The organism is Methylobacterium sp. 1A, assembly GCF_058072805.1.
Genome location: NZ_JBYQVE010000001.1, coordinates 3,612,501 through 3,723,962 on the forward strand (window position 1 = coordinate 3,612,501; position 111,462 = coordinate 3,723,962).

Annotated in this window: 102 protein-coding genes, 2 tRNA genes, 5 pseudogenes and 1 other annotated feature (2 of these 110 running past the window's edge); of the genes and pseudogenes, 38 read left to right on the top strand and 71 right to left on the bottom strand. The window is 71.0% G+C overall.

The features are described from left to right. Together ACX9MN_RS17450 and metG are read right to left on the bottom strand one after the other, a co-directional pair. Positions 1-474 carry the 5' portion of a TatD family hydrolase gene (locus ACX9MN_RS17450; protein WP_020095551.1) on the bottom strand. Its footprint begins 327 nt before the window's first position, so 474 of the gene's 801 nt are visible here — the first part of the coding sequence; its start codon is at positions 472-474; its stop codon lies off the left edge, out of view. A gap of 49 nt (positions 475-523) precedes the next feature. Beyond that, positions 524-2,101: a methionine--tRNA ligase gene (gene metG, locus ACX9MN_RS17455; protein ID WP_020095552.1), complete on the bottom strand. Its 1,578-nt coding sequence runs from the start codon at positions 2,099-2,101 to the stop codon at positions 524-526. 1,310 nt (positions 2,102-3,411) lie between these two features. On the opposite strand from metG, the pseudogene ACX9MN_RS17460 reads away from it, so the two are divergent. Next, positions 3,412-4,377, top strand: a pseudogene (locus tag ACX9MN_RS17460) (helix-turn-helix domain-containing protein); the annotation flags it as partial. Between the two features lie 107 nt (positions 4,378-4,484). Here the strand turns inward: ACX9MN_RS17460 and ACX9MN_RS17465 are convergent. The 8 genes from ACX9MN_RS17465 to ACX9MN_RS17500 form a co-directional block, all read right to left on the bottom strand. Next, on the bottom strand, positions 4,485-6,200 hold the full coding sequence (locus ACX9MN_RS17465; RefSeq protein WP_020095554.1) for an FAD-dependent monooxygenase: 1,716 nt from the start codon (positions 6,198-6,200) through the stop codon (positions 4,485-4,487). Next, the gene (locus tag ACX9MN_RS17470) at positions 6,197-6,805 is read right to left on the bottom strand and encodes a MarR family winged helix-turn-helix transcriptional regulator (protein ID WP_331327162.1); all 609 of its coding nucleotides are present in this window, start codon (positions 6,803-6,805) and stop codon (positions 6,197-6,199) included. Before ACX9MN_RS17470 ends, ACX9MN_RS17465 begins: the two co-directional genes overlap by 4 nt. A 141-nt stretch (positions 6,806-6,946) precedes the next feature. Continuing rightward, positions 6,947-7,999, bottom strand: coding sequence for a DNA polymerase III subunit delta' (locus ACX9MN_RS17475; RefSeq protein ID WP_020095556.1), 1,053 nt, complete (start codon positions 7,997-7,999; stop codon positions 6,947-6,949). Between the two features lie 166 nt (positions 8,000-8,165). Further along, the gene (gene tmk / locus ACX9MN_RS17480) at positions 8,166-8,888 is read right to left on the bottom strand and encodes a dTMP kinase (RefSeq protein ID WP_085986749.1); all 723 of its coding nucleotides are present in this window, start codon (positions 8,886-8,888) and stop codon (positions 8,166-8,168) included. Positions 8,889-8,898: 10 nt separating this feature from the next. Continuing rightward, positions 8,899-10,143, bottom strand: coding sequence for a D-alanyl-D-alanine carboxypeptidase family protein (locus ACX9MN_RS17485; protein WP_020095558.1), 1,245 nt, complete (start codon positions 10,141-10,143; stop codon positions 8,899-8,901). Between the two features lie 207 nt (positions 10,144-10,350). Then, positions 10,351-11,727, bottom strand: a complete 1,377-nt coding sequence (locus ACX9MN_RS17490; RefSeq protein ID WP_020095559.1) for a septal ring lytic transglycosylase RlpA family protein — start codon at positions 11,725-11,727, stop codon at positions 10,351-10,353. A gap of 458 nt (positions 11,728-12,185) precedes the next feature. Continuing rightward, positions 12,186-12,509, bottom strand: coding sequence for a ribbon-helix-helix domain-containing protein (locus tag ACX9MN_RS17495; protein WP_020095560.1), 324 nt, complete (start codon positions 12,507-12,509; stop codon positions 12,186-12,188). Continuing rightward, the gene (locus ACX9MN_RS17500; RefSeq protein WP_012318487.1) at positions 12,493-13,140 is read right to left on the bottom strand and encodes a ParA family protein; all 648 of its coding nucleotides are present in this window, start codon (positions 13,138-13,140) and stop codon (positions 12,493-12,495) included. Before ACX9MN_RS17500 ends, ACX9MN_RS17495 begins: the two co-directional genes overlap by 17 nt. 372 nt (positions 13,141-13,512) lie before the next feature. Between ACX9MN_RS17500 and ACX9MN_RS17505 the strand changes: the two genes are divergently transcribed. Further along, positions 13,513-14,073: a PAS domain-containing protein gene (locus tag ACX9MN_RS17505; protein ID WP_020095561.1), complete on the top strand. Its 561-nt coding sequence runs from the start codon at positions 13,513-13,515 to the stop codon at positions 14,071-14,073. Positions 14,074-14,167: 94 nt separating this feature from the next. Continuing rightward, positions 14,168-15,805 (top strand): acyl-CoA synthetase, encoded by a 1,638-nt coding sequence (locus tag ACX9MN_RS17510; protein WP_020095562.1) that lies wholly within the window; start codon positions 14,168-14,170, stop codon positions 15,803-15,805. Positions 15,806-15,848: 43 nt separating this feature from the next. On the opposite strand, the gene ACX9MN_RS17515 is transcribed toward ACX9MN_RS17510, so the two are convergent. Further along, a complete protein-coding gene (locus ACX9MN_RS17515) occupies positions 15,849-16,034 on the bottom strand; it encodes a hypothetical protein (protein ID WP_020095563.1) in 186 nt (61 codons plus the stop codon). Positions 16,035-16,319: 285 nt separating this feature from the next. Between ACX9MN_RS17515 and ACX9MN_RS17520 the strand changes: the two genes are divergently transcribed. Continuing rightward, positions 16,320-17,663: an alpha/beta hydrolase gene (locus ACX9MN_RS17520; protein WP_020095564.1), complete on the top strand. Its 1,344-nt coding sequence runs from the start codon at positions 16,320-16,322 to the stop codon at positions 17,661-17,663. Between the two features lie 229 nt (positions 17,664-17,892). Then, positions 17,893-20,139, top strand: a complete 2,247-nt coding sequence (locus tag ACX9MN_RS17525; protein ID WP_020095565.1) for a TonB-dependent siderophore receptor — start codon at positions 17,893-17,895, stop codon at positions 20,137-20,139. Positions 20,140-20,293: 154 nt separating this feature from the next. Here ACX9MN_RS17525 and ACX9MN_RS17530 read toward each other — a convergent pair whose 3' ends face one another. The 8 genes from ACX9MN_RS17530 to ACX9MN_RS17565 form a co-directional block, all read right to left on the bottom strand. Continuing rightward, positions 20,294-21,853: a PhnE/PtxC family ABC transporter permease gene (locus tag ACX9MN_RS17530; protein ID WP_020095566.1), complete on the bottom strand. Its 1,560-nt coding sequence runs from the start codon at positions 21,851-21,853 to the stop codon at positions 20,294-20,296. Then, positions 21,853-22,569 carry an ATP-binding cassette domain-containing protein gene (locus tag ACX9MN_RS17535; RefSeq protein ID WP_020095567.1) on the bottom strand — a complete coding sequence of 239 codons (717 nt, stop codon included), beginning with the start codon at positions 22,567-22,569 and terminating at the stop codon, positions 21,853-21,855. Before ACX9MN_RS17535 ends, ACX9MN_RS17530 begins: the two co-directional genes overlap by 1 nt. 5 nt (positions 22,570-22,574) lie before the next feature. Continuing rightward, complete coding sequence (locus ACX9MN_RS17540) at positions 22,575-23,549, bottom strand: putative selenate ABC transporter substrate-binding protein (RefSeq protein WP_020095568.1); 975 nt, start codon at positions 23,547-23,549, stop codon at positions 22,575-22,577. A gap of 157 nt (positions 23,550-23,706) precedes the next feature. After that, the gene (locus tag ACX9MN_RS17545) at positions 23,707-25,032 is read right to left on the bottom strand and encodes an adenylate/guanylate cyclase domain-containing protein (protein WP_020095569.1); all 1,326 of its coding nucleotides are present in this window, start codon (positions 25,030-25,032) and stop codon (positions 23,707-23,709) included. Further along, positions 25,032-26,444: a GTPase HflX gene (hflX, locus tag ACX9MN_RS17550; RefSeq protein WP_020095570.1), complete on the bottom strand. Its 1,413-nt coding sequence runs from the start codon at positions 26,442-26,444 to the stop codon at positions 25,032-25,034. Before hflX ends, ACX9MN_RS17545 begins: the two co-directional genes overlap by 1 nt. Before the next feature lie 248 nt (positions 26,445-26,692). Further along, complete coding sequence (gene hfq / locus ACX9MN_RS17555) at positions 26,693-26,944, bottom strand: RNA chaperone Hfq (RefSeq protein ID WP_007563033.1); 252 nt, start codon at positions 26,942-26,944, stop codon at positions 26,693-26,695. Positions 26,945-27,140: 196 nt separating this feature from the next. Beyond that, a complete protein-coding gene (ntrX, locus tag ACX9MN_RS17560; protein WP_020095571.1) occupies positions 27,141-28,505 on the bottom strand; it encodes a nitrogen assimilation response regulator NtrX in 1,365 nt (454 codons plus the stop codon). Then, the gene (locus tag ACX9MN_RS17565) at positions 28,502-30,967 is read right to left on the bottom strand and encodes a sensor histidine kinase NtrY-like (protein ID WP_020095572.1); all 2,466 of its coding nucleotides are present in this window, start codon (positions 30,965-30,967) and stop codon (positions 28,502-28,504) included. The genes ntrX and ACX9MN_RS17565 overlap by 4 nt, the downstream gene beginning before the upstream one ends. Positions 30,968-31,098: 131 nt before the next feature. Here ACX9MN_RS17565 and ACX9MN_RS17570 point away from each other — a divergent pair. Further along, positions 31,099-31,191 (top strand) — tRNA-Sec (locus ACX9MN_RS17570). A 210-nt stretch (positions 31,192-31,401) separates the two neighbouring features. Further along, entirely contained in the window at positions 31,402-31,662 is a 261-nt protein-coding gene (locus ACX9MN_RS17575) for a hypothetical protein (RefSeq protein WP_020095573.1), read from the top strand. A gap of 22 nt (positions 31,663-31,684) precedes the next feature. Here the strand turns inward: ACX9MN_RS17575 and ACX9MN_RS17580 are convergent, their stop codons facing one another. Continuing rightward, positions 31,685-32,080, bottom strand: coding sequence for a hypothetical protein (locus ACX9MN_RS17580; protein ID WP_020095574.1), 396 nt, complete (start codon positions 32,078-32,080; stop codon positions 31,685-31,687). A gap of 184 nt (positions 32,081-32,264) precedes the next feature. Here ACX9MN_RS17580 and ACX9MN_RS17585 point away from each other — a divergent pair, with 184 nt between their 5' ends. Both ACX9MN_RS17585 and ACX9MN_RS17590 read left to right on the top strand, forming a co-directional pair. Then, positions 32,265-32,501 (top strand): DUF4170 domain-containing protein, encoded by a 237-nt coding sequence (locus tag ACX9MN_RS17585; protein WP_020095575.1) that lies wholly within the window; start codon positions 32,265-32,267, stop codon positions 32,499-32,501. A 226-nt stretch (positions 32,502-32,727) separates the two neighbouring features. After that, the gene (locus ACX9MN_RS17590; RefSeq protein ID WP_012318471.1) at positions 32,728-33,672 is read left to right on the top strand and encodes a ribose-phosphate pyrophosphokinase; all 945 of its coding nucleotides are present in this window, start codon (positions 32,728-32,730) and stop codon (positions 33,670-33,672) included. 45 nt (positions 33,673-33,717) lie between these two features. Here ACX9MN_RS17590 and glgX read toward each other — a convergent pair whose 3' ends face one another. After that, positions 33,718-35,841: a glycogen debranching protein GlgX gene (gene glgX, locus ACX9MN_RS17595; RefSeq protein WP_020095576.1), complete on the bottom strand. Its 2,124-nt coding sequence runs from the start codon at positions 35,839-35,841 to the stop codon at positions 33,718-33,720. A gap of 54 nt (positions 35,842-35,895) precedes the next feature. Then, a complete protein-coding gene (locus tag ACX9MN_RS17600; protein ID WP_026605310.1) occupies positions 35,896-37,317 on the bottom strand; it encodes an alpha,alpha-trehalose-phosphate synthase (UDP-forming) in 1,422 nt (473 codons plus the stop codon). A gap of 430 nt (positions 37,318-37,747) precedes the next feature. Here ACX9MN_RS17600 and ACX9MN_RS17605 point away from each other — a divergent pair, with 430 nt between their 5' ends. From ACX9MN_RS17605 to ACX9MN_RS17620, 4 genes are all read left to right on the top strand, one after another. Then, positions 37,748-38,293, top strand: coding sequence for a hypothetical protein (locus ACX9MN_RS17605; protein WP_020095578.1), 546 nt, complete (start codon positions 37,748-37,750; stop codon positions 38,291-38,293). 4 nt (positions 38,294-38,297) lie between these two features. Then, positions 38,298-38,747 carry a phage holin family protein gene (locus ACX9MN_RS17610; RefSeq protein ID WP_205833574.1) on the top strand — a complete coding sequence of 150 codons (450 nt, stop codon included), beginning with the start codon at positions 38,298-38,300 and terminating at the stop codon, positions 38,745-38,747. 5 nt (positions 38,748-38,752) lie between these two features. Then, positions 38,753-39,124 carry a DUF3618 domain-containing protein gene (locus ACX9MN_RS17615; protein ID WP_020095580.1) on the top strand — a complete coding sequence of 124 codons (372 nt, stop codon included), beginning with the start codon at positions 38,753-38,755 and terminating at the stop codon, positions 39,122-39,124. Positions 39,125-39,243: 119 nt separating this feature from the next. Then, positions 39,244-40,068 carry a hypothetical protein gene (locus ACX9MN_RS17620; protein ID WP_020095581.1) on the top strand — a complete coding sequence of 275 codons (825 nt, stop codon included), beginning with the start codon at positions 39,244-39,246 and terminating at the stop codon, positions 40,066-40,068. A gap of 170 nt (positions 40,069-40,238) precedes the next feature. On the opposite strand, the gene ACX9MN_RS17625 is transcribed toward ACX9MN_RS17620, so the two are convergent. The 3 genes from ACX9MN_RS17625 to ACX9MN_RS17635 all read right to left on the bottom strand — a co-directional run bounded on the left by ACX9MN_RS17625 (position 40,239) and on the right by ACX9MN_RS17635 (position 43,725). Next, entirely contained in the window at positions 40,239-41,756 is a 1,518-nt protein-coding gene (locus ACX9MN_RS17625; protein ID WP_020095582.1) for a malonate--CoA ligase, read from the bottom strand. Positions 41,757-41,872: 116 nt separating this feature from the next. Next, on the bottom strand, positions 41,873-43,282 hold the full coding sequence (locus tag ACX9MN_RS17630; RefSeq protein WP_020095583.1) for a malonyl-CoA decarboxylase: 1,410 nt from the start codon (positions 43,280-43,282) through the stop codon (positions 41,873-41,875). Between the two features lie 251 nt (positions 43,283-43,533). Further along, positions 43,534-43,725 carry a hypothetical protein gene (locus tag ACX9MN_RS17635; protein ID WP_012318462.1) on the bottom strand — a complete coding sequence of 64 codons (192 nt, stop codon included), beginning with the start codon at positions 43,723-43,725 and terminating at the stop codon, positions 43,534-43,536. A 333-nt stretch (positions 43,726-44,058) separates the two neighbouring features. Here ACX9MN_RS17635 and ACX9MN_RS17640 point away from each other — a divergent pair, with 333 nt between their 5' ends. After that, positions 44,059-45,234 (top strand): MFS transporter, encoded by a 1,176-nt coding sequence (locus ACX9MN_RS17640; RefSeq protein ID WP_020095584.1) that lies wholly within the window; start codon positions 44,059-44,061, stop codon positions 45,232-45,234. Here the strand turns inward: ACX9MN_RS17640 and cobD are convergent. Next, positions 45,227-46,261 (bottom strand): threonine-phosphate decarboxylase CobD, encoded by a 1,035-nt coding sequence (gene cobD, locus ACX9MN_RS17645; protein WP_051123785.1) that lies wholly within the window; start codon positions 46,259-46,261, stop codon positions 45,227-45,229. The genes ACX9MN_RS17640 and cobD overlap by 8 nt on opposite strands. Between cobD and cbiB the strand changes: the two genes are divergently transcribed. Together cbiB and ACX9MN_RS17655 are read left to right on the top strand one after the other, a co-directional pair. Next, complete coding sequence (cbiB, locus tag ACX9MN_RS17650) at positions 46,253-47,248, top strand: adenosylcobinamide-phosphate synthase CbiB (RefSeq protein ID WP_020095586.1); 996 nt, start codon at positions 46,253-46,255, stop codon at positions 47,246-47,248. The two genes, cobD and cbiB, sit on opposite strands and share 9 nt — an antisense overlap. A 175-nt stretch (positions 47,249-47,423) precedes the next feature. After that, entirely contained in the window at positions 47,424-48,338 is a 915-nt protein-coding gene (locus ACX9MN_RS17655) for an NAD(P)-dependent oxidoreductase (protein ID WP_020095587.1), read from the top strand. A 41-nt stretch (positions 48,339-48,379) separates the two neighbouring features. Here the strand turns inward: ACX9MN_RS17655 and ACX9MN_RS17660 are convergent, their stop codons facing one another. The 5 genes from ACX9MN_RS17660 to cobU all read right to left on the bottom strand — a co-directional run bounded on the left by ACX9MN_RS17660 (position 48,380) and on the right by cobU (position 52,702). Next, positions 48,380-48,556: a hypothetical protein gene (locus ACX9MN_RS17660; protein WP_010687019.1), complete on the bottom strand. Its 177-nt coding sequence runs from the start codon at positions 48,554-48,556 to the stop codon at positions 48,380-48,382. A 101-nt stretch (positions 48,557-48,657) separates the two neighbouring features. Continuing rightward, positions 48,658-50,004, bottom strand: a complete 1,347-nt coding sequence (locus ACX9MN_RS17665; RefSeq protein ID WP_020095589.1) for an MFS transporter — start codon at positions 50,002-50,004, stop codon at positions 48,658-48,660. A gap of 78 nt (positions 50,005-50,082) precedes the next feature. Then, positions 50,083-51,525, bottom strand: a complete 1,443-nt coding sequence (locus ACX9MN_RS17670; protein WP_020095590.1) for a cobyric acid synthase — start codon at positions 51,523-51,525, stop codon at positions 50,083-50,085. Between the two features lie 35 nt (positions 51,526-51,560). Then, positions 51,561-52,163, bottom strand: coding sequence for a cob(I)yrinic acid a,c-diamide adenosyltransferase (cobO, locus tag ACX9MN_RS17675; RefSeq protein ID WP_020095591.1), 603 nt, complete (start codon positions 52,161-52,163; stop codon positions 51,561-51,563). After that, positions 52,160-52,702, bottom strand: coding sequence for a bifunctional adenosylcobinamide kinase/adenosylcobinamide-phosphate guanylyltransferase (gene cobU / locus ACX9MN_RS17680; protein WP_026605311.1), 543 nt, complete (start codon positions 52,700-52,702; stop codon positions 52,160-52,162). Before cobU ends, cobO begins: the two co-directional genes overlap by 4 nt. A 162-nt stretch (positions 52,703-52,864) precedes the next feature. On the opposite strand from cobU, the gene ACX9MN_RS17685 reads away from it, so the two are divergent. Then, positions 52,865-52,940: transfer RNA gene (locus tag ACX9MN_RS17685), tRNA-Glu, on the top strand. A 276-nt stretch (positions 52,941-53,216) separates the two neighbouring features. On the opposite strand, the gene atzD is transcribed toward ACX9MN_RS17685, so the two are convergent. After that, positions 53,217-54,323, bottom strand: a complete 1,107-nt coding sequence (gene atzD / locus ACX9MN_RS17690) for a cyanuric acid amidohydrolase (RefSeq protein ID WP_026605312.1) — start codon at positions 54,321-54,323, stop codon at positions 53,217-53,219. Between the two features lie 331 nt (positions 54,324-54,654). Here atzD and ACX9MN_RS17695 point away from each other — a divergent pair, with 331 nt between their 5' ends. Next, positions 54,655-54,816 (top strand): hypothetical protein, encoded by a 162-nt coding sequence (locus tag ACX9MN_RS17695; RefSeq protein WP_020095594.1) that lies wholly within the window; start codon positions 54,655-54,657, stop codon positions 54,814-54,816. A gap of 9 nt (positions 54,817-54,825) precedes the next feature. Here ACX9MN_RS17695 and ACX9MN_RS17700 read toward each other — a convergent pair whose 3' ends face one another. Beyond that, complete coding sequence (locus ACX9MN_RS17700) at positions 54,826-55,770, bottom strand: LysR family transcriptional regulator (protein WP_020095595.1); 945 nt, start codon at positions 55,768-55,770, stop codon at positions 54,826-54,828. A gap of 243 nt (positions 55,771-56,013) precedes the next feature. On the opposite strand from ACX9MN_RS17700, the gene ACX9MN_RS17705 reads away from it, so the two are divergent. Both ACX9MN_RS17705 and ACX9MN_RS17710 read left to right on the top strand, forming a co-directional pair. Further along, the gene (locus ACX9MN_RS17705) at positions 56,014-56,454 is read left to right on the top strand and encodes a hypothetical protein (protein ID WP_020095597.1); all 441 of its coding nucleotides are present in this window, start codon (positions 56,014-56,016) and stop codon (positions 56,452-56,454) included. 82 nt (positions 56,455-56,536) lie between these two features. Beyond that, positions 56,537-57,025 carry a DUF302 domain-containing protein gene (locus ACX9MN_RS17710; RefSeq protein WP_020095598.1) on the top strand — a complete coding sequence of 163 codons (489 nt, stop codon included), beginning with the start codon at positions 56,537-56,539 and terminating at the stop codon, positions 57,023-57,025. A gap of 257 nt (positions 57,026-57,282) precedes the next feature. Here ACX9MN_RS17710 and ACX9MN_RS17715 read toward each other — a convergent pair whose 3' ends face one another. The 10 genes from ACX9MN_RS17715 to ACX9MN_RS17760 form a co-directional block, all read right to left on the bottom strand. Then, positions 57,283-57,969 carry a zinc metallopeptidase gene (locus tag ACX9MN_RS17715; RefSeq protein ID WP_020095599.1) on the bottom strand — a complete coding sequence of 229 codons (687 nt, stop codon included), beginning with the start codon at positions 57,967-57,969 and terminating at the stop codon, positions 57,283-57,285. Positions 57,970-58,144: 175 nt separating this feature from the next. Beyond that, the gene (soxA, locus tag ACX9MN_RS17720; protein WP_020095600.1) at positions 58,145-58,936 is read right to left on the bottom strand and encodes a sulfur oxidation c-type cytochrome SoxA; all 792 of its coding nucleotides are present in this window, start codon (positions 58,934-58,936) and stop codon (positions 58,145-58,147) included. Positions 58,937-58,945: 9 nt separating this feature from the next. Beyond that, complete coding sequence (locus ACX9MN_RS17725; protein WP_020095601.1) at positions 58,946-59,266, bottom strand: thiosulfate oxidation carrier complex protein SoxZ; 321 nt, start codon at positions 59,264-59,266, stop codon at positions 58,946-58,948. Positions 59,267-59,271: 5 nt separating this feature from the next. After that, positions 59,272-59,724 carry a SoxY-related AACIE arm protein gene (locus tag ACX9MN_RS17730; protein ID WP_020095602.1) on the bottom strand — a complete coding sequence of 151 codons (453 nt, stop codon included), beginning with the start codon at positions 59,722-59,724 and terminating at the stop codon, positions 59,272-59,274. A gap of 29 nt (positions 59,725-59,753) precedes the next feature. Next, entirely contained in the window at positions 59,754-60,200 is a 447-nt protein-coding gene (gene soxX, locus ACX9MN_RS17735; protein ID WP_331327687.1) for a sulfur oxidation c-type cytochrome SoxX, read from the bottom strand. 20 nt (positions 60,201-60,220) lie between these two features. Then, the gene (locus ACX9MN_RS17740) at positions 60,221-61,480 is read right to left on the bottom strand and encodes an NAD(P)/FAD-dependent oxidoreductase (RefSeq protein WP_020095604.1); all 1,260 of its coding nucleotides are present in this window, start codon (positions 61,478-61,480) and stop codon (positions 60,221-60,223) included. After that, a complete protein-coding gene (locus tag ACX9MN_RS17745; RefSeq protein ID WP_020095605.1) occupies positions 61,480-61,764 on the bottom strand; it encodes a c-type cytochrome in 285 nt (94 codons plus the stop codon). The genes ACX9MN_RS17740 and ACX9MN_RS17745 overlap by 1 nt, the downstream gene beginning before the upstream one ends. A 5-nt stretch (positions 61,765-61,769) precedes the next feature. Next, positions 61,770-63,965, bottom strand: coding sequence for a xanthine dehydrogenase family protein molybdopterin-binding subunit (locus tag ACX9MN_RS17750; protein WP_020095606.1), 2,196 nt, complete (start codon positions 63,963-63,965; stop codon positions 61,770-61,772). A 14-nt stretch (positions 63,966-63,979) separates the two neighbouring features. Then, positions 63,980-64,441 (bottom strand): (2Fe-2S)-binding protein, encoded by a 462-nt coding sequence (locus ACX9MN_RS17755; RefSeq protein ID WP_020095607.1) that lies wholly within the window; start codon positions 64,439-64,441, stop codon positions 63,980-63,982. 684 nt (positions 64,442-65,125) lie between these two features. Then, positions 65,126-66,148 (bottom strand): IS110 family RNA-guided transposase, encoded by a 1,023-nt coding sequence (locus ACX9MN_RS17760; protein ID WP_020096599.1) that lies wholly within the window; start codon positions 66,146-66,148, stop codon positions 65,126-65,128. Positions 66,149-66,580: 432 nt separating this feature from the next. On the opposite strand from ACX9MN_RS17760, the gene ACX9MN_RS17765 reads away from it, so the two are divergent. Both ACX9MN_RS17765 and ACX9MN_RS17770 read left to right on the top strand, forming a co-directional pair. Continuing rightward, complete coding sequence (locus ACX9MN_RS17765) at positions 66,581-66,727, top strand: hypothetical protein (protein WP_234080782.1); 147 nt, start codon at positions 66,581-66,583, stop codon at positions 66,725-66,727. A gap of 557 nt (positions 66,728-67,284) precedes the next feature. Beyond that, positions 67,285-67,641, top strand: coding sequence for a hypothetical protein (locus ACX9MN_RS17770; RefSeq protein WP_043713697.1), 357 nt, complete (start codon positions 67,285-67,287; stop codon positions 67,639-67,641). On the opposite strand, the gene ACX9MN_RS17775 is transcribed toward ACX9MN_RS17770, so the two are convergent. The 6 genes from ACX9MN_RS17775 to ACX9MN_RS17800 form a co-directional block, all read right to left on the bottom strand. Beyond that, positions 67,635-68,630 (bottom strand): transglycosylase SLT domain-containing protein, encoded by a 996-nt coding sequence (locus ACX9MN_RS17775; protein ID WP_331326876.1) that lies wholly within the window; start codon positions 68,628-68,630, stop codon positions 67,635-67,637. The two genes, ACX9MN_RS17770 and ACX9MN_RS17775, sit on opposite strands and share 7 nt — an antisense overlap. Before the next feature lie 6 nt (positions 68,631-68,636). Further along, positions 68,637-69,539 (bottom strand): CsgG/HfaB family protein, encoded by a 903-nt coding sequence (locus tag ACX9MN_RS17780; protein ID WP_331326875.1) that lies wholly within the window; start codon positions 69,537-69,539, stop codon positions 68,637-68,639. Between the two features lie 122 nt (positions 69,540-69,661). Beyond that, on the bottom strand, positions 69,662-70,156 hold the full coding sequence (locus tag ACX9MN_RS17785; RefSeq protein ID WP_020096496.1) for a curli assembly protein CsgF: 495 nt from the start codon (positions 70,154-70,156) through the stop codon (positions 69,662-69,664). A gap of 4 nt (positions 70,157-70,160) precedes the next feature. Beyond that, complete coding sequence (locus ACX9MN_RS17790) at positions 70,161-70,694, bottom strand: hypothetical protein (RefSeq protein ID WP_020096497.1); 534 nt, start codon at positions 70,692-70,694, stop codon at positions 70,161-70,163. A 279-nt stretch (positions 70,695-70,973) separates the two neighbouring features. Further along, positions 70,974-71,294, bottom strand: coding sequence for a curli-like amyloid fiber formation chaperone CsgH (gene csgH / locus ACX9MN_RS17795; protein ID WP_139257071.1), 321 nt, complete (start codon positions 71,292-71,294; stop codon positions 70,974-70,976). 117 nt (positions 71,295-71,411) lie between these two features. Then, on the bottom strand, positions 71,412-72,266 hold the full coding sequence (locus ACX9MN_RS17800; RefSeq protein WP_081636610.1) for a hypothetical protein: 855 nt from the start codon (positions 72,264-72,266) through the stop codon (positions 71,412-71,414). A gap of 686 nt (positions 72,267-72,952) precedes the next feature. Between ACX9MN_RS17800 and ACX9MN_RS17805 the strand changes: the two genes are divergently transcribed. The 3 genes and pseudogenes from ACX9MN_RS17805 to ACX9MN_RS17815 all read left to right on the top strand — a co-directional run. Next, the gene (locus tag ACX9MN_RS17805) at positions 72,953-73,489 is read left to right on the top strand and encodes a hypothetical protein (protein WP_234080783.1); all 537 of its coding nucleotides are present in this window, start codon (positions 72,953-72,955) and stop codon (positions 73,487-73,489) included. A gap of 29 nt (positions 73,490-73,518) precedes the next feature. Then, entirely contained in the window at positions 73,519-73,854 is a 336-nt protein-coding gene (locus ACX9MN_RS17810) for a hypothetical protein (protein ID WP_020096501.1), read from the top strand. A 3-nt stretch (positions 73,855-73,857) separates the two neighbouring features. Continuing rightward, positions 73,858-74,061, top strand: a pseudogene (locus ACX9MN_RS17815) (transposase); the annotation flags it as partial. A gap of 39 nt (positions 74,062-74,100) precedes the next feature. Here ACX9MN_RS17815 and ACX9MN_RS17820 read toward each other — a convergent pair. Beyond that, a protein-coding gene (locus tag ACX9MN_RS17820; protein ID WP_091713013.1) for an IS3 family transposase occupies positions 74,101-75,329 on the bottom strand; the annotation gives its coding sequence in 2 pieces (ribosomal slippage) (positions 74,101-75,041 and positions 75,041-75,329; 1,230 coding nt in all). Beyond that, positions 74,932-75,048 (bottom strand) — a sequence feature (AL1L pseudoknot). (Overlaps the previous gene by 117 nt.) Positions 75,330-75,367: 38 nt before the next feature. On the opposite strand from ACX9MN_RS17820, the pseudogene ACX9MN_RS17825 reads away from it, so the two are divergent. The 3 genes and pseudogenes from ACX9MN_RS17825 to ACX9MN_RS17835 form a co-directional block, all read left to right on the top strand. Further along, positions 75,368-75,622, top strand: a pseudogene (locus ACX9MN_RS17825) (IS5/IS1182 family transposase); the annotation flags it as partial. Positions 75,623-75,710: 88 nt separating this feature from the next. Further along, positions 75,711-76,650: pseudogene (locus tag ACX9MN_RS17830) on the top strand (IS630 family transposase). A gap of 555 nt (positions 76,651-77,205) precedes the next feature. Then, positions 77,206-80,067 carry an ATP-binding protein gene (locus ACX9MN_RS17835; RefSeq protein WP_081636574.1) on the top strand — a complete coding sequence of 954 codons (2,862 nt, stop codon included), beginning with the start codon at positions 77,206-77,208 and terminating at the stop codon, positions 80,065-80,067. 64 nt (positions 80,068-80,131) lie between these two features. Here ACX9MN_RS17835 and ACX9MN_RS17840 read toward each other — a convergent pair whose 3' ends face one another. From ACX9MN_RS17840 to ACX9MN_RS17905, 14 genes are all read right to left on the bottom strand, one after another. Then, positions 80,132-81,244, bottom strand: a complete 1,113-nt coding sequence (locus ACX9MN_RS17840) for an alkene reductase (protein ID WP_020096134.1) — start codon at positions 81,242-81,244, stop codon at positions 80,132-80,134. Between the two features lie 89 nt (positions 81,245-81,333). Further along, on the bottom strand, positions 81,334-81,849 hold the full coding sequence (locus ACX9MN_RS17845; RefSeq protein WP_020096133.1) for a VOC family protein: 516 nt from the start codon (positions 81,847-81,849) through the stop codon (positions 81,334-81,336). Between the two features lie 22 nt (positions 81,850-81,871). Then, positions 81,872-84,085 (bottom strand): aldehyde oxidoreductase molybdenum-binding subunit PaoC, encoded by a 2,214-nt coding sequence (paoC, locus tag ACX9MN_RS17850; RefSeq protein WP_020096132.1) that lies wholly within the window; start codon positions 84,083-84,085, stop codon positions 81,872-81,874. Position 84,086: 1 nt separating this feature from the next. Further along, positions 84,087-85,037 (bottom strand): FAD binding domain-containing protein, encoded by a 951-nt coding sequence (locus ACX9MN_RS17855; protein WP_020096131.1) that lies wholly within the window; start codon positions 85,035-85,037, stop codon positions 84,087-84,089. Further along, complete coding sequence (gene paoA / locus ACX9MN_RS17860) at positions 85,037-85,612, bottom strand: aldehyde dehydrogenase iron-sulfur subunit PaoA (protein WP_043713390.1); 576 nt, start codon at positions 85,610-85,612, stop codon at positions 85,037-85,039. Before paoA ends, ACX9MN_RS17855 begins: the two co-directional genes overlap by 1 nt. A 101-nt stretch (positions 85,613-85,713) precedes the next feature. Then, positions 85,714-86,550: a VOC family protein gene (locus tag ACX9MN_RS17865; RefSeq protein ID WP_051123801.1), complete on the bottom strand. Its 837-nt coding sequence runs from the start codon at positions 86,548-86,550 to the stop codon at positions 85,714-85,716. A 234-nt stretch (positions 86,551-86,784) separates the two neighbouring features. Continuing rightward, positions 86,785-86,943 (bottom strand): M55 family metallopeptidase, encoded by a 159-nt coding sequence (locus tag ACX9MN_RS17870; RefSeq protein ID WP_234080784.1) that lies wholly within the window; start codon positions 86,941-86,943, stop codon positions 86,785-86,787. 3 nt (positions 86,944-86,946) lie between these two features. Then, on the bottom strand, positions 86,947-88,023 hold the full coding sequence (locus tag ACX9MN_RS17875; protein ID WP_020096128.1) for a DmpA family aminopeptidase: 1,077 nt from the start codon (positions 88,021-88,023) through the stop codon (positions 86,947-86,949). Continuing rightward, positions 88,020-88,922 (bottom strand): glutathione ABC transporter permease GsiD, encoded by a 903-nt coding sequence (gsiD, locus tag ACX9MN_RS17880; protein ID WP_020096127.1) that lies wholly within the window; start codon positions 88,920-88,922, stop codon positions 88,020-88,022. The genes ACX9MN_RS17875 and gsiD overlap by 4 nt, the downstream gene beginning before the upstream one ends. A gap of 7 nt (positions 88,923-88,929) precedes the next feature. Next, positions 88,930-89,850 carry a glutathione ABC transporter permease GsiC gene (gene gsiC / locus ACX9MN_RS17885; protein WP_020096126.1) on the bottom strand — a complete coding sequence of 307 codons (921 nt, stop codon included), beginning with the start codon at positions 89,848-89,850 and terminating at the stop codon, positions 88,930-88,932. Between the two features lie 105 nt (positions 89,851-89,955). Continuing rightward, positions 89,956-91,503: a glutathione ABC transporter substrate-binding protein GsiB gene (gsiB, locus tag ACX9MN_RS17890; RefSeq protein ID WP_234080785.1), complete on the bottom strand. Its 1,548-nt coding sequence runs from the start codon at positions 91,501-91,503 to the stop codon at positions 89,956-89,958. A gap of 31 nt (positions 91,504-91,534) precedes the next feature. After that, positions 91,535-93,448 (bottom strand): dipeptide ABC transporter ATP-binding protein, encoded by a 1,914-nt coding sequence (locus tag ACX9MN_RS17895; RefSeq protein ID WP_020096124.1) that lies wholly within the window; start codon positions 93,446-93,448, stop codon positions 91,535-91,537. Positions 93,449-93,456: 8 nt separating this feature from the next. After that, positions 93,457-94,434 (bottom strand): isoaspartyl peptidase/L-asparaginase family protein, encoded by a 978-nt coding sequence (locus tag ACX9MN_RS17900; protein ID WP_020096123.1) that lies wholly within the window; start codon positions 94,432-94,434, stop codon positions 93,457-93,459. Next, positions 94,431-95,369, bottom strand: a complete 939-nt coding sequence (locus ACX9MN_RS17905) for a MurR/RpiR family transcriptional regulator (RefSeq protein WP_026605401.1) — start codon at positions 95,367-95,369, stop codon at positions 94,431-94,433. Before ACX9MN_RS17905 ends, ACX9MN_RS17900 begins: the two co-directional genes overlap by 4 nt. Here ACX9MN_RS17905 and ACX9MN_RS17910 point away from each other — a divergent pair. The 8 genes from ACX9MN_RS17910 (at position 95,265) to ACX9MN_RS17945 (ending at position 103,086) form a co-directional block, all read left to right on the top strand. Beyond that, on the top strand, positions 95,265-95,480 hold the full coding sequence (locus ACX9MN_RS17910) for a hypothetical protein (RefSeq protein ID WP_170868042.1): 216 nt from the start codon (positions 95,265-95,267) through the stop codon (positions 95,478-95,480). The two genes, ACX9MN_RS17905 and ACX9MN_RS17910, sit on opposite strands and share 105 nt — an antisense overlap. A 464-nt stretch (positions 95,481-95,944) precedes the next feature. After that, positions 95,945-96,253: a hypothetical protein gene (locus tag ACX9MN_RS17915; protein ID WP_326491888.1), complete on the top strand. Its 309-nt coding sequence runs from the start codon at positions 95,945-95,947 to the stop codon at positions 96,251-96,253. Between the two features lie 275 nt (positions 96,254-96,528). After that, complete coding sequence (gene acuR / locus ACX9MN_RS17920; RefSeq protein WP_026605400.1) at positions 96,529-97,173, top strand: acrylate utilization transcriptional regulator AcuR; 645 nt, start codon at positions 96,529-96,531, stop codon at positions 97,171-97,173. Positions 97,174-97,194: 21 nt separating this feature from the next. Beyond that, on the top strand, positions 97,195-98,178 hold the full coding sequence (acuI, locus tag ACX9MN_RS17925) for an acrylyl-CoA reductase (NADPH) (RefSeq protein ID WP_020096120.1): 984 nt from the start codon (positions 97,195-97,197) through the stop codon (positions 98,176-98,178). 152 nt (positions 98,179-98,330) lie between these two features. Continuing rightward, entirely contained in the window at positions 98,331-99,551 is a 1,221-nt protein-coding gene (locus ACX9MN_RS17930) for an ABC transporter substrate-binding protein (RefSeq protein WP_020096119.1), read from the top strand. A gap of 12 nt (positions 99,552-99,563) precedes the next feature. Beyond that, the gene (locus ACX9MN_RS17935) at positions 99,564-100,799 is read left to right on the top strand and encodes an MFS transporter (RefSeq protein WP_103985789.1); all 1,236 of its coding nucleotides are present in this window, start codon (positions 99,564-99,566) and stop codon (positions 100,797-100,799) included. A gap of 20 nt (positions 100,800-100,819) precedes the next feature. Further along, on the top strand, positions 100,820-101,641 hold the full coding sequence (locus ACX9MN_RS17940; protein ID WP_020096117.1) for an enoyl-CoA hydratase-related protein: 822 nt from the start codon (positions 100,820-100,822) through the stop codon (positions 101,639-101,641). Next, complete coding sequence (locus ACX9MN_RS17945) at positions 101,638-103,086, top strand: class I adenylate-forming enzyme family protein (protein WP_051123800.1); 1,449 nt, start codon at positions 101,638-101,640, stop codon at positions 103,084-103,086. The genes ACX9MN_RS17940 and ACX9MN_RS17945 overlap by 4 nt, the downstream gene beginning before the upstream one ends. Before the next feature lie 313 nt (positions 103,087-103,399). Here ACX9MN_RS17945 and ACX9MN_RS17950 read toward each other — a convergent pair whose 3' ends face one another. From ACX9MN_RS17950 to ACX9MN_RS17975, 6 genes are read right to left on the bottom strand one after another with little or no spacing between them, the layout of a single operon-like run. Beyond that, positions 103,400-104,866 carry a class I adenylate-forming enzyme family protein gene (locus tag ACX9MN_RS17950; protein WP_234080787.1) on the bottom strand — a complete coding sequence of 489 codons (1,467 nt, stop codon included), beginning with the start codon at positions 104,864-104,866 and terminating at the stop codon, positions 103,400-103,402. 37 nt (positions 104,867-104,903) lie between these two features. Beyond that, positions 104,904-105,659, bottom strand: a complete 756-nt coding sequence (locus tag ACX9MN_RS17955; RefSeq protein ID WP_020096114.1) for a CoA-transferase subunit beta — start codon at positions 105,657-105,659, stop codon at positions 104,904-104,906. Next, the gene (locus ACX9MN_RS17960) at positions 105,652-106,479 is read right to left on the bottom strand and encodes a CoA transferase subunit A (protein WP_020096113.1); all 828 of its coding nucleotides are present in this window, start codon (positions 106,477-106,479) and stop codon (positions 105,652-105,654) included. Before ACX9MN_RS17960 ends, ACX9MN_RS17955 begins: the two co-directional genes overlap by 8 nt. Before the next feature lie 25 nt (positions 106,480-106,504). Further along, positions 106,505-107,221: an enoyl-CoA hydratase/isomerase family protein gene (locus ACX9MN_RS17965; protein WP_020096112.1), complete on the bottom strand. Its 717-nt coding sequence runs from the start codon at positions 107,219-107,221 to the stop codon at positions 106,505-106,507. A gap of 10 nt (positions 107,222-107,231) precedes the next feature. After that, complete coding sequence (locus tag ACX9MN_RS17970; protein ID WP_020096111.1) at positions 107,232-108,389, bottom strand: CaiB/BaiF CoA transferase family protein; 1,158 nt, start codon at positions 108,387-108,389, stop codon at positions 107,232-107,234. Between the two features lie 15 nt (positions 108,390-108,404). Beyond that, the gene (locus ACX9MN_RS17975; protein WP_020096110.1) at positions 108,405-109,220 is read right to left on the bottom strand and encodes an IclR family transcriptional regulator; all 816 of its coding nucleotides are present in this window, start codon (positions 109,218-109,220) and stop codon (positions 108,405-108,407) included. A 277-nt stretch (positions 109,221-109,497) separates the two neighbouring features. Here ACX9MN_RS17975 and ACX9MN_RS17980 point away from each other — a divergent pair, with 277 nt between their 5' ends. Both ACX9MN_RS17980 and ACX9MN_RS17985 read left to right on the top strand, forming a co-directional pair. After that, a complete protein-coding gene (locus ACX9MN_RS17980) occupies positions 109,498-110,805 on the top strand; it encodes an MFS transporter (RefSeq protein WP_020096109.1) in 1,308 nt (435 codons plus the stop codon). 15 nt (positions 110,806-110,820) lie between these two features. After that, positions 110,821-110,925: pseudogene (locus ACX9MN_RS17985) on the top strand (integrase core domain-containing protein); the annotation flags it as partial. Between the two features lie 213 nt (positions 110,926-111,138). On the opposite strand, the gene urtA reads toward ACX9MN_RS17985, so the two are convergent. Next, a protein-coding gene (urtA, locus tag ACX9MN_RS17990; protein ID WP_205833573.1) for an urea ABC transporter substrate-binding protein crosses the window boundary here: on the bottom strand, positions 111,139-111,462 show its 3' portion. The gene runs 909 nt beyond the window's last position; the window shows 324 of its 1,233 coding nt (coding positions 910-1,233); its start codon lies off the right edge, out of view; it ends in the stop codon at positions 111,139-111,141.

The following is a 111,462-nucleotide window of genomic DNA, read 5'->3' on the forward strand; positions in this document are numbered from 1 at the left end:
GAAGCAGTGCAGCACCGCCCGGAACGGCGCCCGGCCCATCTCGTCGGCAAGCACCCGCTCCATGTGGTCGTCGGCGTCCCGGGCGTGGATCACGAGCGGCAGGCCGGAGAGCCGGGCCGCCGCGATGTGGGCGCGCAGCACCCGCTCCTGCACGGCCTCGGGGGCGGCGTCGGCGTAGTGGTAGTCGAGGCCGGCCTCGCCGATCCCGACGCAGCGCGGGCTGGCCTGGGCGAGGCCCGCGATCGTCTCGGCGGCGACGTCCGGCTCCTCGGCGGCCCCGTGGGGATGGGTGCCGACCGTGTGCCAAACCTCGGGATGGGCCTTGGCGATCGCCCGGTAGGTGTCGGCCTTGGCGACCCGGGTGGCGATCGTGAGCATGCCGGCGACGCCCGCGGCCTTGGCGCGGGCGATCACGCCCGGGAGGTCGGCGGCGAAGTCCGGGAAGTCGAGATGGCAGTGGCTGTCGATGAGCATCGGGTCTCGGGGCCGTCGGGCGGCAGGGTCCTTCAAGCGGCAAGGTCCTTCAGGCGGACGGAGTCTCGGGGCGCTCGAAGCGCGGGAAGATCGGCGCGGGGGCGGGGAGCGCCGTGCCGGGCACGAGCCGGCCCCCCTCCCCCACATCGGCGAGGCCGCGCCGGTCGGCCGGCACCGCCAGCAGGTCGAGGAGCTTGGCCGCCGCCCCCGGCACGAAGGGCTGGGTCAGGATGCCGAAGACGCGCAGGGATTCCAGCGTCGTGTAGAGCACCGCGTTCATCCGCGCCGGGTCGGACTTGCGCAGTTTCCATGGCTCCTGGGCGGCGAAGTAGCGGTTGGCCTCGGCCACCACGGCCCAGATCTCGGCCAGGACGGTGTGGAGCGCCAGCTCGCCCATGAGGGTCCGGGCCCGTGCCGGCAGGGCGTCGGCCTGGGCCAGCAGGGCCGTGTCGGCCGCGTCCAGGCTGCCCGGATCCGGCACCGCGCCGTCGCAGTTCTTGGCGACCATCGTGAGCGAGCGCTGGGCGAGGTTGCCGAGATCGTTGGCGAGATCGGCGTTGATCCGGCCGATGATCGCCTCGTGGCTGTAGCTGCCGTCGCCGCCGAACGGCACCTCGCGCAGCACGAAGTAGCGCACCGGGTCGACCCCGTAGGTGTCGGCGAGCTCGAACGGGTCGAGGACGTTGCCCAGCGACTTCGACATCTTCTCGCCCTTGGAGAGCAGGAAGCCGTGGCCGAAGACGCGCTTCGGGAGCGGCAGCCCGGCCGACATCAGGAAGGCCGGCCAGTAGACCGCGTGGAACCGGACGATGTCCTTGCCGATCACGTGCAGGTCCATCGGCCAGAATCTTTTTTGGGGGTTCTCCGCGTCGGGGAAGCCGGTGACGGTGAGATAGTTGGTGAGCGCGTCGACCCACACGTACATCACGTGGTTCGGATGCCCCGGCACCGGCACGCCCCAGTCGAAATTGGTGCGGCTGACCGAGAGGTCCTTGAGGCCGGAGCGCACGAAGCTCGCCACCTCGTTCCGGCGCGTGTCCGGCCCGATGAAATCCGGCTGATCCGCGTAGAGTTCCAGCAGCCGGTCCTGGTAGGCGGACAGTCTGAAAAGGAAATTCTCCTCCTCCATCCACTCGACCGGCGTGTCGGTGGCGAGGCTGCGGCGGCTGCCATCCTCCAGGAGCCGGGTCTCGGACTCGTCGTAGTAGGCCTCGTCGCGGACCGAGTACCAGCCGGCATACTTGTCGAGGTAGATGTCGCCGTTGGCCTCCATCCGCCGCCAGATCTCCTGGGCGGCGGCGTAGTGGCCGGGCTCGGTGGTGCGGATGAAGCGGTCGTAGGCGCAGTCCATCCGGTCGGCCATGGCCTGGAACCGGGCGGCCGTGCCGTCGACGTAGGCGCGCGGGGTGGTGCCGGCCCGGGTCGCGGCCTGCTGGATCTTGAGCCCGTGCTCGTCGGTCCCGGTGGAGAACAGCACGTCGTAGCCGTCGAGCCGGTGGAAGCGCGCGATCGCGTCGGCGGCGATCACCTCGTAGGCGTGGCCGATATGGGGCGCGCCGTTGGGGTAGGAGATCGCGGTCGAGAGACCGAACGTCTTTCGGGGATTCGCCGGGGCGTTGGACGTCACGTCTGTGGTGTTCCGGATGAGCGCGGGAAGCTGCCCGCGTTGTCGCGCGGCCGGCGCCGGGACGCAACCGTCGCCGCCTGCGGGCGCGACGGCGATCCTCCGCGGCGGCCGGCACCGGACACGCGTGATCGTCCGCGCGCGCGCGTGGCGCCGGGGGCATGGCCCGGGAGACGGCACGAGGGACGCGGGACGCCGCGGGAACCCAGGTGTCGGCCAAGTACGCGCGGGATCCGATCCCCGCGGCGCCCCGCGGCATCGACCGGGCATGGTCCCCAGCCGCTGCCGTCTGTCTCGTCGCGGCGTCTCCGACGTCCCGGTCCTGCGACTCCCCGTGAGCGGTCTCGGTCGCGGTGCGCGCACGCCGTGCCCGCACCTCCGGAACCCGCATCGGCGCCGTGGCCTTCCAGCCGTCCCCCGCCTCGTAGTGGGCGGGTCCGCAGGTCGCTCAGGGTCGGCCCAGAGGCGGGTCGGCGCGGGGGCATTTCCTCACCCCGCCGGGCACAGTGCCGCCCGGTCTCACGCCCGCATCCGAGGCACGCCCCGCACCGGTCCGTCGCCCGGGGCGATGGCGGCTGAGAGCCACCGACGCGGGCGCCGCCCCGTCCCCGGACCCGCACGGTCAGCCACCGGGCGGGCCCCCGAAGGACGCCCCGGGATCGCTCCCGGGCCGCCGCGGACAGGTGCGGTCAGGAAGCACAAAATAGGAACATTGTCAAGGGAAGCTGAGCCGCGCGCTGCGGTCGACGCGCACCTCTCCGTCATCGCGAGCGCAGCGAAGCGAGCCAGGGCGGCGCAACATCGGCAAGGTCGCGCTGCTGGATTGCTTCGCTCCGCTCGCAAGGACGTCGGTGCCGAAGACTCATCGGCCGCGGGCACCGTCACATGGGCCGAGCCCTGCCGGCGTTCCGTCGCGCCGCCGGATCGGTGCACCACGCACGGCTGCCATCGACGTCACATCGGCCCGGAATGCCGAGCGCCAGCGGACGCAGATCCGCTCGCTAAGTTATTCTCGGAGCTTGAGGGACGCAGGAGCGTGACATATGAGCGATTCGAATCGGTATTGCGGGGTCTTTGTCGACGAAATGTATATAGAGATCGGACTTATGGCCGTACACGGTTCGATATATTGCGAATAACAGAGACAATAAGTCGATTATTGCTGAATTGGTCGATCGAATATGGGGGCGATGTGATCTATCTTTCGTTGATGTCTTGTCTTCAGGTCACGCTCCGGGGCATCCGGCTCCGCGCAACGGACGGGTTCTCCGGAGGCCGCGCGCCGGCGCCTCTCCGAGCGGCCTGAGCGCCGGGTCTTCTCGACGGCCGGGACACATCCCCGGACGCGCTTCAAGCTCTGGCAGGAGGTCGTCGCCGAACGGATCGGGCCGATCGAGCAGCGCCGGCGCGCCGACGGGCCGTTCGCGGGCGAGATCGAGATCGGCGCCGTCGGCCCGCTGACCTTCAGCCGGATCACCCAGAGCGCCCTCACGACCACGATCACCGCCGATACGGTCCGGCGCCGGCCTGACGGGCTGATCCGCTTGAACTTCCGTCTCGTCGGCGCGTCCACCTTTCAGCAGCACGGCCGCGAGGCGGTGCAGGGGACGGGAGACCTCACCGTCATCGACCATCACCCGGGCGTGCTGGACGCGCGCACGGATGGCCAGACCCTGGTCATGGCCCTGCCGCGGGAGCGCCTCGAGAGCCTGCTCGGACCGGCCCGGCTGTTCGCGGCCCTGACGATGCCCGCCGGATCGGCCACGACCCGCCTGGTGACGACCTTCTTCGGGGATCTGCTCCGGGTGAACCGGCAACTCTCCCCCGAGGCGGCGGAGCGCATGGCGACCATCGGCGTGGATCTGATCGTGGCCGCGCTCGCGGATCGGATGGCCCGGGAGGTGCCGCATTCCCTGCACGGCAGCGTCGTGGTCCAGCGCGCCAAGGCCCATGTCGAGGCGAATCTCGGCGACCAGACCCTCGATCCGCCCCGGCTCGCCGCCGCGATGGGCGTGTCCCTGCGCCGGCTCCAGGAACTGTTCCACGAGCGCGGCCAGCACATCTCCGACTGGATCTGGGAGCGCCGCCTCGCGGCGGCGGCCAGGCGCCTCTCCGATCCGGTCAGCCTGCACCGCCCGATCGGCGTCGTGGCCTACGAGTGCGGCTTCGCGACCCAGGCCCATTTCGCCCGGCGCTTCAAGGACCGCCACGGCCTGTCGCCCCGCGCCTACAGGGAAGCCGCGATCTTGCGCCTGTCCGGCAGCCGGCCGGATCCGTGAGACGCCGCGACTCCGGTGCCGGTCGCGGGCGGCCGGGACGCGGCGCCGGGACGAGGGGCGGTGCCGTGCCCCGGGGCACGGCTCCGACGTCGCGGCCCCCGCCGCCCTCACCCGGCGCAAGCCGCCTCCGGCCGCACCACTTCCCCGGCCGCGCGCCCCGCCGCGTCGAAGAGCGCGCGGCAATACGCGATCAGGCGATCGGTCCGGTCCGCGCCGCTCCGGAAGGCGATGTGCCCGTCCGGGCGCACCAGCACGAGCGCCGGCCGGCCCTCCAGCCCGTAGGCGCCGTGTGCCCGGCCGTCCAGATCCGACAGGACGGGCATCTCCGCCGCGATCAGGGGGCCGGCGAGGACGAGCCGCGGACGCAGCCAGGGCCAGGGCGCCACGGCCTGGACCGCCTCCAGAAGGAAGGGCGCCGCCTCCGGCGACCGTCCGTCGAAGCACAGGAGCGCCCAGCCCGTCGTCCATCCGTCCGGGTTGTAGAGGAACGGGAACAGGCGCGTGCGCACCCCGTCCCGCGTCACCGGCGCGTCCGGCGCGCGCTGGCCCGGCTTCGGCCCCGGCCGCAGCAGGTGCGTCAGGTTCGCGAGGCCCGACAGGTGATCCGCGTTCAGGAGGCTGCCGGGATAGGCGACGCCCATCTGCTGCATGTCGTCCGTCCCCTGCAGCAGGGAGCCCAGGTTCGGCAGCGCCTTCGCGGCCAGCCCCAGCACCGTGTCGGTGACGGGGCCGCGATAGACGGTCCACCGGAACCCGCGCACCTGCTGGGCGCTCAGCCGGGCGTGCTCGCCGCCGCGCTCGCCGTCGTAGGAGTCGAGGATGGCGGGCGCCGCCTCGCCCCGCAGGGTCATGGCCAGCCGCCACGCGATCTCGACCGCGTCGTGGAGGCCGGCATTCATCCCCTGGCCGCCGATCGGCAGGGACAGGTGCCCGGCATCGCCCGCCAGGAACACGCGGCCCCGCGCGTAGCCGGGGGAGACCCCGTAGGCGAAGCGGCTGTGGGTGAGCCATTGCGGGTCGCTCAGGGTGAGGGTCTCGTCGCCGGTGACCTCCCGGGCGAGGGCCTGGATCTCCGCGAGCGTCGGGTCGCGGTCCGGCACGCCGGCGTCGTCGGCCAGGAAGAACAGCCGGTGGTAGCCGCCCCAGACCGGCATGATGCCGGCGAAGCCGCGCGGGTAGTAGAAGAACCAGAGCTGGTCCGGCTCGGACCCGCGGCGCCAGGACAGCCGGGCGTCGACCTGCCGGTTCATGCAGCCCGCGAGCCGCTCGGGCTCGAAATCCAGGCCGAGCCGGGCGCGGACCGTGCTCCGGGCCCCGTCGGCGGCCACGCAGTAGCGGGCGCGCAGCCGCGTCTCCGGCCCGTCCGCGCCCCGCCGGAGGGTCACGGTGACGCCCGCCGCGTCCTGGTCGATGCCGGTCACCGTGCAGCCCCGGTCCAGCCGACCGCCGCGGGCCTCGAACGCGTCGATCAAGGTCCGCTCGATCACGTCCTGCCCGCTGTACAGGACGTCGGGATAGGGGCTGGCGACGTCGGCGATGGGGATCGGCGTCGTCGGCGCGCCGTCGACGAAGAAGTTGATGGTGCGGACCGCGTAGGCGTTCTCCGCCAGGGCGTCGCGCAGGCCGATGCCGGCGAGCAACTCCTGCGGGCGGGCCCAGAGATTGTTGGCCCGCGAGTACGCCCTGACCTCCGCGCGCTGCTCCAGGATCAGGCACGACACGCCGTGATGGCGCAGGGCGCAGCCCGCGGTCAGGCCGACGGGGCCCGCGCCGACGACGATCACGTCGGCGTCGTAGCCCGGGGCGGCGTGGGCGTCGGTCATCGGTCGGTCTCCTGTCGGCTTTCCTGTCGGGTCTCGTGCGGGGTCTCGTGCGGGGTCTCGTGCGGGGTCTCGTGCGGGGTCTCGTGCGGCGTCTCCTGCCGGGCCTCCGCGGCGATGGACGCGATGGCGGCGTGGGAGGCGCCGATCCGCCGCTGCAGGCCCTGCAGCAGCGCGGCGGCGGCCTCGACGGCCTCGGGCGCGAGGCCCTCGGTGAGCCCGTCCGACCAGAGGGCGTTGCGCGCCATCGCCTGCCGATAGGCCCCCGCGCCCCGCGGGGTCATGGCGACGAGGGGCGCGCGGCGGTGGTGGGGGTTGGGCGCGAGCCGGATCAGCCCGTCGGCCCGCATCTCGCCGACGAGGCGCTGCACCGACTGGCGGGCGAGGCCCATGTTGCGGGCGATGTGGGCGACGGGCAGCGGCGCCGGCGCGAGGGCGATGGCCCCCAGCACCTGCCAGCGGGCGCTGGTGAGCCCGAGATCCTGCACCAGCGTGTCGCCGGCCGCGAGCAGGTCGCCGTTGAGGCGGAACACCGCGACCACGAGGTCCGACAGGGCGTGCCGGGTCCGGTCGCGGTCGCGGGCTGTCCGAGGCGGGTCGGGCTCCATGGGGCACGTCCTGACGGCAGGATGTTGTCAGAATGACAGTATGCTGTCATCGCGCGGACAACGGCGCCGGCGCCGGACGGTTCCACGCCGGCGGCGGGCCGGATCCCGATGTCGGATACGGGGACGGGTGCCCGCCGGGCCCTAAGCCACCGCCGCGAGATCCCCGAACAGCGACAGCACGACCGGGCGCCGGTCGAGGTTGTAGATCGCCGCCTCCCGGGCGGCGCGGCCGAACCGGTCGGCGACCTCCACCAAGGCCGCGAGGCGGGCGGGGGGCTCATCCCGGCGCCGGTCGATCTCGGCCGAGACGAAGCGCAGCACCGCGTCCTGGGCGGCCTCGAACCGCGCCTCGGCGTCGCGGCCCGCCAGGGTCTCGGCGAGCTTGAGCACCCGGCCCCAGTCGGGCGTGCGCGCCCGCGCCAGCAGGGTCTCGATCTCGGCCACGAGGCCGGCGGTGACCGGATCGAGCATCGCGAGCGCGCGGGCGACCGAGCCCTCGCACTGGGCCAGTGCCCGGGCCAGGGCGGTCTCGTCGGGCTGCGCGAAGGGCTCGGGCAGGCCGCGCACCACCCGGGCGACGTCCTCGGCCGGGAGGGGGCGCAGCATCAGCGCCCGGCAGCGGGAGCGGATGGTCGGCAGCAGCCGGCCGGGCTGGTGGGACAGGATCAGGAACAGCGCGCGGGGCGGCGGCTCCTCCAGCACCTTCAGCAGCGCGTTGGCGGCGTTGGCGTTCAGGTCCTCGGCGCTGTCGAGGATGCAGACGCGCCAGCCCGAATCCGCGGCCGTCGAGGCGAACAGGTCGAGGGCGCGGCGCACGGCGTCGACCGAGATCTTGGTCGGCAGCGTCTTGGCGCCGGCGCTCCGGTGGCGGCGCAGGACCACGAGGTTCGGGTGCGACAGGCCCGCCACCTTGCCGAGGACGGCGTCGCCCGCCGGCACGGCGAGGCCCGCCGGGCCCCCGCCCCCCGGGTAGGCGAGCAGGCGCCGGGCGACCCGGTAGGCCAGGGTCGCCTTGCCGATGCCGGGGGCGCCGCCGATCAGCCACGCGTGGTGCAGGCGCCCCGCCGCGATGGCGGCCGCGAAGGCGTCGGCCGCGGCCGCGTGGCCGACGAGCCCGAGGGTCTCGCGCGGGCGCGGGATCCCGGCGAGGTCCCCGGGCTCGACGTCGTCGGCGGCGCGGTCGGTGGGCTTCACGGGGCGGGTCTCACGGGGCGGGCTTCACGGGCGGGCTTCATGGAGTGGGTCTCACGGCGCGGGCCGGCGGCCTCCGATCTGGGCGGCGCGCCCGCGCGACTGCTTACACGGCCGCCGGCCAGGATGGGACCGGTCGGGCCGGGACCGGCCCCGCCCGTACGGCCGCTCACGCGGCGTCGCCGCTCCGGCCCGCCCCCGCCGGCCGGTCGGGCAGGAGCGCCGGCAGCCGGGACGCGACGGCGGCGCGGATCGCCGCCTCGACCGCGTCGGGATCGCGGGACGCGTCGATCACCGCGCAGCGCCCCGGTTCCGCCCGGGCGATCGCCAGGAAGGCCTCCCGCAGCCGGACGTGGAAGTCGAGGGCCTCGGCCTCGAACCGGTCGGCCCCCTGCCCCGTCCGGGCGCCGCGCCCGGCCGCGCGGGCGAGGCCGGACTCGGGGGCGAGGTCGAGGATCAGGGTGAGATCGGGCCGGGTCGGGCCGACGACGACCCGCTCCAGGGCGTCCACGAGCCCGGGATCGAGGCCCCCGGCGGCGCCCTGGTAGGCCCGGGTCGAGTCGATGAACCGGTCGCACAGCACGGTCTCGCCCCGGCGGAGCGCCGGGCGGATCAGCCGGTCGAGATGGTCGATCCGGGCGGCGCTGAACAGCAGGGCCTCCGCGAAGGGGCCGTAGGGCTTGGCGACGCCGTCGAGCAGCGCCGTGCGGATCTCCTCCGCCCGCGGCGAGCCGCCGGGCTCGCGCGTCACGCAGACGGGCCGCCCCGAGCGCGCGCGCAGGGTCGCGGCGAGGCGGGCGATCTGGGTCGACTTGCCGGCCCCCTCCCCGCCCTCGACGGTGATGAAGGTGCCGCCCGCCCCGGCGGGATCCCCGGACAGCGGCCCGGTCACGCGCGCGCCGTCACGACGGGTTGGCCGCCCCGGCAGCACCCTTGTCCCCGCCCTTGTCGGTTCCCTTGTCGGTTCCCTTGCCGGCCCGGTCGAAGGCCTTGCGGACGAGGCCGGTGCCGAATTCCAGCGCCGCGTCCATCGCCCGCTGCGACAGGGTGCCGGGCTCCACCGCGGCGCCGGCGAAGAGCGGCTGGTCGAGGGCGACGGTGTCGCCGCGCTGGACGCGCAGGATCCCGACCCGCTGGCCCTCCTCCACCGGGGCGATGAGCGGCCCGGTATAGATCGCCCTGGCGCTGACCCGGTCGCTGGAGCCCCGCGGCAGCAGCACCCGCACGGGCTTCTTCGCCACCAGCGGCACCGAGCCCGACTGGCCGCCGAACACCGAGGCCTCGGCCACGGTCTCGCCCGGCGCGAAGACCTGCCGGGGCTCGAAGGCGCGGAAGCCCCACTCCATCAGCTTGCGCGACTCGGAGGCGCGGTCCCGGGCGGTCTTGAGCCCCGAGACCACCAGCACGAGCCGCTGGCCGTTCTGCACCGCCGAGCCGGTGAGCGCGTAGCCGGATTCCTCCAGGTAGCCGGTCTTGAGCCCGTCCGCGCCGATGTCGAGGGCGAGCAGCGGGTTGCGGTTCTGCTGGCGGATCTTGTTCCAGGTGAACTCCTTCTCGGCGAAGATCTTGTAGTAGTCCGGGTAGGTGTCGATGATGTGCAGCGCGAGCTTCGCCATGTCCCGGGCCGTGACCTTCTGGTCGGGCGCCGAGTAGCCGGTGGCGTTGCGGAAGGTCGAGTTCGTCAGCCCGATCTCCTTGGCGCGCTGGTTCATCAGCCCGGCGAAGGCCTCCTCGGAGCCGGCCATGTTCTCCGCGATGGTGATGGCCGCGTCGTTGCCCGACTGCACGATCAGGCCGCGCAGCAGGTCCGCCATCTTGATGCGGCTGTTCACCTGCGCGAACATCGACGAGCCGCCGCCCCCGGCCCCGCCGCGCTTCCACGCGTCCTCGGTGACGGTGAACTCCGTGTCCATCGACAGGCGGCCGGATTTCAGCGCCTCGAATACGATGTCGGTGGTCATGAGCTTGGCCATGCTGGCCGGCGAGAACCGCTCGTCGGCGGCCTTCTCGAACAGGACCGAGCCGGAATCGGCGTCGATCAGGATCGCGTGCGGGGCCGCGGTCTGGAAAGTCTGCGCGGCGGCGGCGGCGAGGCCGGCGCCCAGCGCGCAGGCGGCCGCGAGAAGGGTGAGAAGGGGTCTGCGCATCACCGTTCCGTCCCGCGCCTGCCGTCGGGCCGGAAGCGTCCCGCCCGTATCCCAATAACAAGCGTGACCATATTACGGTTTCGGCGCCGGATCGAATGCGAAATGCCGCATCGGCCGCCACATCGGCCGCCACATCGGCCGCCACATCGACCGCCACATGGGCCGCCGGACCCGTCGGGCGGCCGCGGGTCGGCCCGGGCGCCGCCGTCAGTAGATCCCGGCGAGGCGGGCGTGTCCCGCCTTGCCGGCGGTCTTGGTGGCCGGCCCCTTGGCGGCGGGGGCCTTGGGGGCGGTCTTGGCAGAGGTGGTCGCGGAGCCGTTCGCGGCCGGCGCACCGGCCTTCGTGGCCGACGCCCTGGCCGGCACCGCGGCGAGGCGCGCCATGGCGAGCTTGGCCGAGGCCGGCATCGCGGCGGGCATCGCGGCCGGGGACGCGCCGTGCGGCGCGGAGGACGGGCCCGACGACGCCTTGGCGAGCTTCACGGTCCCGGGCGCCGGGACCGCCCGGCGATGGACCTCGGCGAGGGCCGGGCCGGCCTTCGGGCCGGCCTTCCCGGCGGCATGACCGTGCGCCGGCGGCGCGGCCGGGGCGAGGCCAGGGGTGTGGGCCGGGTTGAGACCCGCGACCTTCAGGGTCCCGGCCCCGAGGCCGCCCCTGGCGGCGACGGCCGGCACGGGGGCGGGCCGGAACTCGCGCACCCGCGGGGCGGTGGGCTGCACGGCCGCCGGGACCGTCACGGCGGCCGAGGCCAGCACGATCGGCGCGCGCACCGGCGCCGTCCGCTCGGGCCGGGCGGCCGGGGCCTCGGCGGGCGCCTTCCCGGCCGCCGTCCCGGCCTCCGTCCCGCTCTCCTCCGCCTCCTGGGCGGGCCTGAAGGCCAGAGCCGGGGCTGAGCGCGTGTAGCGCTCGGTGTCCTCCGTCGGGCCGAGATCGGCCATCATCACGGTCGAGCGGCCGGCCGGCCGCCCGTCGGTGCGCAGGCTCGCGAGGAGCTTGCGGTCGTCGCTGCCGGCCACCGAGGCCTTGCCGACATACTCGACGCGCACCCGCGCGGTGCCCCTCCGGTGGAAGCCCAGCGCTTCGGCCGCATCCTCCGACACGTCCATGACCCGGCCGGCATGGTAGGGGCCGCGGTCGTTGACGCGCACCAGCATCGAGTAGCCGTTCTCGAGGTTCGTCACCCGGGCGTAGCTCGGCAGCGGCAGGGTCGGGTGGGCGGCGGCGATCGAGTGGCGGTCGAAGACCTCGCCGTTGGCGGTCATGCGGCCGTGGAAGGCCGAGCCGTACCAGGAGGCGAGCCCCTCGCGGACGTAGCCGCTCGGATTCTCCTTCGGCACGTAGGTCTGCCCGGCCACCACGTAGGGCTTGCCGGTGTAGCGGCGCCCGCCGCCCTTCGGGATCACGTCGCCCTCGTTGTAGAGGCGCGGGCTCGCCTTCACCCCGTATTTCGGGTCGATCCCGTTCCCGGCGGCGAGCTTCTGCTGGGGCGAGGTCGCGCAGTTGGCCGTGGCCAGGGCCACGCCCGAGACGGCGATGAGCCGCAGGGCGAGGCGCGCCGGCCGGGGAAGCGTCGTGCGCACCATCGTGGGGTTCACCAAACTCTACGCGTGAGCGGGGCCCGACCGGACCGGAGCCGGCCGCGTGCACGGGGCCGCGATCGGTCCACCCAGATTTGTAGCGGTCGCGTAAAGGAAGCCTGAACGATGGGCTGCGGCCGGGTTCAGGAAGCGGGCCGCGCGGCCGGTCGGTTCTCGAGCATTGCGCGCGGATCGACGGGCAACATCTTGTTCGGGAACGGATTTTTCAAATTCTTACTGGCGCGCCCGTCCGACCGCCCCCGGGCGCGGCGCTCCACTTTTCCGTGTGGGAGCGGGGCCAGGATCGCGATGGCTCGGGACCGAGTCGGTGCGGAGGCCGCGGGCCGCTTGATCCGCGCCGGCCCTCCGCGGCGCCGCGGTCCCGGAGGGCCGGAAGGCGCCGCGCGCAGCAGCGGCACGCTCCGGAGCGGCCGCGCCGCCCCGGGTTCGAGCCCGGTCCGGCCTCAGCGGGACTGCGTGTCGGTGAGCTGCCCGATCGACTGGGCGCCGCGCTGCTTGAACAGCAGGTCGAGGCCTTCCAGCATCAGCGCGTGCATCTTGGTCCGCTCGGCGTAGGCGAGGTCGCGCAGCTGGTCGTAGACCGGCGGCTCCAGGTAGACCGACATCTGGCGGGCGCGCTGCTTGAGCGTGGCCGCCTGCTTCGGCGCCGGGGGCGCGAGGGTGAGCGACACGATCTCGGCGCCCTGCGGCCGGGCCGCCTGGGGCCGGGCCGGCGGGCTCGCCGAGGCCACGATCGCCGCGAGGCTGAGCTTAGGCGGCTTGGACATGCTGGCCCGTCCTCAGGGACTGCGTGCGGCGCTCGATCCACGACCAGAGGCGGCGGACCTCGCCGGCGGCCTGGCCCTTGGGGTTGAACTCGGTGACGCCCTGGCCGAGGCCGATCGCGTCCTGGTGGTCGGTGCGGGCGACGATGTTCACGTCGGGCAGGATGCCGAGCACCGCGAGCCCGTCCGCGGCGTCGCGGACCCGGTAGGAGCGCGGCGGGGTCTGGTTCAGCACGAAGGCGAACTTCTTCTCCAGCCGGTAGACGGCGGCCAGGGTCGGCTTGAACGCCCGCAGGTCCGCGGGGGTCGGCCGGCACGGGATGATGCACAGATCCGCGGCGCGGATCGCCGAGAGGGTGCCGGTGGAATCGACGCCGGGCGTGTCGATGAACACGTAGTCGTAGGCGGAGTCGCGCAGGCGCTCCATCACGGCGTCGATCTGGGTGGCGTCGATCTGCGCCACCTCGGGACCGTCGGCCGTGCGGTGGTCCAGCCAGTCGGAGATCGTGGCCTGCCGGTCCATCTCCAGGATGCAGACCGTGTGGCCCGCCTCCCGGGCGGCCACCGCCAGGGAGATGCACAGCGTGCTCTTGCCGCTGCCGCCCTTCTGCGTGACGAAGGTGATCGCTTTCATCCCGGGCGTCCTCCAGAAGGCCCCATGCATCCGTCCGGGCGCCCGCAACTGCCGGTCGCCGCGCCGTCTGTGCCAACCTCAGGTATGGGATTCGCGGCGTGCCGCGATCCTGTGACCCAAGGATGTCGGGGCATAGGTTGGGGTCGACATGGTTAACGAGCCGTTAAGACAACGGTCCCTCGCGGATATCCCCGCCCAGTGCGGCAGCAGGACAGCAGTCTAAACTTCAAGTTAAGATTCTTGGCATATAGAGGGTTAACAGCCTTTCCAGCGACGCCCGGATACCGTAGCGTGAGCGCGGGTGAGACGAGGAGCTTGGTGGGGGTGAAAACCTCAAGTTTAAAGACAAGGATCGCCCCATCGAGGAATGGCATGTCCGAAGCCCCGATCCCGCAATCCATTCTGGAGGCCTCCGGCGTCGTGGGCACCTGGGCCCACGATTACTGGGCGGGGCAGCTGGCGCTCTCGGCCCCGCTCGCGGATCTGCTCGGCCTGGACCCCGAGGCGGCCGCCGCCGGCGTGTCCCTGGAGGCCTTCCTCGACCGCACCCATCCCGAGGACCGCGTCCGGATCGAGAGCTATCTCCACGCGGTGGCCGAGACCGGCGGTCCCGTCGAGGCGGAGTTCCGCACGAAGGACACCCGCACCGGGATCCGCACGCTGCTGATGCGCGGCCGGATCGAGCGCGACCCCGCCGGCGGGGCGACCCGCGGGCGCGGCATCGCCATCGACCGCACCGAGGAGCAGGCCGCGAACCTCGTGCAGAGCGAGCGGGTGGTGAACCGGATGGCCGAGCACGTCATCGCCCTGCGCGACCTCGCCCGCGCCCTGCACCGGCCGTCGCTGACCGACCGGATCGAGCACCTGATGATCGAGATCGGCTTCGAGCTCGCCCGCTTCCTGCCCGAACCCGAGGACGAGCCGCGCCATTGAGCGCGCGACGGGGCGCGGAAGCCCCGCCGGACCGATTGATCGCGCCCGTTCCGGCAAGCTACTGTCCCGGCAACACTTTGCCGGGAGGACGGGGATGGCCCGCGACACGATCTACGACCGCGACCTCGACCGCGTCCCGGCCAACCACCAGCCGCTGACGCCCCTGCTCTACCTGGACCGGGCCGCGCGGGTGTTTCCCGACCACGTCGCGGTGGTCCACGGCCCCCTGCGGCGGCCCTACCGGGAGGTCTACGCCCGGGCCCGCCGCCTCGCCTCGGCGCTGGCGGCGCGCGGGATCGGCCGCGGCGACACCGTGGCGGCGCTGCTCGCCAACACCCCCGAGATGATCGAGTGCCACTATGGCGTGCCGATGACCGGGGCGGTGCTCAACACCCTCAACACCCGCCTCGACGCCGACGCGATCCGCTTCTGCCTGCAGCACGGCGAGGCCAAGGTGCTGATCACCGACCGCGAGTTCTCCCGGACGGCCGCCGGGGCCCTGGAGGGGCTGGAGCCCAAGCCCTTCGTGATCGACGTCGACGATCCCGAGTACGACGGCCCGGGCGCCCGCCTGGGCGCGACCGACTACGAGGCCTTCCTGGCCGGCGGCGACCCGGAGCACGACTGGCGGCTGCCGGACGACGAGTGGGACGCGATCACCCTGAACTATACGTCGGGCACCACCGGCGACCCGAAGGGCGTGGTCTACCACCATCGCGGGGCGGCGCTGCTGGCCCTCGGCAACGTCATCACGGGCGGCCTCGGCCAGCACCCGGTCTATCTCTGGACCCTGCCGATGTTCCACTGCAACGGCTGGTGCTTCCCCTGGACCCTGTCGATCGTGGCCGGGACCCATGTCTGCCTGCGGCAGGTGCGGGCCGAGACGATGTACCGGCTGATGGCCGAGCACGGGGTCACGCATCTCTGCGGCGCGCCGATCGTCATGCAGATGCTGATCAACGCCCCCGATGCCGAGCGCCGCGACCTGCCCCGGCGCGTCGCCTTCTTCACCGCCGCGGCCCCGCCGCCGGAGGCGGTGCTGGCCGGCATGTCGGAGGCCGGGTTCGACGTGACCCACCTGTACGGCCTGACCGAGAGCTACGGCCCGGCGGTGGTCAACGCCTGGCACGCCGACTGGGACGCGCTGGCGGCCGACCAGCGGGCAGCCCGGAAGGCCCGCCAGGGCGTGCGCTACCCGGTGCTCGAGGCCCTCGACGTGCGCGACCCGGAGACGCTGGAGTCGGTGCCCGCCGACGGGGCGACGATCGGCGAGGTGATGATGCGCGGCAACGTGGTGATGCGCGGCTACCTCAAGAACCCGGCGGCTACGCAGGCCGCCTTCAAGGGCGGCTGGTTCCGCACGGGCGACCTCGGGGTGAAGCACCCGGACGGCTACGTGCAGCTCAAGGACCGCTCGAAGGACATCATCATCTCGGGCGGCGAGAACATCTCGTCGATCGAGGTCGAGGACGCCCTGTTCAAGCACCCGGCAGTGGCCGCGGCCGCGGTGGTGGCCAAGCCCGACGCGAAGTGGGGCGAGACGCCCTGCGCCTTCGTCGAGCTCAAAGCCGGCGCGACCCCCACGGCCGACGAGCTGATCCAGTGGTGCCGGGGGCGGCTGGCCTCCTACAAGCTCCCCCGCCACGTGGTCTTCGGCGAGCTGCCGAAGACCTCCACCGGCAAGGTGCAGAAGTTCATCCTGCGCGAGCGGGCCCGGCAGGACGGGGCCTGATCCGCGCCCGGCCCGGCACCCGTCGATCGGAGCGGCGGGCCGGTCAGGCCTGCGGCGGATCCCGGCGGTCGACGCGCACCGGCACCGGCACGGGCTTCGGGGCGGACCCGGCGTCGCGGAGGTCGGCCAGGATCTGGGCGACGAACGCCTGGAGCGACACGAGGCTGAACAGGGTGATCGACGCGACCAGGGCGGCGGAGACCAGGGTCTTGACGGTTTCGGGATCCACGGCGGGAGTCCTTGGCTTCGCCCCGCCGCGGGCGATCCGGGCGGGGGGCGCCGCTGTGGCGCCGGTGCCTCCCCAAGGTGGGCGCGCCGCCCGCGCCGCGCCAGCGCCGCCGCGGTCGCGCCTGGCATGCGCGGAGGGCCGGGCTCGGCCGCGATCCCGGTCGCCGCGACGCTTCGTCCGGCCGGGGATGATCGCGCGGGACCGTGCAGCTTTCCTGGCTGGTGGAACGTTGCGTTTCCCGCAATAAGCGCCGGCGCGGAGCGGCGCGCATCCGGGAGAGACGGCATGGCCGGCAGCGGCATCGCGGGCGGCATCGCGAACGGCACCGCGAACGGCACCGCGAACGGCACCCGCGCGGCGCTGCGCGCCGCTCAGGGGCTGATCCTGGCCGCCGGACTGGGAACTGTGCTGGGAGCCGGGCCTGTCGCGGGCCCCGCCCGGGCGCAGGGGCCGGTCCCGGCCCAGCCCGCGCCCCTGCCCACGACGCCTCCGAACGCCCCCGCCGCGCCGGGAGCGCCGGCGGCGGAGCCGGGCCCGGCCGAGCCGGTGACCCGCGCCGGCTACTTCTACATCGGCGGCCGCTACCAGAAGCTCGGCGACAAGACCGTGATGGTCGGCCAGATGTTCGTGCAGTCGCGCACCCCGGCCCGGGTCACGCAGCCCTACCCGGTGGTGATGGTCCACGGCCTCGCCCAGACCGGCGTGAACTACCTCGCCACCGCGGACGGCCGCCCGGGCTGGGTGCAGCGCTTCGTCGAGAAGGGCTACCAGGTCTACGTGGTCGATCAGGTCGGGCGCGGGCGCTCGGGCACCAACCCGGAGGTCTACGGCCCCTACGACCGGCTCGGCACCCGCAGCCTGGAGCGCACCCACACGGCGCCCGAGGTCTACGACCTCTACCCGCAGGCCAAGCTCCACACCCGCTGGCCGGGCGGGGCCGGCGTGCAGGGCAACGCCGCCTTCGACCAATTCTTCGCCAGCCAGGTCCCGTTCCTCGCCAACAGCCAGCAGACCGAGGAATGGGTCGACCCGGCCCTGGTGGCGCTGCTGGACAGGATCGGGCCGGCGATCCTGCTCACCCACGGTCAGGCGGCCCTGTTCGGCTGGGCGGCCTCGGACGCGCGGCCGGACCTCGTGAAGGCCCATGTCGCCGTCGAGCCCAATGGCCCGCCCTTCTTCGACGTGCAGTTCCGCGGCGGCAAGGAGTTCTGGGAGAAGACCGGCGACGGGCGCGCCCGCGCCTACGGGCTGACCCGCATGCCGCTGACCTTCGACCCGCCGGTCCGGGCGCCCGAGGACCTGACGGTGGCGCAGGCGGCCAAGGGGTCCGAATCCAAGTCCGACAGGGCCGCGGACGGGCGGATCCGCTGCTGGCTGCAGGGCGAGCCCGTCCGGTCCCTGCCGAACCTCGCCAAGGTGCCGGCCGTGGTGGTGACCGCGGAGGCCTCCTTCCACGCGACCTACGACGACTGCACCGTCGCGTTCCTGACCCAGGCCGGCGCCAGGCCGGACGTGGTCCGGCTGGCCGACCGCGGCCTCCACGGCAACGGCCACATGATGATGCTGGAGACGAACAGCGACGCCGTCGCGGACGTCCTGGCCGGCTGGCTCGCGGACCGGGTGAAGTAGCTCCGCGGGACCGCCCCCCGCCGCACCACCGATACGTGTCGCTACGGCAACAGGCGTCGCCTTCCGCGTGAAGGCCGCTTGCGGCCGCGTCCGGCTGCCCGTAGTCCGGATGGAGAAAGATCAAGTTTTACAGTACTTTATCACAATTCTAAACAGCGCGGCCGAGACGCCGGGGTGGCCCCCGGCGCGCGCGGTCGGCTGCCCGCAGCGTCGCATCCGGCAAGAGACCATGAGAGCCGTCCCCCCCCTCCCCGGCGTCACCCTGCGCGCCCTGCTCGCCGGGGCCTCACTCGCCGTGCTGGCGCAGGCCGCGCCGAGCCTCGCCCAGGACGCGTCGCGCCGCGGCGGCGCCGGCCCGACCGCCGGCGGCAGCGTGCAGCTCGAGGAGCTGAGCGTCACCGGCCAGGGCGGCGGCCCGGCCTCCGGGGCCCCGGCCGGCGCACCCGTGCGCGGCGCGGAGAGCCCGACCGGCCCGATCGACGGCTACGTGGCCCGGCGCTCGGCGACCGCGACCAAGACCAACACCCCGCTGATCGAGACGCCGCAATCGATCAGCGTCGTGGGCCGCAAACAGCTCGACACCCAGAACGCCCAGACCCTCACCCAGGCGACCCAGTACGTCGCCGGCACCTACGCGGGCACCTTCGGCGCCGACACGCGCCTCGACTTCTTCCAGCTCCGCGGCTTCGTGGTCAGCGATTACGGCCTCTACCTCAACGGCCTGCAGCTCCTGAACTACGGCTTCGCCTACAGCCGCGTGAACACGTTCGGGCTGGAGCGCATCGAGGTGCTGCGCGGCCCCTCCGCGGTGCTGTTCGGCGCCGGCAATCCCGGCGGCCTGATCAACCAGATCAGCAAGCGCCCGACCGAGACCCCGTTCGGGCTCGTCGAGGTCGGCGGCGGCTCCTTCGACCAGCGCTACGCCGCCTTCGACGTCGGCGGCCCGGCCGACGCCGAGGGCCACTGGTTCGGCCGCCTGACCGGCTACGCCCGCAACGGCGGCACGCAGGTCCAGGGCGCGCCGGACGACAGCTACTACATCGCCCCGGCCTTCACCTATAAGCCGGACGGGTCGACCAAGTTCACGGTCCTGTCGAGCTTCCAGCACGACAACACGGCCGTGACGGCGAACTTCCTGCCCTATTACGGCACGGCCCGGCCGACCGTGCTCGGCCTGCGCATCCCGCGCTCGCTCAACGTGGGCGATGCCGGCTTCAACACCTTCCGGCGCGACCAGGCCTTCATCGGCTACGAGTTCGAGCACGTCTTCGACGACACCTGGGCGGTGCGCCAGAACGCCCGCTACGGCTACACGCAGAGCTTCCAGAATTCCTATATCGGCCAGCTCGGCTACACCGACCCGCTCCAGACCCAGCTCGGCCGCTACCTGTTCCGGGATTCCGCCAAGATCGCGCAGCTCGACGTCGACACGCAGGCCGAGGCCAAGTTCTTCGACGGCTTCTTCCGCCACGACTTCCTGATGGGCGTGGAGTACCGGAACTTCCAGATCCACGACAACCAGGCCTCGGGCTTCCCCGGCCCCGACCTCAACATCCTCGCGCCCGCTTACGGCCCGCAGGCGGTCTCGGCCTCGCCCTACCTGATCAACGCCAACTCGTTCCAGCAGGTCGGCCTCTACTTCCAGGACCAGATCAAGCTCACGCCGGAGCTGACCCTGATCCTCGGCGGCCGCCAGGACTTCGTCCAGAACACCGTCTACGACCGCCTGACGCCCGCCAACACCAACGGCCGCAACGACAGCGCCTTCACCTACCGGGCGGCGGCGATCTACAACTTCGACTTCGGCCTCGCGCCCTACATCATGTACGCGACCTCGTTCCAGCCCCAGATCGGCGTGGACATCAACAACCGCACCTTCAGGCCCGATACCGGCGACCAGGTCGAGGGCGGCGTCAAGTTCGAGCCGCCCGGCCAGGGCTACTTCCTGACGCTGGCGGGCTTCGACATCCACCGCAGCAACGTGCTCACCCCCAACCCGGTGAACACGATCTTCCAGACGCAGGTCGGCGCGGTGCGCTCCACCGGCTTCGAGGCGCAGCTCGTCGCCAACGTCGCCGACGGCCTCAACCTCGTGGCGTCCTTCACCAAGTTCGACTTCACCACCGAGCGGGATGCCGATCCGGTGCGGGTCGGCAAGACGCCGGTCAACATCCCCCAGACCCTGGCCTCGCTGTTCGCCGACTACACCATCCCGCTCGGGCCGTGGCGCGGCTTCGGCTTCGGCGGCGGCGTGCGCTACGTCGGCAGCTCCTTCGCGGACGTGGCCAACACCCTGCGGGTGCCCGACTACGTGCTGTTCGACGCGCAGGTGCACTACGATTACGAGAACTGGCGCTTCCAGGTGAACGCCTCGAACCTCGCCGACCGGCGCTACGTCGCCTCCTGCCAGTCGAACGTGTCGTGCTTCTACGGCGACGCCCGGCGGGTGCTGGCGAAGGTCAGCTACAAGTGGTGAGGCGGTCCGGGCGGTTCTTGTTAGCGGCCGCCCGCAGCATGGTGACCAGCCCCGTCATCGCGAGCGCAGCGAGGCGATCCAGGGCAGCGCGACATCGGCGGGCGTGGCGCTGCTGGATTGCTCCGCTCCGCTCGCAACGACGGCGGCGCTCCGATCAGCCGTCCGCAGCCTCCGCCCCGGTGATCGGCTGCGGCCCGGAGAGCCGGGTCGGCAGGGTGTCGATCCGCAGGGACCGGCGGAGCGCCCGCGAGAACGCGTCGACCGCCATCGTCACCAGCGCGGTGGCGGCGATCAGCACCAGGGCCACGTCGAGGCGCAATTCCGAGATCGCGGCGTCGACATAGAAGCCCAAGGTCGTGACCCCCAGGATGCCGAAGATCGCGCTCTCCCGCAGGATCAGCTCCCAGCGGTAGAGCAGGTAGGCCAGGAACTGCCCGTAGAGCCGCGGCACGGTCTCGTAGGCGTAGAGGTCGAGGCCCCGCGGCGCGTCCGCCCGGTAGGGGATCGCGTCGGCGTGGCGGCCCATCAGGTAGGCGACGATGCCGGCATTGTGCAGGGCCAGCGCCAGGATCGCCGGCAGCATCGAGGGGCCGAGCAGCTGCAGGGCGACGTAGGCCAGCATGTATTCCGGCGTGGAGCGCACCACCACGAGGAGCGCCCGCCCCAGCGGCCGCCCGATCGGCCCGGCGAAGCGCCGCGCGGTCAGCGGGAACAGGACGAGGGCCCCGAGGGCGGTGGCGGCCAGGGCGATCTGCGCCAGGATCAGGGTCTGGGCGGTCCCGGGCAGGACCTGCTCGGTCAGGATCGGGCGCAGCCACGACCAGAGCCGCGCCCAGGTCTCGGGCTCGGCGAGCGGCGCGCCCCGGAGCGGGGCCGGCACGACGTCGTGGCCGAGGAAGCGGGCGAGGCTCGGGCCGATCGCCGCGCTGCCGACGGTCGGCGGCAGCGCCAGCACGGCGCCGACGAGGAGGAACGGCAGGGTCCGGGCGCGCACCCAGAGCCGGCGCGTGCCGATCAGCGCGTAGAAGATCAGGAGCAGCGCCCCGGCCTCGGCGTAGCGGCCCTGGCGGAAGGCGGATTCGAAGGCGAAGCCCATGGTCGGCAGGCCGATGAAGCCCAGCACGAGGCTGGAGCGCAGGCCGCATTCGAGGCGATAGAGGGTGTAGTCGCGCATCCGTCCGGCCACTTCGGGCAGGCGCGCGTACAGGAAGGCTGAGACCGCGCCGGTGCCCGCGGGCAGGACGCGGAGCGCCGCGAGGTCGGCCTCCTCGATCAACTCGGCGTAGACCTTGGCGCAGATGCCCGCGTAGGGCAGCGCGATGGCGAGGACGCCGGTGGTCGCCGACAGGCCGAAGACCTGCATCAGCAGCAGCGCCCAGAACAGCTCGTGGACGGCGCGCAGGCCCGCGCAGGCGAGCCGGACGGCGCGCGAGCGGGCGAAGGGGACGGCGAGCAGCAGCCCCGTCCCGGCCCCGAGCCCGACGCCGAGCATCGCGAAGGCCACGGTGTAGAGGACGCTCCAGCCCTCGACCGCGAGAAAATCGGGCCGGATCAGGCCGCCCAGCAGCCGGGCGAGGTCGGCGAAGGGGTGGAGGGTCGTGACCTGCAGGTCGGCGACCAGCAGGCCGGCGAGCGCCGCCGCCAGGAACCAGCGGCTCACCGCCGCGTAGCCCGGCCGCGGCAGGAACCCGGCCTTGCCGGCGAGAGCGCCCATCAGGCGGCCTCGTAGAACGGGCTGAGCCGCGCCGGGTCGAGGCCGGCCGAGGGCGCGTCGAGGACGATCCGGCCGGCCTCCAGCACCACGATCCGGTCGGTGTGGGCGAGGGCCAGGGCCACGTCGTGGAGCGCCAGGATCAGGGTCTCGTGCCCGCGGGCCAGCTCGGTGAGGATCCGGCCGCCCTGCTGGCGGTCCAGCGCCGAGACCGGCTCGTCCGCCACCAGGATCGGCCGTCCGTTGTAGAGGGCGCGGGCCACCGAGACGCGCTGCTGCTGGCCGCCGGAGAGCTCCCCGGCCCGGTCCCAGAGCCGGTCCGCGAGCCCGACCCGGTCGAGGACCGCCGCCACGGCGGCGACGTCGGCCCGCGCCGGCCGGACCAGGGTGCGCAGGTTGTGCAGGGTCGAGCGCCGGTCGAGGCGGCCCATGTAGACGTTGTGGAACACCGAGAGCGGCCGCACCAGGGCGGCCGCCTGCGGCACCAGGGCCACCCGCCCGGGGGCCTGCCCGTGGATCAGGCCGATCAGGGTCGACTTGCCGGCCCCCGAGCGCCCCATGAGCGCGACCCGCTCGCCCGCCCGCACGGTCAGGTCGAGGCCCGACAGAACCGGGCGCCCGTCATAGGCCGCGGAGGCGTTCGCCAGGACGATGGCCGCGCCGGACCCCGCGCCCGACTCCTCGCCCGACTCCTCGCCGGCTGCCGCGCCGCGCGACACGCGCGTCAGTCCAGGAGGCCGGTGGAGCGTCCGACCTCGACGAGGGGCTCGTAGGCCGCGTTGGTCACGGGGATGAACTTCGAGCGCCCGAACGGCTCCAGGATCGCCGGGTTGGCGATGCCGGTCAGCGCGGCCCGCAGCCTGTCGGTGAAGCCGGCGCCGTAGGTCTGCTCCACGTCGCCCCGCACGGTCCACTGGTAATCGGGGAAGGTTGGGCTCTCCCAGATCACCGAGACGGCCTTCGGGTCGACCTTGCCGGCCTTCGAGTCGAGGTCCCAGACCGAGTAGTCGACGGCGCCGACCGCGAAGGCGCCGGACTGGACCAGCTGGATCGTCCGGGTGTGGTCGCCCGAGAAGCCGACCCGGGCGAAGACCTGCTCCGGGGTCTTCCCCGGGAAGGCCTGCCGGACGAAGTACTCGGGCATCAGCCGCCCGGAGGTCGAGGCGCGGGCGCCGAACGTGAAGGTCCTGCCCGCGACGGCCTTCGGGAAATCCTTCTCCGGCTTCAGCCCGGTGGCGGCGTTGGCGATGAGATAGGTCTTGAACGCCGCGTCCTCGGCGCCCTGCGCGATCGCCTGGGAGCCCGGCACGGCCTTGCGCGCCTGGACGCCGGTGAAGCCGCCGAACCACGCGAGCTGCACCTGCCCGTTGGTGAAGGCGGTGACCGCCGCCGGGTAGCTCTTCACCGGGATGTAGCGCACCGGCACGCCGAGCTCGGCCTCCAGATAGGCGGCGACCTTGCCGAAGCGCTCGACCAGCCGGCTCTCGTCCTGGTCGGGGATGCCGGTGAAGACGAGGGGCGGGAGCGCCTTCGCGGCCGGCTTCTCCTGCGCCCGCGCCGGCCCGGCGGCGGCCAGGGCCGCCAGGACGCCCAGGGCGAGCCGCCCCAGCCAGCCCGGTCCCGGCTTCGATCCCGACCTCGATCCCGGCTTGGAGCCCGGCTTGGAGCCCGGCTTCGATCCCAGCGTCGATCCCTGCATCGCGTCCTCGTGGCACCACGCCCACGCACGGTGGGCTCGCAACACGGCGGGCGTAGCAGAAGACGCCGCGCGCGCCAGCCTCGATCCTCGCGATCCCGGCGCCCTGCGGCGCCGGGAGACCGCCGAGACGCCGCCGGGATCCCCCCGGGAATCCGTCTCAGGCGCCGGGCGCCACCGCGATCGCCGACAGGGTGAGGTGCTCCGGCAGGGCGGCGTCCGGCACCGGCACGGCCCGGATCCCGGCCGGGAGCACGCCGCCGAGCAGGTCCAGGAAGTCTCCCGACGCGGCGATCTCGATCTCGGCCGCCTTGGCCTGGGTCTCGATCCGCGCCAGGGCGTTCATCGCCGGGCCCAGCACCGTGTACTCGGCCCGCACGCCGTCGTCGAAGACCCCGACCAGCAGGTCGCCCGCGTGCAGGGCGACCACGACCCGCAGGGGGAACAGATTCTCCCGGGCGCGGGCCGCGTTGAGCGCGGCGATCCGGTCGCGGATCGACAGGGCGCAGGCGAGCGCCGCGCGCGCCTGGACGTCGGGATGGCCGACGACGAACTGCACCAGCACCGCGTCGCCGATATACTTGTCGACGAGGCCGCCCTGCTCCGCCACCGCCGCCTGGGCCGCCGCCCGGACCCCCAGCAGGGCCGTCACCATGGCCTCGGGCGGGTGCTCGCGGGAGAGCCGCGAGAAGCCGCGGATGTCGAGGATCATCAGGCAGGCGTGGCGCCGGTGGATGCCGAGGCCGGAATCGCCGTCGTCGGCGGCGAGGTCGAGGGCGACCGTGTCGGGCACGAAGCGGGCGAGCTGGGTCCGCTCGTGCTCCATGCGCAGGGCCCGCACCACCGCGGCGCGCAGGCGGACCATGCCGTCGACCACCAGGAGGCCCGCCGCCATGAAGGTGGCGAGCCCGGTGAGCTGCGCGGTCGGGAAGGTGTCGGCGTTCGGGAACAGGTCCGGATGGATCAGGCCGACCAGGAAGGCCGCGCTCCAGCAGACGGTGACGAGCCCGCAGAATAGCAGGGTCTGCGCCACCCGCATGCTCAGGCCGGTCTGGAGCAGGAGCAGGAAGGCGGGCAGGCGGCTCACCGCGTCGGCGCCGAGCCCCGCCCCGCCCCCGGCCAGCATGTGCTCGATGATCACGTAGACGGCGAGCCCGGCATTGAGGCCGGTGCCGGCCCAGCTGTAGACGGTGGCCGCGGGGCCGCCGCCCCGCTCCCGCAGCCCGAACCAGATCGTGCCGAGGCCGTACAGGCCGAGGATGAACCAGTGGCTCAGGGCGTGCAGAGAGCCGTCATAGGCCTGGGCCGCCATCAGCAGCACCAGCACGATCACCACCCGGAGGCCGAGCAGGCGCAGGCCGCCGCCGGCCTGCATGGTCCGCAAAACCGCCTCGTCGTCCGATCCGGGATCCGCCCGGCCCTCGGCAGGAGCCCGCGCGGGCCGCAGCGCGGAGAGCGTCGGGTTGCCGGCGCTGCCCGAGGCCATCAACCGCCCCGGCCGAGGCGCCGGGCCGCCGCGAAGCGGTTGAGGAAGCGCGGCTCCTTCTCGGGGGCGATCCGGATCGCGAGATGCAGAGTGCCGTCGGCCTCCGACCGGCGGTCGAGGATCTCGGCGTTCTCGTAGAGCCAGTTCAGCGCCGCCCCGTCCTCCGGCGGCAGCGCCACCGCGAAGCTCGCGCGGTTGCGCCCGATCCGCGCCTCGATCCGGGCCGACAGCGCGGCGAGCCCCTCCCCGGTCACCGCCGAGACCAGGACCGGCGCGGCGCTGTCGCGGTCGTTGCGGGCCCTGGCCTGGCCGCTGAGGTTCAGGAGCCGCGCGCGCTCGTCGTCGTCGAGCAGGTCGGCCTTGTTCCAGACCTCGATGATCCGGTCGGTGCTGGTCTCGATGCCGAGCTCGCGCAGGACCTCGCCGACATCCTCGGCCTGGGCCTCGGAATCGACGTGGGCGACGTCGCGCACGTGGAGCAGCACGTCGGCCTCGATGGCGTCCTCGAGCGTCGCCCGGAAGGCCGCGATCAGGGGCGTCGGCAGGTCGGAGATGAAGCCCACCGTGTCCGACAGGATCACGGTCTCGCCGTGGGGCAGCTTGGTCGCCCGGGCGGTGGGGTCGAGGGTCGCGAACAGCATGTCCTTGGCGGTGACCTCGGCCCGGGTCAGGGCGTTGAACAGGCTCGACTTCCCGGCGTTCGTGTAGCCGACGAGCGCGACGATCGGGTACGGCACCCGGGCCCGGCTCTGCCGGTGCAGGCCGCGGGTGCGCACCACCGCGTCGAGGTCGCGCTCGATCCGGGTCATGCGCTCCTGGATCATGCGCCGGTCGGCCTCGATCTGGGTCTCGCCGGGGCCACCTAGGAAGCCGAAGCCGCCGCGCTGGCGCTCCAGGTGGGTCCAGGAGCGGACGAGGCGGGACTTCTGGTAGGCGAGGTGGGCGTGCTCGACCTGCAGCGTGCCCTCGCGCGTGGAGGCGCGGCGCCCGAAGATCTCCAGGATCAGGCCGGTGCGGTCGATGACCTTGGCGCCCCAGGCCTTCTCGAGGTTGCGCTGCTGCACCGGCGACAGGGCGCAGTCCATCACGACGAGGCCGATCTCGCGGGCGCGGATCAGGCCGGCGATCTCCTCGACCCGGCCCTTGCCGAGATAGGTGGAGGGCCGGATCCGCGGCAGGCTGACGGCGAGGCTCTCGACCACGTCGAGCTCGATCGCGGCGGCGAGCCCGGTCGCCTCGTCGAGGCGGGCCTCCACGGAGCGCGACGGCGCGGCCGGTCCGGGGCCGGCCCCCGCCGCGCCGCGGGCGAGGTAGGGGCCGATCACCAGGGTGTGGGTCGCCGCGGCGATCTCGCCCTCGGGGGCGGCCTGCGCCTGGAGGCGGGCTTCGCCGGACGTCAGCGTTTCGGTCATACGGCCTTCGGCGCCGCCGCCCCGGGCGACGGCTTCGTTGGAGAGGTCGGAGTGTCAGAATGGGGATGCGGGCGGGCCGGGCCAAGATGCCGGCCGCGAACGGGCACAGATATCCGTCGGCGGGCGGGGTATCCGCCCTCCCCCGCCGCGGCCGCGCCGGTCGCGCGGCGTCGCCCGCGCGGCGCATCGGGCCTCCGACCCGCCCGATCCCCGGCTTCCGGCCCGCTAGGCGCCGGGGCCGCCGGCCCTCACGCCTTCTCGGCGGTCTCGTCCGGCTCGAACAGCTGCACCGGGTGGCCCGGCATGATCGTGGAGATCGCGTGCTTGTAGACCAGCTGCGAGTGCCCGTCCCGGCGCAGCAGCACGCAGAAATTGTCGAACCACGTCACCACGCCCTGCAGCTTGACGCCGTTGACGAGGAAGATGGTCAGCGGAATCTTGTTCTTGCGGACATGGTTGAGAAAGGTGTCCTGAAGGTTCTGTGCGCGTTCGCCCGCCATCTTCTTGGCCTTCTTGTTGTCCCGGCTCGCTCGGTCCGGGAGGAGTATGCCGCGGGCCGGATCGTCCGATCATCCGGTCCAGGGCCGTGTATACCAACACCATGACGACGTGAAAGCGTGGGTGCAAGCAACCCCCGTTCCAGCCGATCCGTGACGGATCGGCCCCGCCCTCAACGCGCGCCCCGGCGCCGCGGCCTCACGGGCCGATGCCGAGGGACTTCAACTTGCGGTGCAGGGCCGAGCGCTCCATGCCGATGAACTCGGCGGTGCGCGAGATGTTGCCCGAGAACCGCGCGATCTGCGCCACGAGGTACTCGCGCTCGAAGATCTCGCGGGCCTCCCGGAGCGCGAGGCTCATCAGCTTCTCGCCGCCCGCGCCGCCCGGCGTCGTCGGCACCAGGGCGCCGATCTCGGAGGGCAGCATCTCCGAGGTGACCTCCTGCTCCGGGTCGGCCTGGGTCAGGATCATCAGCCGCTCGACGTTGTTCTTGAGCTGGCGCACGTTCCCCGGCCAGTTGTGCGACTGCAGCACCGCCATGGCGTCCTCGGCGATCCGGCGCTTGGGCAGGCCGGTCTGGGACGAGATGTTGTCCATGAAGAACTGGATCAGCTCGGGCACGTCCTCCCGGCGCTCCGACAGGGCCGGGACCCGGATCGGCACCACCGACAGGCGGTGGAACAGGTCCTCGCGGAAGCGGCCGGCGGCGATCTCCTCCTGAAGGTCCCGGGAGGACGAGGAGATGATGCGGACATCGACGTGGACCCGCGTCGTGCCGCCGACCCGCTGGAAGTTCTGGTCGACGAGGACGCGCAGGATCCGGTTCTGGGTCTCCCGCGGCATGTCGGCGACCTCGTCGAGGTAGAGGGTGCCGCCGTGGGCCTCCTCCAGGGCGCCGACCCGCCGGCCGCTCTCGCCCTCGACCCCGAACAGCTCGGCCTCCATGGTCTCGGGCAGGATCGCCGCCGCGTTGAGGAGCACGAACGGGCCGTTCGAGCGGGCCGAGGCCTTGTGCAGGCTGCGCGCCGCGAGCTCCTTGCCGGCGCCCAGCGCCCCGGTGATCATCACCCGGGCGTTCGTCGGCGCCACCCGGTCGAGGGTCTGGCGCAGCTGGTTGATGGCGAGCGACGTGCCGACGATGCGGTTGGTGGCGCCGGAGCGCGCCGTCAGGTCGCGGACCTCGCGCCGGAGCCGGGAGGCCTCCAGCGCCCGCTCGGCCACCAGGATCAGCCGGTCGGCCTTGAACGGCTTCTCGATGAAGTCGTAGGCGCCCGCCTTGATGGCCGAGACCGCGGTCTCGATGTTGCCGTGGCCCGAGATCATCACCACCGGCAGGTCGGGGTTCGCGGCCTTGATCAGGTCGAGCACCTGCAGGCCGTCGAGCCGGGAGCCCTGCAGCCAGATGTCGAGGAAGACGAGGTGCGGCCGGCGCGCCTCGATGGCGGCGAGCGCCTCGTCCGAGCCGCCGGCCGTGCGGCAGCGGTGGCCCTCGTCGTCCAGGATCCCGGCGACGAGGTCGCGGATGTCGGCCTCGTCGTCGACGATCAGGATATCGGCGCTCATGCGTGCATCTCCGCGATCCGGGGGGCCGTCGGCGCGGCGCCCTTCTCCTCTGTCGTGACGGGACTGGTCTCGGGGGCCGCCGCCGCCGGCTCGGGCCCGTGCTCGCGCGGGACCCGCATCCGGACCTGGCCGCCGCGGCCGGCGGGATTGTCGTTCAGCTCGATCCCGCCGCCGTGCTCCTCGAGCACCTTGCTGACGATAGCAAGCCCCAGCCCGGTTCCACCCTCGCGGGTGGTCATGTAGGGCTCGAGCAGGCGCTGGCGCCCCTCGGCCGGGAATCCCTTGCCGTTGTCGGTGACGGCGATCACCGCGAACCCGTCCTCGACGGCGAGGTTCAGGCTGATCTTGCCCTTGCCGAGCTCGGCCTCCGGCACCTCGGCCACCGCCTCGACGGCGTTCTTGAGGATGTTGGTGATCACCTGGCTGAGCAGCCGGATGTCGAAGGCCGCCACGATCTTCTCCGCACTGCCCGCGCCGCCCTGGGCCGAGAACGCGAAGTCGATGTCCGGGTGCGCGACCCGCATCATGAACAGGTTCTGCTTGGCGATCTCGGTGAGGTCGTTCGGCGCGATGGCGGGCTTCGGCATCCGCGCGAAGGCCGAGAACTCGTCGACCATGCGCTTGATCTCGTCCACCTGGCGCACGATCGTGGCGGTGCACTGGTCGAACACCTCCTTGTCGGCGGTGATGACCTTCCCGTACTTGCGGCGGATCCGCTCGGCGGAGAGCTGGATCGGGGTCAGCGGGTTCTTGATCTCGTGGGCGATGCGGCGCGCCACGTCGCCCCAGGCGGAGCTGCGCTGCGCCTGGACGAGGTCGGTGATGTCGTCGAGCGTCACCACCGAGCCGCGGGACGCCCCCTGCGCCTGCTCGCTCGTGACCCGCACCGTGATGGTGCGCTCGCCCCGGGACCGGGTGAGCTGGACCTGCTGCTGCTGCAGGCTGCGCGGGCGCGCCTCGCTCTCGGCCAGCACCGGCGCGAGCTCCGGCACCGCGCGGGCCAGCGGCTCGCCGACCAGGGCGTCGCTCGCGAGGTCGAGCATCCGCTCGGCGGCGGGGTTGGCGATGGTGACGAAGCCCGCCGCGTCGAGACCGATCACCCCGGGCGAGACCCCCGACAGCACGGCCTCGGTGAAGCGGCGGCGGGTGTCGATCAGGTCGCTCGCGGCGATCAGGCCGGCGTGCTGGCGGCGCAGCTCCTGGGTCATCTTGTTGAAGCTCTCGCCCAGGTGGGCGAGGTCGCCGCTGGTCTTCTTGGTCGGCACCTGGGCGTAGAAATTGCCCGACGCCACCTGGTCGGCGGCGTTGATCAGCCGCCGGATCGGCGCCACGAACCGGTTGGCGAAGTTCATGCCGAACCAGACGGCCGAGAGCAGCGCGATCAGCGCGATCAGCAGGAACACCGACGCGAAGGTGATCTGGATCGAGCGGCGCAGCGAATCGTAGGTGAGGTACTCGGCCGCCGCCGCCCGGGACACGCCGGGGAACTCGATGGCGAGCTGGCTCACCTCCCGCTGCACCATCAGCACGGCGTCGTCGTAGGCCGGCATGCGCAGCAGCGCGGCGAAGACCCGGCCCTCGGTGGGCAGGAGGCAGATCGGATCGGCGGAGTTCGCCGCGTCCTCGAAGGCCGCCGCCGAGGGCAGGCGGTTCGTCTTCAGGACGTCGATCTTGGCCCGGGCCACCACCTCGGTGGGGCCGCGCATGATCTGCGCCACCGGCAGGCCGAGATTGGTCGCCCGGGTGGTCAGGAAGGTCTGGAACCAGTCCCGGTTCACGTCGAAGTTCGGCCGGGCCCGGGTGAGGTCGTCGGCGAGGATGCGGATCTCGCGGGCGAGGCTCTGGCACTGGTTCTCCTGGTAGGCGTCGGCCACCTCCACGGATTTCAGCACCACGTCCCGGACCCGGTCGGTGAAGCCGAGCGACAGGCCCCGGTCGATCGTCACCGAGGCGACCACGGCGAGCAGGATCGTCGGCAGGATCGCGATCAGCGAGAACAGGCCGACGATGCGGGTGTGCAGGCGCGCCACCGCGGCGTTGGCCTTGCGGGCGTGCAGGAAGACCCGCGCCTCCCAGGCGATGATGACCGCGAGGCCGAGCACCAGGGCGGCGTTGATGGCCAGCAGCGTCACGCCGTAGGCCGGCGTCGGCGTCACCCGGATCACCCCGGCCAGGATCAGGAAGGTCGCGAGCGCCGAGACCAGGGCGGTGATCACCATGGCGGCGCCGATCCAGCCGGGACCGCGCGGGCCCGGCCGCAGCGATTCCGCCAGGGGCGTGCCGGACGGCTGGGACGCCTCGGGGCCCGCGGGCGTGCCCGCGTCCCGCTGATCCGCGTCCCGCTGATCCGCGGCCGGCTGGACAGCGTCCTGCTGGACCGCGTCCTGGCCCGCCCCGTCGGCACCCCTCTCGGGGACCGACGCGGGGCCTTCCTCTGTCCGTGAGCGTCTCAGGAACGGCATGACTGGTGCAGGGCCACAACAGTGTGGCGGAATTAATACGAATCCAGGCGTCCGGGCGGCGGATCGGCGGCGCGATCCGCCGCACGCGGCCGGCCTTGACCCCGCCCCGCCCCGCCCGTACCCCCGGTCGCGGAGGCGAACGGGGTCTGGTGGCCCTCCTGGTCTTCAAAACCAGCGGTACGCCAACAGCGTACGGTGGGTTCGATTCCCATCCGCTTCCGCCACGCTTCAGACAATCGAAACCGATGAACCAGTGTTCGCCGATATTCAGGCGACACGTGCGATTAAATTCGCGATACTGCTTCATCGGAACTGTGGGGGTGCCGGCTCGTTTCCCGCGATCGATCCCGCACGGGTGCCCGCGTGAAGAACCGATCCGCCGCCACCGTCCCGTTCCCGCCGGCCGCGGCCGGCCGCGCGCGCTGAGGCCGGCCATGCTGGACAGACTCGTCACGCTCCTCCCGCCCGGCGCCCGCGAGGCGCTGCGAACCCTCGCGGTGCGCCGGCCCGTGCGACTTCCCGCGGGACTTCCCCCGCGTCGGCCGGGCGCCGAGGCCACGATCCTGCCGGGGCTCGACGCGCGGCCCGCCCCGATGGCGCCGCTGCACCCGCCCGCCGCCATCAACGACAATCCCCTCCAGGCCCTCCACGACGCCGTCGAGCGGGACCTGCGCGCCAGCGGCCACCTGCGCTGAGCGCGGGCCGCGCGGCCGACCGTCAGCGCTTGGCCGGTGCGGGGCCTTCGGGAATCGTCCCGGGCGCGATCCAGTGGCAGGCCGTGGTGCCGCGCACGGCGGCGCAGTCGTAGCTCGCGCCGCCCAGCGTCACCTTGTCGACGATGCCGGCGAGGTCCGTGCGCGCCAGCGCCGCGCAGCCGAGATGGTCCGCCTTGGGGTCGGCCAAGTGCGCCGCGGCCGCCGCCGCACCGTCGCGCATCAGCATGCGGTAATTGGCCAGCGACGGGCAGCCGATCACCGGCGGCCCGGCCCGCCGGTCCGGGACGCTCCTGTCGGGGCGGGGCGCGCGGGGCGCCTGCTGGGCCTGGACCTGCGCCGCGCCGAGGCCGAGGGCCAGCGCGACGAGGACGGCGTCGGGGAGGAGGCGGCGTGTCATGGGCCGCTCGTAGCACGGCGCGTCCGGTGTTGCGCATCCACCGCGCCGCTACGCTCAGCCCCCCGGCCGGGCCCCTCGCCCGGCCGCCGCAGACCTGCGGCGGATTGGGGGCTCGCCTGCGGATGTTCAGGCTTGACCGCGGGCCCGCCATTTGCGAGCGCCGCGCAGGAACGGAGGACGGGCCATGACGACGGAAATCGACAGCGACCAGAGACTGCACTTGGTCTTCGGCGGTGAATTGCAGGATCTCGACGGGGTCCGGTTCCGGGACATCAAGAACCTCGACATCGTCGGCATCTTCCCGGACTACGCCACCGCCCAGGCCGCGTGGCGGGCCAAGGCCCAGGCCACCGTCGACAGCGCGCAGACGCGCTACTTCGTGGTGCACCTGCACCGGCTGCTGGAGCCGCCGGCCCCCTGAGGGGACCGGGCGCGCGGGGATCCGAACCCGGGTCCGGGGCCGGGTCCGCCGCGCGCGTCCGCGGTGAGAGCGGGGTAAGAGCGCGGTGAGGGCGCGGCCGTGAAGGCATTGTGACACTTCCGGCCCGCTGCTAAGAGCCTCGCCCGTCATCGGATCGTTCCGGCTCCTCGGGAGACCGGTCTGAACAAGAGCGGCGGGAGGTCCGGCCGCGAGCGAGCGGCCGCCCATGAAATCCTCGATCAAGATCATCGCCGGGAATGCCAGCCGGCCCCTGGCCGAGGCGATCGCGGCCTATCTCGAATTGCCGCTCGCCAAGTGCATGGTCCGGCGCTTCGCCGACATGGAGATCTTCGTCGAGCTCCAGGAGAACGTGCGCGGCGAGGACGTGTTCATTGTCCAGTCGACCTCGTTCCCGGCGAACGACCACCTGATGGAGCTGCTGATCATGATCGACGCCGCGCGCCGGTCCTCGGCCCGGCGCATCACGGCGGTGATCCCGTATTTCGGCTACGCGCGGCAGGACCGGCGCACCTCCGGCCGCACCCCGATCTCGGCCAAGCTGGTGGCGAACCTGATCACCGAGGCGGGCGCCGACCGCGTCCTGACCCTCGACCTCCACGCCGGCCAGATCCAGGGCTTCTTCGACATCCCCACCGACAACCTGTTCGCCGCCCCCGTGATGGTGCGCGACATCAAGGAGCGGCTGCCGAGCGCCGACCGGATGGTGGTCTCGCCGGACGTCGGCGGCGTGGTCCGGGCCCGGGCCATCGCCAAGCGGATCGACTGCCCGCTGGCCATCGTCGACAAGCGCCGCGAGCGCCCCGGCGAGTCCGAGGTGATGAACATCATCGGCGAGGTCGAGGGCCGCTCCTGCATTCTCGTGGACGACATCGTCGATTCGGGCGGCACCCTGGTCAACGCCGCCGAGGCCCTGCTCAACGCCGGCGCCAAGGACGTCTCGGCCTACATCACGCATGGCGTGCTGTCGGGCGGCGCGGTCTCGCGCATCGCCGCCTCGCGGATGAAGGAGCTGGTGATCACCGACTCGATCCAGCCGACGCAGGCCGTCAAGCTCGCCCGCAACATCCGGGTGGCGACGATCGCGCCGCTGCTCGGCGAGGCGATCGGCCGGACCGCGACCGAATCCAGCGTCTCCAGCCTGTTCGACTGACGGCGCCGTCCGGCCGATTCCGGCCGGCCCTGAGGCGCCCCGCCCCTACCGGCCCGGCACCCAGCCGCCCCGGTTGCCGGTCTCGGTGCCCGGCGCGGTGAGCACCAGGACCGTGCGGCCCGGCAGCGGCACGGCGGTCCCGGCCGCGATCGCCGGCGCGCCGGGGGTGCGGGCGCCCGCGGGCTCGCCCGTGTCGAAGGCCGGCGTCCACGGGCCGCCGATCACCGGGGCGAGGCGGAAGCTGACGGCCTCCGCCCCGGCATTGAACAGCATCAGCAGGCGCTCGCCCGGGTCGCCGTCGTTGCCGATCTGCATGCCGAACACCTGGAGCCCGTCGTCGGACCAGTGCCGGACCTCCATCTCGATGCCCTCGGGGGAGAGCCAGTGCACGTCGCGCAGGGGCTCGTCGGGGTCGATCAGCGCGCCCGTGAAGAAGCGCCGCCGCCGCAGGGCCGGTTGGGCCCGGCGCAGGGCCAGCAGGTTGGCCACGAAGTCCGTGAGGGCCGGATCCGGATCGACGCTCCAGTCCATCCAGCTCGTCGGGTTGTCCTGGGCGTAGGCGTTGTTGTTGCCGCCCTGGCTGCGGGAGCGCTCGTCGCCCATGAGCAGCATCGGGACGCCCTGGGCCAGCATCACCGTCGCCAGCATGTTGCGCTTCTGGCGGGCGCGGAGCGCCAGGATCGCCGCGTCGTCGGTGTCGCCCTCGACGCCGTAGTTGCGGCTGACGTTGTGGTTATGGCCGTCGCGGTTGTCCTCGCCGTTGGCCTCGTTGTGCTTCTCCTCGTACGACACCGTGTCGGCGAGCGTGTAGCCGTCGTGGCTGGCGATGAAGTTGACGCTGGCCAGCGGCGAGCGCCCGGACGGGGCGAACACCTCGCGCGAGCCGGTCAGCCCCTGCGTGACCTTGGCGAGCGTGGCGGAATCGCCCTTCCAGAAGCCCCGGGCGGCGTCGCGGAACTTGTCGTTCCACTCGCTCCAGCCGCGCGGGTAGCCGCCGAGCTGGTAGCCGCCCTCCCCGACATCCCACGGCTCGGCCACCATCTTGACCCGCGCCAGCACCGGGTCCTGCGCCACGGCCTGGAAGAACGCCGCCTGCGGGGTGAAGGCGAAGGGCGCCCGCCCGAGGCTCGAGGCGAGGTCGAAGCGGAAGCCCGCGATGCCGTAGGCGGTGACCCAGTGGCGCAGCGAATCGAGCACGAGCTGCATCACCCGCGGGTGGCTCGCGTCGAAGGTGTTGCCGCAGCCGGTGCAGTCGCGGTTGCGGCGCGGGTCGGCGGGATCGAGCTTGTAGTAGCTGGCGTTGTCGATGCCGCGGAACGACAGGGTCGGGCCGGTATGGTCGCCCTCGGCGGTGTGGTTGTAGACCACATCGAGCCAGGTCTCGATCCCGGCGGCGTTCAGCTCCCGGATCGCCGCCTTCAGGCCGCCGAGGCCGCCCTCCCCCAGGTAGCGCGGCTCCGGGGCGAAGTAGCCCAGTGGCTGATAGCCCCAGAAATTGACGAGCCCCTTCTCCACCAGAAAGCGGTCGTCCGCGAAGGCCTGGATCGGCAGCAGCTCCAGGGCGGTGACGCCGAGCTTGACGAGGTGCTCGATGATCGCCGGGTGGGCGAGCGCCCCGTAGGTGCCGCGCTCCGCCTCGGGAATGTCGGGATGGGTGCGGGTCAGCGCCTTGACGTGCGCCTCGTACACCACCGTCTCGGCGAGCGGCCGGCGGACCGGGTTGAGGGCGAGGTCGGGCACCTCCGGCGCGGTGACCACGCAGCGCGGCATGTAGACCGCGCTGTCGCGCCGGTCGATCCGGTCCTCGCGCCCGCCGCCCCGGCGGTGGCCGTAGAGCGCGTCGTGCCAGCGGATCCGGCCGCGGATCTCCCGCGCGTAGGGGTCGAGGACGAGCTTCGAGGCGTTGAACCGGTGGCCCGCCGCCGGGTCCCAGGGGCCGTGCACTCGGTAGCCGTAGAGCTGGCCCGGCAGCACGCCGCGCAGGTAGCCGTGCCAGACGTCGTCGGTCCGGCAGGGCAGCCGCACCGTGCGGGTCTCGTGCCGCTCCCCCGGCTCGAACAGGCAGATGTCGACCGCGGTGGCGTGCTCGGAGAACAGGGCGAAGTTGACGCCGCGCCCGTCGAAATGGGCGCCGAGCGGTGCCGGTACCCCGTCGTCGACGGCGATCATGCGGGGCGTCCGGTCACACGGATGGCGGCGGGCGGGAGCAGCGGGAGGCGCCGGCTATTCGGCGGCCGCGGCGGCGGTGGGCGGCTCGCGCTCGACCGTGCGGAAGTTCTCGAGTTCCGCCAGGAAGTTGCGCGCCCACCAGTCGACGTCCTCGCGGGTCATGCGCTCGACCATCGGCTTCCAGCGCGCCAGCCGCTCGGCCTTCGGCATGTAGAGGGCCGCGCGGATCGCCTCGGCGACCTCGAACCGGTCGTAGGGGTTGATCAGCAGCGCCTCGGGCAGCTGCCGGGCGGCGCCGGCGAATTTCGACAGGACCAGCACCCCCGGATCGTCCTCGCTCTGGGCGACGACGTACTCCTTGGCGACGAGGTTCATGCCGTCGCGCATCGGCGTGACGAGCCCGACCCGGGCGGCCCGGTAGAGGCCGGCCAGCACGGGCCGCGGATAGGCCTTGGTGATGTACTGGATCGGCGTCCAGGCCGGGTCGCCGAGCGAGCCGTTGATCTCGCCGACCTTCTCGTTCACCTCGCGGGCGAGCTGCTCGTATTCCGGCACCTCGCTGCGGGATTTCGGCGTGATCTGGATGTAGGTGACGTTGCCGCGCTGGTCGGGATTCGAGGCGAAGAAGCTCTCCACCGCCTCCATCCGCTCGGGCACGCCCTTGGAATAGTCGAGCCGGTCGACGCCGATCAGCAGCTTGCGGGTGCGCAGGCCCGCGATGGTCTCGCGCACGACCTTGTTGGAATTGGCCTTCTCGGCGGCCTCCTTGAAGCCCGCGACGTCGATGCCGATCGGGAAGGCGCGGATCCGGGTCCGGCGGCCGTCGACCATCAGCGAGCCGCCGCCGAGCGGGATCGCCCGCTGGGTATCGACGAGGTTGCGCTGCAGGTTCTGGACGTCCGCCTCGGTCTGCAGGCCGATCAGGTCGTAGTCGACGATGGCGCGCAGTAGTTCGGTGCTCGCCGGCAGCGAGTTGAACACGTCGGCGGCGGGCCAGGGGATGTGGTGGAAGTAGCCGATCGGGTTGTCGAGCCCGAGTCCGCGCAGCTCGGCGGCGAGCGGCAGCAGGTGGTAATCGTGGACCCAGATGATGTCGTCGGGCTCGACCAGCTTGGCCAGCGCCCGCGCGAAGGTCCGGTTCACGCGGCTGTAGCCGGCATAGTCCGAGCGCGAGAAGGCGCCGAGCCCGAGCCGGTAATGCATGATCGGCCACAGGGCGCGATTCGCGAAGCCGGCGTAGTATTCCAGGTGATCCTGCGGCGAGAGGTCGACGACGGCGTACTGGACCCGGCCCCGATCAATCAGCGTCGGCTCCTCGGACGGCTCGTCCGTGATGGTGCCGCTCCAGCCGAACCACAGACCTTCGTAGGCCGTGAAGGCCTCCTTGACCGCGACGGCGAGGCCGCCCGCCGCCACCGCCTTGCCGCCCTCCTCCGGGACGGCGACGCGGTTCGATACGATCACAAGGCGTGCCACGCGGGTCGGCTCCGGATCAGGGGCGCGGGTCGGGTCGAGGATATCGCCGCGCCTGCATCGGGACGTCACTACTATGTCAGAACGCGCGGAGGCCCTGCGCGATCCTTTGTCGGTCGTCCCGCAACCCAAGCGTGAAGCCGGGCGCGGGTCAAGTCGAGGCCCTGCCGTTCCGGGACAGGGCGGCCGCTCCGTCCCGGTCGGGCGCCCCGGTCGGGCGCCCCATGCGAGCGTTGTACAAGCGTGGCGGTTCTGGCAGATCTTGCCTGAACGGCGCGTGAGCGGTGCCGCCCGTCGCGCCGGACCCCGCGCATGCATCGGAAGGGCGCACAGGGACCGGAACCCGCGACAGCCGAGTCGGTTACTCAGCCATCGCGGGGCCCGCGGCCGCCGCGAGCGGCCCCGTTCCCGCGCCGCGAGGAGTGTTTTCGAGATGGCCGGCAACGAGTTACCGCAAGGCACGCCCGCGGATCCGATCGCGGATCCGCACCGCGAGGGGCCGCACGCCGCGCCGCACGACGCGCCCCACACCGCCGGGGAGGAGCGCGCGCAGTGGCGGGCCCTCCAGGGCGACGTCGAGGGGCTCGCCGACGTGGCGGCCGAGCGCGGGCGCGGCCTGCTCGACGCGGCCCGGCTGCAGGCGCAGAGCTACGTCGAGCAGCGCAAGAGCGACGCCGCGCAGTCGGTCCACGACCTGGCGCAGACGATCCGCAATTCCGGCCGCGATCTCGGCGACAAGCCGAACGTCCGCGCCTTCTTCGACAGCGCCGCCGACGGGCTGGAGCAACTCGGCTCCTCGATCGAGCGCCGCAGCCTCGGCGAGTTCTACAGCGAGGCCGAGTCCTTCGCCCGGCGCGCGCCGGTGGCGGTGGCCGTGGGGACCTTCGTGGCCGGCCTGATCGCCGCCCGCTTCATCAAGTCGTCCAGCCTGCCGCCGGAGGCGCCGGACGGCGACGCCCGCGACAGCTTCCGGGCCTGACGCCATGACCTACGGCTCCGACCCGCGCCAGACGGGCCCCTCCACGGGTTCCTCCACGGGCCCAGCCACGGGCCCCTCCAGCATCCAGAGCCTGATCGGCGACGCCCTGCGGGAGACCAACGAGCTCGCCCGCAAGGAGATCGCGCTGTTCCGGGCCGAGATGGCCGGCAACGTCCGCCAGCTCATCGTCGGCCTCGCCTGCATGGTCGGCTCGGCGGTGTTCGCCGTGGTCGCCCTGCTGGTGCTGATCGGCGCCTTCGTGAAGTGGCTCGCCACCATCGTAGGCTCCGAGTGGCTCTCGGCCCTGATCGTCGGCGGCGTTCTGCTGCTCCTCGCCCTCGGGATGGCCCTGTGGGCGCGCAGCGTCCTCTCCCTCTCGACCCTGGCCCCGAAGCGCACGACGCGCCAGGTCCGCCAGGATGCCCAGGCCCTCTCGGAGCGCGTGTCCGGATGAGTACGATGAACGACCTCGAGAAGGAGATCGAGGAGAGCCGCGCCCGGCTCGACGATACGATCGACCGCATCCAGGGCCGGCTCTCGGTGCCGAATCTCGTGGACGAGATGCTGGGCAATGCCCGGCGGGTGCCGGCGCTGAACACGACCTACGATTCGGCCCTGGAGGCGGTGCGCCGCAATCCCGTGCCGGTGCTGCTGATCGCGGCAGGCGTCGGCCTGCTGTTCAACCGGATGGCCCGCGACGCCCAGCGCCGCCGCACCGAGGTCTCGGCCGAGCGCGTGCCCACCCTGAACACCGGCGCGGCGCGCGGCTACGACCCCGACCGCCCGACGGTCCGCCCGGCCCGCGATCCGCTGGACACGACCGAGATCTGAGGACCGGACCCGTCCGGGTCCGGCCGGATCCGGGACGAGACACCGTGCCGCCCGGCCGGACGACCGGGCAGACCGGCACCGAAGGCGGGCCGGCGAGACCGACATCTGAGGACAGCGCCATGACCGACAAGCCGGGTATCCCCTCCAGCACCCCCGAGCAGCTCGCCGCCGCGGCGGGGATGCCGCACGGCGCCGACGACAAGAGCCTGCGGCCGGATCCGACCGGCCTCGGCGACCCGGGCGCGCCCGGCACCGCCGCGGGCGACTTCACCCTCCGGCCGGATCCGCGCGGCCTGCACGACCCGCTTCGGCCCGGCGCGGCGACGGGCTCGCACGACGCCGCCCATGACACTGCCCAGGACGCTGCCCAGGACGCTGCCCAGGACGCCGCTTCGGCCGCGAAGGACGGCATCCGGGTGGCGGGCGACCGGGCCACCGAGTTCGCCGGGCAGGCGCGCCGCACCGTCTCGGGCCTCGCCGACGACATCAACGACCGCCTCGGCGGGGCGGCCGATCAGGCGCGCGACCGCGCCACCGCGGCCTACGACGAGGCCCGGGAGCGGGCCGGCGCCCTCCATCGCCGCAACATGCGGGCGCTGGACGACCTGACCAACCAGGGGATCGAGGGGATCAACCGCGGGCGCACCGCCGTCGAGCGCTTCGTGGACGACAACCCGCTCCTCGTCGGCGTCGTCGGCGTGGCCGCGGGCCTGCTCCTCGGCGCGCTGCTGCCGCGCACCCGCCAGGAGGACCGGAGCATCGGTCCCTGGGCCGACGAGGTCCGCGACCAGGGCCTGCGCTACGCCCGCGAGGTGACCAATATCGGCCGCGAGTTCGTCCAGACCGCCCTCGACCCGGACAATCTCAACGCCGCCGCCCGCAAGGTGGTCGATCCGGAGAGCCACACGCCGCCCGCGGGCGAGCGGACGCAGCACAATCTCTGATTCGGTGGCCGAGGCCCCTCCGTGGGGGCCTCGGCGCCGTCATCCCGGGCGAGGCGACGTGCCCCGGAGTTGCGCGACGTCGAGCAGCGTGGCGCCGCCTGGATTGCTCCGCTCGCAGCGACGCGGTGGCCGGATCCTCGCTCCGTCGACCCTCCTGACAGGACGGCGCGTCAGTCCCGGTACAGCCCCGCATGCGCCTCGCGGAGCAGGTTCTTCTGGACCTTGCCCATCGTGTTGCGCGGCAACTCGTCCACAAACAGGACCCGCTTGGGGCACTTGAACCGGGCGAGGCGCCCCTCCAGGGCGGCCTGCACGCCGGCCTCGTCCGGGCAGCCGGCGCCGCCCACCACCACGGCGGTGACGGCCTCGCCGAAATCCGGGTGCGCCAGGCCGATCACGGCGGATTCGACCACGCCCGGCAGGGCGTCGATCTCGGTCTCGACCTCCTTCGGGTAGACGTTGAAGCCCCCCGAGATGATCAGGTCCTTGCCGCGCCCGACGATGTGGACATAGCCCCGGCCGTCGACCTTGCCGAGGTCGCCGGTGATGAAGAACCCGTCGGCCCGGAACTCGGCGGCGGTCTTCTCGGGCATGCGCCAGTAGCCCTGGAACACGTTCGGGCCCTTCACCTCGATCATGCCGACCGCGTCGGGCCCGAGGGCCGCGCCGGTCTCGGGATCGACCACCCGCAGGGACACGCCCGGCAGGGGGAAGCCCACCGTGCCGGCGACCCGGTCCCCCGCGTAGGGGTTCGAGGTGCTCATGTTGGTCTCGGTCATGCCGTAGCGCTCGAGGATGGCGTGACCCGTGCGGGCCTGCCATTCCCGGTGCGTCTCGGCGAGCAGCGGCGCCGAGCCCGACACGAACAGGCGCATGCCCCGGGCCGCCTCCGGCGTCAGGCCCGGCTCCTTGAGGAGCCGGGTGTAGAAGGTCGGGACGCCCATCAGGGCGGTCGCCCGCGGCATCAGGCTCAGGATCAGCTTCGGGTCGAGCCGGGGCAGGAACAGCATGGAGCCGCCGCTCGCCAGCACCGTGTTGGTCGCCACGAACAGGCCGTGGGTGTGGAACACCGGCAGGGCGTGGATCAGCACGTCGTCGGCGGTGAAGCGCCAGTACGCGACCAGCGTCCGGGCATTCGACGCGAGGTTGTCGTGGGTCAGCATGGCGCCCTTGGAGCGCCCGGTCGTGCCCGAGGTGTAGAGGATCGCCGCGAGATCCTCCGGACCCCGGGGCACGTCCGCGAAGGCGGCGCCCGCATCGGCGGCCCGGTCAGCAGCCTCCGCGGCGCTGCCGCCGCCCGCCGCGTCGAGGGTCCAGACCTGCCGGACGCCGGCGGCGGCCTCGGCGAGCGCGTCGCGCCGGCCCGGGTCGCAGACGAACACGGTCGGCTCGGCGTCGCCCAGGAAGTAGCCGATCTCCGCCGGGGTGTAGGCGGTGTTGAGCGGCAGGAACACGGCGCCGGCCCGGACCGCGCCGAGATACAGGAAGATCACCTCGGGGCTCTTCTCGACCTGCACGGCCACCCGGTCGCCGGGCGCGACGCCCGCCGCCCGCAGGGCCGCCGCGTAGGCGCCGGAGCGGGCGATCAGGTCCGCGTACGCGTAGCGGCGCCCGTCCGGCGTCTCGATCACGGTCTTGGCGGGATCGGCGGCGCCGTCCCGCACCAGGGAGAAGAGGTGGTTCGTCATCGTGAGGCTGGGCTATCACGGGCTATGGGTCGCGCGCACCCATAGCCGCCCGGAGGCCCCCTCGGCGAGCCCTTTCCGGCGGCGCGTCGTCCGCGCGGCCCGGTGAGTCGCGACGCCTACGCCTCGGCGAGCACCACGGCCCGGGGCGGCGGCAGCTTGGCGCGCAGTTCCCGGGTCACCGCCGGCGCCGCCACCACGGTGCCGAGATTGGCGTAGGTCTCGTGGTTCCGCTCGATGGCCGCGAGGTCGTAGAGGTAGTTGACCATCAGCCCGTGGGACTGCGCCAGCCCCTTCTTGGAGGTGTCGCCCAGGAAGTTGATCCGGTCGAGGCGCGCGCCGTTGCCGAGATGGAACCGGGCCACCGGGTCGAGGGGGCGCCCGCGCTCGTTCTTGGCGCGCAGGAAATAGGCGGCCGCGGCCGGGATCAGCGCCCGGCGCACCGTCTCGGCCCGGGCCTTGTCGGCCGGCCAGGCCGGGTCGTCCAGCGCCCGCAGGGTCTCTACATCCTCGGGCAGCAGGCCCTGCGGGCTGTCGGCCCGGCGCTCCCGCGCCAGCCACGCCGCGAAGCCCGGCACCGGCGAGAGCGTCACGAAGGTCTTGAGCGTGGGGACCTCGCGGGTCAGGTCCTCGACCACCTGCTTGATCAGGAAGTTGCCGAAGGTCACGCCGGCGAGGCCCTTCTGGCAGTTCGAGATCGAGTAGAACACCGCCGTGGTGGCCGCCTGCGGCTGCAGCGGCTTGCGCTCCTGCGACAGGATCGGGGCGATCGCCGGGGCGATCTGGTCGGTGAGCGCCACCTCGACGAAGATCAGCGGCTCGTCGGCGAGCGCCGGGTGGAAGAACGCGAAGCAGCGCCGGTCCGGCGGCTCGATGCGGGCGCGCAGGTCGTCCCAGCCGGAGATGGCGTGGACCGCCTCGTAGCGGATGATCTTCTCCAGGATGTGCGCCGGCGTCGTCCAGTCGATGTGGCGCAGCACGAGGAAGCCGCGGTTGAACCACGACGCGAACAGGTGCTCGAAGTCGCAGTCGAGGCTGTCGACGGCGTCCATCAGGGCGGGGTCGGCCTCGTCGCCGGCGCGCAGGGCCCGGCGCAGGTCGAACAGGTCCTCGCGCATCCGCACGAGGCTGAGCGTGCCGCCGCGGGCGAGGTTGAGGCGGCGAATCAGCTCCTGGCTGCGCGGCTCGGCGGCCTCGTGCAGGCTGCCCAGGCGGGCGCGGGAGGGGGCGGCGCGGTAGGCGGCGATGGCCTCGTCGACGGCGGCGTGGTCCGCGTCGAAGTCGAGGGCGATGGCCCGCAGGAAGGCGTGGCGCTCCGCCTGACCGAAGCTCGCGTAGCGGTCGAGGATCAGGCGGGCCAGCGCCACCCCGGAGGCCTCGCCGCGCCGGGAGATCAGGTCCTCGCAGAGCTTGACGAGGTCGCCGGCACTCGCCCGGGACGCGATGTCGCCGCGCCCGATCCCGATCAGGTCGCGGCCGCGCTCGCTGATGGTCTGAAGCAGGTCGCCGAAGAAGGAGATCGCCGCCATGACCTTCGCACTGACCCCCGATGACCCGGATTCGAGACGTGTCCGGTCCCGCGACGCCGGCTCGTCGGTCGGGCGCGGACGGAACGGGATCCGGACGCCGGCGGGCGTCCCGATCCGCCCGCCATTCTACGGCGCCGCGGCCGCCGCGACCAGAGCTTGACCGGTCGCCGACGCGGGGATCCCAGAGTGCGGGAGCGGCACGAAGATCGTGTGACGGGTGGGGCCGCGCGACGGGTCCGGCCGGGCGGTCGTCAGAGCCGCTCGGCCACGGTGGCGAGGTCCGCCCGCTCGCGCCAGTCGCCGACGCCGTGCTGGCGGGCGAAGCGCAGCTCCGCGGCGCGGCGGGCGCGCTCGGGATCGCGGGCCCGCGCGATCGCGACCGAGCCGATCGTGAACGGCACCCCGAGGATCTCCTTGGCGAAGTCGACGCGGTAGTTCGGCATCCCGTACTCCCTGCTGCGGCGGCCCCGGCGCCGTTCGCACGGAACGAAACCGCCCACTCGTTCGTAGTCCGGTCCATAAACCTCGCGAGGCCCGGCGCCCGGCGCATCGGTCGCGGCGCCCGCTGGCATGCGGGCGCCGCCGGCTGCGTCTGTTGCATATGGTGCGCCGCCGGCTCCGGTGAAGGGGCCCGGGGCGTCCCGGCAGGGATGCATCGCCGCAGCTTGCCCGGCGGCGCGCTCCGCCCGTATCGCTCGCCGCTCCGATCGCCCTCCCCACACGGACCCGACCATGGCTCTCCCGCGGCGGCCCACCCGCCTGCCCCCGACCCGGCCGTGACCGCACCCCTCGACGCGAAGGCCCGGCTCGGCCTGACGCTGATCGCCGGCGGGGCCGTGGCCAACATCTACTACAACCAGCCGCTGCTCGGCCTGATCGTGGCCGAGTTCGGCGACCGCGCCGCCCTGTGGGTGCCGACCACGGCCCTGGTCGGCTACGGGCTCGGCATCGTCGGGCTCGTGCCGCTCGGCGACGCCCTGCCGCGCCGCGCCCTGATCGTGGGGCAGTGCCTCGGCCTCGCCCTGGCCCTGCTCGCCGTGGGCCTCGCGCCGAACCTCGCCTGCCTCGCGCTCGCCCATCTGGTGGTCGGCGTGCTGTCCTGCGCGGCCCAGCAGGCGGTCCCGTTCGCGGCCGAGCTCGCCCCGGACGCGAGCCGCGGGCGGATCGTCGGCCAGGTCATGACCGGGCTCCTCACCGGCATCCTGCTCGCCCGCACGGCGAGCGGCTTCCTGGGGGCGCATCTCGGCTGGCGGCCGGTCTTCCTGGTCGCCTCCGTGCTGGCGCTCGCCATGGCAGGCATCGCGCGGGCCACCCTCCCCCACACGGTGCAGACGCACCCGCTGCGCTACCGCGCCCTGATGCTGTCGATCCTCCACCTCGCCCGCACGCAGCCGGTGCTGCGCACGGCGAGCCTGTCGCAGGCGCTGCTGTTCGCGGGCTTCAACGCCTTCTGGGCGACCCTGGCCCTGTTGGTCGAGGCGCCGCCCTTCGGCCTCACCGCCGCCGGGGCCGGGCTGTTCGGCGTGATCGGCGTCTGCGGGGCCTTCGTGGCGCCGATCTCGGGCCGCTTCACCGACCGCCGGGGCGCGAAGCCCGTGGTCCTCGGCGGCAGCCTGCTGGTCGCCCTGTCCTTCGTGGTCCTGTGGGGCGGGGGCACGTGGTCGCTCGCCGCGGTGGCGCTCGGCGTGCTGCTCATCGACATCGGCATGAACGGCGCGCTCATCGCCAATCAGACCCGGGCCTACGCGCTGGTCCCGGGCGCGCGGGGCCGCATCAACACCGTGCTGTTCACCACCCTGTTCGTGTTCGGGGCGCTCGGCGCCTATGCCGGTTCGCAGGCCTTCCTGCTCGTGGGCTGGCCGGGCGTCTGCGCGGTCGGCCTCGCCTTCTCGGCGCTGGCCGTGCTCGTGGCGGCCCGCGACCCGCACCCGCCGGGGGCTCGGCCTACTTGAGCACCCGCGACAGCCGACACCAGCCCGCCCTGTCGGGCGGAAGCCCGAAGCGCAGGCGCTCCGGGCGCCCGGCGAAGCGCCGCACCGCGATGCCGGCCGCCGCCAGCCGCCGGTAGAGGTCCGGCCCGTCGGGGAAATCGGCGGTCCGGAACAGGCAGGTGCCGCCGACGACCCGGCCGCCGGCCCGGGCGATCATCCGGTCGAGGCGGCCCGCATCCGCGGCCCGGGCCCGGGCGGCCTCGACGCGCCAGCCCGCGTCCGACAGGGCCGCGCGCCCGATCGCCAGGGCCGGGCCCGACACCGCCCAGGGTCCGAGCGCCGCGGCGATCCGGGCCGCCGTGCCGGGCTCGGCGACCGCGAAGCCGAGGCGCAGGCCGGCGAGCCCGTAGGTCTTGCCGAAGGAGCGCAGCACCACGGTGCCGGGCCCCGAGTCCGGTGCGGAGACGTGCGGGCACAGGCTCTCCACCGGCTCGAGGTCGGCGAAGGCCTCGTCGGCGACGAGCAGGCCGCCGCGCCGGCCGAGCGCCGCGGCGAGCGCCCGGCGCTCGGCCAGGGGATGGGTCCGCCCGTCCGGGTTGTTGGGATCGACGATCACCGCCACCCGGGCCGCGCCGAGGGCGTCGACGCTCGAGACCTCCGCCACCGCGTGCCCGGCCCGCGCCCAGGCGGCGGCGTGCTCGGCGTAGGTCGGCCCGAGAACCGCGACCCGGGTCGGGGCCAGGAGCCGGGGCAGGGTCTCGATCAGGACCTGCGTGCCGGGCGCGGGCACGACGTGGTCGGCGTCCGGCGCGCCGTAGGCCGCGGCGGCGGCCTCCCGGAGCGCGCGGACCTCGGCGGCCTCGGGCAGGCGCGCCCAGGCGCTGGCCTCCAGCGCGGGCACGGGATAGGGGACCGGGTTGATCCCCGTCGAGAGGTCGAGCCAGGGCTCCGGCGCGTCGGGAAAGGCTTGTCGGAGCCCGCCGAGATCGCCGCCATGCGCGATCGGGGCGGCCTCACGCGCGGGAACGCTCCACACCGAATGGTCCATCTGCCCGGTACGTTCGCCGACACGCTCGCCGTCCTCGCCGTCGCCCTCGGGATCGAGGCGGCGGCCGGCTATCCCGACGCGCTCTACAGGGCGGCCGGTCACCCTGTCACCTGGATCGGCCGGCTGATCACCGCCCTGGAGCGCGGCCTCAACCGCGGCTCGGCGCGCCGGCGGCGGGTCGCCGGCTGCCTCGCGCTGGCGCTGCTCCTCACCGCGGTGGGCCTGGCCGCCCTCGCCGTCGCGGCGCTGGCGGGGCTCGCCGGCCCCCTCCCCGCTCTGCTCCTCCTCGGCCTGCTCGGCGCGAGCCTGCCGGCGCAGCGCAGCCTGCACCAGCACGTCGCCGCCGTGGAGACGGCCCTGCGCGCGGGCGGCCTCGAGTCCGGGCGCCGGGCCGTGGCGATGATCGTGGGGCGCGACCCCGACCGCCTCGACGAGGCGGCTGTCTGCCGGGCCGCGATCGAGAGCCTGGCGGAGAACTTCTCCGACGGGATCGTGGCGCCGGCCTTCTGGATCGGCTGCCTCGGCCTGCCGGGGGGCGCCCTCTACAAGGCGGTCAACACCGCCGACAGCATGATCGGCCACCGCAGCCCGCGCTACGCCGCCTTCGGCTGGGCGGCGGCCCGGCTCGACGACGGCGTGAACCTGCCGGCCTCCCGGCTCGCGGGCCTGCTGATCGCCGGGGCGGCGGCCCTGCGCGGCGCCGACGCGCGCGGGGCGCTCCGGGCCATGGCCCGGGACGCGCGCCGGCACCGCTCGCCCAATGCCGGCTGGCCCGAATCCGCCATGGCGGGGGCGCTCGGCCTGCGGCTCGCGGGGCCGCGGGTCTATGACGGCACCCTCGTCCCGGACGCCCATATGGGCGACGGCCGGGACGCCGCCACGGCCGACGACATCGCCCGGGCGCTGGCCCTCTACCGCACCGCCTGCTGGCTGCAGGGCGGGCTCGTGCTGGCGCTCCTCGCGCTCTGCCTGTCGCTCACCGGCTGAGCCGTCCTCGCGAGCGGAGCGAAGCGCGCCAGGGCCGCGCGACCTCTGAGATCGTGGCGCCGACGGGATCGCTTCGCTCCGCTCGCAGAGACGGCGGCAATTCCCGATCGGGCCTTGGCACGGCCCGCGCACCGGACGCATCGTGGCCGGACGGGGCAGGATGAGGGAGACGCCGATGCGTGCCGTGTTCGTGGATGCCAGCGAGACCCTGGCGGCGGTGGCCCGGCGGCTGCTGCGGCCGGACGATCCGCCCTTCGCGGTCCACGCGGATCCCGGAATCGCGCCGCAGGACCTGCCCGCGATCCTCGACGGCGCCGAGACCGCGGTGATCGACCACACCGCCCTCCCCCTCGACGTGGCCCGGGCCTGCGCGGGCCTGAAGCACGTCGTGTTCCTCGGCACCGGCGCCCGCAGCTACATGGACCCGGAGGCGCTCCGGGACGCCCTCGGCGTCACCGTCCACACCATCAAGGGCTACGGCGACACCGCGGTCGCCGAGTGCGCCTTCGCGCTGATGTGGGCCGCCGCCCGCGGCCTGCCCGAGATGGACCGGGCGATGCGCGCCGGATCCTGGCTGCGCACCGAGGGGATCCAGCTCACCGGCAAGACCGTCGGCCTCGTCGGGTTCGGCGGGATCGCGGCCGAGATGGCGCGCCTCTGCCGGGGCGTGGGCATGCGGGTGCTCGCCTGGAACCGGACCCCGAAGACCCATCCCGGCGTCGACTTCGTCCCGCTCGACCGCCTGCTCGCCAAGAGCGACGTGGTCTCGCTCCACCTGCTCCTGACCGACGCGACGCGCGGCTTCCTGTCGGCCGCGCGGATCGCCGCGATGAAGCCCGGCGCGATGCTGATCAACACCGCCCGCGGGGCGGTGCTCGACGAGGACGCCCTGGTCGCGGCCCTGCGCACCGGCCACGTGGCGCGGGCCGGGCTCGACGTGTTCACCGTCGAGCCCCTGCCGCCGGATCACCCGCTGGCGCACCTGCCCAGCGTCACCCTGTCGGCGCACTCGGCGTTCCGCACGCCCGAGGCGAGCGACAACCTGATCGGCGCCGCCCTCGACCATTGCCGGCGGATCGCCGCCGGCTGACAGCTGCGCCGCGGGAGCGGCCGCCCCGGTGCTCGGCTCTCCTAGTGCTCGGTGCCCTGCATGTTCGGGCGCGGCTCGCCGCCGTGGTGGTGGATCACGCTGGAGCGCTCCGGGCTCCCCTTCGCGTCGGCGACCTGCTTCCGGGCCGCGGCGGCCAGGAACCAGATGCCGCCGAGCGTCCCGAAGGCGAGGATCATGAGCGGAAATCCCTGACTCATCGCGGTGCCCTCCTCGACGATGGCCCGCGGGCTTGCGGGTCTGCATCATCCTGCCGGTCATGCCGGCCTGAGGAAGGATAACGCACGAATCCGGACCGTGTTCAGGCCGGTCTCGCGGCCGTCGGCACCGCCCGCCGCGCCGCGTCGCGGCGCAGGGCGGAGAGCACCACGAACATGAGGCCGGCCCCCACGGCGAGGCAGGCGGCCAGGAACAGCATCGGCACGAGGTCGCTCTGGGTCTGGTCGCGGATGAACGGTACGGCGTTCTGGGCGACGAAGCCGCCGAGATTGCCGACCGAATTGATCGCCGCGATCCCGGCGGCCGCCGAGGCACCGCGCAGGAATGTCCCGGGCATCGACCAGAAGACCGGCTGGGCGGCGAAGGTCCCGGCCGCGGCCACGCACAGGCAGGCGAACTTCACGGCGTTGCCCGGCAGGACGACGGAGAGCGCGAGGCCCGCCGCCCCGACCAGCGCCGGCCCGACCACGTGCCAGGTCAGGGCGTTGCCCTGCGCCCCCGTGCGGGCGGCGTGGCGCGGCACCCACCACAGGGCGAAGGCCGTGGCGAGCCACGGGATGATGTTGAGGAAGCCGTTGGTGAGGTTCGAGACGCCGAAGCCCTTGACCACGGTGGGGAGCCAGTAGCCCAGGCCGTAGGCGGCGAGCGGCAGGGAAACGTAGACCCCGGCGAGCATCAGCACCCGCCGGTCGAGGAGCGCCGCGAACGGGTTGCCGTGGTCGACGTGGCCGCCGTCCTCGCGCTCGGCCCGGAGCGTGCGGGCGAGCCAGTCGCGCTGGGCCTGCGACAGCCAGGGGGCGGTCTCGGGGCCGTCCGGCAGGACGAACAGCACCACCGCGGCCATGAGGATCGCCGGCGCGCCGGTGGCCAGGAACACCCACTGCCAGCCCTGGAGGCCGAGGAGCCCGTCGAGACCCAGCAGCGCGCCGCCGATCGCCGCACCGACCGCGTTGGCGATGGCGCTGGCGATCATGAACCAGCCGATCATCCGCGCCCGGTGCGCTTGCGGGAACCACAGGGTCAGGGCGAACAGCACGCCGGGGAAGAAGCCGGCCTCCGCGGCGCCGAGCAGGAAGCGCAGCACGTAGAACATCGCCGTGCCCTGGGTGAAGCCCAGCAGGACGGTGACGATCCCCCAGGTGATCATGATCCGGGCGAACCAGATCCGCGCGCCGACCCGCTCCAGGAAGACGTTGGCCGGCACCTCGAACAGGAAGTAGCCGAGAAAGAACAGCGAGGCCCCGAGCCCGTAGGCGGTCTCGGAGAGGCCGAGGCTGCCGACCATCTCCAGCTTGGCGTAGGAGACGTTCTGCCGGTCGATATAGGCGATCAGGTAGAGCAGGCCGAGGAGCGGCATCAGCCGCAGGGTCACGGTCCGGACGGTGCTCGCGGCGAGATCCTCCCCGGCGGGGGACGGCGTGGGCGGCATGGGGCGTTCCTCCGGGGGCGTGCGGCCCTTCGTGGCGGGGCCGGCATAACACAGAGTAATCCCTGGCCCGCGCCCCGCCTACCGGGCAAGCGCCAGGAGGCGGTCGCAGTCGACATGGGCCGCGATGTGTCGCGCGAGGCCGTCCAGCGCCGCCTCGACCCCGGCCTCGTAGCCGGCGCCCGCCGAGGCGGTGCCCAGGCGCGCGAGCCACGCCGCCCGCTGGGCGTCGTCGGCGAAGAGGCCGTGCACGTAGGTCCCGGCCACGCGCCCGTCCGCCGAGACCGCCCCGTCCGGGCGCCCGTCGGCGAGGCGCAGCAGCGGCCGGTCCGCGTCGGGGCCCTCCGTCGCGCCGATATGCATCTCGTAGCCGGCGAACGGCACGCCGTCGGGCAGGCTCGTGCCGGTGACGGCGGCGAGGCGCTTCTCCGGCGTCATCACGGTGTCGACGGCGAGGAGCCCGAGGCCCGGCACCGTCCGGGGCGCCCCCTCGATCCCGTGCGGGTCGGCGAGGCTGTTGCCCAGCATCTGGTAGCCGCCGCACAGGCCGAGCACCCGGCCGCCCCGGCGGACATGGGCGCGCAGGTCGACGTCCCAGCCCTCCCGGCGGAAAGCCTCCAGGTCGTCGATCGTGGTCTTGGAGCCCGGCAGCAGCACGAGGGCGGCCCCGGCGGGGATCGGCGTTCCGGGCCGGACCAGCACCACCGACACGTTCGGCTCCGCCCGCAGCGGGTCGAGATCGTCGAAATTGGCGATGCGCGGCAGCACCGGCACCGCCACCGTGACGGAGCCGGCCCCGCGCGGGTCCGAGCCGGCGAGGCCCAGCACGTCCTCGGCCGGCAGGCGCGCGGCGTCGGGGAAGTGCGGCACGAGGCCGAGCGCCGGCCAGCCGGTCCGCTCGGCGATCAGCCGCATCCCGTCGGCGAACAGGCTCGGATCGCCGCGGAACCGGTTGACGAGGAAGCCGGCGACCATCGCGGCGTCCGCCGGGTCGATCACCGCCTTCGTGCCGACGAGGCTCGCGATCACCCCGCCCCGGTCGATGTCGCCGACCAGCACCACCGGCGTGTCGGTGGCCCGGGCGAAGCCCATATTGGCGATGTCGCCCGCGCGCAGGTTTATTTCCGACGCCGAGCCCGCGCCTTCGACCAGAACCAAGTCGGCCTCGTCCGCGAGCTGGGAGAAGCTGTCGAGGACGGCGGACATCAGCCGGGGCTTCCAGGCTTGGTAGTCGCGCGCCTTCACGGTGGCGACCATCCGGCCCTGCACGACCACCTGGGAGCCGACCTCGCTCTGCGGCTTCAGCAGGACCGGGTTCATGTGCACGGAGGGTGTCACCCGGGCGGCCCGGGCCTGGAGCGCCTGCGCCCGGCCGATCTCGCCGCCGTCGGCGGTGACGGCGGCGTTGTTCGACATGTTCTGCGGCTTGAACGGCCGGACCCTCAGGCCCCGCTCCGTGAAGGCGCGCGCGAGCCCCGCCACGATCAGGGACTTGCCGACATCGGAGCCGGTGCCCTGGATCATCAGGGCCTTCCTGGGCGCCGTCGCGCGCGGCGGGCTCAGAACTCGATCCCTTCCTGCGCCTTCACGCCGGCGGCGAAGTGGTGCTTGACGCTGCCCATCTCGGTGACGAGGTCGGCGGCCTCGATCAGGGCGGGCTTGGCGTTGCGGCCGGTGACGACGACGTGCAGGTCCGGCCGGCGCGCGCGCAGGGCGGCCAGCACCGCGCCGAGGTCGAGATAGTCGTAGCGCAGCGCGATGTTGAGCTCGTCGAGGACGAGCAGGCGGATCGCGGGATCGGCCATCAGGCCCTCGGCGACTGCCCAGGCGTGGCGGCAGGCGGCGATGTCCCGGGCCTTGTCCTGGGTCTCCCAGGTGAAGCCCTCCCCGAGGGTGTGCCACACGACCCTCTCGCCGAAGGCCGCCACGGCGTGGCGCTCGCCGGTGTCCCAGCCGCCCTTGATGAACTGCACCATGCCGACCCGCCAGCCGCGGCCGAGCGCCCGCAGCATCAGCCCCAGGGCCGCCGTGCTCTTGCCCTTGCCGGGGCCGGTATGGACGAGGAGCAGGCCCTTCTCGAGGGTTTTGCCCGCGACCTCGGCGTCCTGGACCGCCTTGCGCTTCTCCATCTTCTCGCGGTGGCGCGCGGCGTCGTCGCTCATGCGGAGGCTCCTGTCTCAGAGGTTCGCGGCTTCACCACCAGCGGCAGGCCGGCCACGGTCAGGACGACCCGGTCGGCCCGCGCGGCGAGCTGCTGGTGGAGGCGGCCGGCGGCGTCGCGGAATCGCCGGGCGAGGGCGTTGTCGGGGACGATCCCGAGCCCGACCTCGTTGCCGACCAGCACGAGCGGGCCCGGGACGTCGGCGCAGGCAGCGATGAGCCGCGCCGTCGCCTCCGCCACGTCGGCCTCCGCCAGGATCAGGTTGGTGAGCCAGAGCGTGAGGCAGTCGACCAGGACCGGTCCCTCGGCCTCGGCGACCGCCTCCGGCAGGGCGAGCGGCACGTCGCGGGTGCGCCAGGCGCCGCCGCGCCGCGCGCGGTGCTGGGCGATGCGGTCGACCATCTCGTCGTCGAAGGCCTGGGCGGTGGCGAGATAGAGCCACGGGCCGGGGCAGGCTTCGATCAGCCCCTCCGCGTAGGCGCTCTTGCCAGACCGCGCCCCGCCGAGGACGAGGGTCATGCGAGGGGTGGGCTGGGGCATGGCTCTCCATCGCCCCAACCCGGTGCGCGGTCAAACCCAGGACCGACAGTGTCAGGGTCTGTGACCTCAGGACCTGCAAACTCGGGACCTGTGGCACCTGTGCCGCGCCTGGACGGTTGCCGGGCGTCTCCGGTCCGACTATAGAACCCCGGCCCAGCCAGAGCGCCCTTCGTCTAGCGGTCCAGGACGTCGCCCTTTCACGGCGAAAACACGGGTTCGATTCCCGTAGGGCGCGCCAACAAAATCAAGCGCTTGGCTGCATCTGGCGGCCTGCCTAGCTTCTCTTGGGAAAAATTCGCGGCGAAATGGCTCCTGCCGTGTCCCCGTGGCTTGGCCTGTTCCTCATCGCCCTTGAATGCGCAGGCCGATTTCGCTGTTGCGGCCTTGCGCCCACTCTCGCAGCCTGATTTTCACCAACGGGCGGTTGCAGAGGGCCGGTGCAGGGCACCGGTCGAACGGCTTTGTCCCTGACTCTCGGCAATGCGGGCGCACTTCTGCTTCCCCGCTCCCGGCTTCAGTCCCTCACGCGGGCGATGACCGCTACCGGGCCGCCGCCATCCGGCCCCTGATGCTCAGCGCCGCCGGAGACGAAGAGGTCCGTCCGGCCGATCGCCGCGGCGGCCACGCCGCCGACCAGGGCGCGGGCGTGCCGGGTGGCGTTGATGTCGCTGTCGTCGTTCATGATGTGGCGCCGTCCCCGGATCAGGCCGTCATGGGAGGGCTCCGCTTTGGCGAGCAGGGCGATCACGCGCTCCGCCTCAGGAGGCGGCAACTGCCCCGCCTCCAGGAAGCCGAGGTCGGTGAGCACCCGCCGAATCGCGGACAGGTCGATGCCGTCGTCCATGACCCGGTGGGCGATGGCGAGCGGGCCGGTCCAGCCCTGGGCGTTGCCGAGCACGATGATCTCGTTGCGCATCAGCTCGATCCCCGCCGAGCAACTGGCGCGGCCGGAGAAGAGATCGCGTCGGGTGCCGATGGCGGAATCCGCGAGATGTTCGCGGTCGACCTCTCCTAGGGCGAGCGCGATGCCGAGCGCCGAGGCGCCGCGGGATAAGCCCATCGAGGCGTAGGTGTCGTGTGTGGCGACGCCGTGGCCCCGGGCGGCCGCCTCGGCGATCCGAGCGCTCGTCAGGAGCGGGCACTTCACCTGCACGAAATGCACGTCCGCGGGATCGGTGAGCCCCGCCTCTGCCATGGCCCGGCCGACCGCCGCCGCAGTCGCCTCGACCTGCGCCATCCGGCCGATCTCCTCCGCGCGGAACTCCTGGGTGAAGGCCGTGCCGATGGCGAGCGCCTTGCCCTCCGGCACCGCGGGGCCTTCACGCCGGGCGAGGACGAGGAAGTGCGGCGACAGCCCGCCTTCGGTGCCGCCGGACATGACGAGGGCGATCCGCGCTCCGACCTCCGCCGCCGTACAGCCGAGGGCGGTGGCGAGCGCCGTCTCCAGGGCCATCACCGCGAGCTGCCGGGTGAAGTCATTCACGCAGCCGTTGCCCTCGGTCTTGCCGAAGATCGCGACGATCTCGGTCGCGTCCACCGCCCCGGAGGCGACGAGGCCCATCACCTCGGAGACGTCGGCGGGATGCTGCGCGGGCACGCGGAAGACGAGGCATTCGGGCATGGGGGGACCGGGGTGGAACAAGAAGGGGCGCCGCCCTTCCATTCGGGCGATCCCGTCGTCTGTCCGCGTCCCGCGACGACAGAAACCGGCACGATCGGGTGGCCAGCACGGGCAAGCACAGACCGGACCATCTTCGGAGAATCCCCGAGCCTTCTACTGAGCGGGAGAAGCAACGCGTTGATCGGCTCCCGACGCCGAACCAGCAGGATGGCCCAATCTGTGGTAGAAGCAGATCGTCGCTAGACCACTCCATGCCGCCGTTCCGGTCGCGACCCTGGCTGTGTCGAAACCTCGATGGTGGTAGCTCTGTCCGGCACGCCCGGGGGGCGGCATGGAACGGTTCGTTGTCGGCGCCGAGCGCGATCAGACGACGCTGTTCCCGCCTTATCTCGAAGATCGGATCGCCGAGGACAACCCTGTCCGGGTCGTCGATGCCTTTGCTGCCTCCAGGGGCACCCAAACGGAAAGGTGGCTCAGGGACCGAGAGGCGTGAGGCTACGAGCTACACCGCGTCTTCGCGGGCGCTACCGGCCTCCCGTCCCAGGCGAACCATGACCTCCCGCAGCCAGCGATGGGCGGGATCGCGGTCATAGGAGGCGTGCCACAGCATGGAGATGACGATCTCCCCGGTCGGCACCGGGACGGGGCTCGTCGCCAGGCCGAGTTGGGTCGCGAAGGTGGTGGCCAGCTCGTCGGCCATCGTGGCGATCAAGGGCGCGGCCTGCACGTGAAACGGCACGGTGGCGAAACGCGGCGTCGTCGCCGCCAGCCTCCGCGTCCGGCCCACCTTCGCGAGCGCCTTGTCCACCACCCCCGGGCCGACGCCGGTCAGGTACGTCAGGATGTGCGGGAAGCGGACGAAGTCGTCGAGCGAGAGCGGACCGCTCACGCCGAGCAGCCGGGGATTGAACAGGCTCAGGAAGCCGAAGCGATAGAGGGGCCGCACCTTGTGGTGGACCTGGCCCTCGGAGATCATGCCGACGGCCATGTCGATCCTGTCGGCGTCGAGGTCCCCCAGCACGCTCCCGTAATCGAGGCCGACCAGGTGCAGGCGGATGCCGGGCGCCTCGCAGGCGAGGAACGCGAGCAGGCGCGGGATGAGACGGACCTCGACGCTGCCGGGGATGGCGAGCGTGAAGGACCGCTCGACCTGCGAGGGGGCAAAGTCGTCCTCCCGGAGGACGATGCCCTGGAATTGGCGCAGGGCGGCGCGGACCGGCTCGAGGAGGGCGAGCGACCGCGGTGTCGGGCGCATGCCGTCCGGCGTGCGCGTCAGGAGCTCGTCGCCGAGGAGCCTGCGCAGGCGGGCAAGGCTGCTGCTCATGGCGGATTGCGTGATGCCGACCTTCGCGGCAGCGCGCGTGACGCTGCTCTCGGTCAGGAGTGCGTCCAGCGCCACGACCAAGTTCAGGTCGATGCCCGCGAGGTCACGGTGCTTGATCGTCATGGTCAGGTCCGCCGGTGGCTCGCGACCAGGGTCTCGGCGACCGGACAATGCGGCATCCGACCGAGCGAGACCATCAGGCTTCCGAGCCGCATCGGCCGCGCCATCGCGGCCGTCGAAAACCGAACCATCATTTACGGCGTAGATACTGGGTATCAACCGCATCTGTTTGATGAATACGCCTCCCGGCAGCATCTCCTCCTCATCGAAAGACGGGCCACCCCGTCACACCGAGAGGATCGAGAGATGACCCATCGTACCATCACCCTCACCGCCGCCCTGACGATGACCGTGGCGTCCCTCCTGCCGGCCGCCGCGTCGGAGGTGACCCTCGACACCGCCGCGCACGGCGCCTTCTCCGTCCCCGCCGTCATCGGCGCGGCCCACCATACGCCGGGTCTCGCGCTGAGCGCCGCCGACGTCCGTGCGCAGGGTGGTCACCTCGTACCGGCCCTCACGCGCTGGCAGGAGGCTCGGCCGGCCATCGCCTCCGTCGAGCCCTTCAAGGCGCCCGCCACCATCACCGTGGCCTATCGGAGCCGAGACGTCGCGACGCATGCCGCGCAGGTCCTCAAGCAGGGGGGCTTCGCGACCGCGGGCGTCGTCCGGTGGCTGCCCGACGCGCCTGTTGCGGTCGAGGCCAACACGAACACGGTCAAGCTCGGGTCGCTTGAGGCCATGAACTGAGCGAGCACTCGGACAGGCCGAGGACGAGCAGTCGAGGCCCGCCCGGCGAGCCGCCCGCTGCATGAAGTCAGGAGATCAGATCATGTCCGACCACTTCGCGTCGACCGAAATCGCGGTCGAGCACGTCACCCTTTCCTCGGCCAAGACTTTCGAGGCGGTCCGATCCGCCTTGGAGGCTTCGGTGCCCGTCATCGACCTCGATTACGCCACGCTCCTGAAGGCTGGACGAGTGGACGAGGCGCGCGACCTCCTCGAACGGCAGGCGCCGCTCTCGATCTTCGGCTCCCGAGACCATGGCGACGTGCTGCGCACCGCCGGGTTGAGCCGCAAGGCCGTCCAGTACGACATCGGCAACCCGCTGACGGCCGCGTCGATGACCCGGCACGCCGTTTCTGCCGCCTTGTACGCGCCGATCCGGGTGCTTCTGCGTGAGGATTCCGAGGGTGGCGTCGCCTTCGAGTACGACCGCCCGGTCAGCACCTTCGGCCAGTTCGAGAATCCGCAGGTCGACCGCGTCGCTGGCGAACTCGATGAACTGCTTCGGAGCACGCTCGCCGCGGCCGCCGCGTGAGGTGAGGCGCTCGAGAACGCCGCGGATCGGGGCCGAGTGTCTCCGTTCCGCGGGGCGCGCCGTGACGCGGCAGCTCTGTTCCACGCGCAGTTCCGACGCTTGTTCGGCTTCACGGCAGCTTCGGCCGCGACCAGACCGTCTCAAAGCCACCCCTCCGAGACGTTCGAGCGGTCGTTCGGTGGTGACAGAGGCTGGCTGATCGAAGGCAACCCGCTCACGGCCGAGCAGAGCAGGAGCGGACGCGCGTTTGGTAGGTCTCAGAACCGGAGGAGTCGCCGGAAGCGGGCGATGTTCACGAGCGACACGAGGGACGAGGCCACGTAGGTGAGGGCTGCGGCGCGCAAAACGGTGCGGGCGCCACGCATGTCGTCAGCGTCGAGGAAGCGGCCCGTTTCCAGGATGGGCAGAGCCCGCCGGTAGCTCGCATCGAGCTCGACGGGCAGCGTCAAGAGGTGAAACACGAGGCGAACGCTGAGGAGCGCGATGCCGAACCCGACCTGCAGGGTGAGCAGGGCGGGGGATTTGATGACGGCGAGCATGATGGGCGCGGTCATCATCACCAAGCCTGCGGCAAGCTCGAAGCCCTGCACGACCGGCGCGAAGGTCACCCGCGCCGCGAGCAGCCGGTCTCCCGCCGCGTGCTGGAGCGCGTGGGAGACCTCATGTGCCGCCACCGCGACCGCCGTGATGGAGCGGCCCTCATGGTTCTCCGGCGACAGGCGCACGACGTTCGCGACCGGATCGTAGTGGTCGGCCTGCGCGATCTCGACGGGAACATGCTCGAGCCGTGCCAGGTCGAGCAGATGGCGGGCAAGCTCGCCGCCGGTCCCGGGCAGGTCCGGCCGCTCGGTGGCGTGTTGCCGCATCACCCGGCGCACCCACCACTGGGGGCCGAACACGAGACCGAACAGCAGGGCGGCGCCGAGCGCCAGGAGGATCGGCATACCGGGTATGTAGGCGCGGGGCCGAATCCGTGGAAGCGCGGCGCTGGCTCGACCGCTGGAGCCACAGTCGTGGATCGACTGGTGGCTGAGGCGTTCGCGCTTCGGCCGTCCGGCGGGTCACCGCGGCGGTCGACGAGGTGCGCGCGGCGTCGAACGGTGGCCAGTCCGAGCTCGATCAGGGGCGCACGGCCGGCGTCTCCAGCGGCAGCGGCGCGGCGCGCGTCGCGAGGTAGAGTTCGAGCGCAACATAGTCCGGCGCGCCGTACCCGAAGGGCTCGGCGCGCATGCCGGTGAGGCAGTTGCGCAGGCGCCGTTGCAGCGAGCCGAGACCTTGCCATTCGAGGCGGTAGAGCGGGTAGCCGGTCGGGTGTCCCTGCGGGATCATCGCTGCGCCGAGGCGGTGACCCCGATGGTCGTCGTGGCAGATGGCGCAGGACAGGCCGAGCTGGCCCTGGCGCGTCTCGAACAGCGCGCGACCCGCCGCCCGCGCGGGCTCGAGCCGGGGATCGTCCGGCGGAGCGATCGGCAGCCCGCGGGACTGCACGGCGACGAAGGCCGTGAGCGCCAGCAGGTCGGGGCTCTCGTAGGCGAGGGCCTCGGAGCCCTGATGCTCGCGGCGGCACGCGTTGACGCGAGACTGGAGGTCGATGGGCCTGCCCGTCCGCGCGTCCCAAGCGGGATAGCGTGCCGCGACGCCCCGCATCGTGGACGAGGCCTCGCCGTGGCAGCCGGCGCAGGCGAGTCCCCCGGAGATGGGCGCCTTCGCCCAGAGGTCCTCCCCGTCCGCGACCGCGAGCATGCCGGGATTGGCCCCGTCGTCCCGCTGCATCGCCTGGATCTCGGGGCTCATCTGGTCGAAGCCCGAGCGTCGCTCGGCCGGCGGGACTGGCTCCGACCGCGCGAGAGGGCTGGAGAGGAGCAGCGCCACGAGCGCCGTCTGCAGCGGGGAGCTCGAGCGGCGCGGCACGGCGGAGACTCAGGCCACGGTGATCGCCGCGGATTCGGTCTGATCGAAGCCGCCATCGCCGCGCCACGTGAAGCTGAAGCGGCCGCTGCGCGTCGCGACCCAGGTGAAGGTCAGGTAGGGGTTGGCCGCCGAAGCGGGAAACAGCTCGGCCCGGAAGATCTCCTCGTCCTCGAAGCGGCAGACGAAGTCCGTCACGATGTTGCGCGGCAGGATCCGGCCGTCGGCACCGGGGCGGAAGCCCGTCTCCATCGGGTGCGAGATCAGGGTCCTGATCGTGATCGTGTCGCCGGGCTCGGCGGTCTTCGGCAGGTTGATCAGCGTGCGGGCCATCGGGGTCAGCCCTCCAGGCAGGCGGCGAGGGTCACGATGGCATCGGCGCTCGCCGACCAGTAGGTCCCGTCGCTCATCTCGGCGATGGCGGTGATGCGCTGCGTGTCGGCGAGCCGGATGCGTGTCGAGACCTGCGCGCGGCCGGCGCCCGGCCGCAGGTGGACCGTCACGACGTTCGGCTGCGGGTTCCTCTCGTTGAACACCCCGATCCGGCGCACGTGCTCCTCGGGCGTCATCGCGCTCTCGACGGCGACGGTGAGCGGCACCGTGTTGCCGTTCTCCACGAGCGGCGGCAGGTCGAGGGTCACCCGGCCCGGTCGGATCGGGTTGTCACCCGCGAAGCGTCGGATGGCGGATTCCGTCGTTTCCGTGCGCGGGAGCGTCGCCGCGGCGGCGGGGCGCAGCGCGACGGCGAGCGCGGTGCCGACAGCCCCGGCGAGCACACCGCGCCGGTCCATCGAACGCGCGCTCCGACTCCTGTGCCTGCTCATCGACCTTCCTCGGGACCCGCCTCGCGCAGCGTCGCCAGGAAGGCGACGACATCCTCGATCTCGGCCGCGCTCAGGATCGGCCGCCCCTGCCACGGCCGCCCCACGCGGGTGAGCCCGGTCAGGCTATAGTACGGTGGCATGATCGTCTCCGGGTTCAAGACCCGTCCGTCCACCAGCCGCAGGCGCAGCTGACCCGAGCCCAGCCGCCCGCCGACGCCCGCGAGATCCGGGGCGAGGTTGCCCTGCAACCGCTCCTCCGGGAAGGGCCCGGTATGGCAGAGAAGGCAGAGCCCGCGGGTCCGGTCCACGACGATGGCCCGGCCGCGCGCGGCATCGCCCGGCGCGCCGGTCAGGCTCTCGGGGATGGCGTCGCCGACGATCGCGGTGGGGACCAGGCCCTCCCCGGCCTGCGCCGGCGGGGCGGCGACTGCCAGCACGAGCATGGCGGCCACGCGGCCTTCCCTCATCCGAACACGTCCCGGGTGATCGTCCGGTACCAGCTCTCGCCGTAGGCCGCCTCCTGCGCGCGCACCGCGTCGGGCGCGTCGAGGGGGCTGATACCGCCGGCTCCCGGAACGTCCGCCAGGAGTCCGTCGGTCGGGCGGAAGACGCCCGCGATCGAGATGCCGTTGCCCGGTGCGACGAGGCTCCAGCAGGTGTTGATGAGCCTCGGGCTCTCGGGCTCCCGTCCGGCCATCAGGTCGATCACCGCCTGCGCGCAGACTTTGGCCTGCGCGTTCGCCGAGAAGGCGGATTTCGGCATCGCCCCTGCGATCGCCGCGTCGCCGATGACATGGATGCCCGGCACGAGGCGCGATTCGAAGGTCACCGGATCGATCGGGCACCAGCCGCTGCGGTCGGCGCAGCCGGCCTGCGCCGCGATGGGGCCGGCGCGCTGGGGCGGGATGATGCACGCCACATCGGCCTTGTACTCGGCGAAGTCCGTGCGAACGACCATCGCGGCGGCGTCGACTTCCGTGACCGCACCGCCCGAGGCGAGCGGCACGTATTCGAGCACGTCCGGGTACAGCTTCGCCCAGGCCGCCTCGAACAGTTTCTGCTTCGAGAACGTGTCCTTGGCGTCGAGCAGGACGAGCTTCGCCTTCGGCTTCCGGGTCTTCAGGAAATGCGCGATCAGGCTCGCGCGCTCGTAGGGGCCGGGCGGGCAGCGATACGGGTTGGCGGGTGCCGAGAGGACCACCGTGCCGCCCTCCGGCATGGCCTCGAGCTGGCGGGCGAGGAGCACCGTCTGCGCCCCGGCCTTCCAGGCATGCGGCATCGCCTCGGCGGCCTTCGCGTCGTAGCCCGGCACGGCGTCGAAGCGCAGCGCGATGCCCGGCGAGAGCACCAGGCGGTCGTAGGGCAGGACTGTGCCGTCGCCGAGCGTCACCCGGCGCGCCACAGGGTCGACCGCATCCGCCGTTCCGCGCACGAAGCGGAGCCGAGCCCGGCCGAGGGCCTCGTAGCCGAAGGTCTGGGCCTCGATCCCGCGCAGGCCAACGACGACCGCGTTGCTGCCCGTGCAGGCGACATAGCGCTCGGCCGCCTCGACCAGGGTCACGTCGACGCCGCCCGCGGCGAGGCAGCGCGCCGCCGTGGCACCCCCGAACCCGGCGCCCACGACCACGACGCGCGGCGCTGTGCCACCGAGGGCCGGGCGCGCCAGCGCGGCGGCCGCGGCTCCGCCGATCAGGGCGCGGCGGGTCGGAGAAGGAGCGCGCATCACCGCGATCCCTGCGCCGCGAACCAGGCGGCGATGGCCTGGCTCTCCTGCGCGCCGAACCCCTTGGCGATGCGGTTCATGAGCGTCGCCGGGCGCGCGCCGGTCCGGAAGGCCTCGAGGGCGCCGACGATCTCGGCTTCCGGCCGCCCCGCGAGCACGCCCATCGCGGAGCCCTCGGCGTGGCATCCGGTGCAGGACGAGGCGCCGGGCGGCGGCCGCATCTCGGCGGCGCCCGCGCCCGTTCCCCCGGCGAGGGCGGCGAGCAGCGCGAGCGCCGGCGTCATCGCCCTCATGCCCGGCGGAGATCCGTGTCCTTCAGCGGAAGCTGGCGGACGCGCTTGCCGGTCGCAGCGAAGATCGCGTTGAGCACGGCCGGCGCGGCGACCGCGATCGTCGGCTCGCCGACACCGCCCCAGAAACCGCCGGACGGCATCAGGATGGCCTCGACCGCCGGCATCGCGTCCATCCGCATCACGGGATAGCTGTCGAAGTTCGTCTGCTCGATGCGCCCGTCCTTCACCGTGCAGGCGCCGTACAGCGCGGCCGAGAGACCGTAGACGAAGGAGCCCGCCACCTGCGCGTCGATCTGCTGCGGGTTGACCGCGTGGCCGGGGTCGGTCGCCGCCACGATACGGTGGATCTTCAGCTCGCCCCGGTCGGAGACCGAGACCTCGGCCGCGCCCGCGACGTAGCTCCCGAACCCCATCGTCTGGCAGATGCCGCGGTAGACCCCCTCGGGCGGCTTGCTGGCCCATCCGATCCGCTCGGCCACCGCCTGCAGCACGGCCCGGTGCTTCGGGTGGTTGTCCATCAGCTTCAGCCGGAAGGCGAGCGGGTCCTGGCCGGCGGCGTGGGCCAGCTCGTCCATGAAGCATTCGAGATAGATGGCGTTCGGGTTCAGGTTCACGCCCCGCCAGAAGCCCGGCAGGATGTGCGGGTTGCGCATCGCGTGGTCGACCAGGATGTTGGGGATCGTGTAGCCGATCGCGGCCTCCGGACCTCCGGGGTTGAGACCCTGGAAGGTGACCGGGTCGCGGCCCTCGACCATGCGCTGGGGGGCGACCGAGGCCAGGATCGACTGGCCGGAGATGCGCATGTGCAGGCCGGTCAGGTTGCCGTCCCCGTCGAGGGCGGCGCGCATCCGGCACTGCGTGACCGGGTGGTACCGGCCATGCGTCATGTCCTCCTCGCGGGTCCAGATCAGCTTGACCGGCGTGCCCGGCATCTCCCTAGCGATGAGCACCGCCTGACGCACCCAGTCGTGCGTGGCGCCGCGCCGGCCGAAGCCGCCGCCGAGATGGATCTTGTAGACCTCGCACGACGTGGCCGGCAGCCCGGCGGCGTCGGCGGTCGCGGCCAGAGCCGCCTCGCCGTTCTGCGTCGGCGTCCAGACCTCGCAGCGCTCCGGCGTCCAGAGCGCGGTGGCATTCATCGGCTCCATCGTGGCGTGATTCTGGAACGGTACGCCGTAGACGGCCTCCACCACCTTGGCGGCGCCCTTGAGGGCGCCGGCCACATCGCCGGCCTTGTTGCCGACGAAGGCCTGCTCGGCGTCGAGTCCCTCGCGCAGGGTCGCCGCGATGGTCTCGCTGGAAACCATCGCGTTCGGTCCCTCGTCCCAGGCGACCGGCAGGGCGTCGAGGGCGGTCTTGGCGCGCCAGAACGTGTCGGCCACCACCGCGACCGCGCTGTCGCCGACCTGGAGCACTCTTCGGACACCGGGCATGCCCGACACAGCCGCGGCGTCGAAGCTCCTCACGCTGCCGCCGGTCACCGGACAGTCGCGGATCGCGGCGTTGAGCAGGCCGGGCAGCTTGAGATCGATCCCGTAGACCTGGCTGCCGTCGAGCTTGGGCAGGGTGTCGAGCCGCTTCAGCGGCTTGCCGGCGATGGTCCAGTCCTTCGGATCCTTGAGCACCACGTCCTTCGGCGGCTCGATCCTGGCCGCCTCCGCGGCGACGGCGCCGTAAGTGATGCTGCGGCCGGAGGAGCCGTGGGTGATCACGCCCCGCTCGACACGGCACTCGGCGGCGGGTACGCCCCAGCCCTTCGCGGCGGCGGCAACGAGCATCGTGCGGGCGGCGGCGCCGCCTCTTCGCACGTACTCGTGAGAATCGCGCACGCCGCGGCTGCCGCCAGTCGAGTAATCACCCCAGACGCGCTTGCGGGCGAGGTTCTGGCCCGGGCTCGGATACTCGGTGGTGACCCTGGCCCAGTCGCAGTCGAGCTCCTCGGCGACGAGTTGCGCGAGGCCGGTGAGCGTGCCCTGGCCCATCTCCGAACGGGCGATGCGAATGACCACGGTCTCGTCCGGCTTCACCACGACCCAGGCATTGACCTCCGGCGCGGTGGGCGCCGCGTCGAGGGTTGCAGCCCGTGCGGGGAACGGGATGTGGAAGCCGAGGGTGAAGAGACCAGCGCCGGCGAGCAGCGTGCGGCGGCTGGGGCGGGCAGCCTTCGGGGAGGCCTTGGATTCGAGGCTCATCTGCTCGTCCCCCGTCAGCCGGACTGGCCGCGCTCGGCGGCGATCTTGATGCCGGCGAGCACACGGTTGTAGGTGCCGCAGCGGCAGATGTTGGTGATCTCCTGGCGGATCTGCTCCTCGCTCGGACGCGCGTTCTGCGCCAGCAGCGCCGCCGAAGCCATGATCATCCCGGGCTGGCAGAAGCCGCATTGCGGCACGTCGAGCTCGGCCCAGGCTTGCTGGACCGGATGGCGGGCATCCGGCGCTAGCCCCTCGATCGTGACGATCTTCTGCCCCGCCTCGATCGCCGAGAGCGGCACGGAGCAGGAGCGGACGGCCGCCCCGTCGATATGCACGGTGCAGGCGCCGCATTGGGCGATGCCGCAACCGTACTTGGTGCCGGTCAAACCGATCTGCTCGCGGATGACCCAGAGGAGCGGGGTGTCGGCCTCGGCATCGACCTCACGCACGACGCCGTTGACGTTCAGTCGTGCCATCTGACCCCTCTCCCGAACGAGATTATGTATCCAGTATCCTCAAAGCGGGGGAGGCCTCAAGGGAGGGCGTGAGCGACCGTCGGCAGCAGCCATCCGGCGCTCGGACAGGTCGACGTCTGCGACCCGAAGGCGCCAAGGCTCTTGAGGCCCAAGGCGTGACCTCTCCTGCCATCGAACCGACTTCCCGCAGATCCCGGCCGCCGTCAGCTGGATCGGAACCGAGCACCATGCTGTGCCCGCTGGCCTGACGCTGCTCTCCGAGCGGATCGACGCGCATCCTCCCAGCCACACGCCTCTGCTCGACACCTTCAACGATGCTTCGCGTACATCTGAAGACCATCATCCACCGCGAGACGATGTCCGCTTCCGGGATACCGGCGCTGATCGCCGAATGGCCGTGACGAGCGCGAAGCCGAATGCCCGTGTGTGGACGCCCCATCGGATTCAAGGGGGTGTTGGAGAGATTTGTGCGCGCAGGATCAGGTGCTGCCGTGTGTCCGGCCTGTTGATGCAGCCTTCATCACGGCTGCTGGCCTGTATGGAGAGCGCGGATCGGGTCCAAGTCGCTTTGGCGCGCTCGAGGCGCTTGGCCATTCACTGGTTTTCCCGACCCCGTCTTCTGACCGTTGCGCCATACCTCTCGACTGACCTTCCCTGCCTCCCTGACGCCTCAGGCCGTGGCGATCACGCCGTGGCCGGAGCTCTGTAGGAGCCGCCATGGGCCATCAAGGCCCAGACGATCCTCGCCATCTTGTTCGCAAGGGCGACGGTGATCAGCATGCGCGGCTTGCGCGACAGCATGCCGGCCAACCATGCCCCAGCTTTATCGGGATCACGCGCCGCGACCTTGGTCGCAGAACTCGCGCCCAGGATCAGCAACCGTCGCAGGCTGCGCTCGCCCATCTTGGTCGTTCGCCCCAGCCGCTCCTTGCCGCCGCTGGAGTGTTGCCGCGGGACGAGACCGAGCCAAGCCGCAAAGTCGCGCCCGCGGCGGAAGGTACTGGCGGCCGGTGCCAGAGCCACGAGTGCGGTCGCGATCACCGGGCCGACACCCGGTATCGTCATCAGCCGCTTGGCCACGGCATCGTCCTTCGCGCGTTGGGCGATCTCGCGGTCGAGAAGTGCGATCTGCGCCTGGAGCGCCTCCAGGCTGCCCGCAATGATGGCCAAGGCCGGCCTTGCCTCGGCCGGCACGTCAGATGTGGGGTCGCGGACGATCGCCACGAGCTGGCCTACGTGCCCGACACCTTGGCGAACGACGTACCCGAACTCCGTGAGGTGCCCGCGCAGTGCATTGATCAATTGGGTCCGCTGACGCACGAGCAGGTCGCGCGTACGGAACACCACTGCGGAGGCCTGGGCCTGCGCGCTCTTTCCCTGAACGAACCGCATCGTCGGCCGCTGCGCCGCCTCGCAGATCGCCTCAGCATCGGCCATGTCGTTCTTCTGCCGCTTCACGAACGGCTTCACGTAGGCTGGCGGGATGAGCCGCGTTTCGTGGCCTGCCAAAGCTATCTCACGGGCCCAGTAATGAGCGCTGGCGCATGCTTCCATAGCAACCACGCAACGCGGAAGTGTCGAGAAGAACGTCAGCACCTGATCACGCCGCAGCTTCTTGCGGAAAACGACGACACCGCTCGTATCCGCGCCGTGAACCTGGAAAACTGATTTCGCCAGATCGATCCCGACTGTGCTAACCTCACCCATGGACGCCTCCTGCAGTGGTGTTGCAACACCTCCACTCTGGCACATCGATGCCGTCAGGGGGCGTCCACCCCTACGGTTTTGCGAGTGACAGTTATCGGTTGAGGCGAAATCTGGCCGAAAGCCGCCGGTCCGCTTCCGGGAAGGAACGCCAGAAAAGGCGGACGGCCTTCTATCTACCCCGATCAGACACAACAGTTTACCATCCGGTGAGCCGAGAGCGGGCAACCTCTCACCGCTTCGCTCTGGTGCCGTCGTGCACGTCTCCGCAGGGCATCAGCGTGGACGTGGCCGCCCCCGTTCCACCTACCTGTTCTGCAAGTCGGATGGATCGCGGGTGGATGACCTGAAGAAGGCGTTCGGAGGAGCCTGCTGCCGGGTGGGATCGAGTACTTCCGCTTCCATGACCTGCGGCACAGCTTCGCCAGTTGGTTCGTGCAGGACGGTGGGGATCTCTACGGCCTCAGCCGGATCCTAGGCCATGCCAAGCATCAGATGACGGCGCGATGTGGTCATCTGTGGACCGAGGATTTGCACGAGGAGCTTGAGCGTGTGGCCGAACGGCTGTCACGCAAAGGGTAACAGGAACTCCGAACGGAAGCTGACGGATCGTCGGTGATAGTAGTGTAAGACTATCCGGGATGATGGGCCAAGCCGTTGATCTACAAAGGTCTAAAATAATCCGAGATAATCGGTAGGAATGGCGCGCCATTCCTCGTCACTCCGAGCTGTTCCGGACGAACAGATCCTTCTCCTTGGGTCCGTACGGTCGCCGCGCTTAACCGCTCGGGTCAACATCGGTTCCGTTCTATCTGCGCCGGCGTAACGGCCGAGGGCTCCGTCATCAGCGGGGCGCACCAGTCGTTCACCCTCCGGCTGTCAGCCCATTCCGAACTCGCGCTCAGGGCAGCGCGATCGAGGGCGCTCTGCACATATGCCGGCGATGCACCGAGCAGGATGAGACGGCATCGGCCGGGCGCAGATCGTCGGCAGAAACCTCGAAATTTGATCTGATGCGCGGTTCTATGGCGGAAAGCAGCAGTTCGGAACTGGTTGATCGAGCCATTGTTCTGTTAGGTGTCAATGAATGTGGGTTCGGGCCGGTGTGGCGCCTCGCCTGCACGCCCGCGAGGTTCGTCATGCCGGGATCGAGATTGAGGGTGGTCGTGCTCGGCGTCGCATCCTTCTGGTGCGCCACGGGCGTCCTGGCACAAGGTGCCCCCGTCCCGAACGTCAACGACTGTACCTTCATCCGCGACCCGACGGCGCTCCGCGATTGCATCGAGCTCTACGAAGGCCAGCGCCTCGCGCCCGGCCCGCGGCCGGCGGCCTTCCAGCAGTCGCCCGTGATCGACCAATCCCTGCTCGACGCGGCGGGCCCGATCCCGGCGACCGGCGTGTCCCGGCGCGGGAAGCGGCGCAAGCTTCGGCAGAGTCGCCGGCCGGCCACACCGGCCCAGGCCGTCCAGGTCGAGCAGCTGGCGCCGCCTCAGTAGACCGCCTGGACCAGACAGGTGCGTCCCTGCCCGTTCAGGACCGCACAGAGGGCCTGCTCGGATCGCGGTTGCTGCGACTGAGCCGACAGGCGCCTAGCCCCCCGCTTGGCTGACCGGTCGCTCGCAGCCGCCATGCTGCGCGTGACCGGTCGCGCCTCGAACACGGGCGAAGGGCGCGCCGTGGGATCGGCGGCCCAGCCCGCGACCGGGCCGAAACCGCGAGGGTTCGAGAAGAGCGACGGGGCGCTCAGGAAGGACCGGCCGCTCTCCGCCGCCCATTCCTCGACGGTGCGGCCGGTGATCCGGACCACGTAGTCGCGCGTCTCGGTGGGCATGCCCGAGCGACCCTCGAGCCAACTGCGCACCCGCTGCGGCCCGGCATTGTAGGCCGCCGCGGCCAATCCGAGATTGCCGAAGCGCACCCTGTGTTCCCGCAGCAGCTCGGCTGATTTCGGGATTGCCTCCAGCGGATCGAACGGGTTGCGCAGGCCGCGCTCCGCGGCGGTTCCCGGCATGAACTGGGCGATGCCGAGCGCCCCCACTGGGCTCACGGCGTTGGGATTGAGGCCGCTCTCCTGGCGCAGCAGGCGCAGGAAGAAGTCGCCGGGCAGGCCGTTGGCGGCGGCCGCGGCGATGATCAGGGCGTGCATCCCGTCCCCGGCCTGCGGGAACAGCAGGGCGGTCGCCTCGATCGGCCGGAACGCGCCGCGGCCCAGAATCATCAGGTCGGCGTTCACCGGCGCGATGATCGGTGACGCCGGTCCGTCCGCGTGCCCGTCCGGCAGTCCGAGCGGCGGCGGCGCCGCGATCGGCGCGAAGGGCGTGAGGGCGGCGACCTCCGGGACCGCCGGGCTCCGGGCCGTGCTGGAGGCTCGCGAGGCGATCACCGGCGTCAGGGCGCCGGACACGACGAGGCAGAGGGCCAGCGTGCCTCGCACGCCCTTCCGGCGGCGGCCGAACATGTGCGTCGGTGCGACGGGCAGGCTCATGGCCGATCAGGACTTCACCACCAGCGGGCCCGCCGCCACCGTCGGTCCCGGAACCTCAAGGGGCGTCGGCCGATCGCGAGCGAGATACTCGCCGACGAGACGGGTGCCGAGCACCGGGTCGCGGAAGCGCCACAGCTTCTTGCGGCTGCCCTCAATGATCGTCGCGTAGACGGCGAGGTCGATCGCCTCGCGCACTGCCATCTGGGTCGGCTCGTTCCGGGTCAAGCCCGCCTCGACCTGGAGCAGCTTGGCCACCGCGACGTAGCGGTAGGCGTTGGCGTTGAGGGCGACCGAGTAGATCGTCTTCGTCACCGTGACGCTGTTGAGCACCTCGCCGCTCTGCACGGAGACGATGCGCATCGCCACCGTCACCTCGTCGCGCCGGTACTTGGTGTCGCCGCCGATACCCAGGAGGTTGGCGCCGGCGCCGCCCGTGACCGTGTTGGCGTCGTAGCCGATGATGCCGCCCTCGACGATCAGGCCCGCGAAGCGGATCGGCGGCAGCGGCTTCGCGTCCGTGCCCTCGAATTCCTGGCGGGTCGCCCGGATCAGCTGCCGCTCCTGCAGCAGGTTGGCGAGGCCGGTGCGCTCGACCACCGAGAACCATTGGCCCCGCCCGGCGCGCCGCAGCGCGTCGACCACGAAGGCGCCGCCGCCCTGGGTGACGGCGCGGGAATACTCGGCGATGTTGTCGTTCGGCTTATTCTGGCCGGTCAGGTCCGGGAAATTGTAGATCGCGATGTCGATCTTGCGGGTCGGCGGCGGCAGCGTCTCGAGATTGAGATCGGTGGGGGAAGGCGGCGTGACCACGGGCGCCTGCGCGAGCAGCTCGCGCTCCCACGGGGCGCAGGCGGCCAAGCCCGCGCAGAGCAGCGCGGCGGCGGCCAAGCTCTTCAGAATGCTACGCACGGGCCACCCCGTCTCCGTTCCGCTTCGGCGCTCCGGCCTCCCGCGCGCCCGCCGGGGCGGGCGACGAGAGGCCGGAGCCGGCTCCGCCTTCGATGCTCGACAATCATCGCTGCGCGCCGCGCTCAGGGCGCGCCCAAGAGCGGTGTCGCGCCACTCGAGCCGCCCACGGCCGCGGTCGCAGGGACGACGATGGTGGTGGTCGACTGGCCGTCGAAGATCTGGAGCTGGATATTGCCGCCCAGGCGCTGGAAGGTCACCTGCGATCCGCCGAAGCTGTAGCTACCGCTCTGCTGGGCGTTCTCGCCGAAGAGCGCCTGGGTGATCTGGTTGGCCAGCGAGCTGTAGATCTGCGTCTGCAATTGCTGGGCGAAGATCTGGCCCGGAGTCTTGGTGTTGGCGGCGCTCTGATTGGCCGAGAACAGCTGCTGGTCGCGCTGGGCCGACCGCTGCGCGTCGTTCTGGGCCGCAGCCTGGGCCTGCAGCCAGGAGCCGTTCAGCGGACTTCCTCCGAAGGACGGGTTGACCGGCTGGTAGACAAGGCTGCCCGCCTGGGCGCCCACGACGGCGAGGAGAGCGCAGCCGCAGACGAGCGGCCCGAGGAGACCGGACTGGCGCATGGGACTACCTCTGGGTGACCGAGACGCTGGGGCCGTTGCCGACCCGCGTGATGCTGATCGGCGTGGGGTTGGTCCCCTGCTGCTGCGCCGAGATGGCGTTGTTGTCGCCGCGGACCGTGATGGTCGCCGCCGCGCCGCTGCCGTCTTGCTGGGTCCCGATCGTGTTGGACTGGCCGAAGACCGATACGGCCGACTGGTTGTAGGATCCGGCCTGCTGCTGTGTCACCGTGTTGCGCGAGCCGATCACGTTCTGGACCGCCACGTTCGCGTAGCCCGACATGTCGATCGTGCCCGTATTGCCCGAACCGATCTGCAGGGCGCGGGCCTGGTTGGCCTGCGCCGACTGGGGCGGGCCGCTCGGGTTAAGCAGCAGGATGCCAGACTGATTGCCGAGGATGTAGTCGCTCTCCTGGATCGCCCGCCCGGGAGGGCCAGCGGGGCGCTGAGCGGCCGCCTGGATCTGCTCGATCGCGACGCGCTCCTGCGCCGCAGCTGAGCCGGCCGCACTCGCGACGGCGAGCGGGACGGCAACGAACAACGCTCGACCTGCAGCGCGGCTGCGACGCGTACGGCGCATTATCTGCCTCCCTAGCCCCTTTTGGGCGACCTTAAATCAATGTCCCGCACAGATGTACAGTAACAAGGCTTATCCACACGTGACTACTACTGATATGTGGTGAATTAGACACACCGCTCGAGGATGGAGACTCCATGCGGCTGTCTTCCGTATGAGGCGATGTCAATGGAGCCGCGGTCGCTCGTCCCATCAGGAAGTGACGTAGCCCGACCGACCGCTCTTCAGGGCTCGAACGGCGTGTTACAGATCCTGCGTGCTGTCGTAGGCGCAATCGATTCTGCGGCCGTCCACGTGTACGGAGGCCTCGACACTCAACTGGCCGTCCGGCCGGACGCTGATGGTCAGCTTTCCGACCTCGCGGGTGTCGCCATCGGCGAGGTCAAAGCCGCCGCCCTGCTGCATGGTGGCGGTGCCGGCTGGGTCGATCTTGCGCACGATTAGGTTGTATCGACCTGCGGTCCGGCGCGGCGTTTCGATGCGGAGGCCCAGGCGAGCCACGTCGGCGGAGCGATTCTCGACAACGCGGCAGATAACGGGGGGATCGACGGTGAAGCTGGGCATGATCGGCATCACAGCCGCGGCTGGATTTGTGTCGGTATCGAGCAGGGGGAGGGGCGCTCCTGGTAAGAGCGCCCCTCCCATGGCTCTCAGGCCGAGAGCAGGTTTGAGACCTGAGTCTTACCGTTGCGTAATGCGCGCCGTGTTGCCGTTGCCGATCTGAGCAAAGCCAGCGTTGGAATAATAGCTGCCGTACTGGGTGATTGCGCCAGTGTTGCCGTTGCCGTTCTGGTAGCCAAACGCGCCCACACCGGCCGTTCCGGCCTGGCCGATAGTCGCGTAGTTGCCGTTGCCCACCTGAAGAAGGGCAGCATAATTCGTCTGTCCGTACTGATCGATATAGCCTTCGTTACCGCTGCCGACCTGGCGAACGACCGCGTAGGCATCCTTGCTTCCATCGTGCTGATAGATGCCCGCCTTGTTGTCATTTCCGTCCTGGAAAATGCCGGCGTACGTATTCTGGACGTTGCTGTCCACGGTGATGGTGGCTTGGTTTCTATTGCCCCGCTGCTGGAACTGTGCCTGGCCATTCGTGCCGTTCTGGGTCACCGACGCGGAATTTCCATCTCCGGCGCTGAACGAGCCATTGTTCGGATTGAATGAGAAATCGTACCGATCGAGGTTGCCATTCGTGGTTACGACTTGGTTGTTCGTTCCGGCCTGTGTGATGGTAAGGCCGTTGCCGGATCCGTTCTGGAGAACAGTGCTGGCATATTGAAATTGATAATTTGCGTCGCCTTCAGTAATTTTGGAGGCCGTCAAATCGACCTGATTTGTGAGAGATCCGGCCTTAACATTCGTGCCCGTCTGGTTAACGGTCGCATTGTTGTTGTTGCCCCGCTGGAGCACGAAAGACTCGTTCGCCGTCGTGCCGTTGCCGAGAATCGGCGAGGTGCTCGACTGCGCCGAGGCACCGGTCGCGAAGGCGGTCAGGCTGGCGACAGCCACGGAAGCCAGAACAACTGATTTCAACATAGATACACTCCCTCTTGTATTTTATGTGCTCTTCTGAACACAATCTATGCCATCGCAGTCGCTCTGTCGTCGCGGCGCTTTAACGGCTTGTTAAGCGTATCCATAAGCCGAAGACGAGTGTCAAGCGCCGGCTGAGACAAAAAATACAATTGTCGGAATTTCTCATCAGATCTCGGACGACAAAGTCGCGATGTCGTCTGTTAAACGACGCGGAGAAAACTGAAATCTCTCAATGATTTAAGACGGCGCGTTAACGATCTCAGGAGTCGGTGTCCAGAACCGGATTAGGCAGTTTTCGCCGCCGAAGGACCGGGCCGCTATATGCGTGTTAAATTGGACACATCAGTCATCGCCAAAAGTGGTATTCTATTGAACAAGCAAGACCGTTCTGAATGGTCGTATGCGGCGCGATTCCTCGGGGGTGAGCCCTGCCGCTACCGAACGGCCGTCGCCCTTGCGTGAGCCGGAGGGTTCACCTGGTCGACGGAGCGGTCGATGTCCTCGCGAGGCGGAAACCGTCCGCGCCGTGTGTTGATTGGGAGGCTATGATGAGGCAGCGCGGCCCATCGCGCGTGCAGATCCTGCTCGCCGCCGCGACCGTATGGTCGGCCGGGATCCTGTCGGCGGGCGCACAATCCGCGGCGCCACCCGGGCCGCCGCAACCGGCGCCCGCACAGCCCGCACCGATGCAGGCCAACACTGCCAATCCCGGGACGGGGCAGCCCGCCCCCGCCGCTCCGGGCTGCGACGCCACCTGCGTGCGCGCCAACAACGAGCTCGCCTCGCAGATCTGCGCGCCGCGGATCGAGGCGCAGGCGCCGACGGATTTCGAGTGGGTCTCCCGGCCCTTCGCCAAGATCTTCCAGCAGGCTGAGGCGCCCGAGGGCGGCGCCACCGTGGTCCGCTACCGCGGCGACTCGATCCGCTTCCTCAGTCCCGCCAAGGAGTGGGTGCGGGTGACCTACGAGTGCGGGTTCGACGCGGCCAAGCGGTCGGTCGAGTACGTGCGGGTGCGGCTCGGCCGGCTCGACAAGGCGGACGCGCCCGCGCAGCCGGCGCAGCAGGGCCGGGCCAGCGCGCTGGCGCCGCAGCCGGTGTCGCCCCAGGCGCAGCAGCAGGCCGCCCGCACCGGGACAGCCGCCCCGCGCAAGCTGCTGCCGTCGGAGCCAAGCGAGATCGAGGTCCGACAGGTCAATCCGCGGATCCGGCAGGCGCAGCCATGAGCCCCGGGCCGCTAACGCGGGGACGCGCGGTGCGAACCGCCTTCGGCGCGCTCGCGCTCCTCGCGGCGGGCGCGACGGCGGCCCCCGCCCAGCCAAGCCCGCTCTCGGTGAACGACTGCACGCTGTTACCCGATCCCGGCGCCCTGCGGCGCTGCCTCGATCAGGCGGAGGGGCGCGTCGTCACGCCGCTGCAGCCGGTCGCGAACCCGGCCTTGATCGACCGCCCCGAACAGCCGGCGCAGTCCGTGCGCGGCGCGCCCGCCGCGAAGCCCGCGACCGCGCCGCCGGGCGATTTCCTCAGCAACCGCGGGCCATCCCTGCGCAGTGCCCAGCCGTCCTCCCGGAACGTCATCGAGCTCGAGTGAGGCGCGCTGGAGCGGTTGAGCCACATCGTCTTGCGAGCTGTTCCGGGACGACCTCGCCCGTGCCGTGCCGCGCTCGGACGAGTCGAAGGGCGGTCGCCCACCGTTCGACCTCGTGTTCATGTTCAAGGTGCTGGTCTTTCAGGCCAGCCACTCGCTGTCGGACGAGCGTGACCCAAGATCCTGATCAAGGGTCGGTTCTCGTTCATGTGAATCGCCCCGGGTTTTCCGGAGGCCGTTTGGTTTGGCTCAGGCGGCCAAGGCTTGGACCTCGGCCTGGGCATAATAGCGTGCCTCCGCCTCGGCGGGAGGGATGTGGCCGATTGGTTCGAGCAGCCGACGGTGGTTGAACCAGTCCACCCATTCCAGCGTGGCGTACTCGACCGCCTCAAAGGACCGCCACGGCCCGCGTCGATGGATGACCTCCGCCTTGAACAGGCCGATCACCGTCTCGGCGAGAGCGTTATCGTACGAGTCGCCAACACTGCCGACGGAGGGTTCGACGCCCGCCTCGGCCAAGCGCTCGGTGTAGCGGATGCTCACATATTGCGATCCGCGATCCGAGTGACAGACGAGGCCGCTGCCGGCGAAGGGGCGGCGCTCGTGCAGGGCCTGCTCCAAGGCATCGAGCACGAAGTCGGCCCGGGCCGAGCGCGACACACGCCAGCCCACGATCCGGCGGGCGAAGACGTCGATCACGAAGGCCGCATAGACGAAGCCGCCCCAGGTGGCGATGTAGGTAAAATCCGCCACCCATAGCCGGTTCGGGCATTCGGCCCTGAACTGTCGATTGACCCGGTCGAGCGGGCAGGCCGCCGCCGGATCGGGAACGGTGGTGCGAACCCTCCGCCCCCGGACGACGCCAGCCAAGCCCATCGTTCGCATCAGCCGGACCACCGTGCAGCGCGCCACAATGATCCCTTCGCGGGCGAGCTGCCGCCAGACCTTGCGCACGCCGTAGACCCGGAAGTTTGCCTCGTACACGCGCCGGATCTCGACCATGAGTGCCGCGTCCCGCTTGGCTCGAGCCGACAGCCTCCCGGGATCGGCTCGTCGCGCGGCATGGGCGTGGTACGTCGACGGGGCGATCGGCAGAACCTTGCAGATCGGCTCGACCCCGTAGAGCGCACGATGATCGTCGATGAAGGCGATCATGACCGGAACCGGCGGTCGAGCTCCGCCTGGGCAAAATACGCGCTCGCCTTCCTGAGGATCTCGTTGGCCTGCCGGAGCTCGCGGTTCTCCCGCTCCAGCGCCTTGATCCGCTCGCGCTCATCCGTCGTCGGTCCGGCCCGCACGCCCCGGTCGCGCTCGGCCTGACGGACCCACTTGCGCAGCGTTTCGCCAGAGCAACCGATTTTGGCCGCGATCGACTGGATCGCGGCCCATTGCGAACCGTGCTCGCTCTCATGCTCCCGGGCCAGCCGGACTGCCCGCTCGCGAACCTCAGGGGAAAAGGGTGGGGTATGCTTCGTCATGGCTCCAGTCTCTCAAGAGTTGGAGCCTCCGAAAATCCCGGGGCGATTCAATGCGCTTCCTAGGGCCTGGGCTGTCCGATCCGGTGCCGGACGCCAACACGATCTGGACCTTCCGGGAGGCGCTTACCCGGGCCGAGATCGCGGGTCGGCCTGCGATCGAGGTGCTGTTCGCGGTCTACGATACGGCCCTGCGGCAAGCCGGTGTCCTGGCGTTGGGCGGGCAGATTGTCGACGCCACGGTGGTGGCCGCTTCCAAGCAGCGCAACACTGAAGCCGAGGAGGCGGAGCTAGAGCGTTTTCGGTCTGAGCTGCATCGGGTGTGTGGGGTTCACGCGGCGGTGTGACGCTGATTCATGACGAGCTCCAGACAAGGAGCGAGACATGGGCCGACCCTCCAGCCAGGACCTCGGCGAACGCATCGTCGACGCGGCCGGGACGACGTAGCGTCGACAGGCGGCCGCGCTTCGGGGTCGGCGTGGCCACGGCGATCCGCTGGATGGCTGCACTGACGACGACCGGGACGGTGGCTCCCCGTCCCCGGGGCGGGCGCGCCGCTCCAAGCTCGACCCGCACGAGGCCTACCTGCGAGGTCTGATCCCCGAGAGGACCGACATCACCCTGGAGGAGATGCGCGCTCGCCTGAAGGACGAGCGCGACCTCACGGTCGGGCTCGGCACTCTGTGGGCCTTCCTCGATGCGCGCGGCTTGACCTACAAAAATGACAGCCCACGCCGCGGGGCAGGACAGCCTGGACGTGAAGGCGGCCCGCGAGGCGTGGGTTCGAGGGCCAGCCCGACCTCGACCCCACCCGCGTCGTGTTCCTCGACGAGACCTCGACCTCAACCAACATGGCGGGAACCCGCGGACGCTGCCCGCGCGGCGAGCGGCTGCGCTCTCCGGTGCCGCACGACCATTGGAAGATCACGACCTTCGTCGCGGGCCTGCGCCTGTCCGGGATCGCCGCGCCGTTCGTGCTGGACGGACCGATCAACCGCGACGCCTTCCAGACTTACGTCGCGCGTGTGCTCGTGCCCGAACTCGCCCTCGGAGACGTCGTCGTCATGGACAACCTCGGCAGCCACAAGAGGCCGGCCGGCCGCGAAGCGATCGAAGCGGCGGGCGTACGGCTGCTGTTCCTGCCGCCCTACTGCCGGACTTCAACCCGATCGAGATGGCCTTCTCCAAGCTCAAGGCGTTCCTGCGCAAGGCGGCTGAGCGCACGGTCGAAGGACTATGGGTCGCCATCGGCTGGCTCATCGACACCATCACGCCCGATGAATGCGCCAATTTCTTCGCTGCTATGGAATATAATTCAGATTAAATCGAAACGCTCTAGATGATACTAGGCCTTATCATCAAAATATTTGGGTCATTTGCCTTGCTTCTCCTAAATGGAGCCGAATGTCCGCTCTCACTTTTCCCAAGCCTCGAAGCGGACGACCTGTTTACGGCCAGCTTTTGCTCGACCCCGTACGTCCGCTCTTTTATTCTCTGCACCCGAAAGCGGAAGGACAGGAAACCACCCACCCTGGTCATCCGAGGTACAGACCAGTGGGGCTGGACTTGGCCGTAAGCGGAACGGCCGCTTCTGAACTCATTCGCTGGGAAATCGGACGGGCTCCTGGCGATCCAAGCCAGTCAACCTGATCGCCGAAAGCTCTTTCCTGATACGTCGATGTGGATGCCACCTGCCGGCATCGATCAGCCGGAGTGAAGATTTTGCAAGACCATTGCCGGAGGCATCCACCCCGACGCTTCCGCATGAGCAGACCGGACGAATGGCTGAGGCCTCCACGACATGCTAGCGGTGCTGCAACCGACAGCGTAGCAAGGCCATCTCTCCGGGATCGAACGGGAGTGCGATAGCGACAGCTGCATGGATACGCGGGAAGGCAGAGCCGTTCGCTACATCTTCGACGATTTCGTATTGAGCCCGTCCGAGCAGCGGCTTTGGCGAGCCGAAAAAGTCGTAAGGCTCGGGGGACGACCTTTGGAAATTCTGACCGCGCTCGTCGAACGCGCAGGTCAGGTCGTAAGCAAGGCGGATCTCCACAAGCGCGCATGGCCGCGAACGACGGTTGATGAGTCCAATTTGAAGGTCAACATCGCGGCGATCCGGCGCGCACTCGAAGGAGCGGAACCGGAGAAGCGCTTCATCGCGACGGTGAGCGGACAAGGGTACCGCTTCGTCGCGCCCGTCGACGTCATGTCCTGGCCGATTTCGGCAGCAGCGCGGCGCCATAACCTTCCGAAACCGACGGACCTGCTCGGCCGATCCGAGGATCTCGCGGTGATCGCGACGAAGGTGCTGCAGCGACCGCTGGTCACGATCACGGGTCTCGGCGGCGTCGGCAAAACCAGCCTGGCCGTGACGGTGGGGCACGCTCTCGTCGGGCAGTTCCCGGACGGGGTCTGGATGGTCGATCTGTGCGTCATCGACAGCGACCGCTATCTCGCGAGCGCGTTCGCTCAGGAAATGCGCATCGCAATCCATGCAGACGATCCACAGGCTGCACTGGCGACTGCCCTGGCGGATCGGCAGTGCCTGCTCGTCCTCGATTGTTGTGAGAACGCCCTCGATCAGGCGGCCCGGCTGGCCACCATGCTCGCGACCGCCGCGCCCGGAACTCACGTATTGGCCACGAGCCGGGAGCCGCTCCGGATGGCGCACGAGACCGTGCATCGCCTCCAACCCCTGCCGGCTCCGACAGCGTTCGGGACGCTCAACGCGAAGGATGTTCTGACTTTCCCGGCCGTGGCGCTGTTCGTCGCGCGCGCCTCGGCCGCTGCTCCAGACTTCAGCCTCGAGGACGACGATGCGTGGGCCGTCGTCGAGATCTGTCGCCGCCTCGACGGGTTGCCGCTGGCGCTGGAACTTGCCGCGACGCGGGTCGGGGCGTTTGGACTTCGCGGCCTCCTCCGTCTGCTGAACGAGCGCCTGGACCTTCTGGACGACGGCCGACGGGCAGGTCATCCCCGGCACCGTGGCCTGACCGCGACCTTGGACTGGAGCTACGGACTGCTGTCGCAGGGAGAGCAGACCCTGTTTCGACGGCTGTCCGTCTTTCACGGCGTCTTCCCGCTCGACGCCGCGCTCGCGATCGGCCGTTCTGCTGGGGAGGCCGAGCATGCGTGCATCGGCCACTTGGCCGATCTCGTCGCCAAGTCGCTGATTGTCGCTATTCCTGGGTGGTCGGCCCGGTACCAGCTTCTCGACACGACGCGGGCCTACGGATTGCAGCGCCTCGCCGAGAGTGGCGAGGATGATGCGGTCCGTCGGCGGCACGCGGAGTTTTGTGTCGCGCAATGTCGCGACGTCTCGGCGCGCAGGAGCGCGAAGGCGGCATCCGACCCGCGCGAGGAGTTGGTCGCGCTCGTCCAAAACGTCCGCGCCGCACTCGACTGGTGCCTAACCGACCGGCGCGATCCCGTCCTCGGTCGAACGCTGGCAGCCGAGGCGCTCGTGGTGTGGGACACGCTCGCGCTGCTCCAGGAACGGATCGAGGCGAGCGAGTGGGCGCTCGCGTCGGCCGCCCCCGCCGACGGTCCGGAAGACCGGTACGAGATCACGCTGCGGGCGTCGCTCGCTGCGGCCCTGCTGCAGGTCGAGGGTCCGACGGCGCGGATTGCGGAGTTGTGGAGCGGGGCGCTCGCCCGCGCCGAACGGCTGTCCGACCGCGATGGCCAGTTGCGGGCGCTCTGGGGCTTGTGCGACTTCCAGACCTGGGTTGGGGACCACGGCGCCTCGTTCGCCCTGACGGAGCGCATCAGGACGCTGGCGGCCGCCAGCGGCGATCGCGCGGCCGGCGCGGCCGTCGACAGGCCCGCCGCCACCGCGCTCCGCTATCTCGGCCGTCTCGACGAGGCTCGCGAGGCAGCGGAGCGCCTGCTGGCCCGTGCGGCCCGCCGTGACAGTCCCGGCCGGCGGCTGGAGGATCACGGCTTGATCGCGGCACGCGGCACCCTCGCGAACGTCCTGTGGCTCCAGGGACGGCCGGATCACGCCGTCGCGGCGGCGCGGCGCGCGCTCGTCGAGGCCGAAGCCAACGGCCAGGCCTTCGCCCTTACGAATGCCTTGGCGCACACGGTGATCCCGATTGCGCTCCATGGCGGCGATCTCGACGAAGCCGAGCGCGGCCTCGCCCGCCTCGGGGACCACGTCGCGCGTCACGCCATGCGCATCTGGCAGGTCATCGCCGATTGCCTCGAAGCGATCGTGAGCCTCAGCCGGGGCGATGCGGGCGGGCTGCACCGCCTCGAGGATGCCCTCGTCGAGATGGGGGAGATCGGCTTCCGGATGCGGCGTCCGGCCTATCTCGGCTCGCTGGCGTCCGGCCTCGCGGCGCATGGCCACCTTCCGGACGCGCTCGCTCGCATCGACGACGCGCTCGCCGCCTCCGAGCACGGCGGCGAACTCTGGTGCCAGCCGGAACTGCTGCGCATCAAGGGCGAGATCCTCCTCGCCTCCACCGGCGTCGCCGGCGAGGCGGACGCGGCGCGGCACTTCCTGCAAGCGATCGATCTGGCCGGCAGCCAGGGAGCGGCGATATGGCGCCTACGGGCCGCGACGAGCCTCGCCGCGCTGGATGACCGGTATGGTGGCCCGGCAGCCCTCGCCGCCGTCCTCGGCGGCTTCGACGAAGGGCTCAACACGCCCGATCTCAGGGCTGCGCGGGCGCGCCGTGCTGGTCGGGGGGGACTTGGCAGCGATGCGGGCCGGCCGGTCTCCCTGGCCTGACGCCGCCGCCCATGAGCCGATGTGCGGCGAGGGCAGCGGATCGGCGCTCAACAGGCTCTCTCCTTTATGCGTTCCCTGAAACGTCCAAGGTCGGATAATCGGTATAACCCTCGGCTCCCCCGCCATAGAACGTCGCCTGATCGGCCTCCGCGAGAGGGGCGTTGCGGCGCAGCCGCTCGACCAAATCGGGATTCCCGATGAAGGAGCGACCGAAGGCGATCATGTCGGCGTAGCCGGAGGCGATCGCCTCGATGGCGAGCTGCCGGTCGTAGCCGTTATTGGCGATGTAGGCCCCACCGAAAGCGGCGTGCAGCGCCTTGTAGTCGAACGCGGACGACCCGTTCGGCCCGCGCGTCTGCCCCTCGACGCAGTGGAGATAGGCCAGTCCCAGCTCCCCAAGCCTCCGAGCGAGATAGCCGTAGGTTGCCTGCGGGTCGCTGTCGAGCGGGGTATCACCGACAGCCCGCGTCATCGGCGAGAGCCTCAGGCCGACGCGGTCGGCACCCCACACCTCCGCGACCGCCTCTACGACCTCAACGGCAAGCCGCGTGCGGTTCTCGACCGAGCCGCCGTAGCGATCTGTCCTCCGGTTCGTGCTGTCGCGGATGAATTGATCGAGCAGGTAGCAGTTCGCGGAATGCACCTCGATCCCGTCGAAGCCCGCCTGCATGGCGAGGAACGCGGCGCGCCGATAGTCGCCGATCAGATCGGGAATCTCGTCAGTTCGGAGCGCGCGCGGCATGGATGGAGGTGCCTGCGTGCGGCTCTCGAGGAAGACGAGCTCACCGGCCTGGATGGCCGAAGCCGACACGGGCGCCTCGCCATTCTCCTGGAGGCTGACATGCGACATGCGCCCGACATGCCAGAGCTGGCAGACGATCCGGCCGCCTGCCTCGTGCACGGCCGAGGTCACACGCGACCATGCCTCGGCCTGCACCTCCGTGTAGATGCCCGGCGTGAAGGCATAGCCCCGGCCCTGCCGTGAGATGTTGGTCGCCTCGGTGATGATGAGGCCGGCCGATGCGCGCTGCCGATAGTACGCGACGGCGAGATCCGAATGGACGCCGTCCATGCCGGCACGCGAGCGCGTGAGCGGTGCCATGGCGACGCGGTTGGCGACGTCGATGGCACCGATCTTCGTTGGAGAAAACAGATCACGATCTGCGGTCGTCGGCATGTGCGGGATCTCTCCTTGCCTCACAGGTTGCAGACGCGCGCGTTGCCCGGCATTGGGAATCCGACCGCTGCGTTTGCAAGTCTCGCCTCTCACTCCGCCCGGGCGGCCGTCGCGCTCCGGTTGGCGTACATGAGCTCCGTCGAGTGCGAGTAGATCTCGATCAGGTTGCCCCAGGGATCCTCGCAGTAGACCGCCTTGAACGGCTCTCCCTCGAACAGTGTCCAGACCTTCGAGCGCTGCTTGCCGCCCATCTCGGCGATCCGCCGCGCGAGGCCCTCGACGTCGGGGTCGACCAAGCAGAAGTGGAACACGCCGGTCTTCCAGTAGCGGAAGTTGTCGTCGACGGCTTCCGACTTCGGTGTGACGAACTCGAAGAGTTCGATCCCCACCCCGTTCGCGGTGGCGAGGTGGGACACGTATCCCTCCTCGAACCGATCACCGAAGATCCCCTTGAACACCTCGCCGATATGCGAGCCGTCGTGCCTGACGTGCAGGGGCCCGATGATGTGCCGGCAGCTGAAGGCCTTGGTGTACCACTCGGTCGCTGCGCGGATGTCGGTGACGGTCAGGCCGACATGCGTCACGGGAACGGGATGATAGGCCATCTCTCTCTCCGCAGGTGAAGAATCAGGCCGCGCGCGGCAGCCGGTCGAGCAGCTTGTCGAGGGTGATGGGATAGTCGCGGACGCGGATGCCGGTGGCGTTGTAGACGGCGTTCGCCACCGCCGCGGCCGCCCCGCACAAGCCGATCTCGCCGATGCCCTTGGCCTTCATCGGGGACGAGACCGGGTCCGGATGGTCGAGGAAGACGACGTCGAGGTGCGGGATGTCGGCATGGACCGGCACCTCGTAGCCGCCGAGGTCGTGGTTGATGAAGAAGCCGTGGCGCGTGTCGACGACGAGCGCCTCCATGAGCGCCGACCCTACCCCCATCGTCATGGCGCCGATCACCTGGCTTCGCGCCGTGAGCGGATTGAGCACCCGGCCGGCATCGATGACCGCGAGCATGCGGCGGACGCGCATCTCCCCGGTGAACCGGTTCACGGCGACTTCGGCGAACTGCGCCCCGAAGGTGGCCTGGACGAACTCCTTGTCGAGGTCGCCGTAGGTGATCCGGTCCTCGGCGGTCAGTGGTCCGGTCTCAACGGCGTCGCGGAGAGGTACGCTCCGACTGCCAGCCGTGACCCTCCCGTCCGCGAACGCCACATCCTCGGCATTGAAGCCGAGCCGCGCCGCGACGCTCGCCCGCAGCGCCACGCAAGCGGCGTAGAGCCCGGACGTGGCGTTGTTCGCGCCGAACTGTCCGCCGGACCCGGCGGCTTCGGGGTAGTCCGAGTCGCCGAGCCGCACCGTCACGGCCTCGATCGGCACACCCATCATCTCGGCAGCCGTCTGGGCGAGGATGGTGTAGCTGCCGGTCCCGATATCGGTCATGTCGGTCTCGACCGACAGCCGGCCATCCTGCTCGAGCCGGACGCGGGCACCGGACGGCATCAGGAGGTTCTGGCGAAAGCCCGCCGCCATGCCCATGCCGACGAGCCAGCACCCATCGCCCACAGCGCCGGGCACCGGGTTGCGGCGCGCCCAGCCGAAGCGGTCCGCGCCGAGTTGGAGGCACTCGATCAGGTGCCGCTCCGAGAACTGCCGGTGCGGCTTGCGCGGATCGACCTGCGTGTCGTTCCGAATCCGGAAGGCGACGGGATCGATGCCTAGCTTCTCGGCCATCTCGTCCATCGCGATCTCGAGCGCCATCAGGCCCGGGGCCTCACCCGGAGCCCGCATGTCGTTGCCCTCGGCGAGATCGAGGGTCGCGAGCCTCATGGACAGCTCGCGGTTCGGGGCCGCGTAGATGAGCCGTGTCGGCGCGATCGCCGCCTCCGCGTAGGCGCCGGACAGATTTCCGTTGAGGCTGTGGTGGCCGATCGCTGTGAGCCGCCCGTCATGAGTCGCACCGAGACGGATGCGCTGGATCGTGCCGGCGCGGCGCGTGCCGTTATTCGCGATCAGCGGACGCTGCAGCGCGACCTTGCACGGGCGTCCGACGGCTCTGGCGCCGAGGGCCGAGAGGAGCGCGTCGCTCCGCATTATGAGCTTCGATCCGAACCCGCCGCCGATGAACGGCGCGTCCAGCCGCAGATCCTCCTTCGCGATGCCAAGCGCCTGCGCGAGGCTGTTGCGGTGCCAGGAAACGACCTGCGCCGAAGTCCAGATCGTCAGCTTGCCGTCGCGCCACGCGGCCGTGGTGGCGTGCGGCTCCATCATCGCATGAGTCTGGTCGGGGGTGGTGTAGATCTCGTCCAGGATCACGGGAGCGGCGGCGAGCGCTTCCTCGAACGCCCCGATCCGATCGACCACGGGGTAGTCCGGATTGTCGCGATCCGCGATCGGCTCGGCCTTGCCAGCCTCCGCCGCCAAATCGCAGCGCGCCGGCTCGGCTTCGTAGTCGACGCGGACGAGGTGGGCGGCCGCGCGCGCCTCCTCGAAGGTCTCTGCCACGACGAGCGCGACGGCTTGATGATAGTGGCGTACCTCGGCACCGCCGAACAGGTGGAGGGTCGTCCGGAACCCCGGCGGGGCGGAGTCGTGCTCGAGCGTCGTCAGGATCGCGAGGACGCCCGAAGCCCTTCGTGCGGCCGCGGCGTCGATCCGCGTCACCCGACCGCGGGCGATCGTGGCGCCGACGATCCAGCCATAGGCAGGATCGGTCGCCGCATCGTGCCGCTCGTAGGCGTAAGGCGCCGTCCCGGTGACCTTCAGGGCGCCGTCGACGCGCCGATGGGGCTGCCCGACGATGGTCTGACCGTCGATGGAGTTCTGCCCGGCAGGCGTGTCGAACCGCATGTCACACCCTCCCTTCGCTCAGCACCAGTGCGAGCGCGCGCTCGGCGAGCGGGATCTTGAAGGCGTTCCCGGCCGTGGGCGTCGCGCCCTGGAAGGCCGCCGTGACGACGGCTGCCGGTCCACCCGGCAGGAGCGCCTCCGCATCCTCCACCCGCCACGGTCGCGGTGCGACGCCGCCGAATGCGACCCGCCCCGTCCCGTCCTTGTGCAGGACGACTGCGACTGACACGATCGCGAAGGCGTAGGAGGCCCGGTCGCGGACCTTGTGATAGTGGTGCGTCCCGCCCGGCGGTCGCGGGAGCGTCACGGCGGTGACGAGCTCGCCCGGTTCGAGCGGGTGCTCGATCTCCGGCCGGTCGCCCGGCAGCAGATGAAAATCGCCGATCGCGATCCGGCGCTGCGACCCGTCGGGCCTGACGGTCTCGACGGTTGCGTCGAGGACACGCAGCGCCACGGCCATGTCGCCCGGGTTCTGAGCGATGCAATGCGGGCTCGTGCCCACGACGGCGAGCGAGCGGGTGACGCCCCCGAGGGCCGAGCAGCCCGAGCCCGGCTGGCGCTTGTTGCACGGCAGGGACGTCTCGTAGAAGTACGGGCAGCGATTGCGCTGCAGCAGGTTGCCGGCGGTCGTCGCCTTGTTGCGCAGCTGCCCCGTGGCGCCGGCCACGATCGCCCGCGCGAGGACGCCGTAATCGCGCTTCACGCGCGGGTGGGCGGCAACCTCGGTGTTGGTGGCGAGCGCACCGATGCGCAGACCGCCGTCCGGCAGATCCTCGATGGCCTTCAGGGGCAAATGCCGGATGTCGACGAGATGGGCCGGCGCCTCGATCTGGAACTTCATCAGGTCGAGCAGGTTCGTACCGCCCGCGATGAACCGAGCGCCTGGCCGGGCGGCGACGGCCGCCACGGCCGCTTCGGCGCTCGCGACGCGCTCGTAGCTGAAGGGCCGCATCAGGGCCTCCCCGCGACGTCCGCCACGGCATCGGCGATGTTGGAGTAGGCGCCGCATCGGCAGATGTTGCCGCTCATGCGCTCGCGCAGTTCGCCATTGTCCAGCGTCATCGGTGCCATGAGGTCGCCGGTGGCGTAGCTCGGCACGCCCGCCCTGATCTCGGCGAGGACAGCCACCGCGGAGCAGATCTGGCCCGGCGTGCAGTAGCCGCACTGGAAGGCGTCGTGCGCGATGAACGCCGCCTGCATGGGATGAAGCCGGTCCGGCCGGCCCAATCCCTCGATCGTCGTCACCGCGTCCCCGTCGTGCATGGCCGCGAGGCTGAGGCATGCGTTGATGCGAATCCCATTCACCAGCACCGTGCAGGCACCGCAATGGCCGTGGTCGCACCCCTTCTTGGTGCCCGTGAGGTGCAGGTGCTCGCGCAGGGCGTCGAGCAGCGTCACGCGGCTGTCGAGATCGAGACGCCGCCGTTCGCCGTTGACCGTGAGCGAGAGGGAAAGCGAACCGGATGCCTCCGGAGCGTGCTGATCGACCGCCCTTTGATCGACCTCATGTGGCCTGGGAGGACTCATCGGGTATCCCTTCCTCGTCGATCCAAACTGGCGCGATGGCCGTTCCGCACGGCCGAAGCGCCGAAATCAGGCTCTCGTCTCCCCTCTTCGGCCACCTCACCTCAGCCCCGGTTCGTCGCCGCCCGGCGCGCCTCGGCGGCGTCAGCAAACGTCTTTTTTACGGGACCGAGCACTTGGACGAATTCGAGCTGCTCGCCCTCGGGCCCCTTGCAGTAGATGATCGACCAGCCGTTCGACGGACCCTCGTGGATCTTGATCGTATTGGTATCCCTCGGCGCCGCGCGGCGCTGCTCCTCGGAGTGCACGGGTACGGTGCGGTTCGCCCTGACCTGCGTCATGCCGCGGCGGGCGCACTCGGCCTCGAGATCAGCGATGTACTTGTCGAAGTTCACGTCATCGCGGACGTAGAAGCAGATGTGCATCGAGCGCGGGTAGGCCGGGCTCATGTGGTCGCGCGGCTCGGCCCAGCTGTCGCCGCCGCCCATCGGCTGCGTGGCGTCGCGATACTGCAGGAGTTCGATGACGACGTTCTCGAACTGGACGAAGCGGACATCGAGCCGCTGGGAGCCACCCTTCAGGTCCGGGACGCCGATGGTGCGAGGATCGACGCGGCGCTCGCGGGCAACGATCTCTTGATCGGCCATCAGCGTGAAATGGACCGGCTCCCCCTTGAAATCGCCATCACGCATGACCTCGGTGCCGCCGAGTACCTCGGTGTAGAAGGCGAAAGCCCGGTCCATGTTCTGGACCGTGACGCCGAAATGCTGCACGCCTTGCAGGCGCGCGCCGAGTGGACCATCGTCACGTCCGCCCAGTCGCCCAGTCTGCGCGGAGGCAGTAGTTGCTCCGAGAAGGCCCACGGCTGCAGCGGCACCGGCAACCTGAAGGACTTCACGGCGAATGTGTCCGCCATGCCCGTCGTTGCTTTGATGGTTCATAACGATACACCGGCTCGAGGTTCTCAGCCCAGAGCTATACTAATGTCGCGAGCGATGTGCAGGTAAAAAAAGGTTAAATTCGACAAGGCGCCGGCTCTCTGATGGGGCGGCGCGCAGCACCGAAGGTCTGCTTCTTGGCTAATGACCGAGTGCAGGTTGTGGTGAAACTGGAATGCGCAAGTTGAGCTGCTATAAAGTCCGCTTCGAAGAAGCGGGCCCGGAAACGCGGACGGGCTAATACCGGCCCAGCCCGGCTGCCTGGCAACGTTCACGTCGGCCTCGAGAGCGGTCATCAGCAGCCGCGCGCTCGTATTCGGGTTTGCCCGGTGTCGTCTGGACGCGGTGATAGATCCCGGCGACGCCCTCGATATTCGTCGAGATCGGGACGCGCATCGCTCAGACTCCGAGGATATCGGCCCAGCCGGGCAGGAGATCGGTCAGGGCGTCCCGCCGGTGGCCGTCGCGGCCCGTGACCGCCTCGGCCCGCCAAAGGGCGTGGACGATCGCTTGCTCGATCCCGTCCGCGGCGGCCTCGAACAGCGGGTCGAGCTCCGCGTCGTGCAGCAGGGCGGGCGCCGGCATCGGGCGGCCGGGATCCTGCGGCACCGTGTAGGCGGTCGAGAAGGCGAGCGCGATATCGCCGCTGCCGTGGCCGAACACCGAGCCGGTCCGGGCGAGGCCTGCCCCGGCCCGCAGGGCGAGGCGGCGGAGCTGACGCGCGTCGAGGGGCGCGTCGGTGGCGACGATCATGATGATCGAGCCCTTCTCCGGCGGTTCGGTGCCGGATTCCGGCTCCCCGGCGGCCGCCCGGAGCTGAGCGGCGAGCGGCACGCCGCGGACCCGAATCTGGGACGGCTTGCCGAAATTCGACAGGACGAGCGAGCCCAGCGTGAACCGGCCCCGCGCGCGCGCGCGGACGCGCCGGGAGGCGGTGCCGATGCCGCCCTTGAGCCCGAAGCTCGACATCCCGCGCCCGGCCCCGACCGACCCTTCCGCGACGGCGGCGCCCGCCGCGTCCAGGGCGTCGCGATAATGGGACGCCTCAACCGCCATCCGCTGAAGGTCGTTGAGGTAGCCGTCGTTGCACTCGAAGACGAGCGGGTTGAGCGTCGGCAGCGCGCGCCCGATTTCCGGATTGTCGGCGATCGCGGCGCGGATCTGGGCGGCGACCACCGCCGGCACCGCGAAGGTGTTGGTCAGGGCGATCGGCGTCTCCAGCACACCGAGTTCCTCGACCTGCATCAGGCCGACGGACTTGCCGAAGCCGTTCAGCACGACGCCGGCCGCCGGAACGCGGTCCCGGTATGTATCGCCGCCGTGCGGCCGCACGACTGTAACGCCAGTCTGAACGTCGCCCTCGGCCAGCGTGCAATGGCCGACCGTCACGCCCGGGACGTCGGTGATGGCGTCGCGCGGACCCCGCGGCAGGCGGCCGACGCGGGGCGCGGGGCGCGGGGGGGCGGCCGGCGTCACAGGCGGTCGATCTTCGGGTCGAGGGCGTCCCGGAGGCCGTCCCCGAGGAGATTGAAGGCCAGCACCGTGAAGAAGATCGCGAGGCTCGGGAACAGCGCGACGTGCGGCGCCGAGACCATGTCGGCGCGGGCCTCGTTCAGCATGGCGCCCCATTCGGGCGTCGGCGGCTGCGCGCCCATGCCGAGGAAGGACAGGCTCGCGGCCGTGATGATCGAGGTGCCCAGCCGCATGGTGAAGTAGACCACGATGCCCGAGATCGTGCCCGGCAGGATGTGGCGCAGGATGATCGTCCGGTCCGGAGCGCCGATGCTCCGCGCGGCCTCGATGTAGGTGCTGTTCTTCAGGACCAGGGTCGTGCCGCGAACGAGGCGCGCGAAGGCCGGGACGCTGAAGACCGACACCGCCACCACGACGTTGACGAGCCCCGAGCCCAGGATGGCGACGACGCCGAGCGCCAGCAGGATGCCCGGGAAGGCGAACAGCACGTCGGACATGCGCATGACGATCCGGTCCCACCAGCCGCCGTAGTAGCCCGCCAGGAGACCGAGCACGGTCCCGACGAGCCCGCCGACGGCGACCGAGAGGAAGCCGGTCGCCAGGGAGATCCGCGCGCCCTCGACGATGCGGCTCAGGATGTCGCGCCCGAGGGGATCGACGCCGAGCCAGTGCGCGAGCGACGGGCCCTCGTTGATCCGGTCGTAGTCGAAGTCGTTGACCGGGTCGTAGGGCACGATCCACGGCGCCAGCACGGCGACCACGACCAGCAGGCCGATGAAGCCCAGGGCGAGGACGGCGACGCGCTGGCGCCGGAACTTGCGCCAGAATTCCGACCACGGCGTCCGGATGCCGGTGGGGACGGGCGCGACGGTGGGAGCGGCGGGGACGAGGATATCGGTCACGGCCGGCTCACCTGTAGCGGATGGTCGGGTTGATGAGGCCGTAGAGCACGTCCACGATCAGGTTGATCAGGATGAACTCCAGCGAGAACAGCAGGACCAGGGCCTGGATCACCGGGTAGTCGCGCTGGTTCACGGCATCGACGAGCAGACGGCCCATGCCGGGCCAGTTGAACACCGCCTCGACGACGATCGAGCCGCCGAGCAGGAAGCCGAACTGCAGGCCCATCATGGTCACGACCGGGATCAGAGCGTTGCGCAGGCAGTGCTTGGCGATCACGACGCGCTCCTTGAGCCCCTTGGCGCGGGCGGTGCGCACGAAATCCTCGCCGATGACCTCCACGAAGGCCGCGCGGGTGAAGCGGGCCATCACGGCGGCCACGGCCGCGCCGAGCGTCAGCGACGGCAGCACGTAGTGCCGCCACGTGTCGGCGCCGACGGTCGGCAGCCAGCCGAGCTCGACCGAGAAGATCTGCATCAGGAGGATGCCGAGTGCGAAGGCGGGGAACGAGATGCCGGACACGGCGAGCGTCATCCCGAACCGGTCGGGCCATTCGTTGCGGTAGACCGCCGAGACTATGCCGATGATCAGCCCGAAGGCGACCGCCCAGGCCATGCTGGTGAGGGTGAGCAGGAGGGTCGGCAGGAAGCGCTCGCCGATCTCGGTCGAGACCGGGCGGCGGGTGCGGATCGAGACGCCGAGATCGCCGCGGGCGAGGTTGGCGAAGTAGCGCACGAACTGTTCCGGCAGGGGCCGGTCGAGGCCGAGCTCTGTGCGTACCAGGGCCACCGTCTGGGCGTCGGCATCCTGCCCGGCCGCCAGCCGCGCCGGATCGCCGGGAAGCAGGTGGACGAACAGGAAGACGAGGACCGAGACGATCAGCAGCGTCGGCAGCAGCCCGAGGAGCCGCTTGAGCAGGAAGGTCAGCATAGGCTCGCGCCCGCGATCCGAGGTTTGCGTGAAGCGATCGCGCGGGACGTCCGCGCCGGGCCGGCCATCGTCCGGGCCGCTCGGCGCGGGGTCCGCTGGCGGCGGCTAGGGAGCGACGGCGATCTCGCCGGAATCGATGTTGCCGTCGGGCATGACGTAGACGCCGGAGAGCCGCGCGGAGGTCGCGTAGAGGTTCTGCTCGGTGACGAGCGGCGCCCAGGGGGCGTCCTTCATCACGATCTCCTGCGCCTTGGCGTAGAGCTCGGCGCGCTCCGCGTCGTTCGTCGAGACCAGCGCCTTGGCGAGAAGGGCGTCGAACTCGGCGTTGCTGTAGTAGGCGGTGTTGTTGAGCTTGGGCGGCCACGCCTCCGTCGCGAGCAGCGGCCGCAGGCCCCAGTCTGCCTCACCGGTCGAGGACGACCAGCCGGCATAGTAGAGGCGGACGCGGGCGGTCTTCGGATCGGGGGCGGTCTGCACCCACTCGGTGCGCTGGCCGGGCTCCAGCGCCAGGGTCTGCACCTTGATGCCGACCTGGCCGAGCTGCTGTTGGAGGAACTGGATCGCCTTCTGGGCGGTGGTGGTGGTGTAGGCGCTCCAGAGGGTCGCCTCGAAGCCGTTGGCGTAGCCGGCCTCCTTGAGGAGCTGGCGCGCCTTGGCCGGGTCGTAGGGCCAGGGATCCATCTTGTGGGCGTAGCGCACGCCCTGCGGGACGATGCCCTGCGCCGGGAAGGCGTAGCCCGAGAAGGCGACCTTGGCCAACGCCTCCTTGTTGATCGCGTAGTTGATCGCTTGGCGGACGCGCAGGTCGTCGAACGGCTTCTGAAGCACGTTCATGCTGAGATACCGCTCGATGATCGAGGCGTGCACCTCGATCTTCAGCTTCTTGCTGGCTTCGAGCATCTTGGCCTGCTCGTAGGGCAGCGGGAAGGCGAAATCGGCCTCGCCGGTCTGCAGCATGGCGGCGCGGGTGCCGTTCTCGGGCACCGGCTTCCACGTGATGGTGTCGACCTTCGGGAAGCCGGCCTGCCAGTAATCGGCGAACTTGGCGCCCTTGACGTAGTCGGTCTGCTTCCAGTCGACGAAGGTGAACGGCCCGGTTCCGACCGGGTGGAAGGCGATGTCCTTGCCGTACTTCTTCAGGGCCGTGGGCGAGATGATCGCCGCCGAGGCGTGGGCCAGCGAGTTGATGAACGGCCCGAAGGGCTCCTTCAGGGTGATGCGCAGGCTCGTGGGCGAGAGCACCTCGATCGTCTTGATGCGGTTGAACTGGTTGTACCGCGCGAGGTGGTTCTCAGGGTCGAGGACGCGGTCGAGGTTGGCCTTCACCGCGGCGGCGTCGAACGTCGTGCCGTCGTGGAATTTGACGCCCTCGCGCAGCTTGAACGTGTAGACGAGGCCGTCGGGCGAGGTCTCGTAGCTCTCGGCCAGGACGTTGCGGACCTTGAGATCCTTGTCGAAGCCGAAGAGGCCCTCGTAGAACGACTTGGTGACGGCGGTCGTGAGCGTCGTGTTGGTGTTGTACGGGTCGAGGGTCTCGGGTTGGCCGCTGATCGCCAGGATCGGGTCGCCCGCGGCGGCGGCGGGCGCGGCCGCCACGGCGAGCAGGCCGGCGGCGAGGAGGAAGCGCTCGAACATGGTCAGACCTCGGGGCATGGGACGATCCTGCTGGCGGGGATAGGCGGTGTCAGGCGGCAAGGCCGCCGACCGTGTGGCGGGCGACGAGGTGGCCGGGGCCGATCTCGACGAGGGGCGCGACCTGCGGCTCGTCGCCAAGCGCCCGGACCGGGCTCGGGATCTCGTCGGTCAGGAGCCGGCGGGCGCGCAGGTGCCGGCGGGCCGGGTCGGCGACCGGAACCGCCGCCATCAGCTTGCGGGTGTAGGGGTGCTGCGGGTTCTCGAAGATCGCCCGGCGCGGGCCGATCTCGACGATCTGGCCGAGATACATCACCGCGACGCGGTGGCTGATCCGCTCGACCACCGCCATGTCGTGGCTGATGAAAAGGTAGGCGAGGCCGAACTCCCGCTGGAGGTCGAGCATCAGGTTCACGATCTGCGCCTGGATCGACACGTCGAGGGCCGACACCGCCTCGTCCGCGACGATGACCTTCGGGTTCAGGGCGAGGGCCCGGGCGATGGCGATGCGCTGCCGTTGGCCGCCCGAGAACTCGTGCGGGTAGCGCTGGGCCTGGTCGGGGGTCAGCCCGACGCGCTCGAGCAGCCACGCCACCCGCGCCTCGGCCTCCCGGCGCGTCGCGATCCCGTGGACCAGCAGCGGCTCCATGATCGAGAAGCCGACGGTCAGGCGGGGATCGAGGGAGGCGTAGGGGTCCTGGAAGATGAACTGGATGTTGCGCCGCAGGCCGCGCAACTGCCCGGGGGGCAGGTCGCGGATGTTGCCGCCGTCGAACTCGATCAGGCCGCTCTGGCTCTCCACGAGGCGCAGGAGCGAGCGGCCGGTCGTCGACTTGCCGCAGCCGGATTCGCCGACGAGGGCCAGGGTCTCGCCGGGATGGAGATCGAAGCTGACGCGCTCCACCGCGTGGACGCGGCGGCGCACGCGGTTGAGCAGGCCGCCGCGGATGTCGAACCGGGTGACGAGGTCGCGCACCCGCAGGATCGGCCCGGCGCCGGTGCGCACGGTGTCGTGGGATTCGTCGACCGGGGCGGACGCACCCTGCCCCGCCGGGTGTTCCCGGGCCTCGGCCCGCAGCAGGTCGAACTTCCGCGGCAGGTCGCTGCCCGCCATGGCGCCGAGACGGGGAACGGCGGCGAGCAGCGCCCGGGTGTAGGCGTGGCGCGGCGCGGTGAAGAGCGCGGGCGCCGCCCCCTCCTCCACCTTGTCGCCGCGGTACATGACCAGCACGCGGTCGGCGATCTCGGCCACGACGCCCATGTCGTGAGTGATGAAGACGACGCCCATCTTCATCTCGGCCTGGAGGCTGCGGATCAGTTCGAGGATCTGCGCCTGGATCGTGACGTCGAGGGCCGTGGTCGGCTCATCGGCGATGAGCAACTGCGGCTTGCAGGACAGGGCCATGGCGATCATCACGCGCTGGCGCATGCCGCCGGAGAGCTGGTGCGGGTAGCGCGTGAGGACGTTGCGCGCCTCGGGGATGCGCACGAGGTCGAGCATCCGCAGGGCCTCGGCCCGGGAGGCTGAGGCGCTCTTCCCCTGGTGGACGCGGATCGATTCCGCGATCTGGTCCCCGGCGGTGAAGACCGGGTTCAGGGAGGTCATCGGCTCCTGGAAGATCATCGCGATCTCGGCGCCACGGATCGCCCGCATCTTGGCGTTCGGGGCGGCGGCGAGATCGAGCACCTCGCCCGAGCCGCGCCGGAACAGCATCTGCCCGGCCGCGATCCGGCCGCCGCCGTGCTCCACGAGGCGCATCAGGCTGAGCGAGGTCACGGACTTGCCGGACCCGGACTCGCCGACGATCGCCATGGTCTCGCCGGCGTCGACGTGGAACGCGAGGTCGCGGACCGCCTCCACGACCCGCTCGGAGTTCGCAAAGCGGACGGTAAGGCCGGTGACGGAGACGACCCGTCCGTCGGGCAGAGCGGCAGGAGAGGCGGTCCCGGCTGCGATGGTCGGCATGGCGGATCTCAGCGCGCTGGTGCGGGGACGCGGCGGGTCTCGCCGAAGATCGCGGTGGCCGGCGCCTCGCCGGAGCGGACGAGGCCGCGATACATGCCCTCGGTGTTGAACGGCATTGCGACCCGGCCGCGCGCATCGACGGCGATCAGCCCGCCGCGGCCGCCGACAGTCGGCAGGTGCTCCTCGACAACCGCCCGGGCTGCCACCTCGAGGTCCTGGCCCCCGTAGGCCATGCGCGCGCAGACATCGTGCGCCGCCGCGACGCGGATGAAGGCCTCCCCCGTGCCGGTGCAGGAGACCGCGGCGGTCCTGTCGTCCGCGTAGGTGCCCGCGCCGATCAGCGGCGAGTCGCCGATCCGGCCGGGACGCTTGTTGGTCATGCCGCCGGTCGAGGTCAGGGCGGCGAGGTGGCCGTCCCGGTCGAGGGCGACGGCGCCCACCGTGCCGAACTTGCGGGTCTCGTCGAGGGGCCCCGACGCCGTGTCGTGGTCGAGGGCGACTTGCCCGGCGGCCAACGCCCGGCGAAGCTGGTCGCGGCGGGCCTCTGTCGAGAAAAAATCGGGCTCGACCATCTCAAGGCCGTGCCGGCGCGCGAAGGTCTCGGCGCCGGCACCAGCCATAAGGACGTGCTCGCCGGCCTCCATCAGCGCGCGGGCGGCGCGGCCAGGCCGGCGCACCCGCGAGACGCCCGCGACAGCGCCGGCCCGCAGGGTGGCGCCGTCCATGATCGCGGCGTCGAGTTCGTGGGTCTCGGCGCTGGTGAAGACGGCGCCGTGGCCGGCATTGAAGAGCGGGCACTCCTCCAGGAGGTCGACGGCGACACTCACGGCGTCGAGGGCGCTCCCGCCGTCGGCGAGGCAGGCCGCTCCGGCCGCCAGGATTCCGGCGAGGGCCGCGTGGTAGCGCGCCTCGCCGGGATCGGCCTGGCCCGACGCGATTGTCCCGGCACCGCCGTGGATCACGAGTACGGGGCGGTGGTCGCTCATGGAACGGCTCCCGGAGGCGGGGTGTCGGGCAGGTCGTCGGCTCCGCCCTGCGGCGGCCAGGCGGCGTAGTCGCGGTCGAGCCAGGGCAGCACCGCTTCCGTCACGCGCGTCGCGGCCGGGACGAGATCCTCGGTGGCGTGGGCGAAGGCGCTCGCCAGGGCCTCCACGAGGGCCGTCAGGCTGGCATCCGAGGCGGCGAAGTAGTGGCAGTCGGTCTGCGCGTAGAGCGCGACCGTAGCGGTGGCGACGAGGGGTGAGTGCGGTCCGTCAGTCAGCGCCAGGACCGCGGCGCCGTGCTTCCGTGCGATCTCGGCCAGCCGCACCGTGTCGGCGAAGTACCGCGGGGTTGCGAGCGCGATGACGAGGTCGTCGGTCGTCAGCCGGCGCAGGCTCCGGGCGGCGAAGCCGGGCCCCTCCAGTGTCGCCAGCAGATGGACGTCCTCGCGGTTGACGTCGAGGTTGCGCGCCAGGATGCCGGCCGGCCAGCTGCTGCTGCCCAGGCCCACGACGTAGACCCGTCGGGCCCGGCGGATCGCCTCGACGGCCTGCGCACAGGTCTGGCCGTCGAGCCCACGCCGCGTCGCCTCGATGTTGCGGACGATGTCGGCCAAGGCTCCGTCGAGGATGCCGGACGCGGTCGCGGGCTGATCTCGGCTGCCGCGCAGCTTCTCGACCGGTGCGAGCGCCTTCTCATAGCCGAGGACGAGGGCCGCGCGGAACTTTGCGTAGCCCTCGTAGCCCACGGCGCGGGCAAACCGATTAGCGGTGGCGACGGAGACGCCAACCAAGTCTGCAAGCTCATTCACGGGCAGAGTCGCGGCGCGCAACGGATGATCAAGGACGAAGCGGGCGACCTCTCGGTGAGCGGAGCTGAGCGCCGGAAACGCGTGCGCGATCCGTTGCGCGACAGAAAGTTCCTTGGGTTCCAACGCCACGACGCTCGAGCCGATCAAAAATTCTCACTGCCGGACAGTCTGAGAATTTTTTCGATCACCCGCAAGCGCTTCGACGCTTATTTTCGCGGCACCAGTTGCACAAATCGCTGAACTTCCCAGACAAATTGGGTGACCTCGCTCCTAGTCAGATGCGCCTCCCCGTTCACGGCAACTGCGTTGGCCGATGGCTACAGTTGCGCTCTGCTGTGGGGGGCTCACTGCAGGTGCAATGGCGACCGGTGAGCCGATCTATGCTGATGTCTGCTTCGGAGATGCCGGCTGACGCCACCGAATGGCCGTGACGGGCGCGAAATCGTCGATCAACTTCCTAGCTCAAGGCCAAGGTCCGGCAGCAGCGCGTCCCAAACCCAGGTGACAGAACGGCGCTTTGACGCACGGCTGCGCATGTCGAGCGCGTGTCTCACCGGTCGCCATTGCACCCAACCCCACTCGACCCACGCCCGGACCTCGGACAGGGCCGCCGCCGCTCCCACGGCACCCCCGCCGCCGCCGAGCCTCGCTTGCCGTGCAGCCGGTGCCGCTCCCCCGCTTATGCCCATTCTGCGGCACTGCCGGTGCCGCGTGGTGGCGGCTGTTCATCCATCAACCCATCCCGGGAACTCCGTCTCGGCCGCGGCGACCCGCGCTTCACTGCCGATCGCACCGCCTTCGTCGTCATCCGTGGCACCGCCCCAACCGGCGCCCGTGCCATCTTCTGCATCGAAACGAAGAACAGTGGAGCCGGCCACGACCCCGCGCTGCCGCCTCATCCGCGGCACCAAGAAATCGGACGCACGACGACCGGCCTATTCATCGCCCCCGAGGGTCCCGCGCTGACCGGCCCGGCCTGCCGGCAGCTCGGCCTCGCCAGCGCAAGGATTTGAAAGTAGAGCGCCCTCGCCTCTTCGATTCCACGCACAAACGGCCTCATCCACGACCGGCGAGCTCTAGCTAAGCCCGGCCCCGACAACCGCCCCTTGCGCACCGGTGCGTTCGCCCTGCGGCATCGGGAGACGACACCGACCCTTCGCCACTGGATCAGAAAGACAGGATCTCGGCGCGTCGCAGCTCGTCCTCCTGAGAGCTGCGCGCGGAACGCGGTCTGACAGGATCGCCCAGGCTCGTTGCATTTAATAATCAACCGGTCTATTTCTAATTCATGCAGTCCGATTCGGTCTCGGTTGTCACCGCGCGCAAGAGGGGTCGGCCACCTAGGCCTGAGCCGGCCTACGGCACGTCGCGGGCGGCCTTGATCCGGGTGGGCGTCGCGCTGCTATCGGAGAAGGGCTACTCGGCAACCGGCCTCGAAGAGGTCCTGCGCACCGCGGGTGTGCCGAAAGGTTCGTTCTATCACTATTTCGCGAGCAAGGACGTCTTCGGCGCCGAACTGATCGAGGCGTACGCAGCCTACTTCGCGCGCAAGCTCGACCGCTGGTTGCTCGATGAGAGTACGACCCCGATCGAGCGCATCAGGAACTTCGTCGCCGACGCGAAGGCCGGCATGGCACGCTACGAGTTCCGTCGCGGCTGTGTCGTCGGCAATCTCGGGCAGGAGATGAGCGCCCTGCCCGAGCTCTTTCGGGACCGTCTGCATGGCGTCCTCCTCGACTGGCAGGCGCGGACGGAGCGCTGTCTCCGGGACGCCCAGGCAGCCGGCCAGATCGCCGCGGATGCCGATTGCGCTGCGCTGGCGGCGTTTTTCTGGATCGGCTGGGAAGGCGCGGTCCTGCGCGCCAAGCTCGAGCGCAGCCCCGAGCCTCTCGACCTCTTCGCCACCCTATTCCTGACCTGTCTTACGCGCTGAGCGCCCCATGGAGTGCCCCGAATGTTCAAGGCAATCCTGATCGAGAAGGATGAGGCGGTCTACCGCGCCGGCCTACGTGAGATCGACGAGGCGCAGCTCCCCGAGGGCGACGTCACCGTGGATGTCGCCTACTCGACGTTGAACTACAAGGACGGGCTCGCGATCACCGGGAAAGGCCCGGTCGTGCGCAAATTTCCGATGGTGCCGGGCATCGACATCGCCGGCACCGTCCGCGAATCCCGGCATCACGACTACAAGGCCGGCGACCGCGTCGTCCTCAACGGCTGGGGCGTCGGCGAGACCCATTGGGGTGGGCTGGCGCAAGTCGCACGGCTCAAGGGCGACTGGCTGGTGCCATTGCCGGAGGCGCTCACGCCACGGCAGGCGATGGCGATCGGCACTGCCGGTTACACGGCGATGCTGTGCGTGATCGCCCTCGAGCGCCACGGCGTCACCCCCGACAAGGGCGAGGTCGTCGTCACCGGCGCGGCCGGTGGCGTCGGCAGCACGGCGGTCGCTCTCCTGTCGCGCCTCGGCTACACGGTCGTGGCGGTGAGCGGCCGTCCCGAGGAGGCCGATTACCTGCGCCGCCTCGGCGCAGCGGAGGTGCTGGATCGGGCGACATTCTCGGATCCGGGCAGGCCGCTCGCCCGGGAGCGCTGGGCCGGGGCCGTCGATGTGGTCGGTAGCCACACGCTGGCGAACGTCTGCGCCGCCATGAAGTACCGGGGCGTCGTAACGGCTTGCGGTCTGGCTCAGGGGATGGACCTGCCTGCGAGCGTGGCCCCCTTCATCCTGCGCGGCGTCAGCCTGCTCGGGATCGACAGCGTGATGTGCCCGCGGCCTGAGCGGATCGAGGCCTGGAACAGGCTGGTCCACGACCTCGATCCGGTCAAGCTCGAGGCGATCACGGAGGAGATCGGCCTGACAGAGGCTGTGGCCACCGCGGAACGCCTGATGTCGGGCCGGGTGCGCGGCCGCGTCGTCGTTGACGTGCATCGCTAGGCGTTCTCGCCGCCTCTCGCCGCCGTTCAACTGCGGAACAGACGGAAATCATACAGGGAAGACTTGGGTGTGATGGCTTAATACTGAACGCGGCACTGCCGCCGGACTGACAAAAACAAACACAGTCCGTTCATACCGATGGAGGAAAGACCATGAAGGGTGTATTCGCGCTGGCGATCCTGTTTGGCGGCCTGTCCGCCGTGCAGGCCGACCCGCTGCCGACCTTCCGTATCGGCGTGCTGAATGATCAGTCCGGGCTCTACGCCGACATCGCGGGGCCGGGCTCCGTCGAGGCCGCGCGCATGGCCGTCGAGGACTTCAAGCCGGACGTGAGAGGCTTCCGCGTCGAGGTTCTCTCGGCCGACCATCAGAACAAGCCCGATATCGGCGCGGCCATCGTGCGACGCTGGTTCGACGTCGACCAGGTCGACGCGATCGTCGACGTACCGACCTCTTCGGTCGCCCTGGCCGTGTCGAACATCGCGAGCGAGAAGGACAAGGCATTCCTGATCGCGAGCGCCGGGTCCTCGGATCTGACCGGGAAGAACTGCACCCGGACCAACGTCCATTGGACCTACGACACCTGGGCTCTCGGCAACAGCACGGCGCGCGCCGTGATCAAGCAGGGCGGAAAGTCCTGGTACTTCCTCACGACGGATTACGCGTTCGGTCACGCTCTGGAGCGCGACGCCACCGAGGCCGTGACGAAGGCGGGCGGCAAGTCCCTCGGACACGTCCTGGCTCCGTTCCAGAGCACCGACTTCTCCTCCTACCTGCTCCAGGCCCAGGGCAGCGGTGCGCAGGTGGTCGCGCTCGCCAATTCCGGCGGCGACACGATCAACGCCATCAAGCAGGCCTCGGAGTTCGGCCTCACCGACGGCGGCCAGAAGCTCGTCGCGCTCCTCGCCTTCATCTCGGACATCCACTCAGTCGGCCTGAAGGTCGCCCACGGCCTGACTCTGACCGAGGCGTTCTACTGGGACCTCAATGACGGCACCCGGACCTGGGCGAAGCGGTTCGCGGCACGCAACGGTGGCCGTTACCCGACGATGAACCAGGCCGGCACCTACGCGGCGATGCTCCACTGGATGAAGGCGATCGCCGCCCTCGACAAGGACAAGGCGCATCGCGGCACCGACATCGTCGCGCAGATGAAGGCGATGCCGACAAACGATCCGCTGTTCGGCCACGGCTCGATCCGCGCGGACGGGCGCACCATCCACGACCTCTACCTGTTCCAGGTCAAGGACCCGTCCGAGTCGAAGGGGCCGTACGACTACTACAAGCTCGTCGACACCATCCCCGGCGACCAGGCGTTCCGGCCCATGGCCGACGGCGGCTGCCCCCTCGTAGCCCATACGGCCGCGAAGTGAGGCAGCCTAGCCATGGCACGTCCTGACGCGGCCGACAGCGCGACCATCAGCGCAAAGCGGATGGCGATCGGGCTGCTGCTCCTGAGCGAGGTGGCGGCTATGGCGACGTGGTTCGCCACCACCGCCTCGATCGGCGCGATCCGCACGCAGTGGACGCTGAGCCCGTTCCAGGAGGCCCTGCTCACCAACAGCGTGCAGGCCGGGTTCGTCGCCGGCACCCTGGTCAGCGCGCTGCTGGGGCTGGCCGACCGGTTCGACCTGCGCCGGCTGTTCTGCGGCTGCGCCGTCGCGGCCGGTCTCGCCAACCTCCTGATGCTGGCCTTCGCGCCGACCTCGCCGATGGTGCCGCTGCTGCGCTTCGTGACGGGGGCCTGCATGGCCGGCGTCTACCCGGTCGGCATGAAGATCGCCGCGACCTGGGCGGTGGGTGACCTGGGGCTGCTGATCGGCCTTCTGGTGGGCGCGCTCACCCTCGGCTCGGCGCTGCCCCACCTCGTCGCGGCCCTCGGCCAGCTCGACTGGCATCTGCCGGTGCTCGGTGCGGCGTTGGGCGCCCTCCTCTCGGCGGCCCTGATCCGCTTCGTGCAACTCGGGCCGATCCGGTCGGAGGCCCCGCCCCTGCGCTTGGAGAACGCCCTGGAGGCGTGGCGCAATCGCGGCGTGCGCTTGGCCAATCTCGGCTATCTCGGCCACATGTGGGAGCTCTACGCGATGTGGGCCTGGATCGGTGCCTTCATGGCGGCGAGCTTCCGTGAGCGTTACGGCAACGCGCCGCCGTTCCCGCCGGAACTGGCCGCCTTCGCGGTGGTGGCGGCCGGGGCGTTCGGCGCGATGCTGGGCGGCTGGGCGGCCGATCGACTCGGGCGCACTCTGGTCACCGGCGCCTCGATGCTGGCCAGCGGCTGCTGTGCCATCGCGGTGGGTTTCCTGTTCGGCGGCCCTGCCTGGGCGGTGCTGGCGGTGGGCGTGCTCTGGGGCGTCGCGGTGATCGCCGATTCGGCGCAGTTCTCGGCGGCGGTGAGCGAGCTGAGCGACCGCAGGCTGATCGGCACGATGCTCACCGTGCAGACCTGCCTCGGCTTTCTCCTGACGCTCGTCAGTATCCAGCTCATCGCCTTCGCCGGGACATTCCTCGGCTGGCGCTTCGCCTTCGCGCTGCTGGCCGTGGGGCCGTTCCTGGGTCTCGCTTCGATGCTGCGGCTGCGGCGCCTACCCGAGGCCAAGCGGCTGGCGGGAGGACGCAAGTGACAGCGAGGAGAAAGCCACCCGTGGCCTTCAAGACGATCACCTACGAGACGCTCGCGCCGGTGGCACGCATCACCCTGAACCGCCCGGAGCGCACCAACGCGATCAGCGCGACCATGCTCGACGAACTCGCGCAGGCGATGGACGCGGCCGAGGCCGACGATGCGGTGCGCGCCGTGATCGTGCGCGGGGCCGGCACGGCCTTCTCGTCGGGCTTCGATCTCAAGGATCAGATGGCGCTGCGCCCTGAAGGCGTGAGCCAGTGGCGCCCGATCCTGCGCAAGGATTTCGATGTGCCGATGCGCTTCTGGCACTGCCCGAAGCCGACCATCGCGGCGGTGCGTGGTCCCTGCCTCGCGGGCGCCTGCGAGTTGGCGTTGGCCTGCGACGTGACCGTGGCGGCCGAGGATGCCTTCTTCGGCGAGCCGGAGCTGAAGTTCGGGGCCGGTATCGTGGTGATGATCCTGCCCTGGATCGTCGGCCCGAAGATCGCCAAGGAGATCATCCTCACGGGCGAGGACCGCATTCCGGCGCGGCGCGCCTACGAGATCGGAATGGTCAACCGAGTCGTGCCGATTGCCGAGCTCGACGCGAGCGCGCTGCGCCTTGCCCGGCACATCGCGGCGATCGACCCGAACCTCGTCAAGGAGACGAAACGGGCCCTCAACCGGTCGATCGAGGCGCGCGGCATGCTGGAGGCCCTGGAGACGGCCCTCGACATCGACCTGCTGATCGAGGGCGAAGGCTCGCCGGACAAGCGGGCCTTCATGGACATCGCCCGGTCGCAAGGCCTCAAGGCGGCACTGGCCTGGCGCGACAGCCGCTTCCCGGGAGCCGGATCGTGACCGGGGCGCTGGCGGAACTCCTGGGCGCTGGGCTCGGCCGCCCAGGCAGCCGGGTGGACGAGAGTTCCGGCCCCGGGATGACGGGGCGCGACCTCGGTGCACACGCGGATCTGGTCGCCGGTCGGCTGCGTGCGGCAGGCATGCGCCCGCACGAGCCGGTGCACCTCACCATCGGCAACCGGGCGCTCGATCTCGGGACGCTGCTCGGCCTCTGGCGGGCGGGCGCGGTCGCGGTGCCCGTTCACCGAGCCGCTGCACCGCTCACCCGCGCGGCGGTCGAGCGGGCGACGCGTGCCCGCTTCCGGGCCGACGGGCTCAGCTTGGAGAAGATCGCGGAGGATGCGCCGCCGGTGCGGCCGCTCCTGGACGGGGCCGCCCTCGTGGTCTTCACCTCGGGCAGCACCGGCGTGCCGAAGGGCGTGGTTCTCGGACACGATGCCCTGGCGCGCAAGCTCGCGATCCTCGACCGACTGCTGGGCTTTCGCCCGGACGACGTCGTCGCGGTGCCGCTCCAGCTGACCTTCATCTTCGGGATCTGGGCGAGCCTCCTGGCGATCCGCTCTGAGGCGAGACTCGTCCTCGTCCCGAAGTTCACGCCCGCGACGCTCGAGGGCCTGCTCGCCGCGGAGGGGACGGTGTTGGCCGCTGTGCCGACCATGCTGCGAGCCCTGCTGGCCGACGGTGTCCCGCCGGCCCCCCGTCTGCGGGCGGTGCTGACCGGCGGCGAGGCGCTCAGCCCGTCGCTGACGCAAGCAGTCCGCGGCGGATGGCCGAAGGCCGAGCTCGTCGACCTCTATGGCTCGACCGAGACTGGCTCCTGCGACTTCTGTCACCGACCGCGGGACGTCTCGGAGGCTGGGTCGATCGGCATGCCAACCGAGGGCGTGTCGTTCCGCATCGTCCGCGACGACGGCGCGCTCGCCGCTCTGGGCGAGACCGGCGAGCTGCGGATCCGAACTGCCTGCGGCATGCTCGGCTATCTCGACGGCGCCGAGCTCACGCGCTCCGCGCTGGAGGCGGACCACTTCCGCACAGGCGATCTCGCGCGCCTGCGCCAGGACGGTCACGTCGAGCTCGTCGGGCGCTCGAAGGAGATCATCGCGCGGGGCGGCAACAAGATCGCGCCCCTGGAGATCGAGAACGCCCTGTGCGCGCATCCGGACATCGCGGCGGCCCTGTGCGCCGGCGTGCCCGACCCGCGCCTCGGCGAGGCGGTCCACGCGGTCGTCGTGCTGAAGCCTGACCGCGCGCTGTCGGCGGACGAACTCAGGCGCTGGGCATCGGCCCATCTCGAACGTTACAAGGTGCCGGACGTGATCGTCTTCAGCGACACGCTGCCGTCGGGCGCGACCGGAAAGGCGAGCCGGGCGATGGTCAGTACGCTCACGCTGATCCACGCGGAGACGACGTCGGCCGACCTGCAGGGCGCGCCAGTGAGCTCCTAGGCTGGGACGGGGGGCCGTCCGCACGATCGTCTTGTCCGCGCTCTCAGCACCGCGGGGAGCCTATTCGCGCGAGCGCCCTTCCGGCTCGAGAGCCGGTCCGCCCTGTCCTGATCGACGTGGACCTGCCGGCGCCGGTGCGCATGCCGCCGAAGCGGATCCGGGTTCGTCGCAAAAACGCGTGGTACAACAAGGATCCAGAGCTGCCGGCTTGATGCAATCAGGTCGGAGCCGGTTCTGGCCTGGGTCGGCCGCGAACGTGCGCCACACCGAGGCGGGGCGGTGAGACGCGCTGCCGTTCGCGTAGACATGTGTCCTAGGAAGCGGCCAACAAGCTACGCAGCGCCTTGCGGTCGGTCTTGCCGACGCCGTTGACCGGCAGCACGTCAAGCCTGCGAATCTGCGCCGGCACGTAGATCCGCGCGAGGGAACCCCGTACGAAATCCTTGAGCCCCGGCTCGTCGAGGCCCTCGCCCTCCCGCAGCACCACGAAGGCCACCGGTACCTCGCCGAGATCCGCGTCGGGGGCGCCGACCACGCAACAGTCGCAGATGGCCGGATGGGCAGCGAGTTGCCGCTCGATCAACGCGGGCGAGATATTCTCGCCGCCGCGAATGATCACGTCCTTGATGCGCCCCGTGATGGCGAGGAAGCCGTCGGCGTCGAAGCGGCCGAGATCACCGGTGCGCAGCCAGCCGTCCACGATCGGCTGGTCCGCGCTGCCGAGATAGCCGGCCATCAGGGCCGGGCCGGAGATGCGGATCTCCCCTTCCCGGCCGGCCTCGACCGGGCGATCCGTGGCCGGATCGAACAGGTCCACATTCTGGCCCGCGAGCACGGTCCCGATCGTGCCGATGCGACGCCGGCCCGGCGGGTTCATGGTCGAGGTGCAGGTCGCCTCCGACAGGCCGTAGGAGACGAGGAGCGGCACGCCGAAGGCCTCCTCGATCTGCCGATGCAGGGTCGGGGTGATCGGCGCCGAGCCGCAGCGCAGGAAGCGCAGGCCCGGGAAGCGCTCCCCGGGGCGCAGCAGGGGCAGCATCCGCGCGTAGATCGTCGGCACGCCGGTCATGTAGGTGATGCCGCCAGATCGCAGGCGGTCGAGGGCGGCCTCGGCCTGGAAGCGCTCCATCAACACGATCTCGGCTCCGGCCAGGAGAGGCACGATCAACTGGTTGTTGATGCCGTTCGTGTGATGAAGTGGCATGACGTGGAGAAGCCGGTCCGCAGGCCCCGTACCGGTGTGACGGAGCACGCCCGCGGCGTTGCAGATCAGGCCTTCGTGGCGCAGCAGCACGCCCTTCGGCCGGCCGGTGCTCCCCGAGGTGAAAAGCAGCATGGCCTCATCCCGCGGGCTGACCTCGGCCGCGAAGGCCGCGCCGTCGGCGAGGCTGTCCAGTGCGCGGACGTCCAGGCCGGTCAGAGCGACGGGCGAGGCGTCGACCTGGGCGACGATGAGATGCCGCATGCCGACGAGCGCAGCCTGCTCGGCCACCACCTCCGGCGCGAGCCCCGGCTCCAGGAAGCAGACGCAGGCGCCGGCCTGCATGGCCCCGAAGTAGGCCACGATGGCCGCCGCACTCTTGGGCGCGATCAGTCCGACCCGGTCACCCTTGGCGGCACCCCAGTCCCGGACTGCGCCCGCGGCGGCGTCGATCCGCGCGCCGAGGTCGGCATAGGATACGACGTCGGAGCCCGAGAGCGCCGTGCGGCCCGTCCCCGCATGATCCGCGATGGCCGCGCGCAGCCGCGCGCTGATCGAGTCCGGCATGGCAGCGCTCATGGCGGCGATCTCCTGTCCCGTCTGTCTGCCCCGCGCCTCAGCGCAGGCGGATGCCCGCATCGGCCTCGAACCGGCCCTCCGGGTCGAGGACCGCCAGCGCCGCCCGCTCCGCCGGGGTCGGCGGAGGCGTCGAGGCGGCACCGTCCGCCGAGAACGCGAAGCCGGTGCGGTCCCGGACCTCGTCGAGGCTCGCCTCCGGATGCCAGGAGGCCAGCACGAGCCGGCCCTCGCGCTTCGTGAAGACGGCGATCGGCGTGACCACGCCGTGCATGCCGCCGGCCGCGGTGACGAAGTCGAGGGTCTCGACGAGGGTGCGGCGGGAATGTTCCGTACGCCACGTGACCGCCCGGCGGGCGGTGGGCAGCATCACGGCGCCGCCGCCGCCGCCCGGCAGCCGCACCCGCGGCGCGTGCCAGTCGCCGATGCAGGAGACGTTCGTGCGGCCCAGCCCGTCGACCTGCGCGGCGCCCAGGAAGCACAGGTCCATCAGGCCGCGGGTGCAGAGATCGTAGAAATCCTCATTGGCGAAGATCGCCCGCGAGCCCTCGGCGAGGACCGGGTCGGAGGACGAGATCGGCACCTTCGACGGGTTCGGGTCGACGCCGCCGGCGACGTTGATGTAGGTGAACGCGAAGGGATAGGCCTGCTTGGCCAGGAGGCAGGCCAGCATCGGCAGGGCCGAGTTCACGCCGCTGAAGGTGATCTCGTTCGGCCGCACGAACCGGGCGAGATTGGTGACGATGTAGGAAAAGCCCGACCAGGCCTCGATCGCGTTGGACGGCGCCTCAGACATGGGCAGCCTCCCGGGCCTCGGGGCCGGCGGCGAGGTGATCGGCGAGCACGCCCGGGGCGTCGGCCATGTAGGCCTCCACGGCCGGGTAATCGATCTCGTAATCCGGCCAGAGCGAGCCGGGCCAAGCCCCGTTCGGCACGATGCTCAACGCCTCGACGAGGAAGTGGGGCACCAGCGTCAGTTCGGGCTGGTCGCGGAAGGAGGCGTCCGGGGCGACCCGCTCGGCCACCACGAGCACGCGCTTGGCCGAGCGGCTCATGATCCGGTCCCAGTGCGAGGTCCCGAAGACGCGCACGTCCCCCGACGCGCTGACCTCGTTGGCCTGGATCACCGCGAAGTCCGGCTGGATGCGCGGGATGGCGTAGACCGCCTCGCCGCTGCCGTAGGGGTCCTCGATCGTCTTCCAGCCGTTGAGCGCCGGCAGGTCCGAGCCGTGGATGCCGCCGCAGGGCATGAACGGCACGCCGAAGGCAGCCGCCCGCAGGCCCGCCGTCAGGCTGGCGCAGGCGTGCTCCTCCAGGCGGACCTCGCCGGACTCGATCGCCCGGCGGTACCAGGGCGCGAGGCCGAAATTGCCTTCCATGGCCACGATCCCCGCCTTCGCCCGCGACAGGGCGCCGGCGCGGCAGAGAATGTCGATGTCATAGCCGGGCGACTGCTTGACGACTTCGAGGTCGCGGCGGCCCTGGCGGATCAGCTCGCGCACGAACGCGAAGGGGCCGCGGTGCAGGAAGCTGCCGCCGAGCGCCAGGGAGCTGCCGTCCGGCACGCGGGCTGCGAGGTCTGCGAGGGGGACGATCTTCTGGGTTCCGGCGCTCACGGGGCGTCCTCCGATCGGGCGTGTGTCAGGCCGCGCGGTAGGCGCGGATCCGGTCCTTCAGCCCCGGGCGCGCGGCCGAGGCGACGAGGTCGGCGAGGTCGTCCGCGCGGGTGTCGCGGGCGGCGGCGCGGTTCAGGGCCGCCCCGGCCCAGGAAGACAGCCGCGTCGCCGCTTCCGAGGCGGCCGCGACGGTGTCGAACCACGAGTCGGTCGCCGCGACGGCGGTGAGGAACCCGTCGGACAGGGCCTCCGGGGCGTCGAAGACCCGCCCCTCCTGGAGGACGAGCCGGGCCTTGGAGCCGCCGACCCGCTCGGCGTAGCGCCGCGTGCCGAGCACCAGCCCGAAGGACAGGCCCGGCATGCGGAAGGTGGCGGCCGGATCGCCGACCCGCCGGCCGCAGGCGCAGATCACGTCGACCCCGGCGCCGAAGTTCCGCCCGTGCGCGAGCGCCAGCGTGTCGAACGGCGCGTGGGCCAGCGCCTGGAGGAGCTGCTCGATCCGCACGAACCGGAGCAGCAGGTCGCCCTCCGACAGGTCCGCGTAGCCGCCGAAGTCGAACCCGGCGCTGAAGTTGCGCCCCGCGCCCTTCAGCACGAGGAGCCGTGTCCCGTCGCCGGCCGCAGCCGCGACGGCGTCGAGCAGCGCGTCGACCAGGGTGGCCGACAGGGCGTTCATCTTGTCGGGGCGGTTGAGCGTCAGGGTCAGCGTGTCGCCGCTGCGCTCTTTCAGGAGTTCGTCCATGGCGCCGCCCTCAAGCCGTGCGCGCGCGAGCCGGCGCGGCCTCGCCGAACAGTTCTGCGTTGTGCTGCCCGAGGGCGGGCGGCTCCCGGTAGATCGGGAAGCCCTCCCCTGAGAACTTCAGCGGCGACACGAAGGTGCGCGTCTCAGCGCCGGACGGCAGGGTCACCGGCTGGACCCAGCCCATATGCGCGACCTGCGGGTCGGCCAGGGCGTCGGCGTAGCCGTTGATCGGTGCGCAGGGCACGCCCGCGGCGCGGAACCGGGCCAGCAGGTCGGCGCAGGTGAGGTCGGCGAAGTCGCGCTCCAGAATCGCCAGGAGTTCGCCCTGGTTCTGCGCCCGCAGGGCGGTCGAGGCGAAGCGCGGATCCTCGGCGAGGTCGTCGCGCCCGATCGCCGCGCAGGCGGCGCGGTAGAGGGCGTCGTTGCCCGCCGCCATGGCGAAGTACCCGTCCTGGGCGCGGAAGGCCTGATAGGGGGCGTTGCGCGGATGGGCCGAGCCCAGGCGCTTCGGGTCGCGGCCGCTGCCGAAATACTCGCTGGTCTGGAGCGCCCCCATCGCCAGGGAGGCGCCGAACATCGAGGCGTCGATGTGTGCGCCGGGTCCGCCCGCCCGCACCTGGAGCAGCGCCGCCGCGATGGCGTAGGCCGCGTAGAGGCCGGTGCCGAAATCCGAGATCGGTACGCCGCACTTGACCGGGGGCGCGCCGGGCTCGCCCGTGACGCTCATCACGCCGCTCATCGCCTGGAGCGTCAGGTCGAACCCGGCCTCGGCGGAGCGCGGCCCCTCCTGGCCGAAGGCTGAGATCGAGCAATAGACCAAGCCGGGCCGCCCGGCGCTGACGCGCACGTAGTCGAGGCCGAGCCGCTTCATCACGCCGGGGCGGTTGTTCTCCAGCACCACGTCGGCAGAGCCGATCAGGTCCAGGGCGCGCGCCTTGTCGGCCGGATCCTTCAGGTCCAGCGTCACAGAGCGCTTGTTGCGGTTGAGCGAGGCGAAGTTCTCGCTGAAGCCCGCGTTGAGGGGCGGCCAGGCCCGCATCGAGTCGCCGCCCTCCGGATTCTCGACCTTGATGACGTCGGCTCCCATGTCGGCGAGCAGCATGGCGCAGAATGGCCCGGCCGCGACACTGCAGAACTCGATCACGCGGATACCGGACAGCGGTCGCATGGGCCTACTCCTCGATCAGGCAAGCGCCGCCGGCGCGCGCGGGGGCGCTGAGCCTCGGGCATGCCGCGGCGCGGCAGGGGATGAGACGGTGATGGGGTTGTAGCCGAGGGCCCGCGACAGGCTGCGCGCCGCGTCGACGACCACGTCGCTGAAGCGGCGGAGCGCCGTGGGATTCAGGCGATCGGCCGGCCCGGAGATACCGATCGCCGCGACGGGACGGCCCATGGCATCGTGGACGATCGCGGCGAGCCCGCACACGCCCTCCCGCCACTCCCCGCGATTGATCGCGAAACCCTGAATCCGGACCTGCTCGAGTTCCCGCCGCAGGAGGTCGAGGGTCGCGATCGTGCGCGGCGTGTGGACCTGGAGCGTCTCCGGCAGGTGGGCCAGCGCCTCCTCCTGATAAGCGAGCAGCGCCTTGCCGGACGCCACGCAATAGGCCGGAGCGCGGCCACCGATCGACGAATAGGCGCGAACCGGCTGGGGGCTCTCGATCTTGTGCAGGTAGATGACGTCCGCCCGGTCGAGCAGCGACAGGTGGATGGTCTCCTGGGTTTGATCGGCCAGGGTCCGCATGAAGGGCTCGGCGACCTGCCGGACGTCGATCCGCGCCACAACGGGACTGGCGAGCTCGAAGAGCTTCAAGGTGCAGGCGTAGGTGCCACCCGTCTGGGCGCGCACGTAGCCGGCGGCCACCAGTGTCTGGAGCGTGCGATGCACATTGCTCTTCGTGAGGTTGAGCGCGCGTGCCAGTTCGCTGACGCCCCGGGGCGTCTCGCTGCCGGCCAAGTGCTCGAGAAGCATCAATCCCTTGAGGAGGGTGCTATCCATCGTTCCAACATTCGAAACGCCGTTCTGGTAAAAGCTAGCGTTGCCCGTGGCGCCTCGTCAAGTGCAGTCCTCTGAACGAGTTGCAACAACAATGGCGGTTTCTCGAATACCGGCCGCGCGGTCGCGAATTCTGCAGGTTCTCCATTGACTGCAGGCCAGGGCGTTCATAGCCTATCAATTCCTGATACGTCGTTCCAAATAATAGAACAACTTGCGTCGTTCTCAGGCCGGCACAGCCTTCCGAAGAGGAGGCCGATTCATTGACGGGAGAGAAACCATGGACGCTTCGGTGCAGCGACCGCCCTCGAAGAAGGACGTCTTCCGCGTCGTGAGCGGAAACTTCCTCGAAATGTTCGATTTTATGGTCTACGGCTTCTACGCCGCTGCGGTGGCAAAGGCCGTCTTTCCCAACGACAACGAGTACGTCTCGTTGATGCTGTCGTTGGCCACCTTCGGGATCGGCTTCCTGATGCGTCCGCTCGGCGCCATCGTGCTTGGCGCCTATATCGACCGCCACGGCCGACGAGCCGGGTTGGTCATGAGCCTCGCCATCATGTCGGTGGGCGTCGCGCTCATCACGTTCACGCCGACCTACGCATCGATTGGCATCGCCGCTCCCATTCTCGTCCTGATCGGCCGACTGCTGCAGGGGTTCTCCGCCGGCGCCGAATCCGGCGGCGTCTCGGTCTATCTGTCGGAGATCGCGACGCCGGGGAATCGCGGCTTCTACGTGAGCTGGCAATCGGCGAGCCAGCAGGTCGCCGTGGTCTTCGCCGCCGTTATCGGCGTGACCCTGCGCGGCTTCCTGACGGAGGAGCAGATGCTCGCCTGGGGATGGCGCATTCCGTTCCTGATCGGCTGCCTGATCATCCCCGTCCTGTTCTGGATCCGGCGCTCGATGCAGGAGAGCGAGGATTTTGCGCAGCGGGCGAAGCATCGCCGCGTAACCCTCGGCGAGATCTACCGGTCACTTCTCCAGAACTGGGCGATCGTGCTCAAGGCGGTGCTGCTCGTCACACTGACGAGCGTCTTCTTCTACATGATCACGGCCTATACCCCGACCTACGCGCGTCAGGTTCTTGGCCTAAGTGCGCATGACAGCTTCGTGGTCACCGTCTGCGTCGGCGTGGCGAACTTCGTCTGGGTGCCCGTTATGGGGGCGGTGTCGGACCGGGTCGGGCGGCTTCCGGTGCTCCTGACCTTCTCGGTGTTGATCGGTCTCACGGCTTACCCGGTCATGGCGTGGCTCGTGACAGACCCGTCCTTCGGCCGCTTGCTGGCCGCCCTCATGTGGATGTCGTTCCTGTATGGCGGCTACCAGGGGGTGATGGTCGTCACGCTGACCGAGATCATGCCGGCCGAGGTTCGCGCCACAGGCTTCTCCCTGGCCTACAGTCTCGCACAGGCAATTTTCGGCGGCTTCACCCCGGCGATCTGTACCTATCTGATCCACGCAACGGGGAATCGAGCCATGCCAGGCCTCTGGCTCGCTTGTGCGGCCCTGTTCTCGATCGTGGGCGCTCTGACCCTCTACCGCAACGTGCACATCTCCCGACGTGGGACGACGGCTGTCACGCCGGCCTGAGCGCGGACCGGCACAAGCGCGTTGGCCGACTCGTTCAATGGCCGCCTGCGCGACGAGTGCCTGAACGCGAACTGGTTCTCGTCGTCGGCCGCCGCGAGGAGCGAGATCGATGCGTGGCGGCCGCAGGCCAGCCCGGCTGGACCACAGCCTCCGTCTCTGGGCGCCTCAAGGCGTTTCAGCTCTTCCGACGACGGACACGCGGCGCGGCCCCGTCATCGGCGTCGTCGACCCGCAGGCGGCGATCAAACGCGACATCGCCGGCCACAACCGACACGCCGAGCCCGTCATCTGGACCCGGCCGGCCACCGATATCCTCGCAGCCGTCAGCCTGGCCTACTGGTACCCTTTCGGGAACGGATCGGGCTTGATCAGCTCGGGGCTGGTGTAGACGATCTCGAACTGGCCGTCGGGCTTCGCCCGGCCGACACGGGTCTTCGACCAGAGATGGTGGTTCTCGTCGATCTTCACGTAACCTTCCGGCGCCCCCTTGAATTCCAGGCCGGGCGAGGCCGCCACGACCTTGTCGACGTCGAAGGTGCCGGCCTTCTCGCAGGCCATCTTCCACAGGAACGGGCCGAGATAGGCCGCCTGCGTCACGTCGCCGATGACCGTCTTCTCGCCCCACATCTTCTTGAACGCGGCCACGAACGCCTTATT

What these genes read in the sequence shown, in the direction of transcription:
- ACX9MN_RS17755 (WP_020095607.1), bottom strand. Translation starts at nt 64,441, where the DNA reads ATGGCACGACTGAACGTCAACGGCGTCGTGCGTGAGGTCGATGCCGAG.
- ACX9MN_RS17710 (WP_020095598.1), top strand. Translation starts at nt 56,537, where the DNA reads ATGTCCGACCACTTCGCGTCGACCGAAATCGCGGTCGAGCACGTCACC.
- ACX9MN_RS17715 (WP_020095599.1), bottom strand. Translation starts at nt 57,969, where the DNA reads ATGCCGATCCTCCTGGCGCTCGGCGCCGCCCTGCTGTTCGGTCTCGTG.
- ACX9MN_RS17725 (WP_020095601.1), bottom strand. Translation starts at nt 59,266, where the DNA reads ATGGCCCGCACGCTGATCAACCTGCCGAAGACCGCCGAGCCCGGCGAC.
- ACX9MN_RS17625 (WP_020095582.1), bottom strand. Translation starts at nt 41,756, where the DNA reads ATGACGAACCACCTCTTCTCCCTGGTGCGGGACGGCGCCGCCGATCCC.
- ACX9MN_RS17950 (WP_234080787.1), bottom strand. Translation starts at nt 104,866, where the DNA reads ATGAGCGCTGCCATGCCGGACTCGATCAGCGCGCGGCTGCGCGCGGCC.
- ACX9MN_RS17775 (WP_331326876.1), bottom strand. Translation starts at nt 68,630, where the DNA reads ATGAGCCTGCCCGTCGCACCGACGCACATGTTCGGCCGCCGCCGGAAG.
- ACX9MN_RS17615 (WP_020095580.1), top strand. Translation starts at nt 38,753, where the DNA reads ATGAACGACCTCGAGAAGGAGATCGAGGAGAGCCGCGCCCGGCTCGAC.
- ACX9MN_RS17910 (WP_170868042.1), top strand. Translation starts at nt 95,265, where the DNA reads ATGATCAAGGACGAAGCGGGCGACCTCTCGGTGAGCGGAGCTGAGCGC.
- ACX9MN_RS17845 (WP_020096133.1), bottom strand. Translation starts at nt 81,849, where the DNA reads ATGGCCTATCATCCCGTTCCCGTGACGCATGTCGGCCTGACCGTCACC.
- ACX9MN_RS17670 (WP_020095590.1), bottom strand. Translation starts at nt 51,525, where the DNA reads ATGATCCAGGGCACCGGCTCCGATGTCGGCAAGTCCCTGATCGTGGCG.
- ACX9MN_RS17970 (WP_020096111.1), bottom strand. Translation starts at nt 108,389, where the DNA reads ATGCGACCGCTGTCCGGTATCCGCGTGATCGAGTTCTGCAGTGTCGCG.
- ACX9MN_RS17900 (WP_020096123.1), bottom strand. Translation starts at nt 94,434, where the DNA reads ATGAGCGACCACCGCCCCGTACTCGTGATCCACGGCGGTGCCGGGACA.
- ACX9MN_RS17855 (WP_020096131.1), bottom strand. Translation starts at nt 85,037, where the DNA reads ATGCGGCCCTTCAGCTACGAGCGCGTCGCGAGCGCCGAAGCGGCCGTG.
- ACX9MN_RS17895 (WP_020096124.1), bottom strand. Translation starts at nt 93,448, where the DNA reads ATGCCGACCATCGCAGCCGGGACCGCCTCTCCTGCCGCTCTGCCCGAC.
- atzD (WP_026605312.1), bottom strand. Translation starts at nt 54,323, where the DNA reads ATGCCCGAATGCCTCGTCTTCCGCGTGCCCGCGCAGCATCCCGCCGAC.
- ACX9MN_RS17580 (WP_020095574.1), bottom strand. Translation starts at nt 32,080, where the DNA reads ATGACACGCCGCCTCCTCCCCGACGCCGTCCTCGTCGCGCTGGCCCTC.
- ACX9MN_RS17785 (WP_020096496.1), bottom strand. Translation starts at nt 70,156, where the DNA reads ATGCGCCAGTCCGGTCTCCTCGGGCCGCTCGTCTGCGGCTGCGCTCTC.
- ACX9MN_RS17935 (WP_103985789.1), top strand. Translation starts at nt 99,564, where the DNA reads ATGGCACGTCCTGACGCGGCCGACAGCGCGACCATCAGCGCAAAGCGG.
- cbiB (WP_020095586.1), top strand. Translation starts at nt 46,253, where the DNA reads ATGGTCCATCTGCCCGGTACGTTCGCCGACACGCTCGCCGTCCTCGCC.
- hflX (WP_020095570.1), bottom strand. Translation starts at nt 26,444, where the DNA reads ATGACCGAAACGCTGACGTCCGGCGAAGCCCGCCTCCAGGCGCAGGCC.
- csgH (WP_139257071.1), bottom strand. Translation starts at nt 71,294, where the DNA reads ATGCCCAGCTTCACCGTCGATCCCCCCGTTATCTGCCGCGTTGTCGAG.
- ACX9MN_RS17870 (WP_234080784.1), bottom strand. Translation starts at nt 86,943, where the DNA reads ATGCGCGTCCCGATCTCGACGAATATCGAGGGCGTCGCCGGGATCTAT.
- ACX9MN_RS17490 (WP_020095559.1), bottom strand. Translation starts at nt 11,727, where the DNA reads ATGGTGCGCACGACGCTTCCCCGGCCGGCGCGCCTCGCCCTGCGGCTC.
- ACX9MN_RS17705 (WP_020095597.1), top strand. Translation starts at nt 56,014, where the DNA reads ATGACCCATCGTACCATCACCCTCACCGCCGCCCTGACGATGACCGTG.
- ACX9MN_RS17730 (WP_020095602.1), bottom strand. Translation starts at nt 59,724, where the DNA reads ATGGACCGGCGCGGTGTGCTCGCCGGGGCTGTCGGCACCGCGCTCGCC.
- paoA (WP_043713390.1), bottom strand. Translation starts at nt 85,612, where the DNA reads ATGAGTCCTCCCAGGCCACATGAGGTCGATCAAAGGGCGGTCGATCAG.
- ACX9MN_RS17545 (WP_020095569.1), bottom strand. Translation starts at nt 25,032, where the DNA reads ATGGCCTCGGGCAGCGCCGGCAACCCGACGCTCTCCGCGCTGCGGCCC.
- ACX9MN_RS17800 (WP_081636610.1), bottom strand. Translation starts at nt 72,266, where the DNA reads ATGTTGAAATCAGTTGTTCTGGCTTCCGTGGCTGTCGCCAGCCTGACC.
- ACX9MN_RS17840 (WP_020096134.1), bottom strand. Translation starts at nt 81,244, where the DNA reads ATGCCGACGACCGCAGATCGTGATCTGTTTTCTCCAACGAAGATCGGT.
- soxX (WP_331327687.1), bottom strand. Translation starts at nt 60,200, where the DNA reads ATGCTCGTGCTGGCAGTCGCCGCCCCGCCGGCGCAGGCCGGGGAGGGC.
- ACX9MN_RS17740 (WP_020095604.1), bottom strand. Translation starts at nt 61,480, where the DNA reads ATGCGCGCTCCTTCTCCGACCCGCCGCGCCCTGATCGGCGGAGCCGCG.
- ACX9MN_RS17930 (WP_020096119.1), top strand. Translation starts at nt 98,331, where the DNA reads ATGAAGGGTGTATTCGCGCTGGCGATCCTGTTTGGCGGCCTGTCCGCC.
- ACX9MN_RS17770 (WP_043713697.1), top strand. Translation starts at nt 67,285, where the DNA reads ATGCCGGGATCGAGATTGAGGGTGGTCGTGCTCGGCGTCGCATCCTTC.
- ACX9MN_RS17610 (WP_205833574.1), top strand. Translation starts at nt 38,298, where the DNA reads ATGACCTACGGCTCCGACCCGCGCCAGACGGGCCCCTCCACGGGTTCC.
- ACX9MN_RS17585 (WP_020095575.1), top strand. Translation starts at nt 32,265, where the DNA reads ATGACGACGGAAATCGACAGCGACCAGAGACTGCACTTGGTCTTCGGC.
- acuR (WP_026605400.1), top strand. Translation starts at nt 96,529, where the DNA reads ATGCAGTCCGATTCGGTCTCGGTTGTCACCGCGCGCAAGAGGGGTCGG.
- cobD (WP_051123785.1), bottom strand. Translation starts at nt 46,261, where the DNA reads ATGGACCATTCGGTGTGGAGCGTTCCCGCGCGTGAGGCCGCCCCGATC.
- ACX9MN_RS17980 (WP_020096109.1), top strand. Translation starts at nt 109,498, where the DNA reads ATGGACGCTTCGGTGCAGCGACCGCCCTCGAAGAAGGACGTCTTCCGC.
- ACX9MN_RS17470 (WP_331327162.1), bottom strand. Translation starts at nt 6,805, where the DNA reads ATGGAGCCCGACCCGCCTCGGACAGCCCGCGACCGCGACCGGACCCGG.
- ACX9MN_RS17865 (WP_051123801.1), bottom strand. Translation starts at nt 86,550, where the DNA reads ATGAACCATCAAAGCAACGACGGGCATGGCGGACACATTCGCCGTGAA.
- ACX9MN_RS17975 (WP_020096110.1), bottom strand. Translation starts at nt 109,220, where the DNA reads ATGGATAGCACCCTCCTCAAGGGATTGATGCTTCTCGAGCACTTGGCC.
- ACX9MN_RS17525 (WP_020095565.1), top strand. Translation starts at nt 17,893, where the DNA reads ATGAGAGCCGTCCCCCCCCTCCCCGGCGTCACCCTGCGCGCCCTGCTC.
- ACX9MN_RS17955 (WP_020096114.1), bottom strand. Translation starts at nt 105,659, where the DNA reads ATGTCTGAGGCGCCGTCCAACGCGATCGAGGCCTGGTCGGGCTTTTCC.
- ACX9MN_RS17700 (WP_020095595.1), bottom strand. Translation starts at nt 55,770, where the DNA reads ATGACGATCAAGCACCGTGACCTCGCGGGCATCGACCTGAACTTGGTC.
- ACX9MN_RS17605 (WP_020095578.1), top strand. Translation starts at nt 37,748, where the DNA reads ATGGCCGGCAACGAGTTACCGCAAGGCACGCCCGCGGATCCGATCGCG.
- cobO (WP_020095591.1), bottom strand. Translation starts at nt 52,163, where the DNA reads ATGAGCGACGACGCCGCGCGCCACCGCGAGAAGATGGAGAAGCGCAAG.
- ACX9MN_RS17695 (WP_020095594.1), top strand. Translation starts at nt 54,655, where the DNA reads ATGGAACGGTTCGTTGTCGGCGCCGAGCGCGATCAGACGACGCTGTTC.
- ACX9MN_RS17965 (WP_020096112.1), bottom strand. Translation starts at nt 107,221, where the DNA reads ATGGACGAACTCCTGAAAGAGCGCAGCGGCGACACGCTGACCCTGACG.
- glgX (WP_020095576.1), bottom strand. Translation starts at nt 35,841, where the DNA reads ATGATCGCCGTCGACGACGGGGTACCGGCACCGCTCGGCGCCCATTTC.
- ACX9MN_RS17530 (WP_020095566.1), bottom strand. Translation starts at nt 21,853, where the DNA reads ATGGGCGCTCTCGCCGGCAAGGCCGGGTTCCTGCCGCGGCCGGGCTAC.
- ACX9MN_RS17745 (WP_020095605.1), bottom strand. Translation starts at nt 61,764, where the DNA reads ATGACGCCGGCGCTCGCGCTGCTCGCCGCCCTCGCCGGGGGAACGGGC.
- ACX9MN_RS17635 (WP_012318462.1), bottom strand. Translation starts at nt 43,725, where the DNA reads ATGCCGAACTACCGCGTCGACTTCGCCAAGGAGATCCTCGGGGTGCCG.
- ACX9MN_RS17630 (WP_020095583.1), bottom strand. Translation starts at nt 43,282, where the DNA reads ATGGCGGCGATCTCCTTCTTCGGCGACCTGCTTCAGACCATCAGCGAG.
- ACX9MN_RS17620 (WP_020095581.1), top strand. Translation starts at nt 39,244, where the DNA reads ATGACCGACAAGCCGGGTATCCCCTCCAGCACCCCCGAGCAGCTCGCC.
- ACX9MN_RS17500 (WP_012318487.1), bottom strand. Translation starts at nt 13,140, where the DNA reads ATGAAAGCGATCACCTTCGTCACGCAGAAGGGCGGCAGCGGCAAGAGC.
- acuI (WP_020096120.1), top strand. Translation starts at nt 97,195, where the DNA reads ATGTTCAAGGCAATCCTGATCGAGAAGGATGAGGCGGTCTACCGCGCC.
- ACX9MN_RS17805 (WP_234080783.1), top strand. Translation starts at nt 72,953, where the DNA reads ATGCAGGCCAACACTGCCAATCCCGGGACGGGGCAGCCCGCCCCCGCC.
- paoC (WP_020096132.1), bottom strand. Translation starts at nt 84,085, where the DNA reads ATGCGGTTCGACACGCCTGCCGGGCAGAACTCCATCGACGGTCAGACC.
- ACX9MN_RS17565 (WP_020095572.1), bottom strand. Translation starts at nt 30,967, where the DNA reads ATGCCGTTCCTGAGACGCTCACGGACAGAGGAAGGCCCCGCGTCGGTC.
- gsiC (WP_020096126.1), bottom strand. Translation starts at nt 89,850, where the DNA reads ATGCTGACCTTCCTGCTCAAGCGGCTCCTCGGGCTGCTGCCGACGCTG.
- gsiB (WP_234080785.1), bottom strand. Translation starts at nt 91,503, where the DNA reads ATGCCCCGAGGTCTGACCATGTTCGAGCGCTTCCTCCTCGCCGCCGGC.
- ACX9MN_RS17660 (WP_010687019.1), bottom strand. Translation starts at nt 48,556, where the DNA reads ATGAGTCAGGGATTTCCGCTCATGATCCTCGCCTTCGGGACGCTCGGC.
- ACX9MN_RS17505 (WP_020095561.1), top strand. Translation starts at nt 13,513, where the DNA reads ATGTCCGAAGCCCCGATCCCGCAATCCATTCTGGAGGCCTCCGGCGTC.
- ACX9MN_RS17520 (WP_020095564.1), top strand. Translation starts at nt 16,320, where the DNA reads ATGGCCGGCAGCGGCATCGCGGGCGGCATCGCGAACGGCACCGCGAAC.
- ACX9MN_RS17760 (WP_020096599.1), bottom strand. Translation starts at nt 66,148, where the DNA reads ATGGGTGAGGTTAGCACAGTCGGGATCGATCTGGCGAAATCAGTTTTC.
- ntrX (WP_020095571.1), bottom strand. Translation starts at nt 28,505, where the DNA reads ATGAGCGCCGATATCCTGATCGTCGACGACGAGGCCGACATCCGCGAC.
- ACX9MN_RS17575 (WP_020095573.1), top strand. Translation starts at nt 31,402, where the DNA reads ATGCTGGACAGACTCGTCACGCTCCTCCCGCCCGGCGCCCGCGAGGCG.
- ACX9MN_RS17835 (WP_081636574.1), top strand. Translation starts at nt 77,206, where the DNA reads ATGGATACGCGGGAAGGCAGAGCCGTTCGCTACATCTTCGACGATTTC.
- hfq (WP_007563033.1), bottom strand. Translation starts at nt 26,944, where the DNA reads ATGGCGGGCGAACGCGCACAGAACCTTCAGGACACCTTTCTCAACCAT.
- ACX9MN_RS17665 (WP_020095589.1), bottom strand. Translation starts at nt 50,004, where the DNA reads ATGCCGCCCACGCCGTCCCCCGCCGGGGAGGATCTCGCCGCGAGCACC.
- ACX9MN_RS17590 (WP_012318471.1), top strand. Translation starts at nt 32,728, where the DNA reads ATGAAATCCTCGATCAAGATCATCGCCGGGAATGCCAGCCGGCCCCTG.
- ACX9MN_RS17510 (WP_020095562.1), top strand. Translation starts at nt 14,168, where the DNA reads ATGGCCCGCGACACGATCTACGACCGCGACCTCGACCGCGTCCCGGCC.
- ACX9MN_RS17655 (WP_020095587.1), top strand. Translation starts at nt 47,424, where the DNA reads ATGCGTGCCGTGTTCGTGGATGCCAGCGAGACCCTGGCGGCGGTGGCC.
- cobU (WP_026605311.1), bottom strand. Translation starts at nt 52,702, where the DNA reads ATGCCCCAGCCCACCCCTCGCATGACCCTCGTCCTCGGCGGGGCGCGG.
- ACX9MN_RS17540 (WP_020095568.1), bottom strand. Translation starts at nt 23,549, where the DNA reads ATGCAGGGATCGACGCTGGGATCGAAGCCGGGCTCCAAGCCGGGCTCC.
- ACX9MN_RS17465 (WP_020095554.1), bottom strand. Translation starts at nt 6,200, where the DNA reads ATGACCGACGCCCACGCCGCCCCGGGCTACGACGCCGACGTGATCGTC.
- ACX9MN_RS17750 (WP_020095606.1), bottom strand. Translation starts at nt 63,965, where the DNA reads ATGAGCCTCGAATCCAAGGCCTCCCCGAAGGCTGCCCGCCCCAGCCGC.
- ACX9MN_RS17495 (WP_020095560.1), bottom strand. Translation starts at nt 12,509, where the DNA reads ATGTCCAAGCCGCCTAAGCTCAGCCTCGCGGCGATCGTGGCCTCGGCG.
- ACX9MN_RS17485 (WP_020095558.1), bottom strand. Translation starts at nt 10,143, where the DNA reads ATGCGCAGACCCCTTCTCACCCTTCTCGCGGCCGCCTGCGCGCTGGGC.